The organism is Burkholderia perseverans (assembly GCF_022870505.1).
Lineage (GTDB): Bacteria > Pseudomonadota > Gammaproteobacteria > Burkholderiales > Burkholderiaceae > Burkholderia > Burkholderia plantarii.
In genome coordinates this window covers 132,101-247,443 of record NZ_CP045094.1, presented here as the reverse complement: position 1 = coordinate 247,443, position 115,343 = coordinate 132,101, and the positions used below count along the sequence as shown (strand labels likewise).

Below are 115,343 nucleotides of genomic sequence, written 5' to 3'. Positions count from 1 at the left end.
CTCGCTGGCCGCGGTCTCGGCCAGCGCGACCGAGCAGGTATTGGCCAGCATCGCCGGCACCACGTACCGGACGAAACAATGTTTGAACTGCATCGACGACTCCCCCGTAGCATGTTGATGCCGATCGCCCCGGTGCCGGGACGGATGATTCGGGGGGATTGTAACTTGTAAACGAGAATCATTTCTATTTGCATTGACCAGATTCCCGATTGCCGCGTGGACGGGATGCGCTCAGGTTTCGTCCGGAGCCGCGACGTTGAGAATGTGTCTCTGGTAGATCTCGGGAATCCGCGCCAGCACCAGCGCCTTGCCGAGGATCCCGGCGTCCTGCGTGACGCGCGTCAGCAGCTCGGGCGTGACCTGCGCGAGCGCCGGCACCGATCGCGTCGCGTAGCTGAGATGCCATGGCTCCGGATACATGCCGCCCTGATCCCGCCGGTACGGCCGGAAGAAGCCGAAGCGCGCGGCGTGCTCGTCGAGCCAGCCGTGCAGGCGCGAGAAAATGCCGCCGGGGCGCACCTCTTCCGGCAACAGTTTCGGCAGGTAGCCGGGCGGCATCGCGGCGCCGTCGACGACGTCGATCTCGGTGCCCCACTGGTGCCGGCTGCCGCCCGGCAGCGCCGACCAGTTCAGGATGCAGTCGATGATCTGCGCTTCCGAGAGCGCCGCGAAATCGCGGGGCCGGCCGTCAATGTCGTAGAGCGGCGCCCGGCCGCTGAACTTCGCGTTCCAGATGCGCAGCTGCATGCGGTAATCGCGGAAGCTGCTGTACGGCAGCAGGTCGATGCCGGCGCCGCGCGCCGCCTCGCGCATCGCGAGGAACGCTTCGGCCGCTTCGGGCTGGGCCGCGAAACGCGGCGCATCGTACTGGACGACATGCGTGCGGGCGCGTCCGGTCAGCTCCCGTTCGTCGAGTAGGCGTGTCATGGGGAAGACGGGTGTGGGGCAGCCGCCAGCATAACCGCTGCCGCGCTCGCGCGGTCGCGTGCCAGGCGAGACCGGCATCGACTCAGCTCCCTGAATTCCGGTTAGATGTTGCGCGCCATCGCTGGATTCTCCCATCTTCCGGCGAACGGCATGATTCGTCCCATGCCAACGCGAGGCGGGCCAAGCCGAACACGGCGAACCTGTCGACGATCCACCGATCGCCGTGCGCTGGCGCTCCGAATGGACCGTTCCGGCTCGCCGAGCGCGACCGGCCGGCTACCAGTAGTTAGTCATCCAGATTTTTTTCAAACGAGGAGATCCACCATGAAACTGAACGGCAAGATTGCCTTCATCACCGGCGGTACCACCGGCATCGGCCTTGAAACCGCGAAGCTGTTCCGTGCCGAAGGCGCGAAGCTCGCGATCGTCGGCGCGAACGCACAACGCCTGGCCGCGGCCGGCCGTGAACTCGGCGGCGAGGCGCTGCTGCTGCAGGCCGACCTGCGCCGGGTCGACGAGATCGAGCGGGCCGTGGCGGCCACGCGCGAGAAGTTCGGCCGCATCGACGTGGTGTTCGCGAACGCCGGCGCCGGCACGGTCGCGCCGCTCGAGGCGATCACGCCGGCCTATCTCGACGACGCCGTCGCGCTGAACTTCAGCGGCACGTTCTTCACGATCCAGAAGGCTGCGCCGCTGATCCCGGCGGGCGGCAGCATCATCGTCACGACCTCGTTCCTGAACGCGGTCGGCAAGCCGGGGCTGTCGATCCTCGCGGCGCTGAAGGCCGCCTCGCGTTCGCTGGTGCGCACGCTCGGCGCCGAACTCGCGCCGCGCGGCATCCGTGTCAACGCGATCAGCCCGGGCGCGATCTCGACGCCGTTCTACGGGAAGATGGGGCTCAGCGACGCGCAGCTGTCGGACGTCGCGGCGGGCCTGCAGCAGCAGATCGCGCTGCGGCGCTTCGGCGAGCCGGCCGAGGTGGCGAAAACGGCGCTGTTCCTCGCGAGCGACGATGCCTCGTACACGACCGGAACCGAACTGGCGGTGGACGGCGGCCTCACGCAGTTCTGACGCGGCCGGCTGGCGGACAGTACGGTGGCGGCCCGTGATGCAGGTTCGCGGCCGCCGATGCAGGTTCGCGGCCGCCAAAAGCAAAAAGGGTTACAGGCGAACCTGTAACCCTTCGAATTCGTTGGTGGAGAGGAGGAGGATCGAACTCCCGACCTTCGCATTGCGAACGCGACGCTCTCCCAGCTGAGCTACCCCCCCAACATCTTGACGATCATACACAACCTGCATCCGGGATGGCAAGCCACTGCGGGAAAGTTTTTACGACCCCGGCAGCGGCATCAAGGATTCGCGAAAGCGCCGGCTCAGTTCGATGGCGCGCCCGCCAGCACCCATTTGACGACCGACTTGATGTCGGCGTCGCTCATGCCGGGATGAGCCGGCATCGGAATCACGCCCCACACGCCCGAGCCACCGTCGCGAATCTTCTTCGCGAGCTTGTCCGCGGCGGCCGGATCGTTCTTGTAGCGTGCGGCCACGTCCTTGAACGACGGCCCGACCAGCTTGTGGTCGACTGCGTGGCAGCCCATGCAGGCGTTGCCGCGCGCCACGCGCAGGCCGTCGTCGGCGGCCCGCGCGGCCGGCGCGGCCAGCACCGCGGCGCCGATGGCCGCCGTCACGGCAAGCGCGACGAGGCGCCGGCCACCCAGCCGTCCGATACGCGCGCTCATTGGCCACCCGCCTTCGCGTTGCCCGGATGGACGTTCGGCGAGCTCGACACCGGCGCCGGCGACTGCAGCGGCGCCGAGGTCACGCTCGAGTCGGGCACGGCACCGACGGTCGGCCCGACGTCCACGGCCGGCGCCGGTTGCGCGGCACCGGCGTCGCTGACCGGCGCGCTCGAGGTGGCGAGGCCCGGCGCCTCCATCGGCTTGATGTACTGGAACACCTTCACGACCTGCGCGACGCCGGGCACGCGGCTCGCCACGTCTGCACCGATGTTGCCCTCGTCGACCGTCACCAGCCCGAGCAGATAGATGCTGCCGCGCTCGCATACCACCTTGAAGTTGTTCGCCGAAATGCCCTTCTCGGCGATCAGCGCGGTCTTCACGCGGCCTTCGAGATACGAGTCGTTGGTGCGGTCCGTCAGCGAACTGGCCGGCGCGACCGCGAGCTCGTTGACGATCGCGTTGACGTTGTTGATCGCGCGGACGATCTCCTCGGCGCGCGGCTTCGACGCGTCGTTCGGCACCTCGCCCGTCAGCAGCACGCGGCGGTTGAAGACCGTCACGTTCACATGCGCTTCGTCGGGCAGGCCGCTCTTGATCTGCGAGGCCGCCTTGACCTGGATCTCGCGATCCTCGGTCTGCGCGCCCAGCGTGCGACGATCAGTTGCAATCAGGGCGCCGCCTCCCGCGGCCGCGCCGGCGAAGGCCAGCACGCAGCCCTGCAGCGTGGCGGCAAGGCCCGCCGACAGCGCGATCACCAGCGTGGTTCTCACAAGCGCGGGTCCGACGCGGCTCGTATTCATCGACAGTTCTCCTTCGAATCAGTCTTCGCCCAGCAGCATCGCGTCGATGCCGTCGCACAGGCAGTGGATGGTCAGCAGGTGGATTTCCTGGATGCGCAGCGCCCGGTCGGACGGCACGCCGATGTGAATGTCGGTGTCGGACAGCGCGCTCACGAGTTCGCCGCCGCTGCCGGTCAGCGCGATCACCGTCATCTCGCGCTCGCGCGCCTCGGCGGCCGCGGCCAGCGCGCGCGGCGAATCGCCGGACGGATCGATCACGACCAGCACGTCGCCGGTCTGGCCGAGCGCGCGCACCTGTTGCGCGAAAATATGATCGGCCGCCTCGCCGCCCGTGAACGGGCCGGCGCGGCTCGCGTCGGTGGCGAGCGCGAGGCCCGGCAGGCTCGGCCGTTCGCGTTCGAAGCCGCCGACCAGCGCGTTCGCGAGCCGTTCGGCCGGCGCGGCCGACGGGCCATCGCCGCAGGCGAGGATCTTGTTGCCGTTCGCGAGCGCCATGAACATCGCGTCGACGGCGGCCGCGATCGGCAGCGACAGCGCATCGAGCACCTCGTGGACGAGCGTTGCGTTGTCGCGGATATGTTGCTGAATACGTTCGACTGACATCGATACCTATCGAATGAAACGCGGAACGGAGCCGCGCGGGAGCGTGGGTGCGGCGAGTTTACCGCACTCCGCGCCCGCCGCCGCCGCGTCCTTTACAACTCGACACAACAACCGTGCGCGAACCGTGTGCGCACCATGCGCGACTCGTCCCCGCTCGCCCGCCCGCGGTGCCGGCCGCTGCCGCTAGACGTCGTCGGCGCGGAACGCGTCGCGCAGCCAGACGAGCCGCCCGGCTTCGAAGCCGACCACGTCGAAGCGGCACGCACATGTGCCGCCGAGCCGCGCCCAGATCACGCGCGCCGCCTGCACGATGCGCCGCCGCTTGTGCAGTCCCACGCTCGCGAGCGCGCCGCCGTGGCGGTCATGCCGGCGCGCGCGCACCTCGACGAACACCAGCGTGCCGTCGCGCTCGCGCATCACCAGATCGAGCTCGCCGCCGCGCACCACGAGGTTCGACGCGACGAACGCGAGGCGCTCGCCTTCGAGGAAACGCCGCGCCTGCCGTTCGAAGCGCTCGCCGATCCGCTTCGACCCGGGACGGCCGGAAAAGTTGTCGGCACCGTCCATGCGCGCGGCGTCGCGTGAGCGCGCCGGAGGATGACCGGACGCACCGGCAACGTCGCACGGCGCATCGCGCTCGACGCGCGAATGCCCGCGTGCGCGAGCCCGATGGCCACCGGCTTCGCCACTCGCCTGGCCATCGCGCGGTCCGGCCGCCGTCTTCGGCACCGTCCTGGACACCATCAGCGGCGCCTCGTGGCTCGCGTGGCACAATGCCAGCCTTGTTCCGCCCGCCACGCGTTTTCGCGCGTTTCCCGCCATGACTTCCCTCCCCGAACTCGCGCAGACGCAGCATTACCCCGCCGGCACGCTCTACGTGGTCGCGACGCCGATCGGCAACGCGGCCGACATCACGCTGCGCGCGCTGCACGTGCTCGCGCTCGTCGACCGGATCGCCGCCGAGGACACGCGCAACACTGGGCAGCTGCTCGCGCGCTACGGCATCTCGAAGCCGCTCGTCGCGGTCCACGAACACAACGAACGCGAAGCGGCCGGGCGCCTCGTCGAGCAGTTGCGCGCGGGCGAGCGGATCGCCTATGTGTCCGACGCCGGCACGCCCGGCATCTCGGATCCGGGCGCGAAGCTGGTGGACGCGGTGCGCGCGGCCGGCCTGCCGATCGTGCCGCTGCCCGGCGCGAACGCGGCCGCGACGGCGCTCAGCATCGCCGGCGACTGGGCCGGCCCGTTCACGTTCGCGGGCTTCCTGCCGCCGAAGGCGAAACAGCGCGCGGCGGCGCTCGCGGCGCTGAAGGCGCACCGCTACGCGCTGGTGTTCTACGAAGCGCCGCATCGGATCGTCGAGACGATCGACGCGCTCGCCGACGCGTTCGGCCCGCAGCGACGCGTGCTGATCGCCCGTGAGCTGACCAAGTTACATGAGGACGTGTTCGAGGGCACCCTGGCCGAAGGGCCAACGTGGCTGGCCGGCGACCCGAACCGGCAGCGCGGCGAGTTCGCGGTGGTGGTGGAAGGCGCGGGCGCGCCGAGCGAAGACGACGATCCGCACGCGCACGACGCACTGCTGACGCTGCTGCTCTCGGAGGTGCCGGTGAAGAGCGCGGCGAAGCTGGCCGCCGCGTTGACGGGCGCGTCGCGCAGCACGCTCTACGCGCGCGCGCTCGAACTGAAGGAAGAGGAAGACTGAGGCGCGCGCGGCGCAGGGGCAAACAACGCGCCGCGCACCCATGACGAACGCGGCGGCATGACCAGCGTCATGCCGCCGCGATGACAACCATCCGGATTCAACCGCAGCCGATCGGGCGAGGCGCGAGGCCACGCTCGAAGGCTCAGTGCATCCGCGAAACTCAGTGCGTCTGCGACGCCGACGCGACCATCTCGTCGCGTGCAATCCGCGCCTGCTCGGGCGAAAGGCCGACGATCTTCACGCTCGCGGTGCCCGAGCGCACGAGGCCGATCACCTTCGCGGCCGCATACGACAGGTCGAGCACGCGGCCACGCTTGAACGGCCCGCGATCGTTGATCTTCACCACCACGGACTTGCCGTTGGTCTGGTTGATGACCTTCACGTACGAGGACAGCGGCAGCGTCCGATGCGCGGCGGTCAGCTCGTTCATGTCGAAGCGGTCGCCGTTGGCGGTGCGCCGGCCATGGAACGCGCGGCCGTACCACGACGCCCGGCCGGTCTGGCGGAAGTCGGACACGTCGGCCGCGTCGATCGGCTTCGCGTTCGCCAGCGAGGCGCGCGACGCGTCGTCGGTGCCGGCCGCCGGCATCGTCGCCAGCGCCGAATCGAAGTCGTCCTGCTTGCCGTCCGCGTCGTCCGCCTGGGCGGCCGCCGTGGTCCGAAGTGCGTTCTTCGCCGGGTTGTCGTTGTTGGCCGCCTGGTCGGAGGCCGGATTCGGCGGCATCGCGCACCCGGTGAGCGCTACCACCATCACCACTGAACCGAGTTGCCTCGGCAATCGAAATTTCATCGACGTGTCGCCTATGGGTGCGGGCCGTCGCACTACCTGGATAAGACGGCCCGGACGGATATGCGCGCACGCACTCGCCCGTCGCGGGCAAGCGGCTTGCACTGGTGCGGCTGTCGTACTCGCCGCGACCGTCCTGTTTAGCTTTCACGTCTGGCGCAACCTGTCCCCGGCAGCCTGACCAGACCCCAAATGCCGCCTTCGAACCGAAGACACGGTTCGTGCGCGTCGCGTGTGGCCAACGGGCAGGAACGGCGGCATAGGCCTCATCCGGCGTTGCGACAGCAAGGCCGCGGCGGGCGCGCGTTGCGCCCGGCCGGACAAGACGTGAGCACCGATTGAATCGGCACTGGATGCGCCGCCGGTAAGCCGGCGGCTAGTGCATTGACGGCGCTTCGGCACACGCTGACGGGTGCTTGAACGCCTGTAGAACGCGTGGCGGAACCACGCACAATGGGCCGCATTATACATAAATGAAAATGCTCGCCCGCAAAACACTCTGTCCCCTTGATTGATTCTTGCTATGACGCAATCCGGGTCCGCCCGCGGCAATGCCGCCTCCGGCGCGGGCTGGCCCATTGCCACGGGCCGGCCGGCCCCGTGTCCGACACGGTTCCGACACAGGGCACCCGCGCGGGCGAGCCAGTACAATCGCAGTTTTGCCGGCGCCGCTCCCCCTATGAAAGTCACGCTGATTCCCGTCACGCCGTTCCAGCAGAACTGCTCGCTGATCGTCTGCGAACAGACCGGCCGGGCCGCCGTCGTCGATCCCGGCGGCGATCTCGAACGCATTCGCGAACAGGTCGAACAGCAGGGCGTGCAGGTCGAGAAGGTGCTCGTCACGCACGGCCATGTCGATCACTGCGCGGGAGCGAAGGCGCTCGCCGCGCACTATGGCGTGCCGATCGAGGGGCCGCAGGAAGACGAGCGGTTCTGGATCGAGCAGCTGCCCTCGCAAAGCGAGCGCTTCGGTTTCGGCGGCCGGGCCGAGGCCTTCGAGCCCGACCGCTGGCTCGCGGACGGCGACGCGGTGACGGTGGGCGGCGAGACGCTCGAGGTCTATCACTGCCCGGGCCACACGCCGGGGCACGTGGTGTTCTTCAGCCGCGCGCACCGGCTCGCGATCGTCGGCGACGTGCTGTTCGCCGGCTCGATCGGCCGCACCGATTTCCCGCGCGGCAACCATGAGGATCTGGTGCGCTCGATCCGCGAGAAGCTCTGGCCGCTCGGCGACGACGTCACGTTCGTGCCGGGCCATGGCCCGGTGTCGACGTTCGGCGAGGAGCGCGCGACCAACCCGTTCGTGGCGGACCGGAGGTTCGGATGAGCAGCGAGATCTACGTCAGCACCGACGTCGAGGCCGACGGCCCGATCCCCGGTCCGCATTCGATGCTGAGCTTCGCCTCGGCCGCCTATACCGAAGACAAGCAGCTGATCGCGACCTTCTCGGCGAACCTCGAAACGCTGCCCGGCGCCGCCGCGCATCCGGTGCAGGAAGCCTGGTGGAAGACGCAGCCCGAGGCCTGGGCCGCGTGCCGCCAGGACCTGCAGGCGCCCGAGGCGGCGCTCGTCGCCTATGTCGAGTGGGTCGAGGCGCTGCCGGGCAAGCCGGTGTTCGTGGCGATGCCGGCCGGCTTCGATTTCACCTTCATGTTCTGGTACATGATGCGCTTCACGGGGCGCTGCCCGTTCTCGTGGTCGGCGCTCGACATCAAGACGCTCGCGTTCGCGCTGACCGGCCTGCCGTATCGCAAGGCGATCAAGCCGCGCTTCCCGAAGCACTGGTTCGACGATCATCCGCACACGCACGTCGCGCTCGATGACGCGATCGAGCAGGGCGCGCTGTTCTGCAACATGCTCGCCGAACTGCGCGTGCGGCAGGCCGCGTTCGCCGCCGGCACGGGCGCCGCGAACGCCCCGGCCGACGCGGCCGGCGAGGACGAGCCAGGCTGACGCGACGGTCAGCGGCGCCGGGCGCGAACAATATAAATATTTCCGTCGCGCCGGCCCCGCGTAGCGAATCCCGCTCGAATACCGCGCATCGATTGCGTGACTTTTCCCGCGCCTCTAACATGGCGGCATGGCAGCCGCCTTCGGAGACGCAGGTGATACTCGACTCTTTTTCGCAGAAAATTCTTCGCCTGTTGCAGCTCGACGCGCGCCGCTCGGTCCAGGAGATTTCCGACCAGGTCGGCCTGTCGAGCACGCCGTGCTGGCGGCGCATCAAGGACATGGAGCAATCGGGCGTGATCCAGCGCTACACGGCGCTGCTCGACCGCGAAAAGCTCGGCCTGCATGTGTGCGCGCTCGCCCACGTGCATCTGACGCGCCACAACGAGGGCGGCGTCGAGCAGTTCGAACGCGAGATCGCGACCTGCCCCGAAGTGACCGAGTGCTACAGCACCACCGGCGAGGCCGACTACATCCTCAAGATCGTCGCGCCCGACATCAAGGCCTACGACGTGTTCCTGCACGAGCGCATCTTCAAGATCCCGGCCGTCTCGCAGGTCCGCACGAGCGTCGTGCTGCGCGAGATCAAGTTCGATACCCAGCTGCCGCTCTGAGGCGCCGCACTTCGTACCGCACTGCGCGCCGCCCCCACCCCTTCGCCGAACCGCGGCGCGCCGCTACGACACGCCGCGCGCGCCTGCCGATGCCATGTCGCACGCGATACCGATCCGTCTCACGCCGAGCCGCTCGCGCAGCGCGGCCGCGTCGAGATCGGTGAGGGGCGGCGTACCGGCGGCCAGCGTCAGGTCGATCTCGAGCCCGCTGCTCAGGTAATGCAGCTGCACGGCGGTGGCGCGCAGGCCCGATTCGCCCAGCACCGCCTCGATCCTCGGCGCGATCTCGCTGCGCGGCGGCTGCGCGAGCGCCGGTTTCAGCCAGATCAGGTCGTTCTCGGTATCGACGTGGATCAGCGCGTCGAGCACGCGCACGTCGCCGAGCAGGCGCGCCCGCGCCGTCTCCGCGATGAAATGCCCTTCGGAGGCAGAAATCATCGGATCGACGAGGATGTGCGCATCGACGAGCGCCGCGTCACCCATCTTGCGCGTGCGCAGCTCGTGGATGTCGCGCACGCCCGGCGTCGCGCTCAGCAGCGCGCGGATCTCGGCGGCGGCCTTCGCGTCGAGCGCGCGATCGGACAGGTCCTGCAGCGCCTCCCAGCCGAAGCTCCAGCCCATCCGCGCGACCATGAAGCCGACGATCGCGGCGGCAATCGGATCGAGCAGCCGCACGCCGGCCAGGCTGCCGACCACGCCGATCGCGACGACCAGCGACGAAGCCGCGTCCGAGCGCGCATGCCAGGCGTTCGCGACCAGCATCGCCGAACGCACGCGCCGCGCCTCGGCGAGCATGTAGCGAAACAGCCCCTCCTTGAACACCACCACCAGCCCGGCGACGGCGAGCGCGCTCGCATGGACGGCCGGAATCGCGGCGTGCTCCACGAGCCGGTCGCCGGCGCGCCACAGCATGCCGACACCGACCGTAATCAGGATCGCGCCCAACAATAACGACGCGACCGTTTCATAACGGCTGTGTCCGTAATTATGGTCGGCATCCGGCTTCGCGCCACTATGCCGATTGGCCAGCAGCACCACGAAATCCGATACGAGGTCGGACAAGGAATGTACGCCATCCGCAATCAATGCCTGCGAATGGGCGATAAATCCGACAGCAATTTGTAATATTGTAAGCGCGACATTGAGCGTAATACTGACCCAGGTGGTCTTGCGGGCGACAGCATGTTTTTCGGCGTCGAGATTGTCGGCGGGAAATGTGGACATGGGGTACTTGTTTGAGGCCGCAATTCTGAGATTCTATCAAGCGTTCCATGACACCCGCCGCAGGTTTCGATGAAACACGCGGCAAATCAATTGCTTATCAAAGCGACCCGGCCAGGGGTTTGAGCGGATTCGATCGTATCGGACCACGCTGTCTGATCACGGCGCCCGCGTTTCGCCGCCGCGACCGAAAGCAAAAAGGCCACGCATCTCGCCGACGAGATGCGTGGCCTTTCTTTCCGCAAGACGGGTTATCCCCGCCGCCGGAAATCAGATCGCGAATTGATCGCGATTCTTGCCGGCGATCCAGCGCGGCGGTTTGCCGCGGCCAGACCAGGTTGCGCCCGATTCCGGATCGCGATACTTCGCGGCGACACCGGCACGTGCCCGGCCAGCCTTGGCTGCCTTGGCGCGGCTCAGACCGAGTTCGGCCAGCGAGAAGCCGTAATCCGAGATCTTCTGTTTGACGTCGTTGAGGACATCGGCATATTCCTTCGCCTTGGCTTCCTCGATTTGCTTCTCCAGCTTTTCTCGCTGTGCGAGAAGGTCCTTGTAAGAAGACATATATTTCCTTTTCTCTGACTAAACAGGACCGGTCTGTGCCGGCTCACCCATTTCCACGTAACGATGCCTCGGATGATTATGGAGCCAGAGATTAGCACAAAAAACAAACGAAGGAATCACCGGCGCCACAAATAAATGTGCTCGATTGTAATTAATCTCGAACGAGTCGGAGGGCCGATCAGCAATTCAATTACCACTTAATTGATTGAGGCAATCGATTAGGCAGAGTTTGTTCATATATTCATGCTTTCAGGCCGCGCAACCGGCGGCATCGATGCACCTGGAAGCTTTCATGTCGAGAGAGCTTTTGCTGAGAATCAGCCGGAAATCAATGCACCGAAACCGTGCACCTGCCTGATACGCCGATATTCAGCGGGCTTCGGAATTGCCGATCACGGCGAATCAATAGTGGCCGCGGCGTTCTCCACGGCGTCGATGAGCGCACGGGAATCGGCGGCCGGATTGGCAAAAGCAGTACGCCGCAGCCGTCCGGCAATCCGCCAATCGGCACCATGCCGGTCGACGCCAATCAATTCCGGCCCGCTATTACCAACTGGATACCGCGCCCATAATGCCTGCTCCTCGTCGAACGACAGCGGCGGCAGCGCGTCGAGCCCGGCGCCGTCGAGCCAGCCCATTCGGCCGAAGCCGCCGATGAAGCGCAGTCGCTCGCATTCGAGCGCCCAGAACGCGAAATCGCCGAGCGCGAGATAACGCGCCGCATCGCGGTGATATCGCTGATAACGCGCGGCGAGATACGGGTCGTCGTCGATCCGCACGAAGCGGCCGATCAACGTGACGCGTTCGGCTTCGAGCACCGCGCTCGCGGCGGGCGCGCCACTGGACGAAGCGTCGGGCGCCGCGGCGGTCCGGCCTGCCGGCTCCGGGTCGGCGACCAGGAAGCCGGCGCGCGCATCGGCGGCCAGGTTGCGCGTGTGCTCGGCCAGCGCGCTGACCAGCACCACGGGCCGATGGCGCGCATCGGTTGCGTAGGGAACGATGGTCGGATACGGAAAGCCGGCCGGCTCGCGCGCATGGGTCGCGAGCGTGCCGGCCTGCCCGCGATGCAGCAGGTGGATCGGTAGCGAGACGGACAGCTTCAAGGCATTCTCCCGCGCGGCGCCGCCGCGATCGTGCGCATCGCTCCGCGGGCGCGGGGCACCACCGCGCGCGTCCGGTGCGACGCTCCGTTAGAATCGGTTGCTGCTGCCCATTGTCGCGCATCGCTCGCATGCGGCGCGCGACGTTCAACGATAACCCTCCCTGCGCGCGACCGGCGTGGTTCCGAACGCCGGCGACGCGCATCGCCGAGCTCACCGTGTCCGATCATTCCTCCCGGCTTCCGCCGCAGCCCGCCGCCCACCGCGCCCTGCCCCCGGCGGCGCGCCACCGCGCCCGCGCGGCCACCATGGCGCTGTTCTTCGTCGCCGGCATGATGTACGCCTCGTGGGGCGTCCACGTGCCGACCGTGCGCGACCGCTTCGCGCTGAGTCCGGCGCTGCTGTCGCTCGCGCTGCTCGCCGTGGCGATCGGCTCGATCATCGCGATGACCACCAACGCGAAGTGGATCGCGCGGGTGGGCACGCGCACCGCCTGCCTCGCCGGCGGCATCGGCATGTCGGTGTGCGGCGCGCTGATCCTGCTCGCGCCGAGCTATCCGCTGCTGATCGTGGTGCTGATGCTGTTCGGCTTCACGATGGCCACGCTCGACGTCGCGATGAACGCCGAGGCGAGCGCGGTCGAGATCGCGTTCGGCCGGCCGATCATCTCGATGCTGCACGGCATGTTCAGCATCGGCGGGCTCAGCGGCGCGGCGCTCGGCGGCGCCGCGCTGTCGGCGGGCATGGCGCCGCCCGTGCATCTGGCGCTCGCCTCGCTGGTGTGCGCAGTGATCATCGTGGTGGCCTGCCCGGCCGTGCTGCCGCACGTGCCGCATCAGGAAGCGGAGCACGGCTCGTCGCTCAACCGCTGGCGCTCGACCGCGCTCTGGACGCTCGGCGCGATCGCGCTGGTCTCGCTGATCGCCGAGGGCGCGATGTACGACTGGGCCACCGTCTACATGCGCGACGTGGTGGCCGCCACGCCCGCGTTCGCGAGCGCCGCCTATGCCGCGTTCTCGGGCGGCATGGCGGGCGGACGCTTCGCCGGCGACTTCGTGCGCGCGCGCTTCGGCGCGCCGCAGGTGGTGTTCGCGAGCGCCACGTTCGCCTGCATCGGGATGGTCGGCGCGCTGCTGCTGCCGTATCCGGCGCCGGCGTTGATCGGCTTCACGATGATGGGCCTCGGCCTGTCCAACATGATGCCGCTGCTGTTCGCCGCCGCCGCGCGCGTGGCCGGCATCTCGCCCGCCGAGGGGCTCGCGCACGTGGCCGGCCTTGCCTATTTCGGGCTGATGTTCGGCCCGGTCGTGATCGGCGGCGTCGCGCAGGCGGCCGGGCTGCCGGTCGGGCTCGGGATCGTCGCGCTGTGCGCGGCGATCGTCGCCGCGTTCGCGCCGCGCGTGATGCGCCGGCTGAACGTTTGAGCGTCTGAGCGTCTGAGCGTCTGAGCGGCGTTCGCGTTTCAGGCGTCGGCGCCGCGCCTTCGCAACAGCGATCGCGCTTCAGCGGCCTGCAAAAAAGAAAAGGCGCCCGTCTTTCGACGGGCGCCCTTTACCCCCTCTGTCGAGGCAGATTTACATCTTCACTTGATCCAGGAACGTCTTCTTGCCGCCCTTGTAGTCGTACAGCGAGATCACGCCGTGCTTCAGGTCGCCCTTCGAGTCGAACACGGTCTCACCGATCACGCCCTTGTAGTCCGTCGACGGCATCGCCGCGAGGATCTTCGCCGGATCGGTCGAGTTCGCGCGCTTCATCGCGTCGACGATGATGTACACGGCGTCATACGTGAACGGCGAGTAGATCTGGATCGGCTGGCCGAAGCGCTTCTGGTACTTTGCTTCGAACTCCGAACCACCCGGCATCTTCTCGAGTGCCGCGCCGGCCTGCGAGCAGACCACGTTCGACGATGCGTCGCCGGCCAGATCCGAGAGCTGCTCCGTGCAGACGCCGTCGCCGGCCAGCACCTTCGCGCGCAGGCCGAGCTGCTTGGCCTGCTTGGCGAACGGGCCGCCGGTGGCGTCCATGCCGCCGTACATGATCACGTCCGGGTTTTCGCCCTTGATCTTGGTCAGAATCGCGCGGAAGTCGACCGCCTTGTCGTTGGTCGCGTCATGCGAGAGAACCTTCAGGCCGAGCGCCTTGGCCTTCTTCTCGAACTCGTTCGCGAGACCCTGGCCGTAAGCGGTCGAATCGTCGACCACCGCCACGCTCTTGTAGCCCTTCGACTGCGCGTAGTTCGCCAGCGCCGGACCTTGCTGCGCATCGGTCGCGACCACGCGGTAGGTGGTCTTGAAGCCCTGCTGCGTGTAGGCCGGGTTGGTCGCCGACGGCGAGATCTGCACGATGCCCGCATCGCTGTAGATCTTCGAGGCCGGGATCGTGGTGCCCGAGTTCAGGTGGCCGACGATCGCCACGACCTTGTCGTCGACGAGCTTCTGCGCAACCTGCGTGGCGGTACGCGGGTCGGCCGCGTCGTCCTGTGCATCGAGCTGGAGCGTGATCTTCTGGCCACCGATCGTCAGGCCCTTCGCGTTGATTTCCTCGACAGCGAGGCGAGCACCGTTCTCGTTGTCCTTGCCGAGGTGGGCGATACCGCCCGTCAACGGCGCAACGTGACCGATCTTCACCACCTGGTCGGCCGCTGCGTTCGTCGCCAACGCCGCAAACACCATCGCCGCCGCGCTGATCGGCAACAGCTTTTGCATCTTGATATTCATGGAAGTCTCCAGTTTCGATCCAAAAAATGCCATCGCCGGTTCCCCGCTCCATCCCCGGTGCCAATCACCACTGGAGTGTCGCCGGCCGCATCTGTCATGCACGTGGCTGCAAGCAGGCGACGCGACCGCTTTTAGCGGGCACCTCACCGTACTTGCGCGCAAGTGTAGGTGATCAAATTAATTTGTGGGACTTTTTTGAGAAAGTGGGAAGACTACCGATGTCGCGGCCGAACGACAGTGCTGGCGACCGCTCGAAAACCCTTGGTGGTTAAGGGTTTCCGCTAATTCGATCGGGATGCCGAAGAGTTGTTTTACAAATCGGACACCCATCCGGATCACGTTGCGGATCAATGGCTTCGGTCGAAAATAATTCACCGTTCCGCGCGGCCTGAATGGCGCCGCGCGGTCCTGAAAATACGATTGAGCTGGCGTTCCGGATGCAACGTGAATGCGGATCGAGGCGGGCTGAAATACGATTCGACTGTATACAGGCGTGCCGCCGCGTCAGCGCGCCGGCGCGAAACGCGCGACGGCCGTGCGCCATTCGGCGTCGAGCGCGTCGATCAGCGCGGCCGCCGTCAGCTCGCCGCCAGCGACGCGGCGGCGGCCGAGCGGCACGCCCTGGCCGGCCCACAACGACAGATAGCCGGCCTCGCCCGCGCGGCCGGCCGCCTGCCGCAACTCCTGCGTCAGCGCGTTCTGCACCGGATATGGCGCGATCGCGTCCGGCCGTGCGCCGAGCGCGTCGATCAGCGCATTGCGGATGCCGCGTGCATGCCGGCCCGAGATCGCGCGCGTCACCACCGTGGCGGTGTCCTCGCTGGTCACGAGACACTCGCGCCAGGCTGCGGGAATCGTGGCTTCGGCACAGCCCAGGAACGCGGTGCCGAGCTGCGCGGCCTGCGCGCCGAGCGCAAGCGCGGCGGCGATGCCGCGGCCGTCCATGATGCCGCCCGCGGCAAGCACCGGCAGCCCGGTCGCGTCAACGAGCTGCGGCACCAGCGCCATGGTGCCGATCAGCGCGTCCTCGGCCGCGCCGAGAAAGGTGCCGCGATGGCCGCCCGCCTCGGCGCCCTGCGCGCTGATCGCGTCGGCGCCGGCCTCGCGCCACGCGAGGCCCTCGGCCACATGGGTCGCGGTGCCGATCACGCAGCAGCCGGCCGCGTGCAGGCGCGCGACTTGCGCGGCGTCGAGCACGCCGAACGTGAAGCTCGCCACCGGCACGCGCGCGGCCACCAGCACCTCGAGCTGCGCGTCGAAGTCGGGCGCGTAGCGGGCGAGCGGCGCGCCGGCCGGCAGGCCGAGCCGCGCGCGCAACGGATCGATCGCGGCGAGCGCGCGCCGCACCGTCGCGTCGTCGGGGCGCGCCTCGTCGAGCACGAACAGGTTGACCGCGAACGGCCGCGAGGTGGCCGCGCGGATCGCCTCGATCTCGGCGGCGAGCCGCGCGGGCGCGAAACCCGCGCCGCCGAGGCTGCCGAGCGCACCGGCGTTCGAGGCGGCGGCGACAATGGCCGCCGAGGTCGCGCCGGCCATCGGGGCCTGCACCAGGGGCAGACGCAGGCCGAAACGCTCGACGAACGAGGTGGCGGGAAGACTGGCGTGGGACATTGGCGGGCTCCATGAAATCCGCGCGGGCGGTCCCGCGCCGTTGGCTTGCTCACGACTGTAGCGAAGCCCCGGGCCGCCGGATAATGAAAGATCGTGATCGCGGCAATCTCCGTGGAAGATAACCCGCGCGCGGCTTCGATCGCTTCCGACAGCCGCCGCCCGCGCCGGGCCAGGCACATCGGCGATGCCGACGCGGCCCGCCGCGCCCTACAGTCCGCTGACACGCAGCAGCGCGGCACGATCGATGGCACACTGACGCCGCCCTTTTCCCCTCGCGCGCGCCCGTTCCCGCGGCGCGCGCTTCGTCTGGAGACCCGCAATGACTTCGCAATGGATCGACATCCCCGCCGGCAACGAAACGTTCGGTGGTTACCTTGCCCTGCCCAAGGGCGGCAAGGGACCGGCCGTGGTGATCGTTCAGGAAATCTTCGGCGTGAACGGCCACATCCGGTCGGTCGCCGAGCAATATGCGGCCGACGGCTACGTCGCGCTCGCCCCGGACATCTTCTGGCGCACCCAGCCGCGCGTGGACCTCGGTTATGAAGGCGCCGACCGCGACAAGGGCATCGAGCTGCTGCAGAAGACCGATCCGCACCAGGCCGCGGCCGACATCGGCCACGCGGTCGCCGCGCTGCGCGCGCGCCCCGAGGTGGAAGGCAACCGCGTGGCCGGCATCGGCTACTGCTTCGGCGGGCGGCTCGTCTATCTGGCCGCGGCGGCCGGCGCGTTCGACGTGGCGGTCGCTTACTACGGCGGCGGCATCCAGAACCACCTCGACGTCGCGAACCACGTCACGCAGCCGATCCAGTTCCACTACGCAGGCCTCGACGACCACATCCCGGCCGAGGCGGTCGAGCAGGTCAAGGCCGCGTTCGGCGGCCGCGCGGACGCGCAAGTGCATTGGTACCCGGATGCCGGCCACGGCTTCAACTGCAACGTGCGCGCCTCGTACAACCAGCGCGCGGCGGCGCTCGCGCACGGCCGCACGCTGACATTCCTCGCCGAACAGCTGTAAGCTCGTCGCACCGGCCCGCGCGGGCCGGCGTCCGCGCGCGCAGCCTCGGTGCCCGCCGGACGCCGGCGCCGCGCGTGGCCCGATCCTGATTCGAACGAACGGGGGCCAGGGTGCAGGACGATTATCCGAACTACGATGCCACTGACCTCGCCACGCTGATCGCCACCCGGCAGACCAGCGCGCGCGAGGTGCTCGACGCCGCGATCGCGCGCGCCAACGCACTGAACCCGTCGATCAACGCGATCGTGCTGACCGACTACGACGCGGCCCGCGAGCGCGCCGCCGCCGGGGCCGCGCCGCCGGCCGGCCCGCTCGGCGGCGTGCCCTACCTCGTCAAGGATCTCGCGGCGGCGGCCGGGCTGCGGATGTCGTTCGGCAGCCGCCACTACCGCTACTTCGTGCCCGACGCCGACGCGCCGTTCATCGCGCGCGCGAAGGCGGCCGGCGTCAACGTGTTCGGCAAGACCAGCACCTCCGAGTTCGGCCAGATGCCGGTGACCGAGCCCGAGCTGTTCGGGCCGTGCCGCAACCCGTGGAATCTCGATCACACGCCGGGCGGGTCGAGCGGCGGCGCGGCGGCGGCCGTGGCGGCCGGCATCGTGCCGCTCGCGCATGCGTCCGACGGCGGCGGCTCGATCCGCATCCCGGCCTCGTGCTGCGGCCTGTTCGGCTTCAAGCCCGGCTACGATCCGCAGCTGGCCGTGCAGCCGGTGCCGGGCGACCTGATCGTCAACCATGCGATCTCTCGCAGCGTGCGCGACAGCGCGCTGCTGTTCGACCTCACCACCGGCCGCGCCGGCACGCCCGAGGCCGCGCTGGCCCGGCTCGACGAACCGGTCGGGCCGCTGCGCATCGGCCTCGTCACCGATCCGCTGTTCGCGGCGTCGCTGTCTCCCGACGTGCTGGCGGCGCTCGACGACGCGGCCCGGCTCGCCGAATCGCTCGGCCACGTGGTCGAGCCGGTGACGCTGCCGATCGACCGGGCGCGCGCGGCCGAGACCTTCCTCACCTGCTGGGCCACCATCGTCGAGCCGCTGGTCCACGACGCGCAGGCGCTCACCGGGCGCCGGCCGCGCGGCAACGAGTTCGAACCGGCGAGCCGCGCGATGGCGCAGGTCGGGCGGCATGTCGCGCGCGAGCGGCTGCCCGTCGCGCTCGACTGGCAGAAGCAGCTGATCGCCGACGTGGCGAGCGCGACCGCGCGCTACGACCTGGTGCTGTGCGCGACGCTGGCGGCGCCGCCGGTGCGGATCGGCGAGCTGCGCTCCACGCCGCTCGAGCGCGCGCAGATGCGCCTGCTGGCCGCGCTGCCGGCGCGGCCGCTGCTGCGGATGATGCTGGCGAAGGCGGCCGACCGCGCGTTCGCCTGGGCCGGCTGCACCGAACTGTTCAACCTGACCGGCCAGCCGGCGATGTCGGTGCCGCTCTACTGGAACGCGCGCGGCCTGCCCGTCGGCGTGCAGTTCGCCGCGCGCCTCGGCGACGACGCGCGGCTACTGCGGTTCGCGCGCCAGCTCGAACTGGCGCGGCCGTGGTTCGGGCGGCGTCCGCCGCTGGTGCCGGCGGCACGCTGAGGCGCCGCGGCGCGGGCGTGGATGCCGCGCCCGCGCCGCCCAAGCATAAAAAAAGCGGACCCGAAGGCCCGCTCGTTTGCAACGCGCGCCGCAGCCGGCCGCGAGCCGCTCAGAACCCGAGCCGCTCGCAGACCGCCCTGGTCGCCATCGCCGCGTTCAGCGTGTAGAAGTGCAGCCCCGGCGCGCCATCGCGGATCAGCCGCTCGCACATCGCGGTGACCACGTCGGTGCCGAACGCGCGGATCGATTCCTTGTCGTCGCCGAAGCTCTCGAGCCGGCGCGCCACCCAGCGCGGCACTTCGGCGCCGCACATCTCGGAGAAGCGCATCAGCTGCGTGAAGTTCGTGATCGGCATGATGCCCGGCACGATCGGCACGTCCACGCCGAGCTTGCGCGCGTCGTCGACGAAGCGGAAATACGCGTCCGCGTTGAAGAAGTACTGCGTGATCGCCGAGTTCGCGCCGGCCTTCACCTTCGCCGCGAAGTGCTGCAGGTCCAGCTTCGGCGAACGCGACTGCGGATGGTATTCCGGGTACGCGGCCACTTCGAGCCAGAACCAGTCGCCGTGCTCGGCGCGGATGAAGCTGACGAGTTCCGACGCATAGCGCAGCTCGCCCACCTCGCCCATGCCCGACGGCAGGTCGCCGCGCAGCGCGACGATGTGGCGGATGCCGTGCGAGCGGTACTGGTCGAGCACCGCGCGCAGGTTGTCCTTCGAGGCGCCGATGCAGGACAGGTGCGGCGCGGCCTCGAGGCCGTCCTTCTGCATGTCGAGCACCGTGTCGAGCGTGCCTTGCTGCGTCGAGCCGCCGGCGCCGAACGTCACGGAGACGAACTTCGGCTTCAGCGGCAGCAGCTGCGCGCGCGTGGCACGCAGCTTCTCGACGCCCTCCGCCGTCTTCGGCGGGAAGAATTCCAGGGAGAGTTCGATCGGTTTCATGATTCGGATGAGCCCGCGTTCAGCCGATGCTGCGCTGGCCGAAGATCAGGGCGGACAGGAGCCACGACACGATGCTGTACAGGATCGAGCCGAAGAACGCCGACCAGAAGCCCTGCACCTCGAAGCCCTTCAGCAGCGACGACGCGAACCAGAAGCAGAGCGCGTTGACGACGAGGATGAACAGGCCGAGCGTGACGATCGTCACGGGCAGCGTCAGCAGGATCAGCACCGGCCGGAGCACCGTGTTGATCAGCCCGAGCACGACCGCGACGATCAACGCCGTACCGAAGCTGCGGATGTGGATCGACGGCACCAGGTAGGTGATGATCAGCAGCGCGAGGGCATTGATGATCCAGGTCAGGATGAGGCTCATGATGGCTCCTGTGCAAAAAAACAGGCCGGGCCGCACGAGCGGCCCGGTTCGGGCCGCGCGGGGCGGCCGGCGCGATGCGTGGCGCGGCCGTGCCGGCGGGGCGCGGCGCGCGACACGTCCGGTCCGGCGCGCGGCGCCGGACGCGCGATCAGTAACGGTAGTGGTTCGGCTTGAACGGACCGTCCTGCGACACGCCGATGTACGACGCCTGCTCCGGCGACAGCACCGTCAGGTTCGCGCCGATGCGCGCCAGATGCAGGCGCGCGACCTTCTCGTCGAGGTGCTTCGGCAGCACGTACACCTTGTTCTCGTACTGCTCGCCGCGCACGAACAGCTCGATCTGCGCGAGCGTCTGGTTCGCGAACGAGTTCGACATCACGAACGACGGATGGCCGGTCGCGCAGCCGAGGTTCACGAGGCGGCCTTCGGCCAGCAGGATCACGCGCTTGCCGTCCGGGAAGATGATGTGGTCGACCTGCGGCTTGATGTTTTCCCACTGGTACTGGCGCGTCGACGCGATGTCGATTTCCGAGTCGAAGTGGCCGATGTTGCAGACGATCGCGTTGTGGCGCATCGCCTTCATGTGGTCATGGCCGATCACGTGGAAGTTGCCGGTGGCGGTCACGAAGATGTCGGCCTTGTCGGCCGCGTATTCCATCGTCACGACGCGGTAGCCTTCCATCGCCGCCTGCAGCGCGCAGATCGGATCGATTTCGGTGACCCACACGGTCGCGCCGAGGCCGCGCAGCGACTGCGCGCAGCCCTTGCCCACGTCGCCGTAGCCGGCCACGACCGCGATCTTGCCCGCGATCATCACGTCGGTCGCGCGCTTGATGCCGTCGACGAGCGACTCGCGGCAGCCGTACAGGTTGTCGAACTTCGACTTGGTGACCGAGTCGTTGACGTTGAACGCCGGGAACGGCAGGCGGCCGTCCTTTTCCATCTGGTACAGGCGATGCACGCCGGTGGTGGTCTCTTCCGTCACGCCCTTGATGTGGGCGAGGCGCTTCGAGTACCACTCGCCGTCGGCGTCGAGGTGCGCGGCGATCGACTTGTACAGCGCGACTTCTTCCTCGTTGGTCGGCTTGGCGATCACCGAGCGGTCCTTCTCGGCCTTCGAGCCCAGGATCAGCAGCAGCGTCGCGTCGCCGCCGTCGTCGAGGATCATGTTGGCGAATTCGCCGTTCGGCCATTCGAAGATGCGGTGCGAGTACTCCCAGTACTCGTCGAGCGACTCGCCCTTGAACGCGAACACCGGCGTGCCGGCTTCGACGATCGCGGCGGCCGCGTGATCCTGCGTCGAGAAGATGTTGCACGAGGCCCAGCGCACGTCGGCGCCGAGCGCCTTGAGCGTCTCGATCAGCACGCCGGTCTGGATCGTCATGTGCAGCGAGCCGGCGATGCGGGCGCCCTTGAGCGGCTGCGCGGCCTTGTATTCGTCGCGGATCTGCATCAGGCCGGGCATTTCGGTCTCGGCGATGGTCAGTTCCTTGCGGCCCCATGCGGCCAGCGCGAGGTCGGCGACGAGGTAGTCCTGCGAAGCTTTCGGGTCGATAACGGCGTTCATCACGCCCTCCTTTCTAATCAAAGATTGGTGACGTGAGCGCCGTTCAGAAAGCGGGAAGCCGGGCCGGCGCGGCGAATCGTGCGATTCGCGCTGCGTGCCGGGCGGGCCACCGCCTGGTGAAGATTTCCGAGCCTGGCGGGCCGGTGCCCGTCGCAACGCTCCTCGGAAACGAGCACGGATTGTAGCAAAGTGTCGAGAAGAATTCCCGCGCGCGATGCCGGAGCAAGCGTGCGGATGCGAATCCATTACGGATCGGAGCCGAATTTCCGGCGCGCGCCGCGCGCGCGGCCTCAGTGTTCGGCGCCCACCCAGGCCTGTTCGCGCAGCCGCGCGCGCAGGCGCGCCACGGCCTGGCTGTGGAGCTGGCACACGCGCGACTCGCTGACTTCGAGCACGGCGCCGATCTCGCGCAGGTTCAGGCCGCGCTCGTAGTAGAGCGACATCAGCAGCTTCTCGCGCTCGGGCAGGCGGTCGATCGCCTCGACCAGCGCCGCGCGCAGGTGCTCGTCGAGCAGCGCGGACAGCGGGTCCGAGTGGTCGACGCGGTAGCGGTCGAGGAACGGCTCGTCGTCGGCCGAGCGGTCGAAATCCTCGTAGTAGATCAGCTGGCTGCCGTGCAGGTCCTGCAGCATCGACTGGAAATCGGTGAGCGGCATTTCCAGGTGGGTGGCGATCTCGCTCTCGTTGGCCGGACGCCCCAGCCGCTGCTCGACCTGATGGATGGCCTGCTCGACCTCGCGCGAGGTCTTGCGCAGGCTGCGCGGCAGCCAGTCGTTGCTGCGCAGCTCGTCGAGCATCGCGCCGCGGATGCGCTGCGTCGCGTAGGTCTCGAACTGCGCGCCCTGATCTTCCTTGTAGCGGCTCGCCGCGTCGAGCAGGCCGATCATGCCGGCCTGGATCAGGTCGTCGAGATCGACGCTCGCGGGCATCTTCGCGACGAGCTGCAGGCCGAGCCGGCGCACCAGCGGCGCGTATTTCGCGAGCACTTCGGCCTGCCCCATCCCGGCCTCGCCCATCGCGGACGTGGACAGCTTTCCTTGAGCGTTGTACATCGGCTCCCTCCTGAGTGCCCTTGGGTCAAACGGCGTGCGCCGCGCCCCGTTCGACTGCCGGATGTCCGGCAAAGGCCCGTCCGGCGAGATTCGTCGGACGCATCGGCCAGTACAGCAGGTCCGACGCGATCTGCCGGTAGTCGCGCGCGGCGGCCGACGACGGGAACGCATCGACCACGGTATGCACGAGTTCGCGCGCGCGCGGCACCAGCGGATCGGCGCTCACGTAGCCGCCCTCGGCCAGCGCCACCGTCAGGTAGCGGCCGGCCACGCCCGCCAGGTTCTCGTAGGCGGCGCGCGCGTCGGACTCGCTCTGCACGTGGTTGACCAGCACGCGGAACTGCGCGAGCGCATGCGCGTAGTGGAGCCGCTTCATGCAGGCGTAGGCCTCCGTGATCGCGGAGCCGGCTACGCGCGTCACGATCAGCACGTCGTGAGCGGCACGCGCAAGAGCGGAGAGCGCGCCGTTCGCGTCGCGCTGGGCGTCGACGAGCACGATGTCCGCGGCGCCTTCCAGATAGGCGGCGAGGCGTTCATCGTCGTAGCCGTCGCGCGCGAGTTCGGCGGCGACGCAAAGGGAGAAACCGGCTTCGTGGCGCACCGTGTTGCCGGTACGCAGCCACGCGCTGCCGAGTGTCGCGGCGGCCGAATCGGCGTCGTTGCGCTCGTCGACGACGAGCACGTCCTTGCCGAGCGCGGCGAGCGCGGCGGCCAGGTTGACGACGGCCGAGGTGCAGCCGACCCCGGTGGGGCCGCCCGTCACCGCGACGATCCGGGTCGCGCGGCCGGCCAGCAGCCGCCGCAGTCCTTCAGCCTGATCGGTGATTCGTTTATCCAAAGTAGACCTCGTGATGTCCGGAACCCGGACGGCCACCAGCCAGGGCCGACAGCATGCCGGGCAGATCGTCTTCGAGCGGCACGAACGGCGAGCCGTCTCGCGGTACACAGAACGCGCTCTTCAGCAGGAACTTGCGCGTCGCCACGTAAAGGTTCTCCGGCACCTTCTGGCCGGTCGACACGTAATGCACCGGCAGCTGGTAGCGGATCACGGTGTCGAGCACGCCGCCGAGGTTGGTGGCCTCGTCGAGCTTGGTCAGGATGCAGCCGGCCAGGTCGGGCTGATCGGAGCCGCGATAGGCCTGCACCACCTCGTTGAGCGTATCGCCATGGCTGGTGGCCGCGAGCAGCAGCAGGCGCTGCACGCGCGCGTCGGCGCCCTGCAGCATCGCGATCTGGTCGGAGACGGTGCGATCGCGCTGGCTCATGCCGATCGTGTCGATCAGCACGATGTGCTTGTTGCGCAGCTCGGAGAGCGCCAGTTGCAGGTCGCCGCCGTCCTTCACGGCATGCACCGGCACGCCGAGGATCCGGCCGAAGATGCGCAGCTGTTCGTGGCCGCCGATCCGGTAGCTGTCGGTGGTCAGGAGCGCGACCTTGCTGGCGCCGAAGCGCATCACGCAGCGCGCGGCCAGCTTCGCCGTGGTGGTGGTCTTGCCCACGCCGGTCGGGCCCATCAGCGCGAACACGCCGCCGCGCTCCATCAGCGCGTCCTCGCTGTCGAGCACCGGCAGGTTGCCGCCCAGCACCGATTCGGCCCAGTCGCAGGCGCCGTCGAAGCTGCCCGCCGAGACTTCGGCCGGCAGGTTGTCGACCACCGTGCGCACCAGCTGCGCCGAGAAGCCGGCCGCGAACAGCCGCTTGGTCAGCGCGCCGTGCAGCGGCGTGCGGCGCTGGCGGTCGTTCCACATCAGGCCGGCGAACTGCTCTTCCATCATGCCGCGCATCGCGCTCAGCTCGTGCATCACCGTCTCGTTGACGATGCGCTCGATGCGCGCGTTGACCTCGTCGGCCAGCGTGGCGGCCACGCCGGCGCGTTCGGCCGCCTTCGGCGCGGCGGCCGTGGCAGCGGCGGCCGCGCGCGCGGCGCCCGCCTCGGCGGACTGGCGCGCGGCCACGTTGCGCACGATGTCGCGCGCCCATTCGGGCGGCTCGCTGTCACCGCGCGCGGCCAGCGGCGCGGCCGGCGCGATCGGGCTCGCGGCGGCCGGGAACGCTTCGGCGCGCGGCGCCGGCGAGACCAGCGCCTCGTGCTGGCGGGTCAGGCGTCGCGCGTGCTCGACGAGCCACGGCGCGGGGGCCGACGGCGCGGCCGGTTGGTCCTGCGCGGGCGCGGCGGCGACGGTGGCGGCCGGCAGCTCGCCGTCGTCGAGCAGCTCGTCGTCGGCGTCGGGCGCGCCCGGCTCGGCGCTTGCGCCGAACACCGAGGAGAACACGTCGGGCAGGCCACCCGAGGCATACGGATTGTTCGGCGCGGCGGCGCGCGGCATGCCGGTCACGGCGCTCGCCGGACGGGTCGCGGGCGGTAACGCGCGCATGCTGCCGGCGGCGGCAACGGGCGCCTTCGGCGCCAGCGCGGCGAGCTCGGCGTCCGCGAGGGCGACGATCTCGACCGAGCCGTCGTCGAGCGTGCGGTTCGACAGCACGACGGCATCGCCGCCGAGCGCCTCGCGCACCAGACGCAGCGCGTCGCGGCTCGTTGGGCCGGTGAATTTGCGGATGTTCAAGCGTTACCCCCGATGACGTTCGTGACTTTGATCGTGCGTGTCTCCGGCACTTCGGCGTAAGACAGCACCTTCAATTGCGGCAGGCTGCGGCGCAGGAAGCGCGCGAGCATCGCGCGCAGCGCATGCTGCACCAGCAGCACGGGCGGCAGCCCCATGTTCTGCTGCCGCAGCATCGCTTCCTGCGTGCCCATCAGCAGCGTCTGCGCGAGTCCGGGCTCGAGGCCCGGGTTCGCGCCAGTGGCGAGCGCCTGCGACAGCACGCGCTCGAGATTCGAATCCAGCCCCATCACCTGCATCTCGCCCGCGCCCGGATACCACTGCTGGGTGATCGCGCGGCCCAGCGCGAGACGCACGGCGGCGGTCAGGTCGTAGGGATCGGTGATGCGGCCGGCCTGCTCGGAAACCGCCTCGATGATGGTGCGCATGTCGCGGATCGGCACGCCTTCCTCGAGCAGGTTCTGCAGCACGCGCTGCAGCGTGGTCAGCGACACCGTCTTCGGCACCAGGTCCTCGATCAGCGACGGCGCATCGCGGCCGGTGCGCTCCAGCAGCGCCTGCACTTCCTGGCGGCCGAGCAGCTCGGCGGCGTGCTGCACCACCAGGTGGTTCAGGTGGGTCGCCACCACGGTGCTGGCGTCCACCACCGTGTAGCCGTACACCTGTGCCTGCTCGCGCTGCGAGATGTCGATCCAGACGGCCGGCAGGCCGAACGCCGGATCGCGCGTCTGCGCGCCGGGCAGCGCGGCCGTGACCTGGCCCGGGTTGATCGCGAGCCACTGCCCCGGATAGGCCTCGCCGGTGCCGACTTCCACGCCCTTGAGCGCGATCCGGTAGCCGTTCGGGCGCAGTTCGAGGTTGTCGCGGATATGGATCACCGGCGGCAGGAAGCCGATTTCCTGCGCGAACTTCTTGCGGATGCTCTTGATCCGCTTGAGCAGCTCGCCGTCGCCGCTCGACTCGACCAGCGGGATCAGCCGGTAGCCGACCTCGAGCCCGAGCGGATCGATCAGCGTGACGTCTTCCCAGGTCGCTTCGTGGCTGTCGGCCGGCAGCGCCGCGGGCGGGGCGATCTCGGTGACCGCGCCCATCGCGCGGCGGGCGGCCTCGCGGCGGCGCATGGTGCGCGCCATCCAGATCGCGCCGCCGCCGAGCAGCAGGAACGCGAAGTGAGGCATGTTCGGGATCAGGCCCATCATCACGATGATGGTGCCGGTGATGGTCAGCACGCGCGGGTTGGTGAACAGCTGGCCCGTGATCTGCGTGCCGATGTCCTCCTCGGTGGCCACCCGCGAGACGATCACGCCGGCCGCGGTCGAGATCACCAGCGACGGGATCTGCGCGACCAGGCCATCGCCGATCGTCAGCAGCGTGTAGTTCTTGCCGGCCGCGGCGAAGCTCATGTCGTGCTGGACGATACCGACGATCAGCCCGCCGATCACGTTGATCGCCATGATGATGAGGCCCGCGATCGCGTCGCCGCGCACGAACTTCGAGGCACCGTCCATCGAGCCGTAGAACTCGGCTTCCTGCGCCACCGACACGCGCCGCTTGCGCGCCTGCTCCTCGTTGATGAGGCCGGCGTTGAGATCGGCGTCGATCGCCATCTGCTTGCCGGGCATCGCGTCGAGCGTGAAGCGCGCCGACACTTCGGCGATCCGCCCCGCGCCCTTGGTGATCACCATGAAGTTGATGATCATCAGGATCACGAACACGACGATGCCGACCGCGAAATTGCCGCCCACCAGGAAGTGGCCGAACGCCTCGATCACCTGGCCGGCCGCGTCGGGGCCGGTGTGGCCTTCGAGCAGCACCACGCGCGTGGAGGCCACGTTCAGCGACAGCCGCAGCAGCGTGGAGAACAGCAGCACGCTCGGGAACGCCGCGAAGTCGAGCGGCTTGGTGGTGTACATGCTGACCAGCAGCACCATCACCGACAGCGCGATGTTGAACGTGAACAGCAGATCCAGCAGCATCGGCGGCAGCGGCAGGATCATCATGCCGAGGATCATGCAGATCAGGATCGGCCCGGCCAGCGCACGCAGATTGGCGGCGTCGAAGCGACCCGCGAGCTTGTTGGAGAGTCCGGACGGCGTGCTCATGCGGCACCTCCTTCGTTACGTGCGTCGCGGCCCGCCGCGCGCTGGCCGAGCACCTCGGCGGCTTCCTGCAGCGCTTCCTCGCCGTCGATCTCGGCGCCCTTGTCGAGCTCGGGCGGCACGTCCAGGTCGACCGGCTCGGCCGGGAACGCCCCGCCCTCGCTGCGGAAGCGCTTGAGCTGGTAGACCCACGCCAGCACCTCGGCGACGGCCGAATAGAGCGCGCCCGGGATCTCGCGCTCGAGGTCCACGTTGTGATAGAGGGCGCGCGCGAGCGGCGGCGCCTCGAGGATCGGCACGCGGTGTTCCTCGGCCAGTTCGCGGATCCGCGCGGCCACCAGGTTCACGCCCTTGGCGATCACCTTCGGGGCCCGCATCTCGCCGTCGGTATAGCGCAGCGCGACCGCGAAGTGGGTCGGGTTGGTGACCACCACGTCGGCCTTCGGCACGTTGGTCATCATCCGGCGGCGCGCCATCGCGCGCTGCTGCTGGCGGATCCGGCCCTTCACGTGCGGATCGCCCTCGCTCTCGCGATGCTCGCGCTTCACTTCTTCCTTCGTCATGCGCAGCTTCTTGTTGTACTGCCAGATCTGGTACGGCACGTCCATGGCGGCCACCACCAGCATGCCCGCCACCGTCATCCCGCAGCACACGGCCACCAGATGCATGGTGTCGGCCAGCGCCTCGTGCAGCGGCAGCTTGAGCAGACCGAGCATCTCGTCGTGGTTGCGCCAGATCGTGGCGGCGCCGATGCCGCCGACGATCACGGTCTTGGCCAGCGCCATGCCGAGCTGGATCACGCCCTGCGGCGAGAAGATCCGGCCCAGGCCCGAGATCGGGTCGAGCCGGTCGAACTTGAAGCCGATCGCCTTGGCCGAGAGCAGCCAGCCGCCCAGCGCGATCGGCGCGGCGAGCGCGGCCAGGCCGGTCAGCGCCAGCACCGGCGCCAGCGCGGAAAGCCCTTCCATGCCGGCGCGGCCGGCGCCCGTCAGCATCTGGTGGGTGTCGAAGGCGGTCGCGTGGTCGAACGCGAGCGAGCCGCGCAGCATGGTGCGCAGGTGTTCACCGATCGGACCGGACAGCAGCCATGCCCCGTAGAAGCCGGCGGCGAGCAGCGCGAACGAAGCGAGTTCGCGCGAGCGCGCGACCTGCCCTTCCTCGCGCGCCTTTTCACGGCGCCGGGGAGTGGCCTCTTCGGTTTTCTCGAGATCGCTGTCCTCTGCCACTGCAGCCTCCGGGCGGAGACGGCGGGATGCCGTTTCCAGTACAGCGATTATTGATGGAGCGCGCCAGCGGCGATCGGTCGAGGAAAGCGGGGAAACGGGGGTATTTCCGACGATCGGGGTACGGCGCGGCGGTAAAAACGACGTGGCGCGGTAGCGTGGGCGTGGACCGGCGTGGCGGGGAGGCGGCGCGGCGGCGGGCCGGAGACGGGGTGAAAAGGCACGGCCGGCGGGTGCACGGCGGGTGCACGGCGGGAGGCTGCGGGAGGCCGCGGCAGGCCGCGGGAGACTGCGGGAGACTGCGGGAGACTGCGGGAGGCCGCGGAGACGGCGGCGAGGGTGGCGACGCGGATCGCGTGTGCCGCACGCCCCAGGTCGCGGCGGCGTCAGCGGCCGGCGCCGGGAAGCAACCCGGTCGCGGCCCTGGAGGCTGGCGCCGGCCGATCACGGCGGCGCCGGGCGGCGAGGCCGCGCTCCGATGCGGTTCGGCGGTTCGGCGGTTCGGCGGTTCGGCGGTTCGGCGGTTCGGCGGTTCGGCGGCAGGATGGTCCCGCGCGGCACCATGCGCCGCGCCCGAGCCGGGCGTGGCGGCCGCCGCAACGGCGGCGGGAGACGGCCGGCCGCCCCGGACGAGCCGGCGGCGCCGATGCCGACAGCGGCCCCCGGCAGCGCGCCGTCGGAGCCGCCCTCATCCGCCCCTCACCGCCCCTTGCCCCTGCCTGCCCTCACGCCTGCCCGGCCGCCGCGCGTTCGAGCGCCGCCAGGTCGAGCTTCTTCATCGTCATCAGCGCGCCCATCACGCGGGCCGCCTGCGCCGCGTCGGCCTCGCCGAGCAGCGCCGGCAGCTGCACCGGCACGATCTGCCACGACACGCCGAAGCGGTCCTTGAGCCAGCCGCATTGCTGGGCGCTCTCGTCGCAGCCGTCGCCGAGGCTCGTCCAGTAGCGGTCGATCTCGTCCTGCGAGCGGCAGTTGACGACGAACGACACGGCCGGGGTGATCCGGAACACCGGCCCGCCGTTGATCGCCGAGAAAGCCTGCCCGGCCAGCTCGAACGCCACCGTCATCACCGTGCCCTCCGGCTGGCCGGCGGCGCGGGCGCCCTCCCTGCCATAGCGGGCGATCCGCGTGATGCGCGAGTCGTCGAACACCGATACGTAGAAATTCGCCGCGGCCTCGGCCTCGTGGTCGAACCACAGGAACGGCGTGATCCGCTGGATCGACGGCAGGGCCGTCGCAGTCGTCTGATGCATCGCGTGCCTCCGGGTATGCGCGCGCCGGGACGGACGGCGCACGGCGCCGCGCCGCCGACGCGGCCGAACCCCGATGATAGGCGCCGCGCGCCGGGCGCGCCCGCCACGAAAAAGGGCATGACCATCCGGCCCCAGCGGGCCGGGCGATCATGCCCTGGGCAGGCGCGGGCGGCCCGCGGGCCGCGCCGCGTCAGAGCGCGACGAACGGCGTCTGCGTGCCGCCGATGCTGCGCTGGTCGATCCCGAAGTAGACGGTGCGGCCGAAGAAGTGCGGCAGCCCGAAGTCGAGCGTCGAACTCTGGCCGAACGGCCCGCCCAGGTTCGCGATCGCGAACGCGCCGGTGTTGAACAGCGTCTGCGCGTTGGCGATGGTGAACGCGAGGCTCAGGTTGTTGCTGCCGTCGGTGAGCGTCGCCGTCAGGTTCACGTTCGTGGTCGGGCAGTAGAACGAGGTGTTGCGGCTGCAGGTCGGCAGCGACGCGCCGCCGGTGCTGTCGAAGAAATACGCGTTCGAGCCGGTGTCGAAGAACGCCGTCGAGATCGCGCGGCCCTGGAACGTGCCGGTCAGGTCGCCCGCCGTGGTGGTGGTGAGCCGCGTGACGCCGCTCGGCAGCGCGCTCGGCACGCCGAGCGTGAGCACTCCGGTGGCGGTGCCGCCGCTCGGGGCGTTGAGCTGCACCGATACGCCGTTGTTGTTGCTCGGCAGGCGCGCCACCGGGTTCGCGACCTGCGCGTTCAGCGCCACCGTGGTGGCCGCGCAGGTGCCGCCCGACGGGCACGAGTAGTAGTTGCTGAAGGTGGTCGACGACACGCACGAGATGCCGCAATCGAACGGCGCCTGGCCGACGCCGAGAATGCCGTTCGCGCCGAGCGCCTCGACCGTGTTCGCCGAGGTGCCGCCGTTCGAGCAGCTGGTCGGCACGCTCGAGGTGGCGAGGTCGCCGATGATCTGCACCGGCAGCGCGCTCGCGGTGAGCCCGCCGAGGGTCACGTCGGCCTGGCGCACCGAGCCCCAGGTGAAGCTCGACACGAACTGCCCGCATTCGGCCAGCGCGCCGCCGTTCGAGGCGGTCTGCGCCGGCAGGTTGCCGAGCACGCCGGCAGCGGCCGTGCTGACGAGGCGCAACCCGTAAGAGGCGGTGTCGAGCAGCACGTTGTCGATGATCTGGCAGGTGGCGGTGCCGGGCGCGCACACCTTGACGCTCACGCTCGGCATGTTGATGACGTTCTGCACGCCCGCGTTGACGACGATCGGCACCTGGCCGTTGCTGCCGGTGTCGCCGCTGCCGGAACTGGTGCTGCCGGAGCTGGAGCCGGAGCCGCTGCTGCCGACCGTCGACTGCCCGCTGCCGGCGGCGCTGCCGCTGTCGTCGCCACCGCCGCCGCAGGCGACCAGCAGTGCCGTGATCGCGACCAGGCTCAGCGCGCCGAGCCAGCGAAGAGGATTCGATGAGGTACGCAAGATGGAGCCCCCGGGGTCACTGGATATCGTTGCCGGTCACGCCGGCCGGCAGCGCCGCCGGCAGCCAGGCCTGGCCGACGAAGGCGCCCATGTGGCCGCCCGCGTGGACCACCAGCGAGCCGGAATCGACGGCGATCGGCGCGCGCAGGCCATGCGCCGTGTGCGAGGCCTCGACGCCGGACAGATATTGCGGCAGGTAGGCGCCGAGCAGCGCCGCCAGATCGGGCTTGGTCGGGCCTTGCCAGGCGAAGCCGAACACCGTGCCGTTCGCGCCCAGGTACTCGCGGATCACGGTGCCGGACCCGAGCGTGGTCTCGCGCACCGTGTAGGCGCCGCCGGCGGTGGTGCCCGCGGTACTGCCTGAGCCGGCGAGCTGCGCGCTGGCGTTGATCGAGGCAGACAGGGTGCGAACCACCGCGGCGGTATCGCCGGCGGGCGGCGGCGTGGGCGCGCCGCCGAGTTCCGCGAACGCACTGGCCGCGCAGCCCGCCGCCAGCAGGCCGACGGCCCATTTCGCGGCCAGGCCGCGCATCCGTGTCGATTTCAATCCGTCACCTCTCCTGAGCGACGCCGCGGCACGCGCCGCGGCCGCCGCGATCCAGCACCGGCCCGTCTCGCCGGCCGATGGCCGGGAGCGGGAAGTTCGATAGCTAGTATGCCTTTGGCGTGCGTCAAAAACCAACCAGAAAACAGCAGAGGTAAGGAATGGTCACGAAGCGCCGGCCGGCCGCCCGAAAATAGGGGCGGCACCGGCGCCATTCAGCGGCAATCCGGGGCCGGCGCGGGGCCGACGCGGGGTCGGCTCCGGTTCGACTCGAGGCCGGCATCAGGACGGCAACGGGCCGACAGCCCGGACCCCGAGGTCCCGGGCCGCCGGCCACGCCGGCCGGGCGCACTCAGAAGCCGAGGCTGGCGAGCAGGTCGTCGACCTGCGCCTGGTCCTGCACCACGTCGGTCCGGCCTTCGGGCGCGATCTGCGGGCCGTTCAGCAGCGCTTCGGGCGTGGCCTCGGAGGCCAGCGCGGCGGCGTTCGCGGCGAACTGCTCGCGGCGCTCCGGCGCGATGTTGTCGACCAGCACGCCGAGCAGCTGCTGCTCGATCATGTAGACCATGTCCATGATCTTCTTGATCACCTGACCGGTCAGATCCTGGAAATCCTGCGCGAGCATGATTTCGAGCAGCTGGGCGTTGGTCGCCGAGGTCGACTCGGGCAGCGCGCCGAGGAACGAACGCGTGTCGTCCATCAGCTCGCGCACCTCGGTCCGCTCGATCGGTGCGCGGTACCAGGCCTCCCAGCGCGCATCGAGCGCCTCGGCTTCGGTCTGCATGCGCTCCTGCACCGGCTTGGCGACCTCGATCGCGGTCAGCACGCGTTCGGCGGCCTGTTCGGTCATGGCGGCGACGTAGCGCAGCCGGTCGCGCGCATCGGGCACCGCCTGGGCGGCCTGCTCGACGTGCTTGTCGAGCCCGAGCTCGCGCATCGAATCGCGCAGCGTGCGGGTGAGCTGGCCGATTCTTGCAAGAATCCGGTCGCTCGTCAGATCCGCGCCGTCCGCGGAAGCTTCGGCGGGAGAATCGGCGCCGGCCAGCGCAGCATGAATCGGCTCATCCATCTCAGCTCCCGGTCTTCGCCATCTTTTCAAGAATCTTGTTCAGCTTCTCGTCGAGGGTCGCCGCGGTGAACGGCTTCACGACGTAACCGCTCGCACCCGCCTGGGCGGCCGCGATGATGTTCTCCTTCTTCGACTCGGCCGTCACCATCAGCACCGGCAGGTGCGACAGGGCGGCGTCGGCGCGGATCTCCTTGAGCATCGCCAGACCGTCGAGATTCGGCATGTTCCAGTCCGAGATCACGAAGTCGAAGCCGCCGCCCTTCAGGCGCGCGAGCCCGGCGGCACCATCCTCGGCCTCGTCCACGTTGCCGTAGCCGAGTTCCTTGAGCAGGTTGCGAACGATCCGGCGCATCGTCGGAAAATCGTCCACAACCAGAATTTTCATGTTCTTGTCCATCACCATTCCTCTACAAAATTCAGTCATCCGGCGGCGCCGTCAGACGCGCTGCACCCGCTCGCCCATCGAGGCCAGCACGCGCCGGCTCATTTCCGAGAGCGGCACCACCTCGTCGGCGCCGCCGAGCGCGATCGCCTCGCGCGGCATGCCGAACACCACGCAGCTCGCCTCGTCCTGCGCGAACGTGTGGGCGCCCGCGCGCTTCATTTCGAGCAGGCCGGCCGCGCCGTCGCGGCCCATGCCGGTCAGGATCACGCCGATTGCATTCTTGCCCGCGTGCGTCGCGGCCGAGCGGAACAGCACGTCCACCGACGGCCGGTGCCGGTTCACCGGCGGCTCGTCCGACAGGTGCGCGAGGTAGTTCGCGCCGCTGCGGGCAAGCAACAAATGTGCGTGCCCGGGCGCGATGTACGCATGTCCCGGCAGCACGCGCTCGCCGTGTTCGGCCTCCTTCACCGCGATCCGGCACAGCGTGTTCAGGCGCTGCGCGAACGACTTCGTGAAACCGGGCGGCATGTGCTGCGCGATCAGCACCGCGGGCGCATCGGGCGGCAGCGGCACCAGCAGCTCGCGAATCGCCTCGGTGCCGCCCGTCGACGCGCCGACGATCAGCAGTTTTTCGGTACTGACGAGCGGATTGTTCATCAGCGGCGCGCTCGCGTGGCCGGCCGCCGAGGCCGGCCGGGCCGGCGCCGCCTGCCGCACGCGCGCGCGCGCGGCCGCGCGGATCTTGTCGGCCAGCCGTTCCGAATAATCGAGCATGCCGTCGCGAATCCCGACCCGCGGTTTCGTGACGAAATCAACCGCGCCGAGTTCCAGCGCGCGCAGCGTGATCTCGGAGCCGCGCTCGGTCAGAGACGATACCATCACCACCGGCATCGGGCGCAAGCGCATCAGGCGTTCGAGGAAATCGAGCCCGTCCATGCGGGGCATTTCGACGTCGAGCGTCAGCACGTCCGGGTTGTGCTGCTTGATCAGTTCGCGCGCGACGAGCGGGTCCGGTGCCGTTGCCACCACCGTCATGTCGGGCTGTCCATTGATGATTTCGGTCATCAGGCTGCGGATCAGCGCCGAATCGTCGACGCACAATACCTTGATTTTCTGCACGGTGCTCAGGCCTCCTGCTTTTTTGTTCCGGCCGCGGCCGATGAGCCGAACAGTTCGACGCGCGGCTTCGGCGATGCCGGCGCGGAAAACAGTTCGACATGGGCGCGCGCACGTTGCGCGCGGGCGGCTTTCGCGTCGGCCGCCGAACGGGCGAGCTCGGCTTCGCGCTCCGCCACGCCGGGTACCGACAGCCGCAGTTTCTTGACCATCGCCTGGCCGGTGCGGGGCATGAACGCGACCTTGCGCGGATGCACGCCCTGCAGATCCTCGGCGGCGATGCGGATCTTCTCGAGCGCCAGGTAGCGGCGCACGAAGTCGGCGTTGCGATCGCCGATGTTGATGGTGGTCATGCCGGCCAGCACGGCCGCGCCGCCGAACACCTTGGCCTCGAAGCGCTCGCGCCGCCCGCCGGCCTTGATCAGTTCGTTGATCAGCACTTCCATCGCGTAGGCGCCGTAGCGCATCGAGTCGGACGCGGTGGCGCGCACGTCGGCGCCGTCGTCGGGCAGCATGAAGTGGTTCATGCCGCCGAGCCCGGCGAACGGGTCATGCAGGCAGGCGGCCACGCACGAGCCGAGCACGGTGACGAGCACCATGTCCTCGCGCGTGGTGAAGAACTCGTTCGGCAGCAGCTTCACGCCGGGACGGCCGAAGTGGTTGTCGAAATAGTGGTTGGTCGCGATCGGCAGTGCGGCGCTCATGCGTCCTCCCCGGCCAGGCTCGGCGCGGCATCGGCGGCGGCGGCCGGCGCCTCGGCGGCCGGCCGCGCGCGGGGGCGCGCCGTGCCGGCCGCTCCCGCGTCGCGCGTGCGCTCGTAGACGGTCTGGCCGCGCAGCCGGAACGCCTGCGTCACGTAGGAGAAGTTCTCCGAATGACCGGCGAACAGCAGGCCGCCCGGCTTGAGCAGCGGCTCGAAGCGCGTCAGCACCTGGGCCTGGGTCGGCTTGTCGAAGTAGATCATCACGTTACGGCAGAAGATCACGTCGAAGCTCTGGCTGCCGATGCCGTAGTCGGCGTCGGTCAGGTTCAGCGGCTCGAAGCGGATCATCTGCTTGAGCTCGGGGCGCACCTTCACGCGCCCCGCCTGCGGACCGGTGCCCTTCAGGAAGAAGCGGCGCAGCCGCTCCTGCGAGAGATGCTTGACCTGGTCGAACGTGTAGACGCCCAGCCGCGCCTTCTCGAGCACCTGGGTATCGAGGTCGGTCGCGAGAATCGTCGCCGAGCGCGCGGCCGACGGACCGAGCGCCTCGAGCAGCGTGATCGCGATCGTGTACGGCTCCTCGCCGGTGGAGGCCGCCGAGCACCAGACCGAGACCGGCGTGGCGCGCGTCTTCACGAACTCCGCGAGGATCGGGAAATGGTGCGCCTCGCGGAAGAACGCGGTCAGGTTGGTGGTCAGCGCGTTGGTGAACGCCTCCCACTCGGCCGGATCGTTGTCGCGTTCGAGCCGGTCGAGGTAGTCGCGGAAGCTGTCGAGGCCGAGCGTGCGCAGCCGCCGCGCGAGCCGGCTGTAGGCCATGTCGCGCTTGTGGTCGGACAGCGAGATGCCCGCGCGCCGGTGGATCAGCGCGCGGATTCGCGCGAAGTCCTCACCGGTGAATGCGAAATCACGGCCGGCCTCCGTCGTGCGCGACGGCGACGACGGAAGCTCGAGTCGGGATGCGGGGCGGGCGGCGGCGTTCATCGCGGGCGGCTCAGAAGGTTTCCCAGTCGTCGTCGGAACCGGCCGAGGCGGTCACCGCCGGCTTCGGCTCGCCGCCGAGCGCCGGACGCTTCAGCGCGCCGCCGTCGGTGGCCGCTTTGGCCGTGCGCGGCGCATAGGCCGACTTCGCGGCGCCGCCGGCCGACCCGGCCGCGCCAGCGCTGCGGGCGGTGCTGGCCGCCGGACGGCGCGGCGCCTTCGCCCTGGCGGCGACCGGTTCGGCCGGCGCGGCGGACGGCGTGGCGGCGGATTCGGCCGGCGCGTGTTCCTTCGCCGTGTCGGCGGCCGGCGCGGCGTGAGCCGCCGCTGCCGGCGCCGCGTGCGTGACGGGCGCGGCCGGCTTCGACGGACGCACCGGCTGCGGAGCCGGCGCGCGCAGCACCGGTTCGGCCGCGGCCTGCGCGAGCGCGGCGGTGCCGCCCTCCACGCGCCAGCTCGCGACCACGCCCTTCAGCTGGCGCGTCTGGTCCTCGAGCGAGGCGGCGGCCGCCGCGGCCTGCTCGACGAGCGCCGCGTTCTGCTGCGTGACGGCATCCATCTGGCCGACCGCGCGGTTGATCTGCTCGATGCCGGTGGACTGCTCGTGCGACGCGGCGCTGATCTCGCCGATGATGTCGGTCACGCGGCGCACCGCCTGCACGATCTCGGCCATCGTGTCGCCGGCGCGGCCGACCAGCTCGGAGCCGCTCTTGACGTTGTCGGCCGAGTCGCCGATCAGCTGCTTGATTTCCTTGGCGGCGCTGGCGCTGCGCTGCGCGAGCGAGCGCACTTCGCCGGCCACCACCGCGAAGCCGCGGCCCTGCTCGCCGGCCCGCGCCGCTTCCACGGCCGCGTTCAGCGCCAGGATGTTGGTCTGGAACGCGATGCCTTCGATGGTGCCGATGATGTCGACCACCTTGTTCGAACTGACCGAGATCGCCTGCATGGTCGTGACGACCTCGCTGACCACCTGGCCGCCGCGCGTGGCGATGTCCGACGCGTTGACGGCCAGCTGGCTCGCCTGGCGTGCGTTCTCGGCGTTCTGGCGCACGGTGCCGGTCAGCTGTTCCATGCTGGAGGCGGTTTCCTGCAGCGAGGCGGCCTGCTGCTCGGTGCGCTGCGAGAGGTCCACGTTGCCGGTGGCGATCTCGTGCGCGCCGACGTCGATCGACTCCGCGCCGCGATGCACCGACTTCACCATCTCGGTCATCGCCTTCTGCATCCGGCCGATGCCGCCGAACAGGCGGCCGATCTCGTTGGTGCCGTGCTCGCGCACGCGCTCGGACAGGTCGCCCGCGGCGATCCGCTCGAACTGGCCGATGGCGCGCTCGAGCGGCCCGACGATCAGCCGGCGCAGCGTGACGCGCACGCCGAACACCATCAGGAACGCGAGGCCGATGCCGACCGCGATGCAGGTGGTCATCAGCGCGATCTGCTGCTGGATGTTCTCGCGGTGCGAGGCCACCCGCTTCACCAGCGCGTCGAGCACCGACGCCACGGCGCCGTCGTAGGCCACGAACATCGGGCTGATCTGCGCGTCGGCGATCGCGTGGTAGGCGGCGATGTCGCCGCCCTTGATCGCGGCGAATTCGGAATCGACGGCGGCCGTGAGCGCGCTGTGGCGCGTGGCGACCTCGTCGGCCAGCGTGCTGTCCACGCCCACCTTCTTCGCGTCCTGGAACGCCTGCCAGTTCTTGGCCGAGGTGTCATACAGCGCCAGCGCGCGGTTCAGCGCGCTCTGCGTTTCCTCGACGTTGCCCGACTCCGTCAGCGCGCGCACCCGATCGAGCGCGACGCGCGTGCGCAGCAGATAGGACGAGGTATCGCTGAGCGCATGGATGGCGGGCATGTCGCCGCCCACGATCTCGTCGAGCGCGCCGCCCGTATGCTTCAGCGCGACGAGGCCGAGCCCGCCGACCACGGCGGTGAGAAGCACGAACGACATGCTGACCGCGGTCAGCGTCGTGCGGATCGACCAGTTCTGCAGCATCATCAGTCTCCCCCAGGAGGCGCCGTTCAGGCGCGGAACTCGTCGATGAGGGCCATCTCGCGGCTCGTCATCAGTTTTTCGATGTCCATCAGGATCAGCATCCGGCCGTCCACGGTACCGAGGCCCGTCAGGTACTCGGTGGTCAGCGTCGCGCCGAACTCCGGAGCCGGCATGACCTGGTCGGGGGTCAGCGTCAACACGTCGGACACGCCGTCCACCACCATCCCGACCACGCGATGCGCGACGTTCAGGATGATCACCACGGTCTGGTGGTCGTAGTCGATGCGCCCGAGATGGAACTTGATGCGCATGTCGACGATCGGCACGATGATGCCGCGCAGGTTGATCACGCCCTTGATGAACTCGGGGGCGTTGGCGATCCGCGTGACGCTGTCGTAGCCGCGGATTTCCTGCACCTTCAGGATGTCGATGCCGTATTCCTCGTCGCCGAGCGTGAAGACGAGGAACTCCTGACCGGCCGCATCGGCTTGCGCGGCGTCGCGGCGGTTGCTGGCGCCCGCGCCCGCGGCCGCCGGTTGGATCGAATGGACTTCGGACACGTTGTCCTCCATTGCGGCCGAAGCCGCGTGACGGTTAGAAAGTCGCGAGCGCGCCCGCGCCGTGGGCGGTGCGGGCGTCGCGGTTGAGGGCGGCCACGTCGACGATCAGCGCCACGCTGCCGTCGCCGAGAATGGTCGCGGCGGAAATGCCGTGTACCTTGCGGTAGTTGGTCTCGAGGTTCTTCACCACCACCTGCTGCTGGCCCACCAGCTCGTCGATCAGCATCGCGAAACGGCGCCCCTCGGTCTCCATGATGGTGACGATGCCCTGGGTCGGGTCGGTGCGTGCGTCGGACACCGAGAAGACTTCATGCAGCGCCACCAGCGGCAGGTATTCGCCGCGCACGCGCACCACGCGCTCGCCGTTGCCGACCGTGTAGATGTCGGCGGCGGCCGGCTGCAGCGACTCCATCACGAAGTTCAGCGGCAGGATGAAGATCTCGTTGCCGACCTTGACGGACATGCCGTCGAGGATCGCCAGCGTGAGCGGCAGCACGATGCGCGTGGTGGTGCCGCGCCCGGCCGTCGACGAGATCTCGACATGGCCGCCCATCGACTGGATGTTCCGCTTGACCACGTCCATGCCGACGCCGCGGCCCGACACGTCGGTGATGGTCTCGGCGGTCGAGAAGCCCGGCGCGAAGATCAGGTTCCAGACTTCCTCGTCGCTGATCGTGTCGGACACCGGGATGCCCTGCTGCGCGGCCTTCTTCAGGATCCGCTCGCGGTTCAGGCCGGCCCCGTCGTCGCTGACCTCGATCACGATGTTGCCGCCATGGTGCGCGGCCGACAGCACCAGCTGGCCGACCGCGTCCTTGCCCGCCGCGCGGCGGCGCTCGACCGTTTCGATGCCGTGGTCGAGGCTGTTGCGCACGAGGTGGGTGAGCGGATCGATGATGCGTTCGATCAGGCTCTTGTCGAGTTCGGTCGCCTGGCCGAACGTGACCAGCTCCACTTCCTTGCCGAGCTTCGCGGCCAGATCGCGCACGAGGCGCGGGAAGCGGCTGAACACGTAGTCCATCGGCATCATGCGGATCGACATCACCGCTTCCTGCAGATCGCGCGCGTTGCGCTCGAGCTGCGCCATGCCGTTGAACAGGCGGTCGTGCAGCGCCGGGTCGAACGCGTTGGCGGTCTCGGCCAGCATCGCCTGCGTGATCACGAGCTCGCCGACCAGGTTGATCAGCTGGTCGACCTTCTCCACGCCGACCCGGATCGAGCTGCCCTCGGCACCGGCCGCGGCCGGATGCGCGCGGGCGCGGCGGTCTTCCGCGTGGGCGGCCGGCTTGGCCGCGTCGCCGTCGGCATGCGCCGCGGCCGGCGCCGCCGCGGGAGCCGCGGCCGGCGTCGCCGCCGGTGCGCTGGCCGCGGCCGGGTGGGCCTCGGCGGCCGGCGCCGGCGCGTCGTGTTCGTCATGCGCGTCGGGTTCGTCGACCGCGCCGAGGATCTCGGCCGGGCCGCCCGCGCCCGGCGCGGTGCCGCGGCCGATCGCGATCTGGCTCTCGTCGATCACGAAGCAGAGCACGGCGACGATGTCGTCGGACGGCACGTCGCTCTCGAGCCACAGCGTCAGCGCATCGCCCGATTCGCTGCGCTCGACGATGTTGCCCAGGTTGCCGAGCTCCTCGACCAGCAGCTCGCGGTCCTTCGCGTCCACCCCGGTCAGCACGACCTTCAGGTGCGGGCCTTCCTGCGCGCCGCCTTCGGCCTCGCCGCCTTCGGCACCCGGATGCGCGGCCTCCACGGCCTGCGTCACGACATGTTCGGGTGCGCCGCCGATGGCCGAATCGAACTCGGCCGCGGCAGCCGCGAACGCGCTTTCGAGATCGGCGTCCGAGTCAGGCTCCGCGGCAGCGGCCGGGGCGGCCGCCACCGGCGCCGGCGCGGCGGCGGCCGGCGCGGCACCGCCGCCGAGCGCTTCCTTCAGCAGCGATTCGAGCTTGGCGCAGATCGCCGCCGCGGCGGCCGCGTCCGGCTCGGCGCTCGCGCGGTAGTCGGCCAGCTGGTCCGAGAGCACGTCCTTGGTCTCGAGGAACGCGTCGATCATCGGTACGGTCAGCGTGATCTCGTGATTGCGCGCGCGATCGAGCAGCGATTCGAGGATGTGGGTGGTGTCGGTCAGGGCCGCGAAACCGAAGGTCGCCGCGCCGCCCTTGATCGAATGGGCCGCGCGGAAAATCGCGGCGAGGTCCTCCGGGTCCGGCGAACCGGCGTCCAGACCGAGCAACAGCTGCTCCATCTGCGCGAGCAGCTCGTCGGCCTCGTCGAAGAACGTCTGATAGAACTGGGTAATGTCGAGAGTCATGCCGGATCCACGTCGAAGTCGTCGTTTGGGCGTCGTGTTGGGGGGGCGGTCGGCCGCTTGCCGGCGACGCTACGGATGGCTCGGCGCCAGCGCGGCGACGAGATCGAGTAGCGTGTCCGGTTCGAGCGGTTTCTCGATCCAGCCCGTGGCGCCCGCGTCACGCGCGGCCGCCTTGAATGTGTCACTGCTCTCCGTCGTCAGCACCAGGATCGGCGTCTGCTGGTACGCGCTGCGCGTGCGCAGCGTGCGGATCACGTCGAGCCCGTTCTTGCCCGGCATGTGATGGTCGGTCACCACCAGGTCGAAGGCGATCGCCGCCGCGAGTTCCAGGGCGCTCTCGCCGTCGGCGGCCACGGTCACGTCGTAGCCGGCGTCGGCGAGCGTCACCCGCAACAGTTCGCGCATGGTCGCGGAATCGTCGATGGCGAGGATGGAGCGGATCATGTCGTTCGGTCCGTAATCACGTCAGTGGGCGGCGGGCCGCGCCGGCGCCACCGCCGGGGCAGGCGCCACCACCGGGGCGGGCACGGCCACCGGGGCGGGCGCGCCCGACGTCGCCGGCTTCGCGGGCCTGGCCGGCGAGGTGATCTGCGCCAGCGCCTGCGAACCGGCCGCGTCGTTCGACAGCGTCGTCGTGTTCGCGTCATCGCGCATCAGCGCGACTTCCGACTTGTGATTCAACACCAGGATGCTGATCCGGCGGTTCTCCGGATCGAGCGGATCGGCCTTGTTCAGGTTCTGCGTCGAGGCCAGGCCCGTCACGCGCAGCACCTTCGCCTCGTCCATGCCGCCCGAGATCAGCTCGCGGCGCGACGCGTTCGCGCGGTCCGCCGACAGCTCCCAGTTGCTGTAGCCCTTCTCGCCGCCCGCGTAGGGCACGGCATCGGTATGGCCCTGCATCACGATGCGGTTCGGCACGTCGTTGAGGGTCTTGCCGATCTCGCGCAGGATGTCGCGCATGTAAGGCTCGACCATGTTGCTGGCGGTGGCGAACATCGGGCGCTTCTGCGTGTCGACGATCTCGATGCGCAGCCCCGACAGCGTCGAGTCGATGCGGATCTGCTGCTTGAACTGGCGCAGCACCGGGTTAGCCTCGATGGCCGCCATCAGCTTGATCTGCAGGTCGTGCAGCCGCGCCTGTTCGGCGCGATCCTGCGAACCCGGATCGGTGTCGTGTTCGTCGTCGCGGCCGTTCTGCGCCAGGCGGTTGGCCAGCATGGTGGTGCCGTCGGTGCGGCGCGTGGTGCCGGCGTCGCTGCGCGTGATGTCCGAGCCGCCACCCTGGACGATGCTCGAATCGTGCGAGCTGCGGTCGCCGTTGCCGAACAGCGCGGCCTTCAGCGGCGTATTGAAATAGTCGGCGATGCCCTTCAGCTGCACCGGCGTGACGGCCGACAGCAGCCACATCAGCAGGAAGAACGCCATCATCGCGGTCATGAAGTCCGCGTAGGCGAGCTTCCAGGCACCGCCGTGGTGTCCTTTCTTCGCCGGCGCGACCCGCTTGACGACGATCGCGCGATCCTTGCCCTTGCTCATCGCCGGCCGCTCCGCTTACTTCGCCTTCACCCGGCGCACGTGCTCCTCGAGCTCGGCGAACGACGGGCGTTCGGTCGAGAAGAGCACCTTGCGGCCGAACTCCACCGCAATCGCCGGCGCGTAGCCGTTCAGGCTCGCGAGAATGGTGACCTTGATGCACTGGAGCAGCTTGGTCGATTCGGCCACGCGCTGTTCCGCGAGGCTCGCGAGCGGCCCGATCAGCCCGTAGGACAGCAGGATGCCGAGGAACGTACCGACCAGCGCCTGCGCGATCATCGCGCCGAGCACCGCGGGCGGCTTGTCGGCCGAGGCCATGGTGTGGACCACGCCCATCACGGCCGCGACGATCCCGAACGCCGGCATCGCGTCGCCGACGCGCGTCAGCGCATGGGCCGGGCCTTCGCCCTCGACGTGATGCGTCTCGATTTCCTCGTCCATCAGGCTCTCGATCTCGAACGCGTTCATGTTGCCGCCCACCATCAGGCGCAGGTAGTCGGTCAGGAACTCGACCATGTGCTTGTCGGCCAGGATCTTCGGGTACTGCGTGAAGATCGGGCTCTTTCCCGGATCGTCGATGTCGGCTTCCAGCGTCAGCGTGCCTTCCTTGCGCGCCTTGGCGAGCAGCACGTAGAGCAGCGCCATCAACTCCATGTACAGCGCCTTCGTGTATTTCGAGCTCTTGAACAGCGCCGGCAGCACGCGCAGCGTCGCCTTGATCGTCTTGACTCCGTTGCCGAGGATGAAGGCACCGAGCCCCGCACCCACGATCATCAGGATCTCGAGCGGCTGGATCAGGGCGCCCAGGTGGCCGCCCGCGAGCGCGTAGCCGCCAAACACGGACAACAACGTCACGAGAGTTCCCACGATAATCAGCACAGCCTGTCCCTCACGAATGGCCGGCGGGGAAAGGCCGCCGATAAGTGGTTTACGGCAGGGGTGTCGAAAACTTTCACCTGCGGGAGCGGGGACTAACCCGATGCGCTCCGGGGCGGCAAAATATGCCGGATCGCGGGCCTCGCGGGGGGCTTCGCGGCGGCGCCTCGCGCACCGCCCGGTCCGGCGCAATCCCGCGCCAGGCAAGGCACGGGGCGGCGCGGGCAGCCCCGGCCGGGCTCAGACCGCGGCGAGCGCGACCGCCGGCTCGGCCTCGGCCTTCGCGGCGGCCTTGCGGGTCTTGCCGGCGCGCGACGGCGGCTGGCACAGCCCGCAGACGAAGCCGCCCTGCGGGTCGTGGGCGTGCGCAACGAAATGGCCGCCGCAACGCGTACACGGCGTCATCTGCAGCATCCCCGAATCGAAGAAGCGCACCAGCGTCCAGGCGCGCGTGAGGCTCAGCGCCGCCTCGTCGTCGGACAGGCCGACGTGCTCGAGGTAGAGCCGGTAGCTCTTCACGATCGACTGGATCGAGTCGCAGCCGCCATGGGCCTGCATGAAGCGGTAGATGTTGTAGAACAGCGACGAATGGATGTTCGGCTGCCAGGTCATGAACCAGTCCGTCGAGAACGGCAGCATGCCCTTCGGCGGCGAAACGCCCTTCAGTTCCTTGTACAGCTTGATCAGGCGGTCGCGAGACAGGTTCGTCTCGGCTTCCAGCAGTTGCAGTCGGGCACCCAGCTCGATCAGCTCGATCGCCAGGGTGATTTCCTTGACCTCGAGCACCACGCTCTTCGTCGCCATCGCAGTCTCTCCGCGAATTCCGGTATTGGGCCGCGCACGCGCGCCGGGCGCGCAAAAGCGCGCCGGGCCACGGACGGCGAATGATGTAGGGAGTTAGCGGAGGCTTTCGACGGGCTGCCCGGCCATCAGGATGGCTGAGTGCGCCTGCGCGACGGCCGTACTGCGCCCTTTGTCGGCAAGCGAGGACAGCAGGGCGTGATCGTCGAAACGGAAGCGGCACAGCATCTGGTTCGATGCCGCCAGCTTGACCGTCTGGGCGAGCGTCAGATTCGCGAGCACGTCCGCGATCTCTTCCGAGATGCCCATGCGGAACATGCCCATTGCCTTGTCCTCACGCAGCAGGCGCTGCGCGAGCAACAGATACGACAGGTTAACTTCCTTGATCTCGGCGAGCATTTCACTGGTCGCGCTCATGATTCCCCCGTAAGAAATCTTGGCCATCTAGCTTTGAAAACGTTTGCCAGGTCTGCTCGCCCACAGGGTCGGCAACCGGCGTTTATATTCTTGCAGTCATTGTGGCCAAACGGGTTTTCGGCGGGTATCAGCAAAGGGGAACGCGCAGCGCAGGATTTGTCTGTAAACCGTGTAGGAATTTTTCCGACATCCATGAGGACTTACGGAACCTGTTGTTTTCATGTAAACCCTTGATGGGCAAAGGTTATAACGGCGCGTAATAAATTTTCTTCAGGTCATTTTCGCGATATCTTTGCGCCTGTCACAATCGACAGGTACAAGCTCGGAAAACGGCCACCCGCCATCCGGGATTCCTCCTATTTCAGGCTGTAACAAGGGTTAAGTGTTTGCAAAACCACTCGATCCTCGCCGCCCGATCCCGATAATAGAGTCGAACGGTCGGCCGGCGGTCCGCTTGCTTCGCTCCCCCGGACCGCCCCATTGCCCGCCGCCGCAGGCGCCCGATCCGGCGCACGGCGCGCCGGCCCGGCCACCATACGCACTGGAGAACCACTCATGCGCATCGCCCAAATCGCCCCGCTCTACGAAGCCGTCCCGCCGAAACTGTACGGCGGCACCGAGCGCGTCGTGTCCTACCTGACGGAAGCCCTGGTCGAACTGGGCCACGACGTCACGCTGTTCGCGAGCGGCGATTCCGTCACGTCCGCGAAGCTCGAAGCCTCGTGGCCGCGCGCGCTGCGCCTCGACCCGTCGATCCGCGACTCGATGGCCCCGCACATGCGCCTGCTCGAACAGGTGGCGCGCGTCGCGCATGAGTTCGACGTCCTGCACCTGCACCTCGACTACCTGCCGTTCCCGCTGCTGTCGCGGCTCGACGTGCCCTACGTGACCACGCTGCACGGCCGGCTCGACCTGCCCGAGCTGCAGCCCGTGTTCAACGCGTTCCCGAACGCGCCGGTGGTGTCGATCTCGAACTCGCAGCGCATCCCGCTGCCGCAGGCCGGCTGGGCCGGCACCGTCTACCACGGCCTGCCCGACACGCTGCTCACGCCGCAGCAGGATCGCAAGCCAGAGTATCTCGCATTTTTGGGCCGGATCTGTCCCGAAAAGCGTGTCGACACCGCCATTCGTATCGCGGCCAAGAGCGGCCTGCCGCTGAAGATCGCCGCGAAGGTCGACAAGGTCGACGAGGAATACTTCAAGACCGAGATCGAACCGCTGCTCGCCACCGCCAACGTCGAGTTCATCGGCGAGATCAACGAGACCCAGAAGCCGGCGTTCCTGTCCGGTGCCAAGGCGCTGCTGTTCCCGATCGACTGGCCGGAGCCGTTCGGCCTCGTGATGATCGAGGCGATGGCCTGCGGCACGCCGGTGGTGGCGTTCAACCGCGGCTCGGTACCCGAGGTGATCGAAGACGGCCTGACCGGCTTCATCGTCGAGGACGAACACAGCGCGATCGGCGCGCTGCAACAAATCGACACGTTGTCACGCGAAACGATCCGCCAGCGTTTCGAAACGCGATTCAGTGCGAAGACGATGGCGCGTCACTATGTGGAGATTTACGAAACGCTGGGCGCTCACGTCAAGCGGCCGCATTTGACGCGACTCGCCGCCAGCTGATCCGGATTCGGTGCGGAATTCCACCTAAGCCGCCCGTAATGTGAATCGCAAAAAGAAAAGCCGCATGTGACATGCGGCTTTCTTTTTTACGCGGCCCATCCTCGCCCGCCGATTCACTCGACCAGATAACGCTCGCGATTTTTCCCGACGATCCAATTGGGCGGTTTACCACGGCCACTCCAGGTGGCACCCGACTTGGGATCGCGATACTTCGGCGGCAACGGCGCCTTTTTCGGCGGACGGCCGCGCCGCGCGCGTTCCGCGAAACCGAGATCCTGCGCCGTCAAACCGTATTCGGCGATCTTGCGCTGTAAATCAGTGATCACAGCTTCGACTTCCTGACGGCGGACGTCTTCGGCCTGCACCTGAAGGTCGGCGATCTGCGCCTTGAGTTTTGCGTATTGAGACATTTTTTCACTCCCTATTCCCGATTCGCCGAGCATGCAGCGCCCCGGCCCCATCGCTCCGTTCCGCAATCAGCACTGTGCCGAAACCGGGCCTCGCCCATTTCGTATGAAAAATTTTATTGCGGATGCGTTATATTGCAGTGCGATTTAATTCTAATAAAAATCCTGCGCTGCCTGAGCGGAATTTAACAATCGTTGACTCTTGGCCACGCATTGGAAATCCTATAATCCAATGCAATTGCGGCGGCGTCAATTATTCGCTGCGCAAGCGACGAAATTTTCACTCTTTTTGAACGCACGGTTCACGAAAATCATCGCACGGCGTCAACGCGGCGATTGCATGATTTCCTATGTATTCACCGTGTCGGACAAACGGCCGGAACGATTACGAGGAGCGCGGTAGCGGCGACCCTGACGCCGCTCGACCTGATACAAGAGCCGGGGGGAAGGTGAACTTGAGCGGGCGCCGCGGCGCCCGCTTTTCATTGGCGCGGCGGAATCGAACGATCGCTTGGGGAACGGCCGCGTGGGGATTCCAACGGCCCGGCGGGCCGCGGCGCCTCGCGCGCGTTCAGCGCGCCGGATCGGCGTTGAGTTCGAACAGCGTGCGCAGGTGGCGCGCGACGCCCGCGTCGGCGTTGCTGCCGATGCGCGGCACCTTCGGCAGCCGCAGCATCAGGTCCGGATTCGCGTTGTCCATCATGAACGGGAAGCCGGCGGTTTCGAGCAGGTCGATGTCGTTCATGTTGTCGCCGAACGCGACGCAGTGGGCGCGATCGATGCCGAGCCGTTCGAGCACGACACGCAGCGCGCGGCCCTTCGAGACGTTGGCCGTCATCACTTCCAGGCAGTCGGGCAGCGAATAGGTCACGTAGAGCGCGTCGCCGAAACGGTTCGCGAGGTTCGCGGCCACCACGGCCAGATCCCGCGGCTCGCCGATGTAGAGCACCTTCGCGACGTCGGTGCCGTCGTGCGCGAGCATGTCGATCACGCGGTAGTGGAAGCCGGAATCCTGGTGGAACGCGAGCAGCTCCGGCGCCTCGCGGTCGATCAGCCAGCTGTGGTCGGTGAACAGGTTGACGATCACGCGCCCGTGCGTGCCCGCCACCTCGGGCCGGACCAGCTCGCGCGCCATCGGCGGTGCGATGTCGAGCGCGTGCAGCTGGGTGTCGTCGGGCGCGTGGACGCGCGCGCCGTTCGAGGTGATCAGGTAGGGCCGGGTGCCGAGCACGTCGCGAATCCCGGCGACGTCGGCGTAATGGCGGCCGGTCGCGATCACGAACGGCACGCCGTCGCCGGCCAGCCGCCGCACGGTCTCGATCGTGTACGGATCGAGCTGGTGATCGCGGTTCAGCAGCGTGCCGTCGAGATCGGTGCAGATGACTTTGTACATGGCAGGCGGCGAATGCGGAAACCCTGCATTTTAATCGCCGGCGGGTGAAAGCGGCGCGATGGGGTGCATCCCGCGACGATCGAAGCAGCGCGCGAGCGGGTTTGGCGCCGGCGGTCGAGCGCAGTGGCGGCCCCGACGGCGGATGCAAGGAAATTCGTGGGCCCGCCGGCCGTGACTATCCTCGCGGGCACTTTTCCTACGCCGGATCGCGGATCGCAGGCCGCCGTTCGTCGATTGACGGCGGTCGAATCACCGGCGCGCCAGCCGCCGCTCAGCGCGCGCCGGCCAGCCGCGCGGCCTCGCGTTGCGCGAGCCGCAGCGCGCCGTGCGCGGAATCGGCCAGCGGCGCGCGCAGCCGCGCGCGATGCGGCTCCGGCACGGCCGCCTCGAGCTGGCCGGCCAGCCCGCCGCAGAGCGCGACCGGCAGCGACCGCGCGGGATCGAGCGCGTCGATCATGCGTCCGATCGCATCGCCCGCTTCGGCGATCAGGCCGGCCGCGACCGGATGCGCGCGATGCGCGAACACGGCCGGCGCGAGCGTCGCGTAGGCGGTCTGGTTCGCCGCGCACGACCAGACCACCAGGCTGTCGCGATCGCCGGCGCCGGTCTTTTCGAGCAGCGCGGCCGCGAACGCGTCGGCCGGCACGCGGCCGTCGAGCGCCTGCTGCGCATGGGCGAGCGCACGCAGCCCGAACCAGGCGCCGCTCGCCTCGTCGCCGGACGGAAAGCCGTAGCCGCCGGCGAGCCGGCAGCGGCCGTCCGCATCGAGCGCGGCCGCGATGCTGCCGGTGCCGAGCGCGACGATCACGCCCGGCGCGCCGTCATGGGCACCCAGCACGGTGGTGCAGGCGTCGTTCTCGACCACCAGCGCGGCCGCCGGCGAGCCGGCGACGAACGCCGCCAGCCAGCCCGGATGGTTGCTGCCGGCGAGCCCGCAGCCGAGCACGCATTGCGCCCAGTCGATCCGCAGGCCGGCCTGCGCGAACGCGTCGGCGCAGGCCGCGCCGATCGACGCCCAGGCCGCGTCGATGCCGAGCGCGAGCCCCGAGGGGCCGGCGCTGCCGCGCGCCAGCTCGCGCCCGTGGGCATCGGCGAGCACGGCACGCGTGCCGGTGCCGCCGCCATCGATGCCGATCAGATAGGTGGGTGCCGCCGTGGCGCGCGTCTGCTGCATGCTGCGATGCTCCGGGAAGTGCGGGGAAGGATGGCCGAGGCGAAAGCTTAACCGGATCGCGGCGGGTCGTCGTGGATCGTCGCCCGGCGTCGCGCGCCGCTTGCCGGCCGGATGGCGGGATGTCCGGATTGGCCGAACGGCCGGCTTGCGCGGCACGGCCGTTCGGCTATGCTGGGCGGCGGCTGAAATCCGCCGGCCGCCAACCGGGCCGCCAACGACGCGAGGAATCGATGGATACACGCTGCAACTGGGTCCGCACGGAGGCCGACGCGCATTATCACGACACGGAATGGGGGCGCCCGTCGCGCGACGATCGCTATCTGTTCGAAATGCTGATCCTCGAGGGGGCGCAGGCCGGCCTGTCGTGGTCGACGATCCTGAACAAGCGTGAAAACTATCGCGCCGCGTTCGCGAACTTCGACGCCGACGCGGTCGCCCGCTTCACGCCGGCCCACGTCGAGGCGCTGATGCAGGACCCCGGCATCGTGCGCAATCGCCTGAAGATCGAATCGACGATCGCGAACGCACGCGCGGTCCAGCGCATCCGCGCGGAACACGGCTCGCTCGCCGCGTTCCTGTGGTCGTTCGTCGGCGACACGCCGGTGCAGAACGGCTGGCATTCGTATCGCGACGCGCCGGCCTCGACCGGGATCTCCGACGCGCTCAGCAAGGCGCTCAAGCGCTACGGCTGCAAATTCGTCGGCTCGACGATCTGCTACGCGCTGATGCAGGCCACCGGGATGGTCAACGACCACGAATTCGACTGCCCCTGCCGGGCCGCCTGCGCGGCGCTCGGCAAGCCGGCCGGCCCGGCGGCGGCCAAAGGCGCGGTAAAAAATGCGGCCGAATCGACGGTCGACGCGGCGCCATCGACGGAACGTGCGGCCGCCGCGACCAGCGCGAAGGCGGCCGGAACCGCCAAACCGGCCGCCAAACCGATCGCGAAGCCGGCGGCGAAACCGGCGGCGAAGTCGGCCGCAAAGCCGGCTGCCAGACGGCCCGCCGCGAAGCCGAAGAAGACCACCACCGCGGCCTGAGCTTGCGCGTCGCCACGCGGCGGCGCGGCCATGCTGCAGGCGCCAGGGCAACCGGTCCGATCCGGAACGAGCCCGATCCCGGGCCCCCAAAGCAAAACGGCGGTGCCGCCTCTCGCGAGGTGGCACCGCCGTTCCGATGCGAACCGCGGAAGCTTAGTGGAGCTTCTTCGGCAGCATCTGGCTGCGCAGGCGCTTGTGCAGGCGCTTGACTGCAGCAGCCTTCTTGCGCTTGCGAACAGCCGTCGGCTTTTCGTAGGACTGGCGCTCACGCAGTTCAGCGATCAGGCCGTTCTTTTCGATCGCGCGGCGAAAGCGGCGAATCGCTACTTCGAACGGCTCGTTTTCCTTCAGAAGAATCGTCGTCATGTCGTTCCCAAATTGCTTGATACGGTCAAAAACGTAGCGGCCAAGCGCCACGCACCGGCCTTCCGGGCGTTTCCACGAACAGGCGAAACGAGCGGCTTGGTGGCCTCGGAGGCCGGAAAAGAGAGGCGGAATGCACCGCGAAACGCCCGGCAACCCACACCAGGCGCCGCGTTTGACTGCCAGCAGGACATGCCGAAAACGGGCACCGCTTGCAGAAATCTCAATTCAGCCCGCCATGTTAGCAGGTAAACATTCGGACTGCCAGAGGTTTACCGCTTCCCTGTCGTATCCGCACATTCGTGTCGTCCCGGGCATCTCCCGTCCTTCAGACTCGCCCGCCGCTGCCGAAATCCATCTGTGGGCGGAGTCATCCGCGTGCAATCCCGCAACCGACAGCACTTTGCGTCGGTCACGGGGCGAAGCGCGATTCGCGACCGACGTGAAACGAAAAAGTCGGGACGAATCGAAACTATCCCTCAAGTTTTTTTTCGGGCCGCCGAAATCCTGCTCTGAGGCGGCCAGCAAAGAACGAGTGCGTCCGCCGATGCCCATGTTGGCTTGTCAAAGGTCTCGGCTCACTTAGGAGAATTTCCATGCTCGGTATTAATACTAATGTCAACTCGCTGGTCGCTCAGCAGAACCTGAACGGCTCGCAGAGCGCACTGTCGCAAGCCATCACGCGTCTGTCGTCGGGCAACCGCATCAACAGCGCGGCTGACGATGCAGCAGGTCTGGCGATTGCAACGCGTATGCAAACGCAGATCAACGGCCTGAACCAGGGCGTGCAGAACACCAACGACGCGGTCTCGCTGATCCAGACGACGTCGAGCCAGCTGTCGTCGCTGACGACCAGCCTGCAACGTATCAGCACGCTGGCAACGGAAGCCGCGACGGGCACGCTGTCGTCGAGCGACCAGGCTGCTGCTGAGCAGGAAGTGGCGCAGCAGATCCAGGAAGTGAACCGTATCGCTTCGCAAACGAACTTCAACGGCAAGAACCTGCTCGACGGTTCCGCCGGCATCGTCACGTTCCAGATCGGCGCGAACGTCGGCCAGACGGTCAGCCTCGACCTGAGCCAAAGCCTGTCGGCAGCGAAGATCGGTGGCGGCCTGGTGCAATCGGGCACGAACGTCGGCACGATCCAGAACCTGAGCCTCGACGCGAACGGCGCGGCCACGACGGCGGCCCAACCGGCCATCACGTCGGTCAACGTCCTGTCGGACGGCAAGGGCGGCTTCACGTTCACGGACCAGAACGGCCAGGCTCTGAGCACGACGGCAATCGGCGCGATCTTCACGACGGGTACGTCGGCAGGCACGGGCACGGCAGTCACGAACCTGACGCTGTCGACCGGCGCAACCAGCGGCATGACGACGGCACAGGCCAGCGCCGCCGCCAACATGATCTCGCAGATCAACGCCGTCAACGCGCCGCCGACCGTGTCGAGCCTGAGCATCAGCGACACGACGAGCGCCAACCAGGCCATCGTCTCGATCGCCAACGCGCTGTCCACCATCAACAACCTGCAGGCAACGCTCGGTGCAACCCAGAACCGACTGCAAGCCATCGCGCAGACGCAGCAAGCCAACTCGACGAACCTGTCGTCGGCTCAATCGCAAATCCAGAGCGCCGACTTCGCGCAGGAAACCGCGAACCTGAGCAAGGCTCAAGTGCTGCAACAAGCTGGTATCTCGGTGCTGGCGCAAGCCAACTCGCTGCCGCAGCAAGTTCTGAAGCTCCTGCAGTAATCGCTGTAGCGCTTTGAAAACCCGGGCCGCGCCATCATGGGCGGCCCGTTCGTGCGACGGTGCAACCTTCCTCGTGGCCGTCGCGCGCTTTTTGCCTTCAGCCCCCCCTGTTTCCGGAATTGGCGCTGCAACAGCCGCCTTTTCGTCGTACCGTTTTCCCGCGGTTTGCCGTAGGATCCGCCACGATCCGCAACTGAATTGTCTGCGCCGTCGATGGCGCCCCAACGGAGCTACGCGATGTCCACGATCACGAGCAGCATTCTTTCGTCCCAGACCAGCAACAACCAGCTGTCCAGCAGCACCGCGCTGCAGGAAGCCGCGCAGTCGATCATCAGCGGCTCGACCGGCAACACCGGCATGGACGTCAACACGCTCGTCACCGCGCTGGTCAACTCGAAGACGGCCGCGCAGGCGACCCTGCTGTCCACCGCGATCGCGCAGGATCAGCTCAAGTCGCAGGCCTACACGGCCCTGCAGACGGCGCTGTCCACGCTGCAGACGTCGCTCGCGACGCTCTCGGACGGCAGCCTCGCCCAGACCTACACGGCCACCGCCTCGGGCAACGGCCTCACGGCCACGGCCGGCACCGGCGCCGTGGCGGGCACGTACCAGATCGGCGTGACGCAGATCGCGCAATCGCAGTCGTTGTCGTCGCCGGCGTTCGGCGCGAGCACGCAGCTCGGCACCGGCACGATGACGCTGAGCATCAACGGCAAGAGCTCGACGATCAACATCGATTCGAGCAACAACACGCTGGCCGGCATCAAGGACGCCATCAACAACGCGAGCGACAACCCGGGCGTGACGGCCACCATCGTCAACGGCGCGGACGGCGCCCACCTGGTGTTGAGCTCGACCAGCAGCGGCGCGGCCAATACCATCAACGTGAGCGTCGACGCGACCAGCGATACCGGCCTGTCGGAACTGGGCGTCACCTCCACGGCGAGCACCACCGGCGGCCAGTCGTCGATCGTCTCGGCCGGCACCACGGCAGCCACCTCGTGGACCCAGTCGACCGCCGCGCAGGACGCGGAATTCACGGTCGGCGGCATCCAGAACTCGAGCTCGACCAACACGGTGACCTCGGCGATCGCCGGCGTCACGCTGAACCTCACGCAGGCGGCGGTCTCGACGACCACGCCCGTCACCACGCAGACGCTGACCATCGCCGCCGACACCACCAAGCAGGCGAGCGCGATCACGACCTTCGTGACCAACTACAACGCGCTCGTCACGGCGATGCAGACGGTCGGGTCGTTCGACAACTCGACCAGCAAGACCTCGCCGACGGTCGGCGCACTGTTCGGCGACTCCGCGCTGAACTCGATCCAGTCGCAGCTCTCGTCGTTGCTCGGCGGCTCGTTCACCAGCAACGGCACGACGGCCACGCTGAAGTCGCTCGGCATCACCGTGTCGGACGGCTCCGACGGCGCGACGGCGGGCGACCTGGTGGTCGACCAGAGCGCGCTGACCACCGCGCTGTCGAGCAACCCGGCCGCGGCCGCGTCGCTATTCAACAGCACCAACGGCCTCGGCGAAAAGATGAACGCCGCGATCACATCGATCACGTCCGACAACGGCGTGCTCACGCAGAGCATCAACACGGTGACGTCCGACCTGACCAGCCTGAACACGCAGCAGACCGCGCTGACGGCCTACGCGCAGACGCTGACCACGCAGTACAACACGCAGTTCACGCAGTTGAACACGCTGCTGGCGGAAATGACGACCAACCAGAACTACCTGACCCAGCTGTTCGGCGGCGCCAACAGCTCGGGCGCCCTCGCCACCAATGCCAACTGACGGCGGCACGAGCCCGGGAGAGACGGACATGAACCAATCCACCCTCGTGAGCCAGGTGCTGGCGATGACGCACGATATCGAGCGCGCCGCCCGCCTGGCCGACTGGGCCGGCGTCGAACGGCTGGTGGCGGCGCGCAAGCCCTACCTGATGTCGATCGAGGCGGACCAGTCGCCCGAGAGCCTGCTGATGATCCGCGAGATCCAGGCGATCGACGCGGCCGTGATCGCCGAATCGACCCAGGCCCGCGACGAACTGCAACGCGAATACCGCGGCGCGATCGAGCGTGTCAACGCGGCGCGCCAGTACAGCCAGAACGCCGCCGCGCTGCGCTACTGAGCGCCGCGCGGATCGTCCCGAATAATCACAATTCACGCGCCTGAGCGCGTGCTCGTTCACCTCGAAGCCCGCCCCGCGCGGGCTTTTTTTTCACGACGGCGCCGCCGCGGCCTCCCGCCGGCGGCCCGCAACCGCGCCGCCGGGCCGGTCTGATCCGCCCCTCGTGGATCGGCCGACCTTTCCTTCACATCCGTAAAACTGACGGCGGTTTACCGGTCAGTTCCGCGCTTCGCCACACCGCGTGCCGCCGGATAATTTCCATCATTCGCTATTCCCGTCCGAATTCCGCCATGTCCGATCCGACGTCTTCCGCCAGCCCCGCGCCCGATTCGCAGCTCGACGCGGACATCGCGCTCGTGATGCAGAGCGCGATCGCCTGCCATCACAAAGGCGAATTCGCCGATGCCCAGGCCATGTACGAGGTGATCGTCGCGGCCCGGCCGGACTACGCGGACGCGCGCTACAACCTGGCGGTACTGCACGTGCAGACCGGCAACCCGGAGGCGGCGCTGCCGCATTTCGAGGCCGCGCTCGGCCTCGATCCGAACAACGGCCAGTTCTGGGTGGCCTACATCAACGCGCAGATCGAGGCGGGCCGCGCGGCCGCCGCCTGGGCGATGATCGGCATGTGCCAGCAGCGCGGCATCCGCGGCCCGGCGCTCGACGGCCTGATCCAGCGGCTGTCGATTTCGGCGGAAGGTCGCGCCGCCGCGGTCGGCACCGCCGCCGCGGGCCATGTGGCGGCGGTCGCGCAGGCGCCCGCCGTGCCCGAGGCGCCGGTCAACACGGACACGCGCGGCGGCCTCGCGCGGCGGCCGACCCAGCAGGACGCGTCGCGCTTCACCGCGCTCTACAACAAGGGCCGCTACGCCGAGGCCGTCAAGTACGCGCGCACCATGACGCAGCGCTACCCGGCGAGCGGCTACGCCTGGAAATCGCTCAGCAACGCGCTGCACAAGGACGGCCAGTACCTGGCCGCGGCCGAGCCGCTGGCGCGCGCCACCGCGCTCGACCCCGCCGACGCGGTGCTCGGCACGCTCTACGCGGACGTGCTGCGCCTGGCCAACCGGCTCGCCGATTCGGAGCGCGAAGCACGCCGCGCGATCGCGGTGGACGACCGCTACGCCGAAGCGTGGCGCGTACTGAACATGACGCTGCTCGCGCAGGGCCGCAGCACCGAGGCGATCGCGGCCGGCAACCGCTCGGTCGAACTCGCGCCCGACTCGCAGCAGATGTACGGCTCGCTCGGCGTGGCGCTGAGCGAACTGGGCGCCACGCTGGAGGCCGAGCGGGCGTTCCGCCGCGCGCACGAGCTGACGCCGCGCGACGCCGCGATGCACAGCAACCTGCTGTTCTGCCTGACCCACGATCCGCAGCTCGACAGCGAGGCGATCTTCGCCGAGCACCGACGCTTCGCCGACATCCACGAGGCGCCGGTCCGCTCGCGCTGGCCGCGCCACGCCAACAAGCGCGATCCGGAGCGCCAGCTGCGCATCGGCATCATCTCGGGCGACCTGTTCAATCACGCGGTGGCGTCGTACATCACGCCGATCCTGGAAGTGCTGCACCGCGATCCGTCGCTGTCGCTGCACGTCTACCACAACCACACCACCGAGGACGGCATCACCGAGCGCATGCGCGGCTGGACCGACAGCTGGCTGCAGGTGGCGGGCCTGACCGACGACCGTCTGGTCGAGCGGATCCGCGCCGACCGCATCGACATCGTGCTCGACCTGTCGAACCACACCGGCCGCAACCGCCTGCCCGCGCTCGCGCGCAAGCCGGCGCCGGTGCAGATCACCTGGATCGGCTATCCCGGCACGACCGGGCTCGACGCGATGGACTACTACCTCGCGGACCGCTTCGGCGTGCCGTTCGGCGAGATGGAGCGCCAGTACACCGAGAAGATCATCCACCTGCCGGCGGGCGGCACCTTCAAGCCCGTCGACAACGCGCCGCCCGTCAACCTGCTGCCCGCGCTGCACAACGGCTTCGTGACATTCGGCAGCTTCAACCGTCTGAACAAGCTGCGCCGCGAGGTGATCGCCGAGTGGGCGCGGATCCTGCACGCGGTGCCGGACTCGCGCATGCGGATCGGCTCGATCCCGCGCGTGGGCGGCGTGGACATGCTGCTCGAATGGTTCACGGCCGAGGGCATCGCGCACCAGCGGCTCGACCTGCAGCCGCGCGCGCCGGCCGCCGTCTACCTGCAGCAGCACCATCACGTGGACCTCTGCCTCGACACGTTCCCGTACACCGGCTCGACCACGGCGCTCAACGCGCTCTGGATGGGCGTGCCGACCCTGACGATCCGCGGCGACACGCTGGCGAGCCGCGCCGGCGCGGTCTGGATGTCGTCGGTCGGGCTCGAGCAGTTCGTGGCCGACAGCACCGACGATTTCGTCGCCCGCGGCATCGCGCTCGCCAATGACCTGGAAGGGCTCGCCGCGGTGCGCCGCGGCCTGCGCGAGCGCTGCCGGCAGTCGCCGGGCTTCCAGCCCGAGCGCATCGCCAACGCGGTGTCCGACGCGTTCCGGATGGCCTGGCGGCGCTGGTGCGCCGACGAGGCGCCGGCCTCGTTCACGGTGCCCGAGCGCGCCGCCGCCGACGCCGGCGCCGATTCCGCGGCCGCCGAGGCCGCCCTCACCGGAGAAGCATGATGAACGCCCTGCCGCTGCGCGCGGTCGAGCCCCAGGCCGACGAACGCATCTATGTGACGCAGCCGCATCTCGCGCCGCTCGCCGAATTCCTGCCGTACCTCGAACAGATCTGGGACAGCAAGGTGCTGACCAACGGCGGGCCGTTCCACCAGCGCCTCGAGAAAGCACTCTGCGAGTATCTCGGCGTCGAGCACCTGGCGCTGTTCACCAACGGCACGCTCGCGCTGGTCACGGCGCTGCAGGCGCTGCGCATCTCGGGCGAGGTGATCACCACCCCTTACTCGTTCGTGGCCACCGCGCACTCGCTGCTCTGGAACGGCATCAAGCCGGTGTTCGTCGACATCGACCCGCACACGCTGAACCTCGATCCGGCCAGGATCGAGGCCGCCATCACGCCGCAGACCACGGCCATCATGCCGGTCCACTGCTATGGCCGGCCCTGCGACGTGAAGGCGATCCGCCGCATCGCCGACAACTACAACCTGAAGGTGATCTACGACGCCGCGCACGCGTTCGGGGTCCATACCCACGACAGCAGCGTGCTCGAGCACGGCGACCTGTCGATCCTGAGCTTCCACGCGACCAAGGTGTTCAACACCTTCGAGGGCGGCGCGATCGTCTGCCCCGACGCGAAGACCAAGCAGCACATCGACCACCTGAAGAACTTCGGCTTCGTCGACGAGGTGACGGTGGTGGCGGCCGGCATCAACGGCAAGATGAGCGAGATCAACGCCGCGTTCGGGCTGCTGCAGCTGCAGCACATCGATGCCGCGCTGGCGCGGCGCGCCACGATCGACGCACGCTACCGCGCGCTGCTGGCCGAGGTACCCGGCATCCGCTGCCTGCCGCCGGTGGACGCGAAGGTGGCAAACCACTCGTACTTCCCGATCCTCGTCGAGGACGCGTTCCCGCTCTCGCGCGACGGGCTCTACCAGCACCTGCGCGACCACGAGATCTACGGGCGCCGCTACTTCTATCCGCTGATCTCGGACTTCCCGAACTACCGCGGCCTGCCGTCGGCGCATCCGGACAACCTGCCGGTGGCGCGCGAGACCTCGCGGCGCATCCTGTGCCTGCCGATCTATCCGGAGCTGTCGGACGCCAACGTGGAACGCATCGTCTCGCTGATCGCGGAGGCGCGCTGATGGCCGCACGCGCCGCGATCCTCGACATCGCGAGCCACCTGCCCGCGACGGTGCTCGGCAACGACGCGCTCGCGGCACTGTACCCGGAGTGGCCGGCCGAGAAGATCCTCGCCAAGACCGGCATCCGCGAGCGGCGCGTGGCGGCCGACGGCGAGACCGCCTCGGACCTCGCGTTCGAGGCCGCGCGGCGGCTGTTCGCGCAGGGCCGCGTGAGCGCCGACGAGATCGATTTCGTGATCCTCTGCACCCAGGCGCCCGACTACGTGCTGCCGGCCTCGGCCTGCCTGCTGCAGCACCGGCTCGGGATTCCGACCCACGCCGGCGCGTTCGACGTGAACCTCGGCTGCTCGGGCTACGTGTACGGGCTGTCGCTTGCCAAGGGGCTGGTCGAGACGGGCGCGGCGCGCAGCGTGCTGCTGCTGACCGCCGACACCTATTCGAAGTACCTGCACCCGCTCGACAAGAGCGTGCGCACGCTGTTCGGCGACGGCGCCGCGGCCACCGTGATCGGCCTCGACGAGCGCGCGGCCGACGCCGAGCGCATCGGCCCGTTCGTGTTCGGCACCGACGGGCGCGGCGCGCAGAACCTGATCGTGCGCGCCGGGCTGTTCCGCGAGCCGCGCAGCGCCGAGAGCGCGCGCGAGCACGAGGACGCCTCCGGCAACGTGCGCACCGACGAACATCTGTACATGAACGGCGCCGAGGTGATGGCGTTCTCGCTCGCCGAGGTGCCGCGCGCGGCCGACCGGCTGCTCGAGCGCGCCGGCCTCACGCGCGACGACATCGACTGCTTCGTGCTGCACCAGGCGAACCGGTTCATGCTCGAGGCGCTGCGCAAGAAAATGAAGGTCCCCGAGGATCGCTTCCCGATCCTCATGGAGCATACCGGCAACACGGTGTCGTCGACGCTGCCGCTCGCGCTCGAGCAGCTGCGCGGCGAAGGCAGGCTGGCACGCGGCACGCGCGCCATGCTGCTCGGATTCGGCGTCGGCTACTCGTGGGCCGGCTGTCTGTTGAACTGTTAGCAACCGTTGGCTTTAGGCAGGAACTCTGATGAACGCATTCTACGAAGGGCTCGCGGAAGTCTTCGAAATCGACACCGCCGAGGTGTCGCCCGCACTGGTGCTGGCCGATCACAACTGGGATTCGCTCGCGATCGTCTCGACCATCGCGCTGGCCGACGACTGCTTCGGCGTGCTGCTCAACGGCCAGGCGCTCGGCAACTGCCAGACGGTGGCCGACATCGAAGCGCTGATCGCGGCGCAGAAGGGCTGAGCTTGAACGCGCCGCTCGCCTCCGTCGGCCGGGAGCTGCGCTCCGGCGGCGCCCGCATCGCCGGGGTAGTGTCGTGCGTGCCCGCGCGCGAGCTCGCCAACGACGCCTTCGCCGAGCGCTTCGGCGAGGCCGCCGTGCGCGACGTGGTCAAGATGATCGGCGTCGAGCGCCGCCGCGTGGCCGCCGCCGGCGAGACCGCCGGCGACCTGTGCCGCGCCGCCGGCGCCCACCTGCTGCGCGGCCTCGGCTGGCGCGCCGACGAGGTGGATGCGGTGCTGTTCGTCTCGCAGACGCCCGACTACCGGCTGCCCGGCACCGCGTTCGTGCTGCAGGCCGCCTGGGGGCTGCCCGCCGCGTCGATCGCGCTCGACATCAACCTCGGCTGCTCCGGCTACCCGCAGGCGCTCTGGCTCGGCATGAACCTGATCCGCAGCGGCGCCGCGCGGCGCGTGCTGCTGGCCGTGGGCGACACCATCAGCAAGCTGGTCGACCCCGACGACCGCGCCACCGCGCTGCTGTTCGGCGACGCCGGCACGGTCACCGCGCTCGAAGCCGATCCCGAGGCCGAGGACGCCGTGTTCGTGATCGGCTCGGACGGCAGCGGTGTGCCGAACCTGATCGTGCCGGGCGGCGGCTGCCGGGAAAGCGTGGTTGCCGGCACCTCCGCCGGCGCGCCGGAAGCCGCACCCGAGGCCGACCCGCGCCTCGCGGGCCGCTCGCGCGCGCACCTGTTCATGGACGGCGGCGAGATCTTCAACTTCACGCTGCGGCGCATCCCGCCGCTCGTCGCGCGCACGCTCGAGCTGGCCGGGCATGGCGTGCCGGACCATGACGCGTTCCTGTTCCACCAGGCCAACCTGTTCATGCTCAAGCATCTGGCGAAGAAGGCCGGCCTGCCGGGCGAGCGCGTCCCCGTCAACCTGACCACCTACGGCAACACGAGCTGCGCGTCGATCCCGCTCCTGATGACCACCGAACTGCGCGAGGCGCTCGCCACGCGGCGCCAGCGCCTGGCCATGTTCGGCTTCGGGGTGGGCTACTCGTGGGCCTCGGCCTCGCTCGTCACCGGGCCGCTCGCCGTCGTCGACACCATCGAATCATGACCGTCTTCTCCGATCGCGCCCTCGCGGGCGGCACCTATCTCGTCACCGGCGCCTCGTCGGGCCTCGGCCGCGCCACCGCGGTGGCGATCGCGCGCGCCGGCGGCCGCGTGATCGCGGGCGGCCGCGACGCCGCGCGCCTCGCCGACACGTTCGCGGCGCTGCCCGGCGACGGCCATCGCGCCGAAACGCGCGCGCTCGACGACGCCGACGTCACCGCCGAGTGGGTCTCCGAACTGGCCGAGACGCACGGCGCGCTGGCCGGCGTGTTCCACGCGGCCGGCATCGAGCTGATCCGCCCGGCCCGCATGACCAGGCAGGCGCAACTCGACGACACGTTCGCCGGCAGCCTGTTCGCGGCGTTCGGCATCGCGCGCGCGGCCGCCAAGAAGGGCGTGCTGGCCGACGGCGCCTCGCTGGTGCTGATGTCGTCGGTGGCCGCCTCGACCGGTCAGGTCGGGATGACCGCCTATTCGGCCGCCAAGGCCGGCGTGGAAGGGCTGGTGCGCTCGCTCGCCTGCGAACTCGCGCCGCGCCGGATCCGCGTCAACGCGATCGCGGCCGGCGCGGTACGCACCGAGATGCATGCGCGCCTCACGCGCGGCAGCCCCGACGACGCGGTGGCCGCCTACGAGTCGAGCCACCTGCTCGGCTTCGGCGAGCCCGAGGACGTGGCCAACGCCGCGCTGTTCCTGCTGTCCGACGCGAGCCGCTGGGTGACCGGCACGGCGCTCGCCGTGGACGGCGGCTACCGGGTGCGCTGATGAGCACGCCGACGGGTGGGCCGATGCATGCGCCGGCAGGTACGCCGCACGATGCCGCGAAGCCGGCCCGCTACCTCGTGGCCGGCGGCGGCGCGTTCGCGCGCGAGCTGATCAACTGGGCCGAGGATGCCGCCGACGCGGGCCTCGGGCCGCGCGTGACGGGCTTCCTCGACGCGAATCCGCGGGCGCTCGACGGCTTTCCCTACGCGCTCGAATGGCGCGGCGACATCGACGGCTACCAGCCCGCCGACGGCGACGCGCTGCTGATCGCGATCGGCGAGCCGCAGGCCAAGCGCGACGTGGTGGCCCGGCTCGCCGCGCGCGGCGCGCGCTTCGCCTCGCTGCGCCACCCGAGCGCGGTGGTCGCGCGCAGCGCGCGGCTCGGCACGGGCGTGGTGCTGTGTCCGCAGGCGGTGCTGTCGGCCGACTGCGAGGTCGGCGATTTCGTGGCCGTCAACATCCTGTCGAGCGTCGGCCACGACGTCACGGTGGGCGCCTATTCGACGCTCAGTTCGCACGTCGACCTGACCGGCCACGTGCGGGTGGGCGAAGGCGTGTTCTTCGGCTCGGGCGCGCGCGTGCTGCCGCGCGTGGCGGTGGGCGCCGACGCGCGGATCGGCGCCGGCGCCGTGGTGATGCGCAAGGTGCCGGACGGCGCGACCCTGTACGCCGCGCCGGCGAAGAAGCTGTGAGCGCGGCGATGGATTTCGATCTCGAACTGATCGCGCGCCACTGGCAGCTGGTGGGCCACCGGCGCGAGCTGCCGGCCGACGGCGACTTCATGCGCTTCGACTGCGCGGCCGGCGAGATCGTCGTGTTCAACGACGCCGGCGAACTGGTCGCGTTCGACAACCGCTGCCCGCACCGCGGCGCGCGCATGTACCTCGACGACAGCGGCAACCAGCCGGCCAGCTGCGCCTATCATGGCTGGACCTACCGCGAGGGGCAGCTGATCATCCCGGGCCGCGAGCGGTTCCGCCACTGCTCGATCGAGCGCGCCGCGCTCAACACCTATGCGCTCGACTGGTGCGGCGACTTCCTGTTCGTCGGCATCCGCCCCGCCACCGACCTGGCCACCCAGCTCGGCGAGTTCGAGCCGCTGGTGGCCGACATCTCGTTCAACATCGACCGGCGCCTCGACCTGAACCGCTACGACTACGGCTGCTACTGGCCGCTCGCGGTCGAGAACGCGCTCGAGCCGTACCACATCGGCGCCGTGCATCCGGGCACGCTCGGCACGCTCGCGCTCGAGGACGGCGAGAACCATTACGACGGCGTGAACTCGCTCTGGCGCACGCCGCTCGGCGCCTCGCGCCAGCGCAACCAGCTCGCGAAGCTGCGCCGCCTGTTCGCGATCGACTACCAGTACGAGGGCTACCTGAGCCTGTACCTGTTCCCGTTCACGATGATCTCGTCGACCTACGGCTACTCGTACTCGCTGCAGCATTTCCTGCCGGCGGGCGGCGCGGCGGCCGGGCTCACGCGCTTCACGAGCCGGCTGTACGGCGCCCCGACCACCGGCGCGGCGGCCGACGGCATCCTCGAGCCGTTCTTCGCCTCCACCGCGCGGCTGAACCGCCAGGTGTTCGACGAGGATCACGCGATCTGCCGGCGGCTGCCGCGCGACGCATGGTCCACCGCGCCGCTCGCGTTCCCGGCCGACACCGAGGCGAAGATCGACCACTTCCGCGCCTCGTGCCGCGCGTTCGACGCGGCGCTGCATCCGGGCGCGCCGGTCGCGGCGCGCTCGGCGGCTTGAGGTGGTGTCGCGGCGATTTCAGCGGTGATCTGAAGCGGCGCGCGGCGCGGCGCGACTCGGGACGACCGGAGATGGCGCCCGTCCGGCTGCCTGGCGCACGCTCATCGCTCACCGGCGGCTCGCCTGCTCGACCGCGCGCCTTCCGGCCTCGTGGTCACGTCATCGCGCACCCACCGCCTGCTCGTCGCTCGCCCGCTTGACAGCGCGCGGCCGGCCGTGGATCACTGGCGGCTCCTCACCCTTGCGGAGCTTCCGATGACCTTCGAAACCTGGCTCGCGTTCGCCGGCGCATGCATCGTGCTGGTGCTGATCCCCGGCCCGACCATCCTGCTCGTGATCGGCGATTCGCTGGCGAACCGCCATCGCTCGTCGTGGAGCACGGTGGCCGGCGTGGCGGCCGGCGACACCACCGCGATGGCCGTCTCGCTGGCCGGCGCGGGCGCGCTGCTCGCGCTGTCGGCCACCGCGTTCACGGCGCTCAAGCTGGTGGGCGGCGCCTACCTGATCTACCTCGGCCTGCGCTCGATCCTGCAGGCGCGCGCGGCCGGCCGGCAGACCGTGCCGGTCGAGCCGAAATCGGCCGCGCGCCGCTTCCTGAGCGCCTGGACCGTCACCGCGCTGAACCCGAAGAGCATCGTGTTCTTCGTCGCGTTCGTGCCGCAGTTCGTGTCGCCGCACGCGACCTTCCTGTCGCAGTGCGCGGTGCTGCTGCCCACCTTCGTCTGCATCGCGACGCTGAACGCCGCCTGCTACGCGCGCCTCGCACGCTACGCGGCCTCGCGGCTGACCGGCGCCACGGCGCAGCGCCGCTTCGGCTACGGCGGCGGCGCGGTGCTGATCGGCGCCGGCGCGCTGACGCTGCGGATGTCGTCGCAGCATTGAGGCACTAACGGAATCGGCGGGGCGGGCGGCATCGCGGCGCCGATGCCGGCCACATGTAAAAAACGGGCAGCCGCTTCCGGCTGCCCGTTCCGCTTTCCCGCCCGTCGCCCGATCACCGGGCATACCGACCGAACCGCCTCGACCTGCTCAACCGAGCGTCAGCGCGTTCGTCAGATCACCCGGCGGCACCGCGCCGCGCTCGGCGAACGCGCGGTCGCGCGCGGCCACGCCGTCCAGCGGCGCAAGCCCGTGGACGCGGCTGATGAAGCGCAGGATCGAGTTGGTGTCGTAGAGCGTGTGATCGACGTAGCCGCGCTTCGCGAACGGCGAGATCACCAGCGCCGGGATCCGCGAGCCCGGGCCCCAGCGGTCTCCCTGCGGCGGCGCGACCGGGTCCCACCAGCCGCCGTTCTCGTCGTGCGTCATCACGATCACCGTGTTCGGCCACAGCGGGCTGTTGCGCAGATGCTCGATCACCGCGGCCACGTGGCGGTCGCCCGATTCGACGTCGGCGTAGCCCGCATGCATGTTCAGGTTGCCCTGCGGCTTGTAGAACGTCACGGCCGGCAGCCGGCCCGCGTCGATGTCGGCCAGCAGCCGGTTGGTGGACGGATCGTCGCCGAGCCCCGCGTCGCGCAGGTGGCGGCGGCGCGCCTCGGTGCCGGGCGCATAGTTCACGAAATAGTTGAACGGCTGATGATGGTGCTGGAAGTCCGGCACCATGCCGGTGTCGCGGTGATCGATCGCGTACTGCCACGCGCCCGCGTACCAGGCCCAGTCCACGCCCTTCTCCGAGAGCCGGTCGCCGATCGTCGCGTAGCGCTGCGGCGGCAGCACGCGCGGGTTGGTCGGATCGGCATAGGCCGGATTGCCGCCTTCGAGCGGACGCACGTTGCTGGGCTGGTACGGCGGCGCCATGGTATTCACCGCGTAGCCGTCGGGCGTGAAGAGGCCGTCGTTGACGAACTTCGGCGGGCCTTCGAGCGCCGAGGCCGGCGAATCGTCGGCGAGCTTCAGGCGCGTGCCGGTGGGGTCGTCGCCGTCCACCACCGAGGCCAGCGACCTGGCCGGGCTGGTCGCGATGTCGGGATAGAACGGCGCCTGCGCCGAGATCAGGAAGATGTGGTTCAGCCACGAACCGCCGAACGCGGCCATGAAGAAGTTGTCGCAGAGCGTGTAGTCGCGCGCGAGCTGCCAGAGCCGCAGCGTTTCGGCCGAGTTCCGGTAGTGGCCCATCACCAGGCCGCCCGAATCGGCCCAGGCCGCGAACTGGTCGTTGCGGCCCGCGTTGATCTGCATCTGGTTCTGGTAGAAGCGGTGCCAGAGGTCGCGCGTGATCACGCCGTTCGGCAGCGGCTTGCCGTGCGCGTCGTGGATTCGGAACGGCGCGTTCTTGAGGCCGTGGATGTCGCGCTCGGCGATCATGTAGCGCGTGCCGTCCACCTCCTGCGCCTGCGGCACCAGCCCGCCCCAGATCGCCGGCAGCCGCGCGAGCGGCGTCTTGCCGTCGCGGTCGAGCTGCGTGTAGCGCTCGGCCGGCACCGTCGAGAGCGGCTGCGCGACGCCGGGGAAATCGCCGTACAGGTTCGCGAAGCTGCGGTTCTCGGCGTAGATCACGACGATGTGGCGGACCTGCTCGCGCAGCGCGCGGTCGGCGCGCAGTTCGGCCTCCGTGCGCGGCGCGGCGGCCTGCGCGCCGCCCGGCGGCGCGGCACAGGCGCCCAGCGCGAGGCTCGCGCCGAGCGCGGCCAGGCCGCCCAGCGCGCGACGACGCTCCGGATCGTCGGGGCCGGCGGCGCCCGGCTCGCCGGCAACGCCGGGCAATGCGTCGCTGTCGGCGCTGGCGCCGCTCGGATTCGATTTCGGGTCGGTCACGTCGTCATCCTCCTCGGTCGGTGTGGTGTGTCGTTCTGGAAACGCGTCGATCCGCCATGGACGCTGCGCGTACTGCGTGACGCTTTCGTGACACCACGGGATGCCGCGATGGTAACCGGCCCGGCTGGAGACGGCGCGGGAAATCTCGCCCGAGCCGGCGCAGGATCAGGGTCTGGGCATCTCGAAATGGTGTCGGGTTTGCGGCCGGTTCGCGGCCGGTTCGCGGCCGGTTCGCAGCAAAGCGCGGCGGGGAGCGGTTGCGCCGGGGTGGCCCGTTTCCGTTGGGTCGGCGGCTTCGTGGCGGGCTGCGTCGGTTGGCCACCGGGCGGGCTCGATGGGGCCGCTTGGTGGGTTTGCCTGTCGGCCGCGCGTTGGTTTGGCCGTTGGTTTGGCCGTTGGTCTTGGTCGTTGGCACTGCCCGCTACCACTCAACGTTCACCGCTCGCCGTTCACCACTCAACCTCCCGCCAGCGCCCGCGGCCGTTCGCTCGTGCCACTCAGCGCGCCACACGCTACGTCCGGTCGCCGGAAACACCAATCACCGGATCGCCAGCCCCCGGAAACCCGACAAAGCAGTCCACGATCGCCTGCCGCAGCTTCGCGACGGCCGCGTCCCGCAACGTGCTGACGCGCCAGCCGAGCGCGACCGGGTAGGCCGGCATCGCGAGCGGGCAGGCCACGAGCGCGAGCCCCGTCATGCGCGCGATCGCGTCGGCCGCGTGATGCGGAATCGTCGCCACGGCCGGCGTGCCGCGCAGCAGGAACGGCAGCGCGGCGAAATGCGTGGTGGACGCGCGCACCGTGCGGCGGCGCCCGATCTCGGCGAGCGCCTCGTCGACGATCCCGACCACCCCGCCCGACGACACCAGCACGTGCTCGCGCGCGAGGAAGTCGTCGAGCGTCAGCGTGTAGCGCCCGGGGCCGGGCGTGCCGGCCGGATCGAGCAGGCAGGCATAGCGCCCGTCGCCGAGCGCCATGTGACCGAGCCCGCGCGTGGCGAAGCCGCCCGCCGCGATCGCCAGATCGACCTCGCGGTTCGCGAGCGCGTCGCCGACGATCTGGCTGTGGGTCTGCCGGAACATCACGCGCAGGCCCGGTGCGAGCTGCGCGGCGCGTTCGATGAGGCGGCGGCCGAACGCGATCTCGAAATCGTCCGACATCGCGACCGACACGGCGCGCCCCTCGAACGAGGCCGGCGCCGGCGCGCCGAACGCGAGGCTCTGCCGGCAGCGGTCGAGCGCCTCGCCGATCAGCGGCTTCAGCTCGCGCGCACGCGCGGTGGGCGCGAGGCCGCGGCCGGTGCGCACGAACAGCGGATCGCCGTAGAGCACGCGCAGGCGCCGCAGCGCGGCGCTGACGGCCGACTGAGTGAGGTCGAGCCGGATCGCCGCGCGGCTCGCGCCGCCCTCGTCGAACAGCGCTTCGAACACCTTCAGCAGGTTCAGGTCGACATCGGCGATATTCATGGCGTTCATATCGAAAAGTAGGCCGGCCCGTATTGTCGGGCGGGGCATCGCGCCATGATACGGGCATCGAAACGCGGCCCGGACCCCAGACCGGGTCGTGAACCGAGATGTCCCATCGATAACGCGAAAGCCCGCGCCGGCGGCGCGATCGCCTCACCGGAGCCTGCCATGCCCCAATCCCGAATCGCCGCGCTGCAGATCGGCGCCTCCCCGCTCGGCAAGGCCGAGACGCTGCAACGGATCCTCGCGTTCGAGGACGCGATCCGCGCCGAGCGGCTGTCGCTGGTGGTGATGCCCGAGGCGCTGCTGGGCGGCTACCCGAAAGGCGAGACGTTCGGCACCCGGCTCGGCTATCGCTTGCCGGAAGGCCGCGACGCGTTCGCGCGCTATCACGGCAACGCGATCGACGTGCCGGGGCCGGAGACCGACGCGCTGGCCGGGCTGTCGGCGCGCAGCGGCGCCTCGCTCGTGATCGGCGTGATCGAGCGCGCCGGCGCGACGCTGTACTGCACGGCGCTGTTCTTCGATCCGGCCGCCGGCCTCGTCGCGAAGCACCGCAAGCTGATGCCGACCGGCACCGAGCGGCTGATCTGGGGGCAAGGCGACGGCTCGACGCTGCCGGTGGTGGAGACGGCGGCCGGCCGCGCCGGCGCCACGATCTGCTGGGAGAACCACATGCCGCTGCTGCGCATGGCGATGTACGCGAAGGGCGTGGAAATCTGGTGCGCGCCGACCGTGGACGAACGCGAGATCTGGCAGAACTCGATGCGCCACATCGCGCACGAGGGGCGCTGCTTCGTGGTGAGCGCGTGCCAGGTGCAGCCGTCGCCGGCCGCGCTCGGCATCGAGGTGCCGGGCTGGGACCCGCGGCGGCCGCTGATCAACGGCGGCAGCGTGATCGTCGGGCCGCTCGGCGACGTGCTGGCGGGGCCGCTCACCGGTGAAACCGGGCTCGTGATCGCCGAGGTCGACACCGCCGAACTGACGCGCGCCCGCTACGACTTCGACGTGACGGGCCATTACGCGCGGCCCGACGTGTTCTCGCTCGCCGTCGACGAGCGCGCGAAACAGACGGTGGTGTTCAACGATTGAAAAGGCCGAGGCGGCGGCGCGGCGTGCGACCCGGCTGGCCGGGTGGCGCATCGGCCGTTCGGCGGACTGGCGCGGACCCGGTGGTGCGACACCGGTCGGCCGCCGGCGGACCCGCGCGGCCGACGCCGCGCCCGGCCGGGCGCGTCACGCCCATCAACCGGGCCGGCCACGCCTCGCACCGGCATCCCGACCGACGCAACCAGCCGCACCGCACCGCGCCCGCCCGCTCAAGCCACCGGCCGCGCCGGCAGGTTCAGCAGATCGTATTTGCCGCCCGAGATGCGCTGGCGCGTGGCCGGGCTCTCGTTGATCGAATGCGGGAACACCAGCGGCAGCGCGCTGACCGCATCGAGCCGCGCGATCTGCTCGGCCGGCAGCGTCAGCCGTGCCGCGGCCAGGTTGTTCTCGAGCTGCGCGACGCTGCGCGGCCCGATGATCGGCAGCGAGCCCCTGGCGGCCACCCAGGCGATCGCCACCTCGCCCGCGCTCACGCCCAGTTCATGCGCCACCTCGAGCAGCGTGTCGAGGATCGCGCTGCGCTGCGGCGTGTCCTCGGGCTGGAACACCCGGCCGCCGAGCCCCTCGGCGCGCCCCTGCTCGCCGCGGCGATACTTGCCCGTCAGCATCCCGCCGCCGAGCGGCGACCACGCCACCACGCCGAGCCCGAGCGCCTGCCCGGCCGGCAGCAGCTCCTGCTCGGTGGTGCGCTGCACGAGGCTGTGCTCGACCTGCAGGCCCGCGAGCGGCAGGCTGCCGCGCAGCTCGGCCAGCGTCGCCGCGCGCGCGACGCGCCACGCCGGAAAATCCGACAGCCCCGCGTGCAGGATCTTGCCCGCGCGCGCCAGGTCGTCGAAGCCGCGCATGATCTCCTCCATCGGCGTGACGCCGTCGGCCATGTGGACCCAGTACAGGTCGACATGGTCGGTCTTCAGCCGCTTCAGGCTCGCTTCCAGCGACGCGACCATCGCCTTGCGGCTGTTGCCCGTCACGAGGATGCCGTCGTTCGGGGTCGCGCGCTGCGTGTACTTGGTGGCGAGCACGAAGTCGTCGCGGCGGCCCGCCAGCAGCTCGCCGAGGATCTCCTCGGATTCGCCGAACTGATAGCTGTCGGCCGTATCGATGAAGTTGCCGCCGGCCTCGGCGTAGCGTTCGAAGATGCGGCGCGCCTCGTCGGGTGCCGCGCCGTGGCCCCAGCGGGTGCCGAAGTTGCCGGCGCCGAGCACGAGTTCGGAGACTCGCAGCCCGGTGTGCCGGCCAAACAGGGAATAGCGCATGGTCGAAATTCCTGCGTCGTTGAGGAAACGGGAGCGTCCGCCTTATTCATTGCAGTCGCAATGTTAATGACATTAATTGCGACCGTAACTAAAATCAAGAAAAATCTGTCGGGAGGGCGTCATGCGGGTATCGAAGGAAAAGGCGGCGGAAAACCGCGAAGCGCTGCTGAATGCGGCGGGACGGCTGTTTCGCGCGCGCGGCATCGATGGCGTGGGGGTGGCCGACATCGGCCGCGAGGCCGGGCTCACGCACGGCGCGCTCTATGCGCACTTCGATTCGAAGGAGGCGCTGGCCGCCGCGGCGATGAACAAGGGGCTGGAACACAGCCTCGCCTCGATGGCGCGCTCGGGCGGCGAGGCGCCCGGGCTCGGCCGCTATCTGGATTTCCTGTTCTCGGCGCGCATGCGCGACACGCTGGAGGAAGGCTGCCCGCTCGCGGCCTCGGCCAGCGAGGTCGCGCGGCAGGGCGAGCCCGTGGCCGCCTGCTTCACGGAAGGTTTCATGCGGATGGCCGCGCTGGTCGAGGCGAGCCTCGACCCCGCGCTGCCGGCCGGGGAGCGGCGCCGCATCGCGTTCACCACGATCGCCGCGCAGATCGGTGCAATCGCGGCGACACGTGCGATCGCGAAAATCGACCCGGCGTTGTCAGACGACGTACTGGAGTCGGTCAAATCGGTACTCGGGCAGATCGAGCACGGGCGGCCCGCTCCCTGAGTTGGCGCAGGCGGCGCGGGCACGGCCTGCCGCGGGTTCCGGCACGCTTGATCCATTCGGATGCGATCGCGGGCGGTTTCACTACACTGCCCCGATCGGCCGACAACCCTGCCTACCGTCATCGAGGAGGATCGACATGGTGAACGACATGCGCGCGGTGGTGATTCATGCGCCGATCCGCGAACTGCGCGGCTTGCCCACCTGGAAGCTGATTCCGTTCGCGAGCATCGCCGGCGGCCCGCGCGGCGCCCGCACCTACGGCGTCAGCAAGCACGGCGTGATGATCACGCTCGACGAGACCGCACCCGGCATCACGCAGACCCTGAACGTGATCCCGCACGACCAGAACGACGATCGCGCCGCCGCGAGCCATGCGCTGCGCGATCTGGCCGACGAACTCGACGCGGCCGGCTTCGACCGCCAGCTGACCGCCTCGGCCGAAGCGCTCGGACTGGTGGGCAACGCCTGACGAAAGAGGGCTGGCCGGCATCGCGTGCGATCCGGTCGGCCCGCGTCGGGACCGGATTCAGGCACGGGCGGGGCCGGATCGGGTCAGCCCTGGTCCGGGGCTGGCTTTCCATCCGATACGAGCCGGCTGCCGCGCGCCCCCACCCCGGACACCGCCGTCCGAAGCACTCGCCGCCGGCCAGCCGCGAGGTGCGCCGGCGGCGCGCCCGCTCAGCCGCGGAACAGATGCGTGGCGTGCGTGATCGCCCCGCCCGCGCGGATCGCGGCCGCGACCAGCGCGGCCTCGGTCAGCTGCGCCTCGCTCGCGCCGGCCTTGCGCGCCGCCTTGCCGTGGAGGTCGATGCAGTACGGGCACTGCGTCGTCAGCGCGACGGCCACCGCGATCAGCTGCTTGGTCTGCGCGCTCAGCGCGCCATCCTCGAACACGGCGTGATCGAATGCCCAGAAAGACTTCATCGCGTCGGGTGCGTTTTCGTCCAGCTTCTTCAACAGGGTAAGATTCTTCGGGTCGAACATCATTGCCTCCATGAACAGGGGATATCGCCTGTCATCGTAGCGGCGGGTGAGTTCGAATTGGTCTCGACCTGGTTCCGAATCGTCCAGCCATGCACGCACCCCGTTCCGCCCTCCTGCTCGATCACCTGCTCGCCACGCTCGATCTCGGCGTGGTCAATTTTTCGATCTGCGACATCCGCCGCGGCTGGGGCGTGCGCTTCGAGCCGTGCCGCGTGGCGAGCCTGCACTACTGCCTGTCGGGCGGCGGCGCGCTGGCGCTCGGCGACGGCACGCGCGTGCCGCTCGCGCCCCACTGCTTCGTGCTGCTGCCGGCCGGCGCGGTCTACCGGATCGACACGCCGGAGCACATGGCCGCGCGCAGCGTCGAGCGCTCGCGCGTGGGCTCGGCGCTCGCGCGCGAGACCGCGCCCGTGGTCAGCGTGGGCGACGGCGCCGAGGGCGTGGTCACCGCCTGCGGCGAACTCGATCTCGGCCCCGGCGCCGCGGCCGATCCGTTCGGGCCGCTCGCGCGTCCGCTGGTCGTGCGCTTCGACGCGGCCTCGGGCCTGCGCGACCAGTTCGTGCTGCTGCTGGCGGAATCGGCGCGGCCCGGTCCCGGCTCGCGCGTGCTGGTCGAGGCGCTGCTCAAGCAGTGTCTGGTGATGGCGCTGCGCCGTCACATCGACGCCGCCGCCGATCCGTCCGCCCCGGCCCACGCCGTCGATACCGCCGGCGCCGTGCTGCCCTGGGCCGGCGGCCTCGCCGACCCGCGCCTGGCCGCCGCGCTCACGGCGATCTTCGAGCGCCCCGCGCAGGCGCTCACCGTCGAACGGCTCGCGGCGCTCGCCTCGATGAGCCGCTCGGCGTTCGCCGCGCGCTTCGCCGAGGCGTTCGGCCAGCCGCCGATGGCGATGCTCAAGACGGTGCGCCTGCGCCGCGCGGCCGAGCTGCTCGCCACCACCGCGCTGCCGGTGGCCGCGGTGGCGAAGGCAGTCGGCATGGCGAGCCGCAGCAATTTCTCGGTGGCGTTCCAGGCCCTGTACGGCGCCGATCCGAGCACGTTCCGCCGCCGCTCGCGCCCGACCTACCGCCGCGAACGCGGCCCCACCGAATAAATTTTCGATCCGCTGTAACCGGTTGCGCCCGAAAACGGAATAAACCACCGGGCCGAACCGTTCACGTAGGGGCGGCCCTGCTGCCGCGCCGTCGCACGTACCGGTTCCGTCCAAGCCTGGGGACGCGGCCGCGCGTGATCACGGAGACCAACCAGATCCAGAAGTCGCCCGGGCGCTCGGGGAAAACATGAAAATTCGAATCAGAAGTGTGCGGGGCAAGCTGATCGTCAGCTTCGGCATGATGCTGGTCGCCATGGTGGCGCTGGCCGTGATCGCGATCCTGCAGGTGCAGAACATCCGCGAACGGCTCGACGACATCATCGACCTGAACGGCGTGAAGGAGCGCTACGCCGTGAACTTCCGCGGCAGCGTCCACGACCGCTCGATCGCGCTGCGCGACGTCACGCTGGTCGCCCCCGACGAACTGCCGGCCGTGATCCAGCAGATCCGCAAGCTGCAGAACGACTACGACGAATCGGCCAAGCCGTTCGAGACCATCTTCCTGCCGAGCGACAACATCACGCCCGAGGAAAAATCGATCTATCAGGGCATCCAGGCCGCGCAGGCGCGCGCGATGCCGCTGATCGACCAGGTGATCGACCTGCAGACCCGCAACCAGCCCGACGAGGCGCGCAAGGTACTGCTCGAGAACGCGCGGCCCGCGCTGGTGGCCTGGCTCTCGGCCGTCAACACCATGATCGACTACGAGGATTCGCTGAACGCGACCGAGGGGCTGGAGGCGCGCGACACCAGCCGCGCCTTCAAGATCCTGATGGCCGCGCTGACCGCCGGCGCCTGCGTGCTGAGCCTCGCGATCGCCTGGCTCGTCACGCGCAACATTTCGTCGACGCTCGGTGCCGATCCGCGCGAGATGATCGGCTTCGCCGAGGCGATCCGCGCCGGCAACCTGTCGGTGCGCTCGCCCGCGCATTCCTCGGACGACACCAGCGTGATGGCCGCCGTTACCAAGATGCGCGACAGCCTCGCCGAGATCGTCGAGCGCGTGCGCGAGGCGGCCGACGGCGTGGTGCAGGCGAGCCGCGAGATCGCGCACGGCACCAACGACCTGAGCGCGCGCACCAGCAAGCAGGCCGTCGCGCTCGAACAGGCCACCAACGCGCTCGGCGAGTTCGACACCAGCGTCTCCGAGAACGCCTCGAACGCCGGCCACGCCGACGAACTCGCCAACAAGGCCTCGTCCACCGCCAGCAACGGCGGCGACGCGGTCGGCCGGGTGGTGGAGACGATGCGCGGCATCGACGCGTCCTCGCACCGGATCGGCGAGATCATCTCGGTGATCGACGCGATCGCGTTCCAGACCAACATCCTCGCGCTCAACGCGGCCGTGGAGGCCGCCAAGGCCGGCGGCCACGGGCGCGGCTTCGCGGTGGTGGCGGGCGAGGTGCGGATCCTCGCGCAAAAGAGCGCGGCGGCCGCCAAGGAGATCAAGTCGCTGGTGCAGGAGAGCAACGCGCGCGTGAGCGACGGCGGGCGGCTCGTGTCGGTGGCCGGCTCGACCATCGAGGACGTGATCCAGTCGTCGCGCAACGTCACGTCGATCATGAGCGAGATCAACGACGCGTGTAAGGTGCAGACGCGCCGCATCGGCGAGGTCCGCACCATGATCGAGCAGCTCGAGGACAGCACGCAGCAGAACGCGGCGCTGGTCGAGCAGTCGAGCACGGCCACCGAGATGCTGGTGTCGCAGGCCGAGCGACTGCTGGAGACGGTCAGCGTGTTCCGTACCACGGTGGAATCGACGCTGGAGGCGATGCCGGCCTGAGGGTGCGGGGCATGCTTCCCGCTCCGCGATGCGCGGGCGCGGGCCGCGGGCCGCGCCGCATGGCTCAGGCGGCCTGCCATTCGAAGCGGAAGGTCTTGCCGAGCGCGTTGGCGGCGCTCGCGAGCGTGGTCAGCGAGCGTCGGTGGCGCGATCGTTGCCTCGATCTCGGTGCATCCTTCCGGTTTCCGGCGCCGCCTGCCATCGTCCCGCCGTTGCCCAACGCCTCGCACGCCATGACTTCTCCCGTTTCCCTCTCGCCGTTCGACGTCCTGCTGCCCGATCTGCCGGTGCTGTTCTGCGGGATCAACCCGAGCCCGCTCGCGGCGACGTCGGGGCACAACTTCGGCTCGGCGTCGAACCGCTTCTGGCCCGCGCTGCACCTGGCGGGCTTCACGCCGGTGCGGCTGCGCGCCGAGGACGATCGCGCGCTGCTGCGCCACGGCTGCGGCATCACCTCGATGGCGACGCGGCCGACGCGCCGCGCGGCGGAGCTGGGCCGCCTCGAGATGGGCGACGCGGTCGCGCCGTTTCGCGCCAAGGTCGCGCAGTTCCGGCCGCACGCGATCGCGTTCCTCGGCAAGCCGGCGTTCGCGGCGCTCACGCAGCGGCGCGAGATCGAATGGGGCGAGCAGGCGGACCCGTTCGCGGCGGCCCGCGTGTGGGTGCTGCCGAATCCGAGCGGGCTCAATCGCGCGTTTTCGCTGGAGCGGCTCGTCGAGGCCTACGCGGCGCTGCGGCAAGCGATGGCGGTGCAACTCGATGCGTGGCAGGCCACGCACCGCGGCGTGGGCGAAGCGCTGAACGACGGGCAGTAGCGGGCACGGCGTCAACGGCAGGACATCAGCGCGGCGCGGGACCGCCGAGGCCGTGCGCCACCTGGCGCAATCGCGCGAGCGCCGCGACCGGAAGCCGTTGCGTGCGCCCTTCGCGCTCCACACGCCGTGGCGCGCCTCAGTTGCCGGCGCCGCTCCCCGACGACACTCCGCCGCCGCCAGAGAAACCGCCGCTGGAGAATCCACTGCCGCCCGAAAAGCCGCCGTTCGAAAAACCACCGTTCGCGTCACCGCCGTTCGAGCCGCCGCTTCCCGAGCCGAAGCCGCCGTTGGTCGAGAAGCCGCCACCCGACGAGAACCCGCCGCCGTTCGAAAACCCGCCGCCCGAACGACTCCCGCCGTTCGAGAACCCGCCGCCCGAGCCGAACCCGCCGTCGGTCGAGAAGCCGCCGCCGAACCCGCTGCCGCCGCCGAAGCCATCGTCCGAGCCGAATCCGCCGCTCGCCGGGAAGCCGGCATCGGCCATGCCGCTGGTGCCCGGCGCGGCGCCGTCGTCGTCCCCGTTCACCGGCAGCGGCGCGCCCGTCACCATGCCCGGCACCGGCACGCCGCCCGGCGCGCGCGCGCCGAGCCCCTGTTGCGGCGGTCGCGCGACGAACACCCATTGCGTGTAGCTGTGCTTGTCCTCGAAACCGCGAAACTGCTCGGGGAACTGCCGCAGCTGGATCGGATGCTCGTGCGACGCGCTGTGGATGCCGACGATGGTCTGGCCGTTCGGCGAGCGCACCAGCACCCAGTCGGCCTTGCCCGTCAGCGGATCGGCATAGATGCGGCGCAGGTGGCGCACCGGGTTCGGATAGCGCGGATCGCGCACCAGCTCCTCGAGCGAGCGCGGCTGGGTGGGCTGGCCGACCGGCGTGTTGTCGGTGTAGCTGAGCAGTGCGCGCTGGAACTCGTCGCCGATATCGAGCAGCGCCCGCTCGGCCATGCGCCGCTGGTAGAGCGCGCCGAGCTGGATCGTGCCGGCCGCCACCACGCCGATGATCACGATGCCGATCAGCAGCGCCAGATAGGCGAGCCCGTGCTGGCCGCGCCGCGCGCCCGGTCCGCGCCCGCCGCGTGGCAGGCGGTGCGGCATCGGTCCTGCCGGCCCCGCCAGTGCCGATGACGCGGTCGGCGTGCCGAGACCATGGCGACGAGCCTGATGATGAGCGCGATGACAAACGCGGCACCGATCCGCGGCGCCCGCCGCCCCCGGCGACCGCGTCATTGCCCACCCTCGCGCCGTCCGCTCCCCCCAACCCACGCGTCGCGGCACATCCAGCCCGCCATCGCGCCCGTCTCGCGGCGTCATAACGCGTCGAACGGCCGGCCGTCGAGCGTGGTGCCCTCGGCCCCGCTCTTGAGGTCGTAGACCTTGCCCGGGAACTGTTCCTCGGGTGCGATCAGGTGCCAGGTGGTGGCGCTGTCGGTGACGGGGTCGAACGGCAGCGTGCGCAGGTAGTGCTTGTCGACGAGTTCGTCGAGCGACTCGGGGTAGCGGCCGAGGTCGCCATAGAACTTGTCGATCGCGTCGCGCGTGGCGTGCAGGTTCTCGGCGAGGATCTTCTCCTTCGACGCGTCGATCGAATGGAAATACTGCGGCAGCGCGAGCGTGAGCATCAGCGCGATGATCGCCAGCACCATCAGCAGCTCGATCAGCGTGAAGCCGCGCCAGCCACGCCGCGCATGCGTCTTGAGTCGCTCACGCCGCGCGTATCGGTTGGTCGGTCGCATCGGGATTCGCATCGCGCTCACCAGTTCCGGTAGGGAATGCCGTTCAGGCCGACGGCCGTCGAGGTCGAGTAGACGTCGTAGACGTCGTCGCCTTCCTGCGGATCCTCGGGCTCGCTCGCGTAGGCACGCTTGCCCCAGGTGTCGGCGGCGTCGAGCTGCGGATCGTGGCTCATCGGGTCGCGCGGCAGGCGGCGCAGGAAGTAGATCTTTGCGCCCTTCGGATCGTTCTGGTCCTTCACGCCGTCCACCAGCACGTTCAGCGTCGGCGGGTAGCCGGACGCGCCGTTGTCGGACGGCACGCGTCCGTCCTTCGAGGCCGTCTTGTAGGCGTCGATCGCGCCGCGGATCTGGTGCAGCGCCTCGCGCAGTTCCTGCTCGCGTTCGCGCTGGCGCATCACCTGCGCGACCGGCACCGTCATGCTGGCCAGCACGCCGAGGATCGCGAGCGTGACGAGCAGCTCGATCAGCGTGAAGCCGGCCGCCGCGCGCCGGCCGCCGCGCGCGACGCGGGGTCGGCGCGGCGTATCTGGCGCAGGTCGCGGCATCGGCGCGGCAGCGGGCAAGGCGTGCCTCATGGCGTCGGATTGATGCCAAGCGTGAACGCGGACGGCGGCGCGAACGTGATCGGCGCGCCCGTGAGGCCCACCACCGAGCCCGGCGTGATCTTGATCGAGGTCTGCGAGGCCGGCGCCAGCGCCTTGAAGCTCAGCACCGCGTAGGTGCCGGTGGCCGCGCCGCCCATCCCGCCCTGCACGGAGTCGGCGAGCTGCACCTGGCCCGGGCTCACGCGGCTCGAGAACGAGGTGGGCGCGCCGCCCTGCTTCAGGAAATCGCCCTCGGTCACGCCGACGAACTGCAGCTTGGTGGCGTCGAAGCCGACGATCGACGACGCGCTCGCCACCGGCTGGTCGGCCGACATCGACAGCGAGACGGTGACCGAATCACCGGTCTTCACCTGCGGCGGCCCGTCGATCGCCATCTGCGCGGTGCCGAGCACGGCGCCCGAGCCGGGCGCGGCGACGCCGTCGCCGCCGTAGTAGAGGCCGCTGCCGCCGTTGGCGCTGCCGTAGGCCCCGGCACCCGACGCACCGCTCGCGCCGTAGGCACCGCCCGCGCCCGCGCCATATCCACCGTTCGCGCCGTTCGCACCGTAAGCGCCGGCCGTCCCGCCGCCGGCGCCGGTGCTCGCCGCGGACGGCGTGCTGTTCGACGCGGCCGGCTGCGCGAGCCCGTTCGACTGGATCATGCTGCGCAGGTTGGTCTCGGTGCCCGAGGTGAAGTAGGCGAGATCGGCGTCGGGCCGGCGGATGTTGCGCACCAGGTGAGGCGTGATCGCGAGCACGATCTCGGTGTTCTTGGCCTGGTCGTCGTTGGCGCCGAACAGCCGGTCGAGGATCGGCAGCTGGCCGATGCCGGGCAGCTTGTTGCCGGAGGTGCGTTCCTCGTTGTCGATCAGGCCGGCGAGCACGTCGGTCTCGCCGTTCTTCAGCTGCAGCACGGTGCTGGCCGTGCGCGTGCCGATCTGGTACGCGGCGGTGCCGGTGGTGGTGGTGATCGAGTTGCCGAGGCTGCTCACTTCCAGCGCGAGCTTGATGCCGACCGTGTCGTCGAGGTAGACGGTGGGCTCGACGTTCAGCGTCAGGCCGATGTCGAGATAGTTGACCGACTGCGAGAGAAAGCCGGTGGAGGTGGCCGTGGAGGTGAAGTTCGGCACCCGTTCGCCGATCAGGATCTTGGCCTTCTCGTGGTTGCGCACGCGGATCCGCGGATTGGTCAGCAGCTTGACGTCGGAGTCCTGCACGTTGGCGTTGACGGTGGCCTGCAGCGACGACAGGCCGATGGTGCGGATCGTCTGGTGCAGCAGGTCGTTCATGGTCAGGGCCGGGGTCGAGCCGCTCGAACCGGTGCCGTACGAGCCCACGCCGCCATAGCCGTAGGGGTAGTACGGCGAGCCGGTCACGCCGGTGGTGCTGGTCTGCCCGGTGACGGGCGCGATCACGCTGCCGAGCGGCAGCGGCGTGACATTGACCGAACTCGGCCAGGCCACGCCGAGGTTGACCTCGTGGTTGCGCTGCACTTCCAGCACCTCCACCTCGAGCATCACCTCGGGCTCGGGCACGTCTTCCAGCGCGACCAGCCGCTCGGCCATGCGGATCGCGTCGGGCGTGTCGCGCACGATCACCATGTTGAGCTTCTCGTCGGCCACCACGTCGTGGACCTTCAGGATCGTCTTCAGCGTGTTGGCGATGGTCTTCGCGTCGGTGTTCGAGAGGAAGAACGTGCGCACCGCCAGCTCCTGGTAGTCCTTCACCTTCGCGGCCGTGTTCGGATAGATCAGCACGGTGTTCTCGTCGAGCACCTGCTGCGCGAGCTGGTTGGTGGCGAGCACGTAGCGCACGGTGGCGTCGATCGTGCTGTTCTTCAGGAAGATGGTGGTGCGCTGGTCGGTCTTCACGTCGCGGTCGAACAGGAAGTTCATGCCCGAGGAACGCGAGATCACGTCGAAGATCTGCTTGAGCGGCGCGTCGCGGAAGTCGATGCGGATCGGCTTTCGGTAGGCGGCGGCCAGCGCCGCCTCGACGCGCGCCGATCCGGAATCGGCGGCGAGCTTGCGCTGCAGCTCGAGCGCGCGGCGGTTGGCGGGCGCCTCGGTCAGCACGGCGTCGAGCATGCGGCGCGCGTCGTCGGGCTGGTGACGCACGTAGAGCGCCTCGGCGCGGCTCAGCATCAGGTTCAGGCGCACGTCGGTATCGAGCGCGGTGAGGCCGGCGATCGCGCGCTCGTTGCCGGGGCTCAGCGCCAGCACGTGCTCGTAGGCCTTGCGCGCGGCGTCGCGCGCGCCGCTGGCGGCGAGCCGGTCGCCCTGCCCCATCGCCTCGTTGATCGCCTTCTCGCGCTCGGCGAGCCAGGTCTGGCGGTACTTGGCGTCCTCGGGCTCCTGGTTCGACGCGTCGTGGAGCTTGCCGAGCCCCTCGTCGACCTTGCCGGCCGCGACCAGCTTCTGGCCGTCGCGATAGGGCTGGGACTGCGCGCACGCGGCGAGCAGGACCGCCAGCGCGACCAGCATCGTGCCGCGCCGCAGGAGACGCAGCGCGGCCGGGGTGGGCGGGCGGTTTCGGATCGGGGTGGGCTTGGACAACGGTTCGTTCCTCGTGGCGCGCGGATCAGTCGGCACTGCCGATATCCAGCGTCTGGACAAGTTTCTGAGGCAGGTAGACGAGCGTCAGGTTCGGCGGATCGATCGACTCGACCCGGTACGTGCCGTCGATCACCATCTGGTCGCGGACGATCAGCGTGTCGTCGCCGCGCGCGAGGTAGACCTCCCAGCGCCCGGCCGACTGCTGCTTGCCGATGTAGGTGAACGGCATCGGCGGCGTGTTCGGCAGCGGCGGCACGTCGACCTGCTCGGGCGCGGCCGACGGCAGCGGCGGCGCGAGCAGCAGCGTGCCGAACAGCGCGTGGGCGCCGCCCGTGCGCTCGGCGCGGGTGTGGACGGCCGCGATCGTCGGGACGCCTGACGTGCCGGGCGTGCCGCGCGGGCTGTCGGGGTTGCCATTCGCGTTCGCCGCGCGGGCCGGCGCGGCGGCCGGCGCGCGCGGCGTGGCCTCGACGATGCCGTCGTCCTGCGAGTGCCCGGTGAAGACGAGCACCAGCGCGCAGGCGACGAACAGCACGGCCATCACGATGTGCTGGCGTTTCATCTTCATGGCGCGGCTCCCTGCGAAGCGGCGGCGGTGGCGGCGGCGGAAGCCGGTGCCGATGCGGCCGGCTGCGCGGTCGCGGCGGGTGCGGACATCGCGATCGTCGTTGCTCGCGGGCCGCCGAGCGAGGCTTGGGCTGAAGGCTGCGATGCGGGCGCGGCCGGCTTCGCGGCGATGGCGGGTGCGGACATCGCGATCGTCGTTGCTCGCGGGCCGCCGAGCGAGGCTTGGGCTGGAGGCTGCGATGCGGGCACGGCCGGTTTCGTGGCGATGGCGGGTGCGGACATCGCCATCGTCGTTGCTCGCGGGCCGCCGAGCGAGGCTTGGGCTGGAGGCTGCGATGCGGGCACGGCCAGTTTCGTGACCACCGCGGGCGCCGGCATCGCCATCGTCGTTGCTCGCGGGCCGCCGAGCGAGGCTTGCGACGCAGGCGCGGCCGGTTTCGCGGTAGTGCCATGCGCCGGCATTGCGATCGTCGTCGCCCGCGGGCCGCCGAGCGAGGCTCGCGCGGATGCCTTGGCCAATACCGGCGTCGCCGGCTTCGCGGCCACGCCGTGCGCCGGCACCGCAACCGTCGCCGTTCGCGGGCCGCCGATCGATGCCGGTGCGGATGCCTTGGCCGCGACCGGCGCCGCCTTGCCGTCCTGTCTCGCCGACTCACCGCGAGCTGCCTTGACCGCCACCGGCCGCGCGACGCCGGCCGCGCCCGGCGCGGGCGTCGCCGATGCCTTGACCATCGCGACCGCCGGAGCCGACGCACCGCCCCCGTTCGCCGCCGTCGCAACCGCCGCCGGATGCGCCGCCCCGCCTCGCTCGCCATGCGCGGGCGCGGCCGTCACCGGCACCACCGTCAGGGCGCGCGCCGCCACGGCCGGCACCGTGCCGTCCGAGGTCGGCAGCGGCACCTCGGAGCTGTCGCGCGGCTGCACCGATCCGAACCCGGCGCGCCGCGTGGTATCCGTCACCGACGCGGCGGGCATCGCCGCAGCCGCTGCCGCTGCAGCGCCGGATGCCCCCGCCGCCCCAGCCGCGCTCGCCCCCGACGCCGCCTCGGCCTCAGCCGCCGCCACCGCCGACGCGCTGACCGGTGCGATCGTCACCGGCCGCAGGAACGTGGTGAAGCGCAGGTTCGCCTCCACGCCCGGATCGTTCGCGGAATTGCGCTTGAAGCGCAAATCGTCGAGCGCCGCGTAGGGCACCGCCACCAGCACCTTCTCGCTGAACTGCCGCAGCCGCGCGTAATCGCCTTTCACGGGCAGCGTGATCGTATAGGTGTCGAAGCGCCCCGGCGTGTCGTGCCCGGGCTTGTACTCGGCCTTGTCGAGCGTGACGCCAGCTGCGGCCGCGGCCTCGAACAGCCGCGTGACGATCTCGCCGGTATGCGCCGAGTCGCCAAGCCCGGCGTAGAAATCGGCGAGCCGGCCGGCCGCCAGCACCGGCGCCGGCACCACCGGCTTCGGCGGCGGCAGCGCGGCAAGGCGCGCGACCGAGCGGGTCTGGTCGTCCACGCGCGCGGCCATGCCGGGCAGCAGCCCGAGCCAGAGCAGCGCGGCGGCGGCCAGCAGCGCGCCGGCCAGCACGGTGCCGGCGCCGCAGCGCGAGAGCGCGAGACGAAGCTGCAACAGGCTTCGCGCCAAGGTCTGCATGCTCACGACGCGCTCCCCCGCCACTGCACCTCGACCTGGAAGCGCATCACGGCGTCCATGCCGTCCTTCACGAGTTCGTGCCGCGTGAGCGTGACGCGCCCGACCAGCGGCTGGCGCGCGAGCGCGCCGAGGTAGTCGAGCATGTCGGGGCTGCTGGCGCACTCGGCCTCGATGCGGATCAGCGCGCGCGCGGGCTCGGGCGTGATCGACATCAGCGCGATCCTGCTGGAGGTGGCCGCCTCGATCGCGTCGAGCAGGTCGTCCCACGGCAGGTTCAGGCGCGCGACGGCAAGGTTCACGGCGGCGGCCTGCTTGGCGTCGATCGGCTCGCTGCGCAGGCGTTGCGGCGCGTGCAGCGCGCGTTCGTTGCGCTCGGTGATGCGCGCGGCCTCGCCATCGAGCGCCTGCAGCCGCACGATCAGCGTCTGCGCGCGAAACGCGGCCACGCCGCACAGCACGAGCCCGGCCAGCGCGAGCACGCGCGCATAGGGGCGAATCCGGTACCACTCGCGCCGCACGCTGAACGGCGCGAGATCGATGGGCAGGCTTCTCATCGCGCGGACTCGCTCCAGCCGCGCGGCACGGCCGGCGCGGCCGGCGCGGCGACGCGCGCGAGCGGGTCGCCCGCCGCACCCGCCTCGCCGGGCGCGGCCCAGCGCACGCTCATGCCGGGATCGGTGAAATCGGTGGCGCCGGGCAGCCACGCCTCGCAGCGCGGGCCATGCAGCAGCAGCGTGGTGGGCGCGGGCAGATCGTCGAGCAGCGCGGCGCGCGCCACCTGCGCGCGCAGCCAGCCGAGCGACGGCACCGGATCGGGCAGCGCGAGCGTGCGCACGGCGGCCACGCGCGCGCGCGGGCCGGCGGCGATCAGGCCCAGCGTCAGCGCGCGCTCGCCGCGCGTGGCGAGCCAGGTGCCGGCGTCGAGTTCGCGGCGCGAGCGGTTCCAGGCAGCGATGAATTCGGGCTGCGCCGACACCAGGCAGCCGCGCCCGGCGGCCACCGCCTGCTGCAGCGCGTCGGTCCAGCGCCGCGACACGGCGCAGGCGAGGAACGGCTCGGCGGCCCGCCAGTCGGCCACGATCTGCCAGCCGGCCGGGTCGTCGCCGTACAGCGCCTGCAGGCGCGCGCCGGCGGCGGCGCGCAGGTCCTGCATGCGCACGCTGTTGTCGGCCGGCGTGACGATGAAATAGCGCACCAGCGCGTCGGCGAACGTGACCTGCACCGGCAGGCCGCGGCCGCCCGATTCGTCGAGCGCGGCCGCGATCAGCGCGGCGAGCGCCTCCGGCTGCGCCTCGACGCCGGCCGGCAGCGGCCGTTCGACGAACAGCGCCGGCACCTTGCGCGAGGCCCCCACGCGGCGCACCGTCAGCGCGCCGGGCGCCAGCGCGAGCCGGCACTGGCCGCGCCGCGCGAAGGCCCGCACGGCGAGGCCATCGAGCAGGCGCGCGCGGCCGGCGCCGGCGTCGCCCGCGCGGCCCTTGGGGGCAAGGCGTGACAGCCAGCGTTCAAGCATTGAGGGTCACCCGCTTGACTTCGGCCAGCGTGGTCTCGCCGCGCTTCACGAGGCCGAGCGCGACCTCGCGCAGCTGCCGCGTGCCGTTGCGGCGCGCGACTTCCTTGATCACGCGGATCGGCTGCTTCTCCACCACCAGATCGCGGATCTCGTCGTCGAGGATCAGGATCTCGGCGATCGCGCGCCGGCCGCGATAGCCGGTGCCGCGGCAGTCGCCGCAGCCGGTGCCCTGGCGGAACGCATAGTCGGCCGTGCCGGCGCGCGTGAGGCCCAGCCGCGCGAGCTCGGCATCGGTGGGCTCGTAGGGCGCGGCGCAGCGCGGGCAGTTCACGCGCAGCAGCCGCTGCGCCCAGATGCCGTTCAGCGCCGAGACGAACGCATATGGATCGATGCCCATGTGGCTGAAGCGGCCGAACACGTCGAACACGTTGTTGGCGTGGACGGTGGTCAGCACCAGGTGGCCCGTCAGCGCCGACTGCACGGCGATCTCGGCGGTCTCGCGGTCGCGGATCTCGCCCACCATGATCTTGTCCGGATCGTGGCGCAGGATCGAGCGCAGCCCGCGCGCGAAGGTGAGGCCCTTCTTCTCGTTGACGGGAATCTGCAGGATGCCGGGCAGCTGGTATTCGACCGGATCCTCGATCGTGATGATCTTGTCGCGGCCGTTGTGGATCTCGGTGAGCGCCGCATACAGCGTGGTGGTCTTGCCCGAGCCGGTCGGGCCGGTCACCAGCAGCATGCCGTAGGGTTCCTCGGCCAGCGCGCGCAGCGCCACCAGCGATTCGGCGTCGTAGCCGAGCGCCTCCAGCGTCAGCGAGCCGTAGGCCTCGATCATGGCGCGCTTGTCGAGAATCCGGATCACGGCGTCCTCGCCGTGGATGCTCGGCATGATCGACACGCGCAGGTCGATGTCGCGGCCGCCCGCGGCCACCCGGAAGCTGCCGTCCTGCGGCACGCGCCGCTCGGCGATGTCGAGTTCGGCCAGCACCTTCAGGCGCGAGATCACCTGCTCGGCGGTCTCGATGCCCTGGATCGTGGCGGCCGCGTCGAGCACGCCGTCCACGCGGTACTTCAGCGCGAGCCCGGTGGCGGTGCTTTCGAGGTGGATGTCGGAGGCGCCGGCCTTCAGCGCGTCGTAGAGCGTCGAGTTGACGAGCTTGACGGCCGGGCTCGCGGCCTCGTTGACGGTCTGGAACGACAGCACCTGGGCGGTGCGCGCGTCGGCCTGCGAGCCGTCGCCGACCGACACCAGGCTGTCCACCGCGCGCGCCGATTCCTCCATGCGCGTGTGATAGGCGAGCAGGTCGCCGGGCAGCGCGAGCCGCATCTCGACGGCGCCGCCCGCCTGCGCGGCGAGCCAGGTCTGCAGGTCGAGATCGAACGGGCTGGTGACCACGCCCACCAGCGCGCCGTCGGCCTCGCGCAGCAGCGCGCAGCGGCGCTGCATGGCACGCGACAGCGGCACCTGGTCGAACGCGGGCGCGAGCGCGAGCATGCCGGCCGTCTCGACCACCGGCATCGCGAGCCGCACCGCGAGCGCGCGCATCAGCGCGATCGGCTCGGCGCCCGTCAGCGTCTGCAGCTCGTCGATCAGATGGCGCCGGGTGGCGGCCGCGGCACCGCGCGCGCGGGCCAGCAGCTCGGCGTCGATCAGCGGCGCCTCGGGCTCGAACGCGCGCGCGGGCGCGTCGTGACGTGCCTCATGCAGCGATTTATCGAGCGCTTCATGGGCAACCTCGTGCGCCGCATCCTGCGTCGCGTCGAGCACCCGGGCGAGCGCCGCCTCGGGGGCCGCCCCGGCGGCGGCGGGCATGGGCTGCGAATTCATGACAGGCTTCCCGCGAGATCGAAGATGGGCATGTAGAGCAACACGACGATGGTGCCGACCACCACGCCGATCGCCGACATCAGGAGCGGCTCGAACATGCGCGTGAAGCGGTCGATCCAGCGGCTGATCTCGCCGTCGTAGAACGCGGCCGACTGGGTCAGCATCGCGCCCAGTTCGCCGGAGCGTTCGCCCACCCGCAGCATGCGCAGCGAGATCGGCGTGGTCAGCGCGCGCGCGAGGAACGCGCCGGACAGCGGCTCGCCCGACTGCACCGCCGCGCGCGCCGCGAGCAGGCCCTCGCGCATGGCGGGCGAGACGGTGCCGCAGGCGGTCTCCATCGCCGCGACGATCGGAATCCCGCCTTCCAGCAGCATGCCGAGCGTCAGGTAGAGCCGCGACAGCTGGTAGATGCGCAGATGCGGCCCGAGCACCGGCACCCGGCCGAGCAGGCTCACCAGCCCGACCCGCGCGATGGCGGCGCGCACGCCCATGACGAGCGCCGCGCCGCCGCCGAGCGCGGCCAGCGCGAGCGGCAGCCCGTGCGCGGCGGCGAACTTGCCCCAGTCGAGCAGCATCTGCGACATCCACGGCAGCGCGCGGCCGGTGCCTTCGTAGATGGTCGCGAAGCGCGGCACCACGTAGGAGATCAGGAACGCCGACACGCCGCCGCCCACCACCAGCAGGATGCTCGGATAGATCGCGGCGCTCACCAGCTTGTTGCGCACCGTGTCGATGCGCTCCTGGTAATCGACGTAGCGCTGCAGCGCGCGCGGCAGGTCGCTGGTGCCCTCGGCCGCGCGCACGATGCCGACGTAGAGCGGCGGGAACACGTCGGGCTGCTCGCCGAGCAGGCTGGAGAAGCGCTTGCCCTCGCGCAGCCCGGCCAGCAGCCGTTCGAGCACGCCGCGCAGGCGCGCGCCGCCCTCGCGTTCGAGCAGCGCCTCGAGCCCCTCGACGATCGACAGGCCGGCCTTGAGTAGCGCCAGCAGCTCCTGGCTGAACAGCACCAGCGAGATCCCGCCGCGCGCGCCGGCCGGCCGGCGCAGCGCGCGCAGCGGCGCGACGCGCGTGACGTGCAGGCCGCGCGCCTCGGCGTGAGTGCGCGCGCCGGCCTCGTCCTGCGCGTCGACGACGAGCGCGATGATCCGGTTCTCGGGCGAGAGCGCCCTGACTTCGAATTGCATGGTCCCGCGTTGCCCTTGTTACTTTTGGTCTGAACCGCCTGCCGCATGGCGCTGCGCCTCATCTGCACCTCATGGGACGCAGCGCGATGCGGGGTCCGCCCGAGGGCGGACCGCCGAAGCGTCATTCGCTGCTGATGTCGGCATCCTCGCCGGCGCCGCCGGGCTGCCCGTCGCGGCCATACGAGATCACCGCGTAGTCGCCCTTGGTGCCGGGCACCTGATAGACGTAGGGATGGCCCCACGGATCGAGCGGCACTTCCTTCTTCAGGTACGGGCCGTTCCACTTGTCCGCGCTGGCCGGGCGCACCACCAGCGACGCCAGCCCTTCCTCGGCGGTCGGGAACCGGCCGACGTCGAGCCGGAAGTTGTCGACCGCCTTGGTCAGCACGTCGATCTGCGCGCGGGCGACCGTCACCTGCGACTTGCCGAGCTGCGCGAAATAACGCGGCCCGACGATCGCCGCCAGCATGCCGATGATGACCAGCACCACCAGCAGTTCGAGCAGCGTGAAGCCGCGTCCCGCGCGCCGCGAAGCGCGTCGCGCCTGCCGCGGGTCGCGCCCGTCCTGCGCGTTGCGCAGCTGCGCGTCCCGCATCGCCCTCATCCCTGCCATCCCGTCATTCATCGGTGATCCTTCACGAAAATCTCGAAAAAGGAGGAGCGCCCGCGATACGGGCGCCCGTCCTGTGCGGCCTGTGCCGCTGCCGTCATCGGCCGCGCGGCATCAGTAACCGATGCCGAGCACGACGTGCTCCGGATTCGGCACGTTCACGGTCGAGCTCTGGTTGTTCACGTCGTCGAACGAGAAGCCATAGTCGAGACCGCTGACGCCGTGGTCGTGCCAGAAGCGCGCGTACTCGTTGTACGGCGAGGCCGCGTAGTACGCCGACGGCACGTTCCACTTGGTCGCGTCGCCCATCACGTGGCGGTTGATCGCCGCGCAGATCTGCGCCTCGATCTGCTGCTGCGTGCCGTCGCCGTCGAGGAACACGCCGTTGCAGAGCAGCACGTCCTGCGTGGACGGCTTGTTCACGGCATAGGTGCTGCCGAGGAACTGGCCGTTGTGCTGATCGACCTCGCCGAACACCAGCTGCGTGCCCGACGCGCGGCCGACGAACGCGCGCGCGCCCGCCACCACCGGCAGATCGTTCGACGCATAGTACGTCCACATGTCGTTGACGTAGCCGTCGAAGTAGTTGCCGTTGGCCTTGCCGGCAGCAAACGAGTCGTGGGCCGGGGCCATGATGCGGAAGTTCGACGGCGCCGACGGCTGGAACGCCGCCGACACTTCGTGCGTGTACGCCTGGAACAGGTCGGCGCGGCGCTGCGTGATGCCGGTGCGCTGATGCACGGTGCCGTTCGCCGAGTAGACGTCTTCCGTGAGCGGGAAGCCGAACTCGTCGACCTGCGTCGTGTTGATCCAGAGGCCGTTGCTGCCGTAGGCGAACTCGTACCAGTCGAACGGGATGCCGAGGCTCGGGTCGGTGGCGTTGTTCGGATCGGGCGGGGCGAAGCCGATGTTGCCGGCCGCGTCCGTGTTGATCTTGATGAACAGCGGCGAGCCGAGCGACACGAAGATCCGGCCCGAGAACAGCGGCGGCAACTGCAGCGTCCTGCTCTGCGCGAGCGTGAAGAAGTAGTTGCTGTAGTTCTGGCCGTTGGGCGCGGTCAGGTGGTTCGGCGCGTCGTTGTCGGCCACCGTGGACGCCACGATCGTGCCGTCCGGCTTCAGCCACGCGAACTGGCCGGTGGCCGGATCGCGCGCGATCACCGCGATGTACACCTGGTCATCGGTGTAGGTGCCCTGCGTGTTGTTCACCAGATCCACGCCGATCACGCCCGACTTGACGGTGTACTTCGGTACCGTCGTGTCGACCGTGAGCAGCGCCGTGCCCGAGGTGGTGACCGTGCCGTCCGGCCCGGTCACCGCCACGCTGTACACCTTGCCGCTGTCGGTGGCGACGGTGGCCGGCGTGTCGTAGGTCCGGCTGGTCGCGCCGGCGATCGGCTGGCCGCCGAGCAGCCACTGGTACGTGTAGCCGGTGCCCGAGAGCATCACGGCGAAGTGGCCGTTCTGCCCCACCGGCACCGCCTGCGCGATGGGCTGCTCGACGAACGGGCTCGGCGTCGGCTGCGGCTGGGTGGTACCCGTACCCGTGCCGCTACCGCTGCCGGTGCCGCTCGACGCGCGCGCCGGGTCGTTGTAGACCCCGAACTCGAACAGCGAGTAGCCGTAGCCCGACGCGCGCTGCTGCCCTTGCAGGCGGATGTAGCGCGCGGTGGTGTTGGGCAGCGGCAGATCCTCGATGCCGCCCTTGCCGGTGCTTTGCGTGTAGACCGTGTTCGACCAGTCCACGTTGTCGTGCGAAGCCTGGATCAGGTACTGCTTGCCGTAGGCGTTCTCCCAGTTCAGCACGACGCGGTTGAACGCGGTTTCCTTGCCGAGATCGAGCGTGATCCAGGCATCGTCGGCGAAGTTCGACGACCAGCGCGTGTTGAGGTCGCCGTCGATCGCGTTCGAGGCCGGATAGCCGTCGTTCTCGAGCCCGCTGGCGCTCGCCTTCGAGCCCAGCGCCAGGTTCACCGCCCCCGCCGCCGAACCGAACGCGACGTTCAGCGTGTGGGGGGTCAGCACGTTGTCGAACGTGTAGTGATCGACGATGCCGATGTCCTGGCCGTCGACCTGCACGCCCGTCACCGCGGCGCCCGTGGCCGGCACGAACTGGTAGGTCTGGCTGCCGCCCTGCAGCACCGAGGCGTTGCCGGCCGGCGTGAGCGTGCCGCTGCCCGTGGTGGTGGCCGTCAGCGTGAACTTCGGCGTGTTCGCGGTGTTGTACACCTCGAACTCGAACAGCGAGTAGCCGTACTGCGTCGAGCGCTTGGTGCCGTACATGCGCACGTAGCGCGCCTGCACCGGCGCCGGGAACGGCAGGTCCTCGTTGCCGCCGGTGTCGCCGGTCTTGGTCACCGCGTCGTTCCACTGCTGGTTGTCCGTCGAGGTCTGGATCTTGTAGTCCACCCCGTAAGAATCCTGCCAGCGCAGCACCACGCGATCGACGGTCTGCACCGAGCCGAGATCGACCTCGAGCCACTGCGGATCGGAGAACGCCGACGACCAGCGCGAGTTGGTGCTGCCGTCGGTGGCGTTGGCCGGGCCGAAGCCGTCGTTCTCGTTGCCGCTGGAGGTGGTCGGCTTGCCGAGCGCCAGGTTCGCGCTCGGCGTGGTCGGCTGGGTGGTGCCGCCACCGTTGTTGCCGGTGCCGCCATTGCCGCCGTCGCCGCCCGTGTTGCCGGTGCCGCCATTGCCGCCGTCGCCTCCGGTACCGCCGCTGCCGCCGGTGCCGGTGCTCGCGGCCACCACGGTCAGCGCCGCCTGCGCGCTGCTCACGGTACCGCCCGCGTTGCTGATGTTGACCGTGTAGATCGCGCCGTTGTCGCCCGCCACCGTGAGGGCCGGCGTGGTGTACGACGGGATCGTGGTGATCGCGACCAGCGTGCCGTTGCGCATCCACTCGTAGTCGAGCGGACCGGTGCCGGTGACGGCCACCGTGAACTTCGCGCTCTGCCCTTCGCTGGCGGTGAGCGCCGCGGGCTGCGCGGTGATCACGGGTGCCGGCACGGTCGGGCCGGAAACGCACATCACCCAGGCCGGCGTGTTGTTGATGATGCCCGGCCAGGACTTGCCCGACGAATCGACGAGCCACGCGTTGTTCGCGAGATTCGGCACCGGCGTGGTGGTCCAGGTGCGCCACGGCGACGGGAACGCGCACGAGGCGTAGTTCGCGCGCGCCACGGTGAGCGCCTCGTTCAGCGTCGGCACGCGCATGCCGATCGACTGGCAGTACTGCTCGGCGATCTGCTGCGTGAACTGCGCGCCGTCGGCCGCGAAGGTGGTGTAGGTCTGCTGCCAGGTCAGGCCGCTGACGTTGTCCTTCACGGTCGGGATGAACGGGCCGTCCGGCAGGCCCGGGATGGTCGAATGCCAGGTGCCGGCCTGCGCCGGGATCGGCGTGAAGCGCTCGGTCTCGGCGCCGCACTGCGGGGCGTCGAGCACCTGGAACTCGAACAGCGAGTAGCCGTACTGCGTGGCGCGCTTCGTGCCCAGCATGCGAATGTAGCGCGCCGAGGTGCTCGCGAAGAAGCGCGTCTCGGTGCCGCCCGCGCCCGCGACCGGTGCCGTGGTGTTGCCGGCGCCGTCGGGCTGGCCGTTCGGGAACACGGTGGTCCAGGTCTTCTCGTCGTTCGAGACCTGAATGTCGTATTCCGACGCGTAGGCGTTTTCCCACACCAGCACGACCTTGTCGAAGGTCTTCACCGAGCCGAGGTCGACCTCGAGCCACGACGGATCGACTTCCGGCGCCGACGACCAGCGCGTGCCGATCGAGCCGTCGATCGCGTAGGCCGCCACCAGGCCGCCGTTCTGATCGCTGCTCGACTTGGCGATGCCGCCCAGCGCGAGGTTCGACGCATCGGTGCCGCTCACGTCGAGCGTCGCGGTGCGGCTGGTGACGCTGCCGGCGCTGTTGGTGATGGTCACCGCGTAGCTGCCCGCATCGCTCGACTGCGCCTGCGTGATCAGATAGCTGGCGGAGTTGTCGCCGACCGGCAGGCCGTTGTGGGTCCACTGGTAGCTGAGCGGGTTCGAGCCGTTCGCGCTGATGCTGAACGTCACGCTCTGGCCGAACGGCACGCTCTGGTCGGTCAGGTCCGAGACGATCACGGGCGGCGTGGCCACGTTCACGGTCAGCGTCACCGGCGTGGACGTGATGCTGCCCGCGCTGTTGGTGATCGTGACGCTGTACTGCGTGCCGCTGTCGGTGACGGCCATCACCGGCGTGTCATAGACGGGCGAGGTGGCCCCGTCGATCGGCGCGCCGTTCTTGAGCCACTGGTACGACAGCACCGGCGAGCCCGAGGCCTGCACCGTGAACTCGGCGCTCTGGCCCGCGGTGATGTTCTTCGCGAGCGGCGCCGTGACGATCTGCGGCGCGGCCGGCTGCACCAGCGTGACCACCGCGTTGCGCGAGCTGACGTGGCCGATCGTGTTGCTGACTTCCACGCTGAAGGTCGCGTTGTTGTCGCCCTGCTGCAGCGCCGGCGTGGTGTAGCTGTAGCTCGTCGCGCCCGCGATCGGCGTGCCGTTCTTCAGCCACTGGTACGAGATCGGCGTGGCGCCGGCCGTCAGCACCGTGAAGGTGCCGGTCTGGCCGAGCGTGACGACCTGGTCGGCCGGCTGCGTGACGATCTGCGGCGCCTGCTGGTCCTGCTGGCCGACGGTGGTGCCGGTGCCGTTGAAGCCCTGCGCGTCGACGGCCGGCACCACGTTGAACGAGGCGTTGGCGCTGCCGAGGTTCGGCGCGCTGACCGTCACCTGCACGGTGCCCGTGGCGAACTGGGTGCGCACCGCGATCTTCGCCATGCCGCCCTCGGCGGACAGGTTCGGATCGCCCGGCGCGTGCCAGCCCTGCGGCTGGTTGTCGTTCACGTAGTGGTCCGAGCCGCCGCGATAGGTGCCCGGGCCGCTGACGCTGAAGGTCAGCGTCTGGGCCGCGTCCGGTACCAGGTTGCCCTGCGCGTCGACCACCTTGGCCGTCAACGTGGCCGCGTCGGTGCCGTTGGCGGTGAGCTGGAACTGGTCGCCGTCCGGCTTGGTGATCTGCGGGTCGACCGTCAGCACCAGATGGTCGGCGGGGCCGGCCGTCACCAGCGTGTCGGTGGCGGCCACCTGCAGGTTCTCGTTCAGACACTCGGCGACGAGCGTGCCCGGCTGGAACGTGATGTTGTCCCAGTGGACCTGGCCCGGCAGCAGCATGGTGTTCTGCGTGATGTCCGCGGACGGATCCGAGTTCACCGCGTTCGGCGCCTGCGCGCCGCCGATCAGCTGGCCGTTCAGGCGCAGCTGCACCGACGGACAGTTGCTGAACGCGTTCACGCGCACCGTGCCCGAGCGGTTCCAGGTATGCGCGAGCTTGACCACCGGCTTGATCTGGTACGGCGTCCAGATCGCCTCGTAGATGTAGTAGATCAGGCGCGGCAGGCGGTTCCAGTCCATCATCGACGCGCCGTTCGAACGCACTTCGTTGTTCGGCGTGCCGTCGGTCTGGGTGTTGATTTCGCCCGGCGTGTCGGCCAGATACCAGTGCGCGATGCCGAACGACCTGCCGGCGACGCTATGCACCCAGTCGCGAATGTAGGACGCCGCGAACTGGATCTCGAAGTCGTACTTCCAGCGGCCGAGACCGTCGCCCCAGTACTCGGAGCCGTAGGCCGGCGAGTTCGGGTAGGTCTGCTTGACGTTGACGTCGCAACCCTGGCCGCTGCAGCCGAGGATGTCGCCGTTGGCCGGATCCGGCGTGCGGTCGGCCTGGGCGCGCGTGTTGACCGGGTCCCACTGGCGCGAGATCTGCTTGAGTTGCTGCGCGATGCCCTCGTCCATCTTGCCGTTGTTCGCTTCCCACGCGAGCACCGACGGATGGTTGCGGTCATGGACGATCATGTCGCGATGCAGTTCTTCCTTCAGCGTGACGTTGTCCTGCGTCACGCAGTTGCCCTGGCCGGCCGAGGTGCAGAGCGCGCTGAAGCCGTTCTCGCCGTCGCCGCTGGGCTGCAGCATCATGATGCCGTACTCGTCGGCGGCGTCGAGCCACTCGCGACCCTGGCTCGAATGGCCCGGGCGATACGAGCTGCCGCCCGCCTGCGCGAGCAGCGACAGATCCTGCCATTGCAGGTCCGGCGGCACGGCCGAGCCGAGCGCCGGATAGTCGTAGCGGCCCGAGGCACCCCACAGGAAGTGCTCGTGCCCGTTGATCACGGGCAGGTTGCGGTCCCAGGTGATGGTGCGGATGCCGAGCGGGCTTTCCTTGGTGTCGACCACCACGCCGTTCATGCTGACCGAGTGGATCACGCGGTACATGTACGGATGGCCGAACGTGCTGTTGTTCGGATACCAGAGCGTCGGGTTGTTCACCGTCAGCACCTGGTCGAACAGCGTCGGATTGAGCGGCCCCGAGCTGTTGGCCGGGATCGTCCTGCTGTCCTGCGCGGTGGCCACGACGTTGCCGGCCGCGTCGACGATCTGCGTCGTCAGCGTGACCGGCTGGCTCGACGAATACTCGTTGAGCACGTTGGTCTGCACGCGGATGGTGGCCGAGGCGTCGTTGGCCGACACCGTCGACACGTAGGTGCCCCAGGTGTTCAGCACCGCGTAGATGTTCTCGGGGATGTGGACGCGGTCGGTGATGTGCATCCACACCGGCCGGAACAGGCCCGTGTCGTCCTGGCCGAAGCGGAACGCGCCGGAGAAGCTCGGCGACTCGAAGAACTTGTCGCCGCGCGAGACCTTCACCGCCAGCACGTTGTCGACCGGGTTGCCGTTGGCGTCCTTGAACTGGACGTAGGGCGTGATGTCGACGATGAACGGGATGAAGCCGATCACGTGCGTGGCCTGCGAGTTCGCCTGCACCTGGCTGTTGCCCGGGATGAAGTGGCCGTTGATGTAGACCTGCACGCCGGTGTGCGCGCCTTCGAACTCGACCAGGATCTTGCGGTTCAGCTGATCCGGCCCATACGACGGATCGAGCGTGAAGTGCTTGCGGTACCAGTTGGTGTTGCCGGTCAGCTGGCCCTGGCCGCCGCCCGATTCGAGATTGATGAAGGTGTCGTTGTCGGCGGGCGTCTGCGGCACGCCGATCGACTGCCACTTCGAATCGTCGAACGACGGCAGCATCGAATTCGGGTCGTCGACGTCCTTGATGTATTTCCACGGCGTCGCACCCAGGTTGATCCGGATGTGATTGCTTGGCGGCAGCTTGACGGCCGCTCGCGCATGCACCGCGGAGAGCAGGAATAGCCCCCATAACAGGAGCAACAAGCCCGCACCCTGCCAGGCGGAATGCCTAACATTCTTGCGCATGTTGAGTTTCCCCAGTTTTTTTCCGTTTTGCGTATGTCTTGCACCCGGGCCGCCCGAACCGGGCGCGCCCCCCCATGTGCCATGCGCGCGCGAACGCCCGGGCCGATCATCGACCCGCACGTCGCCGCGCACCCCTTTCCCCATTACCTCGTTACCCCGCCTTGCCACCCGTCGTCGGTTCGTGACGGACGGGTGGCAAACGTTTTCGTCGCCAAATAGGGGATGACCCTCGTTTGGCATCAGCAGGGGATAACGGCCTCAATCTCAAAATTTAGGTAGGTGTAAACCCTTACAACCCCCAAATACCCGGCAACCAGGCCAAACGTTTGCGGATTCGTGTCACGTGCGTGACCTTTCGCTTTCGAATGGCCGACGAAAATCCGGCCGCGCACCCGGCTGGTGCGCGTGGCCGCCATGTCGGGACAGGCGAGGTGAGGCCGTTACCACGCTCGCGCACCGGCCCACGCGGGGTGCGCGACGGCACCCGCGACCGGTCGGCGGCGAGGTGAAACCTGCTTGGCAAGCCGTTGTTGGCGTTCTCGTTCTGTTTTGCGGCGAGGCTGTGATGTGAAGCGTCGGTGGCTGATGGTTCGTCCCGACGCGAGCCGTTCGCATGCACCCCGTGAACGTTATCCCCTGTAGCGTGGCCAGGCAGGTCGGAGCGTCTCATGAAGCGCGAAGCGGCGCGCGCGGCCGATGCGAACCCTTCCGCATCGGCGCGAAGCGAACCGGCGGCACGATGCACGGCCGCGCCATGCCCCGCAACGGCCGGCCGCGCCGTTGCGGAAAAGTGGCGACATGGCGTGCCGATCGGCCCGAAACCGAAACAGTCGGCCGGCGCGAAGGAAGGCGCTAGTCGAGATCGGAATCGAACGTGAGGACCAGCAAACCGGCATAGCTCCGCCCGCGCCGCATCTGGCCGGTCCCACCGGGCACGGTGCGAAACGTCAGGCGCGCCCGCCGGACGCCGGTACCTTGCGGTGAAATCGGCGTGAACACGCGCGGCGCATGCGTCAGGCGGCTGTTGATGGCCTGCCGGCCCGTGTCGTCCATCAGGCCGGCGTCGGTCAGCAGTACCTCGACGCCGATCGGCGGGGTCCTGCCGTCCTCCGCGATGCCGCAGCCATCGCCGACCGAGTACAAGCAGACCATGCTGATCGATACCGGTCCGCGCGCGCCGAAATCAAACTCGGTGCTGCCCGTCAGGATCGGCGGCATCTGGCTCTGCCAGGCGAGCCAGCTGCTCATCGGCTCCAGTTCAACGGTGAGCGCGTTGCTGTTGTCGTCCCTCAGGAAGTGGACGTACATGTCCGGTTCGACCGACACCACGAAATGGAGCATGACGTCGTCGGTGTTGCCCTGGAAATTCCGTCCGAAATCGAGGTTTTTGCCCGGACCGAACTGGTACAGGTAGCTGCCTCGATAGACGCCGGGGCGCCACGTCCACGGCTGATCCAGCGTGAGCCGATAGCTGAAGCTGACATCGCCGATTTCCACCGAATCGAGGCCCGGTTGCGGCGGCCCGTAGTAGACGCAATATCCGCTGCTTGCGCTGTTGAACATCGCGTAGAACGGCGACTGCCCCCATGCGGTGCCGCCCACGAAATCACAGCCCGAATGCCCGATCGACGCGGCAGGCGACGCCGGGAACCGGTTGGCGGACAGGCCGATCGACGTCACCCGGAAGTCGAGCGAACGCGTGAAGCCGGCATCGTCCGCCATCGTGACGAAGGTAAACGACGGGGTGTCGAAACCGATATAGAAACGGTCCTCGAACGGGGCGCTCGGGTCCTTCGACAGCTGCTTCACGCCGAGATGGCCGCCGGCGTTGCCGGCCCACGGAAACAGGATGCTGAAGTTGCCCGGCGGGCACGCCTGCGGATGATCGACGCACATGCCGCTCTGCGGCGTCGTGTTGACGAGGTGGCCGTTCGTCTGGGCAAGGTTGCCGTGGTAGGTCGCGGTGAGCGTCAGGTCGGACGCTGCGGCGTCGTGCCTCGCACCCGCGCCGGTCAGGATCGCCAGCGCCATCAGGCCGGCCCGATATCGCTTCATCGACATGTCAGGTCTCCCAGCACGGCCACCCCGCTCGCGTCGGGCCGCACGATCCGGTGGCGCAGATCGACGTGGCAGACGTCATGTCCGCCGTCGAAGATCTCGATGGTCGGCCGCTGCCGGCTCACCTCCATCGTGAACACGCCGTCGCTCTCCGGCCAGGCCTGGCCGGCGTGATTGACGATGCGGATGCCGGTGCGCGGCCGGCCGTTCGCATCCACGACGCGCCCCACCACCGTGATGGTGCGGATCGCGTCGAGCCTGCGATGCACCACGCCGCCGGGGAACAGCTGCACCGACATCGATTCGGGATGGAAACGCACCCCGCCCGACTTGCCGTCCAGCTGGTCGAAGCTCAGGTAGGCGGTGCGATACGGATCGACGGCCACCAGGTTGCGCCCCGCATGCAGCGTCACGAACTGCCCGTCGCTCATGCGCGCCACCAGGCCGGCGGGCAGCGCGGCGCCATCGGAGCCGACGTCGAGCACCACCGCCGAGCGCGCCGCGCCGAGATCCGAGGCCGCCTCGCCGATCGCCCAGCCGCCGATCGCCGTGGTGCTGCGCAGGTTCAGGCCCAGCGATGCGTCGCCGCTGCCGGTCGCGTACTGCACGTAGCCGTCGCCGCTCAGGTGACGCGCCGAGAAGCGCGCCGACGCCGTGGCCGAGCTGCCGCCGCGCGCGTAGTTGCCGGCCACGTCGATCGACTGCACCACGCCGTGCGCGAAGTTGTGCTGGTAGCCGAGGTTCACCGAGCGGTCGAGGCCGGCCGCCGTGCGGCCCGCGCCCGTGCTGACGTTGAACTGGTCGCTGCCGCGCCCGAAGGTACCGGTCAGGCCGATCATCACGCCGTGCTCGCGCTGGCGGATGTCACGGCCCGTCCAGGCGGCCGGCCGGTCGTACAGGCTCACGAATGCCTGGATCTGCGTGCCGCCGTGGGTCACCAGATCGCGATAGAACGACAGGTCGATGGTGTGCTGGGCGTGGACGTGGTCGAACCGCAGGCTCGTGCTCAGGCGGTTGTGCTCGTTGATCTGCCATGAGCCGACCACGCTGCTGTAGCGCGAAATGTCGGTGTAGACCGGCAGCGGGCTGCCGTCGTAGGTGCGCACGCGGCGGCTGTATTTGTGCTGCGCGTAGCGGTGCGTGACGGCCAGGCTCGCGGTGCCCGCGCGCAGCGTGCCCTGGACCTCGAAGCCCGAGCCGCGCCGCGACGAATAATAGGGATTCACGTAGAGCCGTGCGCTGTCGTTGAACTGGTAGTCGACGAACAGGCCCACCGGCGTGTCGTCGCCCTGGTAGGACACCGTCACGCCACCGCGCAGCCGCGGCGTGAGCAGGTAGCCGAGCTGCGCGCCGCCGGCCCAGTCGCCGCGCCCGGTATCGTCGAACGCGCCGTCCCACAGCGCGAAGCGGCGCCCGCCGTAGACACGAAACCGCCAGCGGCTGCGGCCGTTCCAGTTGGTCGGCTTGTAGATGCTCTCCGGCGTGCTCGATACCAGCTGGTTGCCCTCGTAGAGCCGCACCTCCACCGTGTAGATACCGTTCGGCAGATCCTCGGTGGGCAGTTCGGTGACGCCGGGCTGCACCACCCGCGTGCTCAGCATCCGGCCGTCCTTGTAGATCTCGACGCGGCCGGCGCGGTTCGCGTTGACGGTCAGCGGGATCATGCTCGCGTGCCGGTCGGAGCGCAGCAGCGTGTCCGACGAGCCGATCGAGAAGCCCGCGATGGTGTCCGCATCGGCGTAGGGCAGCGGCGCGAGGTTGCCCTGGTCGGTCGAATTGTCGGGCGCGAAGATCCCGGCGCGCGCGTAATAACCGTGGAACTCGCGCTGCAGGTAGGCGTCGTTCAGGTACTTGCGCCACTGGTCGCCGCCGAAGCCGCCGAACGAGCGGTAGTGTTCGTAGACCACCTGCAGGTCCGAGTAGGCGGTCCAGCTGCCGAGGTTCGACGATATCGACAGGTCGTAGTTGAGGCTGCTCGCCCCGCCGCCCGGATCGCTCACGAGCGACAGGCCATGCGAGAGCACCGCGCCGCCGCTGCCGTGCGCGGGGGTGGTGAGATAGGCGGCGCCGGCGGCATCGTCGGCGCCGCGGTCCGTGAACAGGGCAAGCTTCGAATCCGCGAGGCCGAACGCACTGCGCACGATGCCGGCGCGGCAGTCGAGCCCCGAACAGGTGCCGAGCGTCAGGCCGCGACGCAGCACGGCCTCGTACTCGTTGCGCCGCTCGAGCGGAATCGTGCTCTCGGCGCCCGCCATCATCTGCGTGAGCGTGACGCGATCGTGGCGGTCCAGCACCACCATCGCGTCGGCCAGATAGCGACCGTCCACTTCCACCCGAACGGCCAGCGGCGCGTCATGGATTGCGTTCGCGAAGCCGTCGGGCAGGTCGTTCATGTAACGGGCCGGCAGAAGCTCCAGCTGTCCGGCAAAGCTGCGCGCGGCGGCAAATGCGAGCAGGGCTGCGCAGGCGAGGCGATGGAGTCGGATCGGCACGAGGTCGGTCTGGCACGCGGATCATGAACGACGGGCGGGCATTACTGCGCCGGCGCCGGCTGGAAGTCGAACACGAGCGCGGCCGTGCCCTGATAGGACTGGCCCGGCTTCGGCTTCGCGTCGTCCTGCACGTGCAGCGTCAGCGCGCCGTCCACTTCCGCGCCGGCCTTGTCGTTGTAGATCTGCTGCCCGGTCGTGCTGAGCACGACCGGCGTCGTCAGTGCGCTGCCGCTGATCGAGGCCTGCACGGGCAGATCGTCGGTGGCCACGCCGTCGCTGAGCACGATCGGGTACGAGAGGCTGGCCAGGATCACGCCCCCGGCGCCGGAACCCGTGCCCATGTTGTTGCGCATGCGCAGGCCGATCACCGGCGGGTTGCGCAGCTTCTGCGTGTTTTCGTCGTAGACGAAATCCACCGCATCGGCCGGCCAGCCGCCCACGGCCTTCACGTAGGACGTGCCGGACGGCACCGTGGCGCGCAGCTGGATGTTCTGCTGCACGATGTCGGCGTGCGCGACGCCGACCACCGCAGCGGCAGCGGCGATCGCGGATCGGAAAAAGAGCTTTCTAAGCATGACTGAATACCTCCTGGGTTGATGAATGCGGCCGCCATGGAACGGCCGCGTGGCACTGACGTTTCAGTCAGCGGGAAAGATGGAAACGAACGAATCGGACGAATCGGGCCCGCCGCGCGAACCGGCGCGGCCGGCTAGAAATCGAACCGCTTGTGGCGCGTATGCCGGCCTTCCTCGAGATCGAACGCGATCGACCGGACATCCTGTTTCTTCACCGTCAACGTGCGGCCCGGCAGGATGAAGTGGCGCGACGGCTCGTCGTCCGCATGGCTGCGGGCGCTCACGCGGTAGTTGTCGAGCACCACGGTGGTATTGCCGTGGTTGACGATGCGCAGCGCGTCGGGTGTGTCGTCGAAGCGCGTGTCGTAGTGCTCGTGGCTCGGGCGCACGAACACGATCTCGCCATAGCCGATCAGCACCTTGATGCCGGCGCGGGCGGCCCGGCGCTCGACCTCGGGCGACACGTCGAAGCCGGCCTTGCGCGACGGCTGGACCGGCAGGTAGCGCACGCGGAAGTACTGCTCGACCTCGCGCTTGCCGACGTAGAGGATGCGGGTGCTGCGCGCGCCCTGCGGCGGCACGATCAGCCGGTTGGGACTGACGATCAGGCGGTCCTCCAGCGCGCCGTCGCTCGGCTGCGGCGACTCGTGAAGGTGGTCGTCGGCATCGAAGACGATGCGCTTGATCTCGACGGCGACGAAGCCGGTTTCGTCGCCGTCGTTGCGGATCGGTTTCATGATCGAGGAGGTATCGCCGGGCAGGTAGTCGTACAGGCCGCCGACGTTGAGCTTCGGGCCGGACGGCGCGGGCCCGGACGCGGTGGACGGGGTGGGGTCGGCGGCCGAGGCGGCCGAGGCGGGCGACGCGGCCGGCGCCGCGGGCTCGGCGGACGCCGCGTGCGCGGCCATGCCGATGGCCAGCATCGTCGCGCCGGCGCCTCGAACTACGTATCGCCGGGCCATGCCGGACCGGAAGAACCATCGCGCTGCGTGCATCCCCCGCAGACCCCCGTTTGCTTTCGCATCCAATTGACTTGCTCCCGAACACCTGGCGTGGCCGGCGTCGCGCCCCGGCAACGTCGTATTGCCTCTTTCTCAATCACCCGTTGGTTTTTATTTGCGTATCCGAACACCGGCCGCAATCGAAACGCGAAGAACTATCGGTCATCACCCCATGTCGGGCCATCGTAAAACTACGAAACTGCCCGCCAATCCCGCGATAGATTTCGTCGCAGCGAAACGCGTTCCTCCCTGCTCCGTCCCGCGCACCGCGCCCCCCGACGGCGGGAAAACACCGAGTTGCAGCGGTGCGCTTCGTGGTTTACTGTATCGATACACTAAATCGATACAGTCGCTGCGTGGCCGTCGCGACGACTCACGACATCCACTCGCGCCAGGCGCGGCACCCAGGAGACACCACACCATGCAGTCGATTTCGAGAAGACGCTTCCTCCAGACCGCCTCGGCGGCCTCGCTCGCCACCGCGGGCCTCGGCCTCACGGGCCTCGCACGCGCCGACGCGCCGGTCGCGCTGCGGCTGTCGTCGTCGATGCCGGCCAACGAGAACGCGGCGCACTACGTCTGGTACCAGGATCTGGCCGCGAACCTGAAGGCGAGCGTCGGCGACCGGATCCGCATCGACTTCTTCCCGAACAACCAGCTCGGCAAGGAAAGCGACGTGGTCCAGCAGGTCAAGGTGGGCGCCGTGGACATGATGGTGGCGGGCTCGTCGATCTGGGCCACCGCGCTGCCCGAACTCGGCATGCTCGACCTCGGCTATCTGTTCGACGGCTTCGACCACGTCGGCCGCGCGATGGACGGCCCGGTCGGCGCGAGCTTCGACAAGCTGCTGCAGCAGCGCGCCGGCTGCTCGATCATCACCTGGGGCTACTCGTTCGGCGGGCGCAACGTGTTCACCAAGAAGCCGGTGCACTCGCTGGCCGAGCTCAAGGGCATGAAGCTGCGCGTGCTGCCCACCCCGGCCTTCATGGACACGTTCCGGCTGATGGGCGCGGTGCCCACCCCGATCCCGGTCGGCGAGCTCTACATGGCCGCGCAGACCGGCGTGGTGGACGGCTTCGAGCACGACTGCGCGACCGTGCTGGCGAGCAAGTTCGACGAGGTGGTGAAGTCGTGCTGGCAGACCCAGCACGTGTTCAGCCCGATCGTCGTGACGATGGGCCGCCGCGCGCTCGCCAAGCTCCCGGCGGACCTGCGCGGCCCGTTCCAGGCGGCCGTGCAGGACGCCACCCGCAAGCAGCGCCAGACCGCGATCCAGACCGCCGCGAACGCCGAGCAGGAACTGAAGAAGCGTGGCATGAGCTTCGCGCCGATGTCGGCGGCCGACCGCGACGCGGTGCGCCGCGAGATGCAGGCCAAGCTCTACGCGAGCTTCGCGAAGCAGTATCCGGCCACCGCGCCGCTGTTCCCGGCGATCGTCGCCGCGCGGGGCTGAACCGATGAGCGCCCTGTCCACCCCGTCGGGCCAGGCCGCCCCTGCCGCGCCCGGCTTCGGCGAGACCACCCGGCTCGCGCGCGGCCTCGGCCACCTGCTGCGCGGCATCGAGCATGTCTGCGCGGCGGTGCTGGCCGCCGACGTCGCCGTGGTGTTCATCTCGGTGATCTACCGCTACTTCCTGCACGACCCGGTGGACTGGGCCGAGGAGGTGGCGGGCGCGCTGATGATCGTGCTGGTGTTCTGCGGCGCGGCCACCGTGCTCGCGCGCAGCCAGCACGTGGGCGTGGACCTGTTTCGTGGCCTGCTGCCGGCGCGCTGGCAGCCCGCGCTGGTGCAGCTCGGCCACTGGGTGATCGCGGGCGTGGCGGGCAACCTCTGCGTGTCGTCGTGCCTGCTGCTGGTCGACTCCTACGGCCAGATGACGCCGAGCGGGCTGCCGGCCTGGATCGACGTCTATCCGCTGGTGGCCGGCAGCGCGTTCATGGCGATCTTCGCGCTCGCCAACGCACTGAACGGCCCGCGCGCCACCGTGCTCGGCACCTTGCTCGGCTGCGTGCTGGCCACCGCCGCGGTGGTGGCCTGGAACACGTTCGTGCCCGGTCACGCGCTCTCGCCGGGGCTGCTGCTGGCGGCGGGCTTCTTCGGCGGGCTGCTGCTCGGCGTGCCGATCGGCTTCGTGCTGGCGCTCTCGGCGCTGCTCTACTTCCTCGCCGATCCGTCGCTGCCGATGCTGGTCTACGCGCAGCAGGTGATGGCGGGCACCGACCACTTCGTGCTGCTGGCGATCCCGTTCTTCGTGCTGGCCGGCCTGCTGATGGAAACCAACGGCATGTCCTCGCGCCTGATCGAGTTGCTGCTGCGGCTGTTCGGGCGCGTGCGCGGCGGCCTCGGCCTGATCACCATCATCGCCACGGCGTTCTTCTCGGGCGTGTCGGGCTCGAAGCTGGCCGACATCGCCGCGGTGGGCGGCGTGGTGATGCCGGCGGTGCGCCAGAGCGGCGAGGATCCGAACGAGGCCGCCGCGCTGCTGGCCTGCAGCGCGGTGATGGCCGAGACCATCCCGCCCTGCGTGAACATGATCATCATGGGCTTCGTGGCCAACATCTCGATCGCCGGGCTGTTCCTGGCGGGCGTGGTGCCGGCCGTGGTGCTGGCGGTGGCGCTGGCCGCCGTGGCGGTGATCGCCGGGCGCCGCATCGACGTGGCCGCCGCGCTGCCGAGCCCGCGCCACTGGCTGCCGCTGGCGGGCGGCGCGCTGGTCGCGCTGCTGATGATCGCGATGATCGGCAAGGGCGTGACCTCGGGCATCGCCACCTCCACCGAGGTGTCGGCGTTCGCGGTGGTCTACGCGCTGCTGGTGGGCTGGCTCGCGTTCCGCGAACTCACGCCGCGCTCGATCGTGCGCGTGTTCGTGCGCTCGGCGTCGATGGCCAGCAGCATCCTGTTCATCGTCGCGGCGGCGTCCAGCGTCTCGTTCGCGCTGACCGTCGAGCAGATCCCGGCGCTGGTGTCCGATTCGATGATCGCGTTCGCGCACCAGTACGGGCCGACCCTGTTCGTGCTGCTCTCGGTGCTGCTGATGATCGTGTTCGGCGCCGTACTCGAGGGCGCGCCCGCGCTGATCATCTTCGGGCCGCTGCTCACGCCGATCGCCACCCAGCTCGGCATCGACCCGCTGCACTTCGGCACCGTGATCGTGGTGGCGATGGGGCTCGGCCTGTTCGCGCCGCCCGTCGGGCTCGGCCTGTTCGCCACCTGCGCGATCACCGGCACCGACGTGAAGGCGGTGGCGCGCCCCATGCTCAAGTATCTGGTGGTACTGTGCGCCGCTCTGGTGGTACTGATTCTGGTGCCGTCGTTTTCATTGTGGTTGCCGAACCGCTTCGGCCTGTAGAGCGTCAACACACCCAGCCATGAGCACCATTCAGGATGTCGCGCGCCGCGCCGGCGTGTCGGTCAGCACGGTATCGAACGTCCTCAACGGCCGCACCGACCAGATGCGCGAGGAAACCCTCGCGCGCGTGCGGGCCGCGATGGACGCGCTCGACTATCGCCCGAGCAAGCTGGCGCGGCAGCTGAAGACCGGCCAGACGCCGCTGGTCGGGCTGCTGGTGCCGTCGATCGCCAACCCGATGTACGGCTACATCGCGCGCGAGGTGGAAACCCTCGCGCAGGAGCGCTACGGCCACCGCGTGCTGATCGGCAACACCTACCGCGATCCGGTGAAGGAGGCGTCGTTCTTCGACGACCTGCTCTCGCAGGGCGTGCGCCGCGTGATCGTGATCTCGTCGCTGGCCGACGAGCGCCATCTGGAGACCGCCGCCGAACGCGGCATGGTGGTGGTCAGCTACGACCGGCGCGCCACCGACGGCGGCCACACGCGGATCGGCCACGTCACGCCCGACAACTTCGGCGCCGCGCGCCTGGCCACGCGCCACCTGATCGCGCACGGCCACACGCGGCTCGCCTACGCCACGCTGGCCGGCATGACGATGAGCCGGCGCGACAAGATCGACGGCTTCCTCGCCGCCGCCGGCGAGGCCGGGCTCGCGGCCGGCGCGCGCGTGCTCGACAGCGGCACGGTCGACGAATACGGCGATTCGATGATCGCCGAGAACGGCCGCGCGCTGGCCCGGCGGCTCGCGGCCGAGCCCGCCGCGACGCGGCCCAGCGGCGTGGTGGCCGTCAACGACCTGATGGCGCTCGGCCTGATGGCGGGACTGCGCGAGGCGGGCCTCACGGTGCCCGGCGACGTCTCGATCGTCGGCATGGACGGCCACTTCCTCGCCGCCATCTCGAACCCGGCGCTGACCACCGTGCAGCTGCCGGTGCCGGCCATGGCCGCCGCGATGGTCGAGCGCGTGATGCGCCGCGACGATGCCCCGGCCGCGGCCGAGCCCACGTTGTTCACGGACATCTCGCTCGTCGAGCGCGAATCGGTCGCGCCGCCGGGAGCCCCCCGGCCAACCAGGAAAAAGACATGACCCAGGTATTCGTGAGCCATCCGCGCCACATGCTCGACCATTATTTCGGCGCGCGCGCGGCCGCCGCGCTGCGCGCCGTCGCCAGCGTCCGGTTCAACGACGCCGAGCGCGAGCTGAGCACCGACGAGCTGATCGCCGCCGCGCGCGACGCCGAGGTGATCATCGGCTACCGGCAGACCCCCGCGCCGCGCGCGCTGTTCGCCGCGCTGCCGAAGCTGCTCGCGTTCGTGCGCTGCGCGGTGGACATCCGCACCATCGACGTGGCCGCCGCGAGCGAGCACGGCGTGCTCGTCACGCAGGCGAGCGCCGGCTTCGTGCCGGCCGTCAGCGAATGGGTGATCGGCGCGATGCTCGACCTCGCGCGCTCGACCAGTGCCTACGCGGCCAGCTACCGGCGCGGCGAGCCGCCCGTGCCGCGCATGGGCCGCGAGCTGCGCGGCGCCACGCTCGGCGTGATCGGCTACGGGCAGATCGCGCGCTATCTGTGCGAGCTGGCGCTCGGGTTCGGCATGCGCGTGGTGGTGGCCGATCCGTTCGCCACCGTCACCGACCTGCGCATGCACCAGGTCGAACTCGACGCGCTGCTCGGCGAGGCCGACTTCGTGGTCTGCCTCGCGCCGGCCACGCCCGACACGCGCAACCTGATGGACGCGCGCGCGTTCGCGGCGATGAAGCCCGACGCGCTGTTCATCAATGCGGCGCGCGGCGAGCTGGTGGACGAGGCCGCGCTGCTCGCGGCACTCGATGCCGGCCGGCTGGCCGGGGCCGCGCTCGACGTGGGCCGCGCCGCCGACCAGATGCCGTCGCCGGCGCTGGCCGCGCATCCGCGCGTGCTGGCCACGCCGCACGTGGGCGGCCTCACGCCCGGCGCGATCGAGCACCAGTCGCTCGAAACCGTCGCGCAGACCGAGGCGCTGCTGCAGGGGCGCATCCCGGCCGGCGCGGTGAACGCGGCGCAGGCACGGCGGCTCGCGCAGCGCTATCCGGCCGCCGCCGCCGCCGCTTTGGCCGGCGCGCCGGAGCAGGCACGATGAGCGCGCCGCTGCGATTCGACGGCGCCTGCGACTGCCACGTCCACGTGTATGAAGCCGGCTATCCGCTGGCCGCGAGCGCGACCTTCGTGCCGCCGCCCGCGCCCGCCGCGGCCTGCCGCGAGATGCAGCGCGCGCTCGGCCTGTCGCGCGTGGTGGTGGTGCAGCCGACCGGCTATGGCTTCGACAATCGCTGCACGCTCGCCGCGATCGCCGGACTGGGCGACGGCGCGCGCGGCGTGGCGGTGGTGCCGCGCGAAGTCGACGATGCCGAACTTCAGCGGCTGCACGCGGCCGGGATTCGCGGCGTGCGCTTCATGATGCTGCCGGGCGGGCTGCTGCCGTGGGACGCACTGCCGGCGCTGGCCGCGCGCATCGCGCCGCTCGGCTGGCACATCGACCTGCAGCTCGACGGCCATGCGCTGCCGCACTACGAGGCGCAGCTCGCGCAACTGCCGGCGCGGCTCGTGATCGACCATCTCGGCAAGTTCCTCGGGCCGCTCGCGCCCGACAGCGCGGCGCTCGCCGCGCTCGACCGGCTGCTGGACGGGCCGCGCTGCTGGGTCAAGCTGTCGGCGCCCTACGAAAGCTCGCAGGACGGCCCGCCCGGCTACGACGACCGCGCCTGGCTCGCGCGCCATCTGGCCGAACGCCATCCCGAGCGCTGCCTGTGGGCTTCGAACTGGCCACATCCGAACGTGAAGCCGGTGCCTGATGACGCGCGGCTGCTCGACTGGGCGCTGGGCTGCATCGACGACGACGCGGTGCGCCGCAAAATCCTCGTCGACAATCCGGCCGAGTTGTACGGGTTCGATGCGGTGTGAAGGTGGCCTGAAATCGATCTGAAGCCGACGGGAAGCCGGGGCGCCCGGCACCGCAACCGGCGCGGGCGCCCCATGCCCGGCTCACCGCTCAGGGCTGGCCGTACTGCCAGGTGTTGAGGTAGTACTCGCCGCCCGCCTGCCAGCCGAGCTGCACCTGCACCGACTGCTCGACCGTCGAGAAGGCGTTCGGCGTCAGCACGTCGGTGAAGCGCGAGTTGAACACGAACGGCGACGGCGTGCTGCCCGGGCTCGGCCCCCACATCGTCGCGACGTAGGTGGTGGCGGGGAAGTTGGTCCCGGCCGTGCCGAGCGAATTGATCGACGCCCAGAAGTTCGGATAGAGCGCGCCGGCCGGCGTGGTCCAGTCGATCGTGGCCGAGGTGCCCGGCGCGCTCTGGGTGCCCGAGCCGCCCGGCGTCAGATAGTCCGCGATCACGTCGGCGCCGAGCGTCTGCCACGCCACCGCGGCGCCCGCCGCGGCCGCCTGGTTGCGCCCGATGTTCTGGATCGTCTGCGTGCGCAGCTTGGTGCCGGCCATGTCGTAGAGCGTGACCGAGTAGATGCCGAAGTTCGGGATCGTCGAGACGTCCTGCGAGCTCGGCGCGTATTCCGGCTGGCCGTGCGGCGTGAACGACGTCGTGCCGCCCGCGAGCGGCGCCCACGCCCACTTGTAGGTGGTGGACATGCCGCCGTCCGCGCGGCCGAACGCGCCCGTGGCCGGCGCGCTCAGCACGCCCGTCGGGATCTCGAGGAAGCCGCCGCCCGTGCCGTTGCCGGCCGTCTGCAGCCAGATGCCGGCGGCGGGCAGGCCCGGCCCCGTGACGAACGCCGAGCCGAGCTGCGTGGAAACACCGTTCACCGGCACGTAGGTCGGGATCTGGATGTCGAGACCCGACTCGTAGTGCGCATTGGCGGCGTTGGCCGCATCCGTGTACTGCACGCGCCCGACGAACGAGGCGATGTAGCTGTAGTCGAGCTGCTGGTTGCCGATCACATCCCACTTGCCGTTGGGCAGCTGCTGCACGTAGTCCATGCCGAAGTCGGGCGTGCCGTCCGGATCGGTCATCAGCAGATAGACCAGCGCGGCCGGATTGCTGATGCCGCTGATCGTGCCGGCCGGCACGAAGGCCACCGTCTTGATGGCGGTCAGCACCGTCCCCTTGGTGAACAGCGTGTGGCGGTCGGCGAACCCCGCCACACCGGTGCCGATGCCGTTGTTCAGGTAGCTCGCGTCGATCGCCGTCGCGCAGTTGCCGTCCGAGGCCGCCGCCGCGCCGCCCTGCACCGCCGAGGCGCAGGCCGCCAGCGTGGCCTGCAGGCTCGCCAGGTAGTTCGCGGGCTGGGCCGGTGCCGCCAGCGCGGTGGCCACGCGGGTGGCGGAGGTGAGCTGGATCGCCGTGTCCGGATCGGCCAGGCTCGTGATCTGCAGGCCGGCGCCCGAAGCCGAGGGCGTGACCGCCACCGAATCGATCACGGCGTCCGCGCCGGTCTGGTCCGGCGTGAAGGCCGCGCCGACCGGGTCGAGATTGGCCGCCACGCCGTTGGCCGACAGGATCGGCGCGAGCGCCGCGTCGAGCGTGGCCACCGCCGTGCCGATCGCGGCCGGCGTGATCGCCGCCGCGTTGCCGGCCAGCGTGGCCGGGTCGCCCGACGCCGTCATCAGCGCGGCGACGGCCGTCGTCAGCGGCGTCACGTTCGCCGTGACCGGCACGCCGCCCGCCGTGACCGTGCCCGCCACCACCGAATACAGCACGCCCGACACGCCGGTCGGATCGGCCGCCGTGATCAGCAGCGGCGCGCTGAGCCCGGTCAGCGACACGCTGTAGCCGCCGTCGGCGCCCGAGGTGGCCGATACCGTCTTGCCGTTCGCATCGGTCACCGTGACGATCGCGCCGCCCAGCGCGGTGCCGATCGCCACCGTGCCGCTCATCGAGCTGGCCGCGGCCGTGGCCGGCGTGGTGCCGCCCGACGATGCGGGGCTGCCGCCACCGTCACCGCCGCCGCATGCGGCCAGCGTGAAGGCGGTCAGCGCGCACAGCGCGAGCCGGGTGATCGCCGTGTTGGTTGGTTTCATGGGTTCTCCGTAATTGAGTGTGGTCCGGGGTGGGGTCGGCAGGTGCGTCTCGACATCGAATCGACGCATCTTGTTTGATGAGTTAACACTACATGAATTGACGTATATAGAGAACATCCGGTTCGTCGGTCAAGCCGTCTCGCATCGCACCGGGCCGACCTGGATTCGCAGCCCGCTCCGGCTGTTCCGCCCCGCCAGCATAGGGAGAGATCAGGACAAACCGTGTCCGGTACCGGCCGACGATCGTCTCCTGGATGTTTTCGTGATGTTGACTAAATACTACATATGTTGACGTGTCTATAGCGTCGAGAATCAGTCATCAGGCAGGCAATATTCCCGCCATGGCCATCCGTCGCGCATCCCCCTCCCCCAGCCAGCCCGCGCCGATTTCGACGGCCCTCGGCAAGCGCATCAAGGCGTGCCGGCACGAGGTCGAGAAATCGCAGGAAACGCTCGCGTTCGAGGCGCACGTCGATCGCACCTACATCTCGGCCATCGAACGCGGCATCGCCAATCCCTCGATCGAAACGCTCGCGAACCTCTGCCATGCGCTCGGCATCACGCTGGCCGCGCTGTTCGAGCCGCTCGACGGCGTGTCGCTGAAGCCCACCGGCACGCGCCGCATCAACGCCGCCACCCCGCCCGACATCAAACGCAGCCGGCTGCGCTGATCAAGCCGGCGGCGCGCCGATCGACAGCGCGCCGTCGAGCAGCACCGCCTGCCGGCCGTCGGCCGTGACGTAGCAGCCCCGCCCCGGCCGGTCCGGCATCGCATGGGTCAGGCGCGCGTTGTGGGCCGCGAGGCGCGGCGCCGGTTCGGCCGGATCGAGCATCAGCAGCGTGTCCGCCGCGAAGCGGTGCCCGTGCGTGCGCCCTTCCACGCCCACCGCCAGCGCGGCATGGCAGCCCGTCTCGTCCGGCCGCCGCCAGCTCGCCACCACCGGCCTGCCGCGAGCCAGCTCCCGTTCGCAGAAGCGCGCCACCGCCTCGTGCGACTCCGCCTCCACCGCCGTGCGCAGGCCCCAGCGCAGTTCCGCCAGCAACCCGCGCAGCTCGCCGAGCGTCACGCCGTGCAGGTAGTGCGGCCACGCGCGATCCCAGAACACCGCACCCGCGTCGTCAGTGGCAACGCGCAGGCCGGACGGATCGCGCAACAGCCCGAGCAGCGCCAGCGCCATCGCCGCGCAATGCAGCGCGCAGCCGCCTTCCCAGGCGCCCTGCCTGCTGTGCAGCGCGGCGTCCGAACCGGCGACGCCGAGGCGGCGGCCGGGCTGCAGGGTCGGCAACAGTTTCTGGACGAGAAATCCCATGCGTGGCGCGCTCCGGCCGGTGATCGACGAAGGCCCGAGTCTAGGCGGGCGGCCGGACAAATCGTGTCCGATGCGCGGCGTCGTGGGGCGGGCGGTTGGCGGCCGGCGTTGATCCGCTTCGGCGTGCGCCGTGATCGACCAGGTAACACGGCCGCCGGCTCTCACGGGCCGCGTCGCGCCGCTCGCGAACCCGGCCTCCGCGCCAGCTCCCGCCTGGCCATCACGGCACCGCGCGCGACATCCGTGTAGCGCGTTTGTGCTACAGAAATCGCCCGTGGCCATTCCTATACTCACGCCCAAATAAACGGCACCGCGACGCACGTCACCGCATCACGCGGCGCGCCGTTGCCGACATGGCCAGCGAAACACCGCGCCGCCAGCGCCCACGCGAGCGCCGGCGCCACGACGGCGCCGCCCGCTCGCACCGAGGCCGCCCGCCATGCCACGATTCGCCCGTCCCGGGCGTGATTCGCAGCACCCACTCCATGAGATACCAACATGACCACGCCAAACTTTGAAGTGCTCGTCCACGTGCATGACCTCGGGGACATCACCGTCGGCCCGGACGAATACGCCGGCGCACGCGGCAAGGACAAGACCCTGGAAGGCTTCCAGATCCGCTTCCCGGCCGCGGCGGGACTCGGGCTGCGCTACATGGCCCACGTCGCCGAAACGGGCGACACGGGCTGGCGCGTGGACGGCGAGTTCGTCGGCAGCCGCGGCAGGAACGCGCCGGTGCAGGGCTTCGCGATCACGCTGACGGGCGAGAAGTCCACCGAGTACGACGTCGTCTACATGGCGTATCAGCACGGTGGCGGCGAGACCGCCTGGTGCGCGAACGGCGCGTTCTGCGGCACGCGCGGCCAGTCGCTGAGCCTCGATGCGATCGTGGTCAAGCTGGTACCGAAGTTCGCGGTGCGCGTGCATGTGCTGGGCGCAGGCGACGTCACGGCCGGCCCGAACCAAGCCGCCGGCGCGCCCGACAAGGGGCTGCCGCTGAGCGGCTTCCAGATCCGGCTCGCCGCGACCTCCGGCCTGTCGCTGCAATACATGGCGCATCTGTCCGGCACGGGCGACACCGGCTGGGTCAGGGACGGCGAGTTCCTCGGCAGCGAGGACGGCCGGCCGTCGGTGGAAGGCTTCGCGATCAAGCTGACCGGCGACCATTTCGCCGACTACGACGTCTTCTACCGGGCACACGACACGCGCGGCACCGACACTGCCTGGTGCGCGAACGGCGAGTTCTGCGGCACGCGCGGCCAGTCGCGCCCGCTCGATGCGATCACCGTCAAGCTCGTACGCAAATTCTCGGTGCTGGTGCATGTGCAGCAGCTCGGCGACATCACCGTCGGCCCCAACGAATACGCCGGCGCGCGCGGCGACGGCAAGGCCATCGAGGGCTTCCAGCTCAAGTTCGCCGCCCCGGTCGGCCTCGGCATGCGCTACATGGCGCACGTGACCGGCAAGGGCGACACCGGCTGGGTCAAGGACGGCGAGTTCGTCGGCTCGCGCGGCCAGAACGCGACGATCCAGGGGTTCGCGATCGAGTTGACCGGAGAGAACTTCACGCGCTACGACATCTTCTACATGGCGTACCGCCACGGCGGCGGCGAGACCGCCTGGTGCTCGAACGGCGAGTTCTGCGGCTCGCGCGACACCGCATCGAAATTCGACGCGATCGTCGTCAAGCTCGTCAAGCGCGCGCCGAACTACGTGTCGATTGTCTCGAAGGCGCGCGCGGCGTCGGGACGGATGCTGCTCATCACCGGGCATCCGGCTCGGGGCAGCGTGACGGTGGACGTCCACGGCGACGAGAACTGGCAGACCTGGGACCAGCGCCTGGTGCCGAACCGCTCCGGCTTCTTCCTGATCAGCAAGGCCGACCCGACCCGCTGCATCGCGCGTCGCGGCAGCCGCGAGCCGGTCGCGCTCGCGGACATTCGCTCGGCCAAGCTCGAGGACTGCATCTGGCGCAACGACACCGTGCCCGGCCTGTACAACGCAATCAACTGCCTCAGCGATTGGGAGTTGAAGCTGAACATGGTCCGCTCCGATGCGTATCCGGACCACGGCAACACGCTGCAGATCTTCAACTGGGACGATGCATCTCCCTACGAACTCTGGCGCACCACAACGCAGCGCTACGACGTCGTCGCCGGCGGCGATGAACACGCGCTGAACAGCGTGGCCGAAGCCATTTACCGCGGCTGCTATCCGCAGGTGTTCAAGGCGTCGATCGACGTGGGCCGCGAAGGCCTCGCCACGGTCGGCTTCGACATGCGCACCGCGCCGGTGTTCAGGCTCGCGCCGCCGGCCGTGCGGCCGCGGCAGCTGGAACAATCGGGCCTTTCCGCCGGGCAGCAGGCGTTGCAGGAACAGGCCGAAGCGGCCAGCTTTTCCGCCAGTGTCGCCCAGGTGCGACTGACGGCGGGCGGCGCGATCGCCGCCGAGCTGGACGCCCGGCTGGAGGCCGCCGCGACGGTCCGGTTCGACCGCAACAACCGCCTGACGATTCATCTCGACCGGGGCGAGCTGCAGGTCGCCGCGGGCCAGATCGACGAGCCGCTGCGGACCATCCTGGAACTCGCGCTGAACCAGGCCTTCCTGCCGCTGCTGCTCGACTACCTGAACCGGGAAATTCTCGGGCGCATCGCGATTCCCGCGCTGGACCTGAACGGCGTTCAATTCGCCTCGCCGGTGGTCGCCGTGCAGCCGCCCTACCTGCTCGGCTCGACCTGCATGATGCCGGACGCGGCGGTCGCCCCACCGCCGTCCGGCTGGCCGCGCGGACGCCTGTTCTGCGGCGTCGATGCACCCACCCTGGATGCCGTCGCCACCACCTTCCTGAAAGACATTTCCGTGCGTGACCGGTGGAGCTGCGACCTCGGTATCACGACCGTCTCGGCGGAGTACTGGCTGACCTTCACCCAACCCCGGTTCCAGGTGACGGCGGGAGCGGGCAACCGGTACCGGCTGTCGATCGGCGTGGACGGCGGCGCGAAGCTCGCCGCCTCGACCTTCCTCGGCGACGTCGGCTTTACCGCCAGTGCCGACGGTTCGGTACAGGCCGAGGCCTCGATCGAGATCACGCCGGAGCGGAAGGTGAAGATCGTGTTCCGGGCGCTCACCAGCGTGGACGTGGGCTGGCATTTCCACGGCCTGCCCGTCATTGTCGACGCCGGCGTGTTGTTGAATCTCTTCAATCCCGTCATCAGGGACGCGGTCACGGCGGCGCTGCGCGGCTTGACGTTCGACGTCTATACGATCCCGGAGATCAAGACGGTGATTGGCGGGAGGGATGTCACGATCACGCTGCAGAACCTGGGGCTCGATTCGATGCAGGACGCGGCCAGGAAGGCGCTGGTGGTGGCGGCGGGGGAGGTGGACGTCAGGCTCGGTTGAGGGGTGGGTGGGCGGGTCGGTGGAGGGGTACCGATGCCGCCCTTGCCATGAGCCACACTGAAACGGCGAGCCGGCTGGGCTGAGAGGCGCCAGTCCGGTTCGGGGTAGGAGGCCGGGAGATCGTTCGACGACAACCTGTCTCTTACTCCCACGCCGTACCTAGATCCGCATCGCCATCGCGGTACGATCGATTGCGCCCTGCTCTCCTTTTTGGACACGCGGGAAAGCTACGAGGTACGCGCCACGGTGCGCGATCCAGGCACGTGAAATTAGCTTGCGGTCCGCGAAAGGATCCGCTCGCGTCTCGGCTCCGATAAAGCACGCTCATCTCACTCCTGGGCGCCGATCACAGAGCGAATTGCGACCAGTTCGCACGCTGCCTGCTGGATGTTACGAAACACGAGGTGAACCGGACGTCGTGAGTAACAACACGATAATCACTGCGGCTCAGGTGAAGCCCGACGTTGCCTCGCTTCCACATGCATATTGACCGGTGTAGCTCCCAAGACACGTGTGACCATCGACGCAAGAAAGCGGCCAGGTGCGAGTTCCTCCGGCGTCTCTTCTTCGAGGATCGCCACCTTCGGGAGCCGGGTAATCTCGCAATCAACGTCGGACTCGATAGCCGGTGCCGGCAGGTCTTCCTCTTTGCCCAATTCTAGCCCGGGTTCCGGCACGCCTTCGGCATGCGTTTCATCTCCGGTGTCGAGTATTTTGGCATCGTCCGAATATTCCATTAAGAGATGGTTTCAAAAAGAGCCCAAGGGCTGTTAACTTTTTCAGCATCCTGTTGACCTTGGCCGTCGTGACAGACGGGCCAAGGAGATGGGTAATCGCTAGACTGCGCCAAGACGGGCCGCCTTTGCAGTGGGCATTTCCATCACCAGCACGGAAAATTGGACGCAACGAACGCTGCTACTGCGGTTCGGGGAGGAAGTTTAAACATTGCCACGGCAACTAGTCGTGGACGAAGTTGACATGTAAGCCATCTAGGATCGCAAACCACACAATCCCTTTCGCCAGATCGAGAGCCTGTTAAACGGTTTTCACTGCGGCTGAAGTCGACACAGAATGCGGCAGAAGAGAAGCAAACGCTGAATGTGTTCGACGGCACGCACCAGCCGAGAGACCGCCGCAACGCCGGGCTTCGCATTGGCGGATCACTTTCCGCTCCACGGTGATCGTTGCGGCGGCTTTTACAACCGCAGTCGTCGTCATTTGAGCTTCCCCTGAGATTTCGCCTTCCAAGAGGTCGTGTGTAAACTCGACGGAAAGGAAGGAAATCAAGCATGTTCAAGGTACCGAAACAGGTG

Annotated in this window: 98 protein-coding genes, 1 tRNA gene, 1 pseudogene and 1 riboswitch (1 of these 101 cut by a window edge); of the genes and pseudogenes, 36 read left to right on the top strand and 64 right to left on the bottom strand. The window is 69.5% G+C overall.

Going from position 1 to position 115,343, the window contains the following annotated elements; all coding sequences use genetic code 11:
• Both BpN12_RS15585 and BpN12_RS15580 read right to left on the bottom strand, forming a co-directional pair.
• A protein-coding gene (locus BpN12_RS15585; RefSeq protein WP_246796470.1) for a TonB-dependent hemoglobin/transferrin/lactoferrin family receptor crosses the window boundary here: on the bottom strand, positions 1-93 show its 5' end (the start). It extends 2,214 nt beyond the left edge of the window; 93 of the gene's 2,307 nt are visible here — the first part of the coding sequence; it begins with the start codon at positions 91-93; its stop codon lies beyond the left edge, outside the window.
• Between the two features lie 138 nt (positions 94-231).
• The gene (locus BpN12_RS15580) at positions 232-927 is read right to left on the bottom strand and encodes a M15 family metallopeptidase (RefSeq protein WP_246796469.1); all 696 of its coding nucleotides are present in this window, start codon (positions 925-927) and stop codon (positions 232-234) included.
• Between the two features lie 324 nt (positions 928-1,251).
• On the opposite strand from BpN12_RS15580, the gene BpN12_RS15575 reads away from it, so the two are divergent.
• Positions 1,252-1,998, top strand: a complete 747-nt coding sequence (locus BpN12_RS15575) for an SDR family oxidoreductase (RefSeq protein WP_246796468.1) — start codon at positions 1,252-1,254, stop codon at positions 1,996-1,998.
• A gap of 122 nt (positions 1,999-2,120) precedes the next feature.
• On the opposite strand, the gene BpN12_RS15570 is transcribed toward BpN12_RS15575, so the two are convergent.
• The 5 genes from BpN12_RS15570 to BpN12_RS15550 all read right to left on the bottom strand — a co-directional run bounded on the left by BpN12_RS15570 (position 2,121) and on the right by BpN12_RS15550 (position 4,636).
• Positions 2,121-2,196 (bottom strand) — tRNA-Ala (locus BpN12_RS15570).
• A 104-nt stretch (positions 2,197-2,300) separates the two neighbouring features.
• Entirely contained in the window at positions 2,301-2,666 is a 366-nt protein-coding gene (locus BpN12_RS15565) for a c-type cytochrome (RefSeq protein WP_246796467.1), read from the bottom strand.
• Positions 2,663-3,466 (bottom strand): BON domain-containing protein, encoded by an 804-nt coding sequence (locus BpN12_RS15560; protein ID WP_246796466.1) that lies wholly within the window; start codon positions 3,464-3,466, stop codon positions 2,663-2,665. Before BpN12_RS15560 ends, BpN12_RS15565 begins: the two co-directional genes overlap by 4 nt.
• Before the next feature lie 18 nt (positions 3,467-3,484).
• Positions 3,485-4,069, bottom strand: a complete 585-nt coding sequence (locus BpN12_RS15555) for an SIS domain-containing protein (protein WP_246796465.1) — start codon at positions 4,067-4,069, stop codon at positions 3,485-3,487.
• Positions 4,070-4,252: 183 nt separating this feature from the next.
• Positions 4,253-4,636, bottom strand: a complete 384-nt coding sequence (locus BpN12_RS15550; protein WP_246796464.1) for a YraN family protein — start codon at positions 4,634-4,636, stop codon at positions 4,253-4,255.
• 253 nt (positions 4,637-4,889) lie between these two features.
• Here BpN12_RS15550 and rsmI point away from each other — a divergent pair, with 253 nt between their 5' ends.
• Positions 4,890-5,774, top strand: coding sequence for a 16S rRNA (cytidine(1402)-2'-O)-methyltransferase (gene rsmI, locus BpN12_RS15545; RefSeq protein ID WP_246796463.1), 885 nt, complete (start codon positions 4,890-4,892; stop codon positions 5,772-5,774).
• A gap of 160 nt (positions 5,775-5,934) precedes the next feature.
• Here the strand turns inward: rsmI and BpN12_RS15540 are convergent, their stop codons facing one another.
• Positions 5,935-6,564, bottom strand: coding sequence for a septal ring lytic transglycosylase RlpA family protein (locus BpN12_RS15540; protein ID WP_246796462.1), 630 nt, complete (start codon positions 6,562-6,564; stop codon positions 5,935-5,937).
• A gap of 676 nt (positions 6,565-7,240) precedes the next feature.
• On the opposite strand from BpN12_RS15540, the gene BpN12_RS15535 reads away from it, so the two are divergent.
• From BpN12_RS15535 to BpN12_RS15525, 3 genes are all read left to right on the top strand, one after another.
• On the top strand, positions 7,241-7,888 hold the full coding sequence (locus BpN12_RS15535) for an MBL fold metallo-hydrolase (protein WP_246796461.1): 648 nt from the start codon (positions 7,241-7,243) through the stop codon (positions 7,886-7,888).
• Positions 7,885-8,514: a 3'-5' exonuclease family protein gene (locus BpN12_RS15530; RefSeq protein ID WP_246796460.1), complete on the top strand. Its 630-nt coding sequence runs from the start codon at positions 7,885-7,887 to the stop codon at positions 8,512-8,514. The genes BpN12_RS15535 and BpN12_RS15530 overlap by 4 nt, the downstream gene beginning before the upstream one ends.
• Before the next feature lie 152 nt (positions 8,515-8,666).
• Complete coding sequence (locus BpN12_RS15525) at positions 8,667-9,125, top strand: Lrp/AsnC family transcriptional regulator (RefSeq protein WP_025101386.1); 459 nt, start codon at positions 8,667-8,669, stop codon at positions 9,123-9,125.
• A gap of 63 nt (positions 9,126-9,188) precedes the next feature.
• Here BpN12_RS15525 and BpN12_RS15520 read toward each other — a convergent pair whose 3' ends face one another.
• From BpN12_RS15520 to BpN12_RS15510, 3 genes are all read right to left on the bottom strand, one after another.
• Positions 9,189-10,349, bottom strand: a complete 1,161-nt coding sequence (locus BpN12_RS15520) for a cation diffusion facilitator family transporter (RefSeq protein WP_246796459.1) — start codon at positions 10,347-10,349, stop codon at positions 9,189-9,191.
• Positions 10,350-10,616: 267 nt separating this feature from the next.
• Complete coding sequence (locus BpN12_RS15515; RefSeq protein ID WP_198250576.1) at positions 10,617-10,910, bottom strand: H-NS histone family protein; 294 nt, start codon at positions 10,908-10,910, stop codon at positions 10,617-10,619.
• A 392-nt stretch (positions 10,911-11,302) separates the two neighbouring features.
• Complete coding sequence (locus BpN12_RS15510) at positions 11,303-12,013, bottom strand: HugZ family pyridoxamine 5'-phosphate oxidase (protein WP_246796458.1); 711 nt, start codon at positions 12,011-12,013, stop codon at positions 11,303-11,305.
• Positions 12,014-12,228: 215 nt separating this feature from the next.
• On the opposite strand from BpN12_RS15510, the gene BpN12_RS15505 reads away from it, so the two are divergent.
• Positions 12,229-13,434, top strand: a complete 1,206-nt coding sequence (locus BpN12_RS15505; protein ID WP_246796457.1) for an MFS transporter — start codon at positions 12,229-12,231, stop codon at positions 13,432-13,434.
• A 150-nt stretch (positions 13,435-13,584) separates the two neighbouring features.
• On the opposite strand, the gene BpN12_RS15500 is transcribed toward BpN12_RS15505, so the two are convergent.
• Together BpN12_RS15500 and BpN12_RS15495 are read right to left on the bottom strand one after the other, a co-directional pair.
• Entirely contained in the window at positions 13,585-14,727 is a 1,143-nt protein-coding gene (locus tag BpN12_RS15500; protein WP_246796456.1) for a branched-chain amino acid ABC transporter substrate-binding protein, read from the bottom strand.
• A gap of 504 nt (positions 14,728-15,231) precedes the next feature.
• Positions 15,232-16,338: an NAD(P)H-dependent flavin oxidoreductase gene (locus BpN12_RS15495; protein ID WP_246796455.1), complete on the bottom strand. Its 1,107-nt coding sequence runs from the start codon at positions 16,336-16,338 to the stop codon at positions 15,232-15,234.
• A gap of 319 nt (positions 16,339-16,657) precedes the next feature.
• Between BpN12_RS15495 and BpN12_RS15490 the strand changes: the two genes are divergently transcribed.
• Together BpN12_RS15490 and BpN12_RS15485 are read left to right on the top strand one after the other, a co-directional pair.
• Positions 16,658-17,353 carry a dienelactone hydrolase family protein gene (locus BpN12_RS15490; RefSeq protein ID WP_246796454.1) on the top strand — a complete coding sequence of 232 codons (696 nt, stop codon included), beginning with the start codon at positions 16,658-16,660 and terminating at the stop codon, positions 17,351-17,353.
• Positions 17,354-17,463: 110 nt separating this feature from the next.
• Positions 17,464-18,927, top strand: a complete 1,464-nt coding sequence (locus BpN12_RS15485) for an amidase (protein ID WP_246796453.1) — start codon at positions 17,464-17,466, stop codon at positions 18,925-18,927.
• A 109-nt stretch (positions 18,928-19,036) separates the two neighbouring features.
• On the opposite strand, the gene metF is transcribed toward BpN12_RS15485, so the two are convergent.
• The 24 genes from metF to flhD all read right to left on the bottom strand — a co-directional run bounded on the left by metF (position 19,037) and on the right by flhD (position 44,737).
• On the bottom strand, positions 19,037-19,867 hold the full coding sequence (metF, locus tag BpN12_RS15480; RefSeq protein WP_042623577.1) for a methylenetetrahydrofolate reductase [NAD(P)H]: 831 nt from the start codon (positions 19,865-19,867) through the stop codon (positions 19,037-19,039).
• Positions 19,868-19,886: 19 nt separating this feature from the next.
• Positions 19,887-20,240, bottom strand: a complete 354-nt coding sequence (locus BpN12_RS15475) for a phage holin family protein (protein WP_246796452.1) — start codon at positions 20,238-20,240, stop codon at positions 19,887-19,889.
• Between the two features lie 148 nt (positions 20,241-20,388).
• A complete protein-coding gene (ahcY, locus tag BpN12_RS15470) occupies positions 20,389-21,807 on the bottom strand; it encodes an adenosylhomocysteinase (RefSeq protein ID WP_246796451.1) in 1,419 nt (472 codons plus the stop codon).
• 100 nt (positions 21,808-21,907) lie between these two features.
• Positions 21,908-21,977, bottom strand: a riboswitch (S-adenosyl-L-homocysteine riboswitch).
• Between the two features lie 120 nt (positions 21,978-22,097).
• Positions 22,098-22,859, bottom strand: coding sequence for an RNA polymerase sigma factor FliA (locus BpN12_RS15465; protein ID WP_425306345.1), 762 nt, complete (start codon positions 22,857-22,859; stop codon positions 22,098-22,100).
• A gap of 25 nt (positions 22,860-22,884) precedes the next feature.
• Positions 22,885-23,697, bottom strand: a complete 813-nt coding sequence (locus BpN12_RS15460) for a nucleotide-binding protein (RefSeq protein ID WP_246796450.1) — start codon at positions 23,695-23,697, stop codon at positions 22,885-22,887.
• Positions 23,690-25,423, bottom strand: coding sequence for a flagellar biosynthesis GTPase FlhF (gene flhF, locus BpN12_RS15455; RefSeq protein ID WP_246796449.1), 1,734 nt, complete (start codon positions 25,421-25,423; stop codon positions 23,690-23,692). Before flhF ends, BpN12_RS15460 begins: the two co-directional genes overlap by 8 nt.
• Positions 25,420-27,522, bottom strand: a complete 2,103-nt coding sequence (gene flhA, locus BpN12_RS15450) for a flagellar biosynthesis protein FlhA (protein WP_246796448.1) — start codon at positions 27,520-27,522, stop codon at positions 25,420-25,422. Before flhA ends, flhF begins: the two co-directional genes overlap by 4 nt.
• Positions 27,519-28,745 carry a flagellar biosynthesis protein FlhB gene (gene flhB, locus BpN12_RS15445; protein WP_246796447.1) on the bottom strand — a complete coding sequence of 409 codons (1,227 nt, stop codon included), beginning with the start codon at positions 28,743-28,745 and terminating at the stop codon, positions 27,519-27,521. The genes flhA and flhB overlap by 4 nt, the downstream gene beginning before the upstream one ends.
• A 722-nt stretch (positions 28,746-29,467) precedes the next feature.
• Positions 29,468-29,995, bottom strand: a complete 528-nt coding sequence (locus BpN12_RS15440; protein ID WP_246796446.1) for a VOC family protein — start codon at positions 29,993-29,995, stop codon at positions 29,468-29,470.
• Positions 29,996-30,185: 190 nt separating this feature from the next.
• Complete coding sequence (locus BpN12_RS15435; protein ID WP_246796445.1) at positions 30,186-31,457, bottom strand: DUF3443 domain-containing protein; 1,272 nt, start codon at positions 31,455-31,457, stop codon at positions 30,186-30,188.
• A gap of 16 nt (positions 31,458-31,473) precedes the next feature.
• Entirely contained in the window at positions 31,474-32,004 is a 531-nt protein-coding gene (locus BpN12_RS15430; RefSeq protein ID WP_246796444.1) for a DUF2844 domain-containing protein, read from the bottom strand.
• Between the two features lie 349 nt (positions 32,005-32,353).
• Positions 32,354-33,070, bottom strand: coding sequence for a protein phosphatase CheZ (gene cheZ / locus BpN12_RS15425; RefSeq protein WP_246796443.1), 717 nt, complete (start codon positions 33,068-33,070; stop codon positions 32,354-32,356).
• A 1-nt stretch (position 33,071) separates the two neighbouring features.
• On the bottom strand, positions 33,072-33,467 hold the full coding sequence (cheY, locus tag BpN12_RS15420) for a chemotaxis response regulator CheY (protein WP_042626358.1): 396 nt from the start codon (positions 33,465-33,467) through the stop codon (positions 33,072-33,074).
• A 39-nt stretch (positions 33,468-33,506) separates the two neighbouring features.
• On the bottom strand, positions 33,507-34,583 hold the full coding sequence (locus BpN12_RS15415; protein WP_280529165.1) for a protein-glutamate methylesterase/protein-glutamine glutaminase: 1,077 nt from the start codon (positions 34,581-34,583) through the stop codon (positions 33,507-33,509).
• Positions 34,580-35,275: a chemoreceptor glutamine deamidase CheD gene (gene cheD / locus BpN12_RS15410; protein ID WP_055137882.1), complete on the bottom strand. Its 696-nt coding sequence runs from the start codon at positions 35,273-35,275 to the stop codon at positions 34,580-34,582. Before cheD ends, BpN12_RS15415 begins: the two co-directional genes overlap by 4 nt.
• On the bottom strand, positions 35,272-36,258 hold the full coding sequence (locus BpN12_RS15405) for a CheR family methyltransferase (protein ID WP_246796441.1): 987 nt from the start codon (positions 36,256-36,258) through the stop codon (positions 35,272-35,274). The genes cheD and BpN12_RS15405 overlap by 4 nt, the downstream gene beginning before the upstream one ends.
• A gap of 10 nt (positions 36,259-36,268) precedes the next feature.
• Positions 36,269-38,245, bottom strand: coding sequence for a methyl-accepting chemotaxis protein (locus BpN12_RS15400; protein ID WP_246797920.1), 1,977 nt, complete (start codon positions 38,243-38,245; stop codon positions 36,269-36,271).
• Between the two features lie 26 nt (positions 38,246-38,271).
• Positions 38,272-38,805 carry a chemotaxis protein CheW gene (gene cheW / locus BpN12_RS15395; RefSeq protein ID WP_246796440.1) on the bottom strand — a complete coding sequence of 178 codons (534 nt, stop codon included), beginning with the start codon at positions 38,803-38,805 and terminating at the stop codon, positions 38,272-38,274.
• Between the two features lie 34 nt (positions 38,806-38,839).
• Positions 38,840-41,110 (bottom strand): chemotaxis protein CheA, encoded by a 2,271-nt coding sequence (gene cheA / locus BpN12_RS15390; RefSeq protein ID WP_246796439.1) that lies wholly within the window; start codon positions 41,108-41,110, stop codon positions 38,840-38,842.
• Between the two features lie 69 nt (positions 41,111-41,179).
• Positions 41,180-41,554, bottom strand: a complete 375-nt coding sequence (locus tag BpN12_RS15385; protein ID WP_246796438.1) for a response regulator — start codon at positions 41,552-41,554, stop codon at positions 41,180-41,182.
• A 21-nt stretch (positions 41,555-41,575) separates the two neighbouring features.
• On the bottom strand, positions 41,576-42,646 hold the full coding sequence (gene motB / locus BpN12_RS15380) for a flagellar motor protein MotB (protein ID WP_246796437.1): 1,071 nt from the start codon (positions 42,644-42,646) through the stop codon (positions 41,576-41,578).
• 15 nt (positions 42,647-42,661) lie between these two features.
• On the bottom strand, positions 42,662-43,522 hold the full coding sequence (motA, locus tag BpN12_RS15375) for a flagellar motor stator protein MotA (RefSeq protein ID WP_246796436.1): 861 nt from the start codon (positions 43,520-43,522) through the stop codon (positions 42,662-42,664).
• Positions 43,523-43,759: 237 nt separating this feature from the next.
• A complete protein-coding gene (gene flhC / locus BpN12_RS15370) occupies positions 43,760-44,323 on the bottom strand; it encodes a flagellar transcriptional regulator FlhC (protein ID WP_042623556.1) in 564 nt (187 codons plus the stop codon).
• Positions 44,324-44,416: 93 nt separating this feature from the next.
• On the bottom strand, positions 44,417-44,737 hold the full coding sequence (gene flhD, locus BpN12_RS15365; RefSeq protein ID WP_042623555.1) for a flagellar transcriptional regulator FlhD: 321 nt from the start codon (positions 44,735-44,737) through the stop codon (positions 44,417-44,419).
• A 555-nt stretch (positions 44,738-45,292) separates the two neighbouring features.
• On the opposite strand from flhD, the gene BpN12_RS15360 reads away from it, so the two are divergent.
• Positions 45,293-46,357, top strand: a complete 1,065-nt coding sequence (locus BpN12_RS15360; RefSeq protein WP_246796435.1) for a glycosyltransferase family 4 protein — start codon at positions 45,293-45,295, stop codon at positions 46,355-46,357.
• A 113-nt stretch (positions 46,358-46,470) separates the two neighbouring features.
• On the opposite strand, the gene BpN12_RS15355 is transcribed toward BpN12_RS15360, so the two are convergent.
• From BpN12_RS15355 to BpN12_RS15345, 3 genes are all read right to left on the bottom strand, one after another.
• A complete protein-coding gene (locus BpN12_RS15355) occupies positions 46,471-46,767 on the bottom strand; it encodes an H-NS histone family protein (protein WP_042623553.1) in 297 nt (98 codons plus the stop codon).
• A gap of 568 nt (positions 46,768-47,335) precedes the next feature.
• The gene (locus BpN12_RS15350) at positions 47,336-48,157 is read right to left on the bottom strand and encodes a Cof-type HAD-IIB family hydrolase (protein ID WP_246796434.1); all 822 of its coding nucleotides are present in this window, start codon (positions 48,155-48,157) and stop codon (positions 47,336-47,338) included.
• Between the two features lie 271 nt (positions 48,158-48,428).
• Positions 48,429-49,331, bottom strand: a complete 903-nt coding sequence (locus BpN12_RS15345) for a glucosamine kinase nucleotide-binding domain-containing protein (RefSeq protein WP_246796433.1) — start codon at positions 49,329-49,331, stop codon at positions 48,429-48,431.
• Positions 49,332-49,561: 230 nt separating this feature from the next.
• Here BpN12_RS15345 and BpN12_RS15340 point away from each other — a divergent pair.
• Positions 49,562-50,161: pseudogene (locus tag BpN12_RS15340) on the top strand (DNA-3-methyladenine glycosylase I); the annotation flags it as partial.
• 360 nt (positions 50,162-50,521) lie between these two features.
• Here BpN12_RS15340 and rpsU read toward each other — a convergent pair.
• Positions 50,522-50,734, bottom strand: coding sequence for a 30S ribosomal protein S21 (rpsU, locus tag BpN12_RS15335; protein WP_006401410.1), 213 nt, complete (start codon positions 50,732-50,734; stop codon positions 50,522-50,524).
• A gap of 593 nt (positions 50,735-51,327) precedes the next feature.
• Between rpsU and BpN12_RS15330 the strand changes: the two genes are divergently transcribed.
• The 12 genes from BpN12_RS15330 to BpN12_RS15275 all read left to right on the top strand — a co-directional run bounded on the left by BpN12_RS15330 (position 51,328) and on the right by BpN12_RS15275 (position 64,207).
• A complete protein-coding gene (locus tag BpN12_RS15330; protein WP_246796432.1) occupies positions 51,328-52,482 on the top strand; it encodes a flagellin in 1,155 nt (384 codons plus the stop codon).
• Positions 52,483-52,719: 237 nt separating this feature from the next.
• Complete coding sequence (gene fliD, locus BpN12_RS15325) at positions 52,720-54,285, top strand: flagellar filament capping protein FliD (protein WP_246796431.1); 1,566 nt, start codon at positions 52,720-52,722, stop codon at positions 54,283-54,285.
• Between the two features lie 28 nt (positions 54,286-54,313).
• A complete protein-coding gene (locus BpN12_RS15320) occupies positions 54,314-54,622 on the top strand; it encodes a flagellar protein FliT (RefSeq protein WP_246796430.1) in 309 nt (102 codons plus the stop codon).
• 290 nt (positions 54,623-54,912) lie between these two features.
• Entirely contained in the window at positions 54,913-57,282 is a 2,370-nt protein-coding gene (locus BpN12_RS15315; RefSeq protein WP_246796429.1) for a tetratricopeptide repeat protein, read from the top strand.
• On the top strand, positions 57,282-58,427 hold the full coding sequence (gene vioA, locus BpN12_RS15310) for a dTDP-4-amino-4,6-dideoxy-D-glucose aminotransferase VioA (RefSeq protein WP_246797919.1): 1,146 nt from the start codon (positions 57,282-57,284) through the stop codon (positions 58,425-58,427). Before BpN12_RS15315 ends, vioA begins: the two co-directional genes overlap by 1 nt.
• Entirely contained in the window at positions 58,427-59,452 is a 1,026-nt protein-coding gene (locus BpN12_RS15305; RefSeq protein ID WP_246796428.1) for a ketoacyl-ACP synthase III, read from the top strand. Before vioA ends, BpN12_RS15305 begins: the two co-directional genes overlap by 1 nt.
• A 28-nt stretch (positions 59,453-59,480) precedes the next feature.
• Positions 59,481-59,702 (top strand): acyl carrier protein, encoded by a 222-nt coding sequence (locus tag BpN12_RS15300; RefSeq protein WP_246796427.1) that lies wholly within the window; start codon positions 59,481-59,483, stop codon positions 59,700-59,702.
• A gap of 2 nt (positions 59,703-59,704) precedes the next feature.
• Positions 59,705-60,805: a ketoacyl-ACP synthase III gene (locus BpN12_RS15295; RefSeq protein WP_246796426.1), complete on the top strand. Its 1,101-nt coding sequence runs from the start codon at positions 59,705-59,707 to the stop codon at positions 60,803-60,805.
• Complete coding sequence (locus tag BpN12_RS15290; protein ID WP_246796425.1) at positions 60,802-61,566, top strand: SDR family NAD(P)-dependent oxidoreductase; 765 nt, start codon at positions 60,802-60,804, stop codon at positions 61,564-61,566. Before BpN12_RS15295 ends, BpN12_RS15290 begins: the two co-directional genes overlap by 4 nt.
• Positions 61,567-61,589: 23 nt before the next feature.
• A complete protein-coding gene (locus tag BpN12_RS15285; protein WP_246797918.1) occupies positions 61,590-62,258 on the top strand; it encodes an acetyltransferase in 669 nt (222 codons plus the stop codon).
• Between the two features lie 8 nt (positions 62,259-62,266).
• Positions 62,267-63,325 carry an aromatic ring-hydroxylating oxygenase subunit alpha gene (locus BpN12_RS15280; RefSeq protein WP_246796424.1) on the top strand — a complete coding sequence of 353 codons (1,059 nt, stop codon included), beginning with the start codon at positions 62,267-62,269 and terminating at the stop codon, positions 63,323-63,325.
• A gap of 255 nt (positions 63,326-63,580) precedes the next feature.
• On the top strand, positions 63,581-64,207 hold the full coding sequence (locus BpN12_RS15275; protein ID WP_246796423.1) for a LysE family translocator: 627 nt from the start codon (positions 63,581-63,583) through the stop codon (positions 64,205-64,207).
• A gap of 147 nt (positions 64,208-64,354) precedes the next feature.
• Here BpN12_RS15275 and BpN12_RS15270 read toward each other — a convergent pair whose 3' ends face one another.
• Positions 64,355-66,031, bottom strand: coding sequence for an acid phosphatase (locus BpN12_RS15270; protein WP_246797917.1), 1,677 nt, complete (start codon positions 66,029-66,031; stop codon positions 64,355-64,357).
• 563 nt (positions 66,032-66,594) lie between these two features.
• Positions 66,595-67,557 (bottom strand): LysR family transcriptional regulator, encoded by a 963-nt coding sequence (locus BpN12_RS15265; protein WP_246796422.1) that lies wholly within the window; start codon positions 67,555-67,557, stop codon positions 66,595-66,597.
• 159 nt (positions 67,558-67,716) lie between these two features.
• Here BpN12_RS15265 and BpN12_RS15260 point away from each other — a divergent pair, with 159 nt between their 5' ends.
• Entirely contained in the window at positions 67,717-68,640 is a 924-nt protein-coding gene (locus BpN12_RS15260; RefSeq protein ID WP_246796421.1) for a carbon-nitrogen hydrolase family protein, read from the top strand.
• Between the two features lie 227 nt (positions 68,641-68,867).
• Here the strand turns inward: BpN12_RS15260 and BpN12_RS15255 are convergent, their stop codons facing one another.
• The gene (locus tag BpN12_RS15255) at positions 68,868-69,914 is read right to left on the bottom strand and encodes an aldo/keto reductase (RefSeq protein WP_246796420.1); all 1,047 of its coding nucleotides are present in this window, start codon (positions 69,912-69,914) and stop codon (positions 68,868-68,870) included.
• A 121-nt stretch (positions 69,915-70,035) separates the two neighbouring features.
• Here BpN12_RS15255 and BpN12_RS15250 point away from each other — a divergent pair, with 121 nt between their 5' ends.
• Both BpN12_RS15250 and BpN12_RS15245 read left to right on the top strand, forming a co-directional pair.
• A complete protein-coding gene (locus BpN12_RS15250; RefSeq protein WP_246796419.1) occupies positions 70,036-70,629 on the top strand; it encodes a TetR/AcrR family transcriptional regulator in 594 nt (197 codons plus the stop codon).
• Between the two features lie 136 nt (positions 70,630-70,765).
• On the top strand, positions 70,766-71,098 hold the full coding sequence (locus BpN12_RS15245) for a hypothetical protein (protein ID WP_246796418.1): 333 nt from the start codon (positions 70,766-70,768) through the stop codon (positions 71,096-71,098).
• Between the two features lie 209 nt (positions 71,099-71,307).
• Here BpN12_RS15245 and BpN12_RS15240 read toward each other — a convergent pair whose 3' ends face one another.
• Positions 71,308-71,613 (bottom strand): carboxymuconolactone decarboxylase family protein, encoded by a 306-nt coding sequence (locus BpN12_RS15240; RefSeq protein ID WP_246796417.1) that lies wholly within the window; start codon positions 71,611-71,613, stop codon positions 71,308-71,310.
• An 89-nt stretch (positions 71,614-71,702) separates the two neighbouring features.
• Between BpN12_RS15240 and BpN12_RS15235 the strand changes: the two genes are divergently transcribed.
• The 3 genes from BpN12_RS15235 (at position 71,703) to mug (ending at position 75,305) form a co-directional block, all read left to right on the top strand.
• A complete protein-coding gene (locus BpN12_RS15235) occupies positions 71,703-72,707 on the top strand; it encodes an AraC family transcriptional regulator (protein ID WP_246796416.1) in 1,005 nt (334 codons plus the stop codon).
• Between the two features lie 187 nt (positions 72,708-72,894).
• A complete protein-coding gene (locus BpN12_RS15230) occupies positions 72,895-74,490 on the top strand; it encodes a methyl-accepting chemotaxis protein (RefSeq protein WP_246796415.1) in 1,596 nt (531 codons plus the stop codon).
• Positions 74,491-74,723: 233 nt separating this feature from the next.
• Positions 74,724-75,305 (top strand): G/U mismatch-specific DNA glycosylase, encoded by a 582-nt coding sequence (gene mug / locus BpN12_RS15225; RefSeq protein ID WP_246796414.1) that lies wholly within the window; start codon positions 74,724-74,726, stop codon positions 75,303-75,305.
• A 136-nt stretch (positions 75,306-75,441) separates the two neighbouring features.
• On the opposite strand, the gene BpN12_RS15220 is transcribed toward mug, so the two are convergent.
• The 16 genes from BpN12_RS15220 to BpN12_RS15145 form a co-directional block, all read right to left on the bottom strand.
• Positions 75,442-76,401: a type II secretion system protein gene (locus BpN12_RS15220; RefSeq protein ID WP_246796413.1), complete on the bottom strand. Its 960-nt coding sequence runs from the start codon at positions 76,399-76,401 to the stop codon at positions 75,442-75,444.
• A 212-nt stretch (positions 76,402-76,613) separates the two neighbouring features.
• Positions 76,614-77,039 carry a type II secretion system protein gene (locus BpN12_RS15215; protein WP_425306344.1) on the bottom strand — a complete coding sequence of 142 codons (426 nt, stop codon included), beginning with the start codon at positions 77,037-77,039 and terminating at the stop codon, positions 76,614-76,616.
• 17 nt (positions 77,040-77,056) lie between these two features.
• A complete protein-coding gene (locus BpN12_RS15210) occupies positions 77,057-77,584 on the bottom strand; it encodes a type II secretion system protein (RefSeq protein WP_246796412.1) in 528 nt (175 codons plus the stop codon).
• A gap of 26 nt (positions 77,585-77,610) precedes the next feature.
• Positions 77,611-80,178 carry a secretin N-terminal domain-containing protein gene (locus BpN12_RS15205; RefSeq protein ID WP_246796411.1) on the bottom strand — a complete coding sequence of 856 codons (2,568 nt, stop codon included), beginning with the start codon at positions 80,176-80,178 and terminating at the stop codon, positions 77,611-77,613.
• 25 nt (positions 80,179-80,203) lie between these two features.
• Positions 80,204-80,746 (bottom strand): hypothetical protein, encoded by a 543-nt coding sequence (locus tag BpN12_RS15200; RefSeq protein WP_246796410.1) that lies wholly within the window; start codon positions 80,744-80,746, stop codon positions 80,204-80,206.
• On the bottom strand, positions 80,743-82,392 hold the full coding sequence (locus tag BpN12_RS15195) for a hypothetical protein (protein ID WP_246796409.1): 1,650 nt from the start codon (positions 82,390-82,392) through the stop codon (positions 80,743-80,745). Before BpN12_RS15195 ends, BpN12_RS15200 begins: the two co-directional genes overlap by 4 nt.
• Entirely contained in the window at positions 82,389-82,940 is a 552-nt protein-coding gene (locus BpN12_RS15190; protein WP_246796408.1) for a pilus assembly protein, read from the bottom strand. The genes BpN12_RS15195 and BpN12_RS15190 overlap by 4 nt, the downstream gene beginning before the upstream one ends.
• Positions 82,937-83,899, bottom strand: a complete 963-nt coding sequence (locus tag BpN12_RS15185) for a hypothetical protein (protein ID WP_246796407.1) — start codon at positions 83,897-83,899, stop codon at positions 82,937-82,939. Before BpN12_RS15185 ends, BpN12_RS15190 begins: the two co-directional genes overlap by 4 nt.
• Positions 83,892-85,727: a GspE/PulE family protein gene (locus tag BpN12_RS15180; RefSeq protein WP_246796406.1), complete on the bottom strand. Its 1,836-nt coding sequence runs from the start codon at positions 85,725-85,727 to the stop codon at positions 83,892-83,894. Before BpN12_RS15180 ends, BpN12_RS15185 begins: the two co-directional genes overlap by 8 nt.
• Positions 85,724-86,911, bottom strand: coding sequence for a type II secretion system F family protein (locus tag BpN12_RS15175; protein ID WP_246796405.1), 1,188 nt, complete (start codon positions 86,909-86,911; stop codon positions 85,724-85,726). Before BpN12_RS15175 ends, BpN12_RS15180 begins: the two co-directional genes overlap by 4 nt.
• A gap of 121 nt (positions 86,912-87,032) precedes the next feature.
• Positions 87,033-87,506, bottom strand: a complete 474-nt coding sequence (gene gspG / locus BpN12_RS15170) for a type II secretion system major pseudopilin GspG (protein ID WP_425306365.1) — start codon at positions 87,504-87,506, stop codon at positions 87,033-87,035.
• Positions 87,507-87,635: 129 nt separating this feature from the next.
• Positions 87,636-94,781, bottom strand: a complete 7,146-nt coding sequence (locus BpN12_RS15165; RefSeq protein WP_246796404.1) for a discoidin domain-containing protein — start codon at positions 94,779-94,781, stop codon at positions 87,636-87,638.
• Between the two features lie 894 nt (positions 94,782-95,675).
• Complete coding sequence (locus BpN12_RS15160; RefSeq protein ID WP_246796403.1) at positions 95,676-96,854, bottom strand: hypothetical protein; 1,179 nt, start codon at positions 96,852-96,854, stop codon at positions 95,676-95,678.
• A 20-nt stretch (positions 96,855-96,874) separates the two neighbouring features.
• Positions 96,875-99,274, bottom strand: coding sequence for a TcfC E-set like domain-containing protein (locus BpN12_RS15155; RefSeq protein WP_246796402.1), 2,400 nt, complete (start codon positions 99,272-99,274; stop codon positions 96,875-96,877).
• A 140-nt stretch (positions 99,275-99,414) separates the two neighbouring features.
• Positions 99,415-99,948 (bottom strand): CS1 type fimbrial major subunit, encoded by a 534-nt coding sequence (locus BpN12_RS15150; protein WP_246796401.1) that lies wholly within the window; start codon positions 99,946-99,948, stop codon positions 99,415-99,417.
• Between the two features lie 134 nt (positions 99,949-100,082).
• Positions 100,083-100,976: a hypothetical protein gene (locus BpN12_RS15145; RefSeq protein ID WP_246796400.1), complete on the bottom strand. Its 894-nt coding sequence runs from the start codon at positions 100,974-100,976 to the stop codon at positions 100,083-100,085.
• A gap of 394 nt (positions 100,977-101,370) precedes the next feature.
• On the opposite strand from BpN12_RS15145, the gene BpN12_RS15140 reads away from it, so the two are divergent.
• The 5 genes from BpN12_RS15140 to BpN12_RS15120 are packed head-to-tail and all read left to right on the top strand — an operon-like array spanning position 101,371 to position 107,244.
• Complete coding sequence (locus BpN12_RS15140) at positions 101,371-102,402, top strand: TRAP transporter substrate-binding protein (protein ID WP_246796399.1); 1,032 nt, start codon at positions 101,371-101,373, stop codon at positions 102,400-102,402.
• A gap of 4 nt (positions 102,403-102,406) precedes the next feature.
• Positions 102,407-104,299, top strand: a complete 1,893-nt coding sequence (locus BpN12_RS15135; RefSeq protein WP_246796398.1) for a TRAP transporter large permease — start codon at positions 102,407-102,409, stop codon at positions 104,297-104,299.
• 19 nt (positions 104,300-104,318) lie between these two features.
• A complete protein-coding gene (locus BpN12_RS15130) occupies positions 104,319-105,389 on the top strand; it encodes a LacI family DNA-binding transcriptional regulator (protein WP_246796397.1) in 1,071 nt (356 codons plus the stop codon).
• Entirely contained in the window at positions 105,386-106,423 is a 1,038-nt protein-coding gene (locus tag BpN12_RS15125; RefSeq protein ID WP_246796396.1) for an NAD(P)-dependent oxidoreductase, read from the top strand. The genes BpN12_RS15130 and BpN12_RS15125 overlap by 4 nt, the downstream gene beginning before the upstream one ends.
• Positions 106,420-107,244 (top strand): amidohydrolase family protein, encoded by an 825-nt coding sequence (locus BpN12_RS15120; protein ID WP_246796395.1) that lies wholly within the window; start codon positions 106,420-106,422, stop codon positions 107,242-107,244. Before BpN12_RS15125 ends, BpN12_RS15120 begins: the two co-directional genes overlap by 4 nt.
• An 88-nt stretch (positions 107,245-107,332) precedes the next feature.
• Here the strand turns inward: BpN12_RS15120 and BpN12_RS15115 are convergent, their stop codons facing one another.
• The gene (locus tag BpN12_RS15115) at positions 107,333-109,318 is read right to left on the bottom strand and encodes a cell wall anchor protein (protein WP_246796394.1); all 1,986 of its coding nucleotides are present in this window, start codon (positions 109,316-109,318) and stop codon (positions 107,333-107,335) included.
• 341 nt (positions 109,319-109,659) lie between these two features.
• Here BpN12_RS15115 and BpN12_RS15110 point away from each other — a divergent pair, with 341 nt between their 5' ends.
• Positions 109,660-109,989 (top strand): helix-turn-helix domain-containing protein, encoded by a 330-nt coding sequence (locus BpN12_RS15110; protein WP_246796393.1) that lies wholly within the window; start codon positions 109,660-109,662, stop codon positions 109,987-109,989.
• Here the strand turns inward: BpN12_RS15110 and BpN12_RS15105 are convergent, their stop codons facing one another.
• The gene (locus BpN12_RS15105; protein WP_246796392.1) at positions 109,990-110,628 is read right to left on the bottom strand and encodes a hypothetical protein; all 639 of its coding nucleotides are present in this window, start codon (positions 110,626-110,628) and stop codon (positions 109,990-109,992) included. It abuts the gene before it with no gap.
• 498 nt (positions 110,629-111,126) lie between these two features.
• Between BpN12_RS15105 and BpN12_RS15100 the strand changes: the two genes are divergently transcribed.
• Positions 111,127-114,030, top strand: coding sequence for a hypothetical protein (locus BpN12_RS15100; protein ID WP_246796391.1), 2,904 nt, complete (start codon positions 111,127-111,129; stop codon positions 114,028-114,030).
• Between the two features lie 437 nt (positions 114,031-114,467).
• On the opposite strand, the gene BpN12_RS15095 is transcribed toward BpN12_RS15100, so the two are convergent.
• The gene (locus BpN12_RS15095) at positions 114,468-114,767 is read right to left on the bottom strand and encodes a hypothetical protein (protein WP_246796390.1); all 300 of its coding nucleotides are present in this window, start codon (positions 114,765-114,767) and stop codon (positions 114,468-114,470) included.
• Between BpN12_RS15095 and BpN12_RS33460 the strand changes: the two genes are divergently transcribed.
• Complete coding sequence (locus BpN12_RS33460) at positions 114,659-114,991, top strand: SEC-C metal-binding domain-containing protein (RefSeq protein WP_425306343.1); 333 nt, start codon at positions 114,659-114,661, stop codon at positions 114,989-114,991. The two genes, BpN12_RS15095 and BpN12_RS33460, sit on opposite strands and share 109 nt — an antisense overlap.
• The last annotated feature ends 352 nt before the right edge of the window (positions 114,992-115,343 follow it).

Bases quoted from the DNA above. Each gene is read 5' to 3' on its own strand.
- BpN12_RS15330 (WP_246796432.1), top strand. From the start codon at position 51,328: ATGCTCGGTATTAATACTAATGTCAACTCGCTGGTCGCTCAGCAGAAC.
- BpN12_RS15105 (WP_246796392.1), bottom strand. From the start codon at position 110,628: ATGGGATTTCTCGTCCAGAAACTGTTGCCGACCCTGCAGCCCGGCCGC.
- BpN12_RS15280 (WP_246796424.1), top strand. From the start codon at position 62,267: ATGGATTTCGATCTCGAACTGATCGCGCGCCACTGGCAGCTGGTGGGC.
- BpN12_RS15530 (WP_246796460.1), top strand. From the start codon at position 7,885: ATGAGCAGCGAGATCTACGTCAGCACCGACGTCGAGGCCGACGGCCCG.
- BpN12_RS15520 (WP_246796459.1), bottom strand. From the start codon at position 10,349: ATGTCCACATTTCCCGCCGACAATCTCGACGCCGAAAAACATGCTGTC.
- BpN12_RS15575 (WP_246796468.1), top strand. From the start codon at position 1,252: ATGAAACTGAACGGCAAGATTGCCTTCATCACCGGCGGTACCACCGGC.
- BpN12_RS15555 (WP_246796465.1), bottom strand. From the start codon at position 4,069: ATGTCAGTCGAACGTATTCAGCAACATATCCGCGACAACGCAACGCTC.
- ahcY (WP_246796451.1), bottom strand. From the start codon at position 21,807: ATGAACGCCGTTATCGACCCGAAAGCTTCGCAGGACTACCTCGTCGCC.
- BpN12_RS15300 (WP_246796427.1), top strand. From the start codon at position 59,481: ATGAACGCATTCTACGAAGGGCTCGCGGAAGTCTTCGAAATCGACACC.
- BpN12_RS15540 (WP_246796462.1), bottom strand. From the start codon at position 6,564: ATGAAATTTCGATTGCCGAGGCAACTCGGTTCAGTGGTGATGGTGGTA.
- BpN12_RS15115 (WP_246796394.1), bottom strand. From the start codon at position 109,318: ATGAAACCAACCAACACGGCGATCACCCGGCTCGCGCTGTGCGCGCTG.
- BpN12_RS15240 (WP_246796417.1), bottom strand. From the start codon at position 71,613: ATGTTCGACCCGAAGAATCTTACCCTGTTGAAGAAGCTGGACGAAAAC.
- BpN12_RS15260 (WP_246796421.1), top strand. From the start codon at position 67,717: ATGCCCCAATCCCGAATCGCCGCGCTGCAGATCGGCGCCTCCCCGCTC.
- flhD (WP_042623555.1), bottom strand. From the start codon at position 44,737: ATGAGCGCGACCAGTGAAATGCTCGCCGAGATCAAGGAAGTTAACCTG.
- gspG (WP_425306365.1), bottom strand. From the start codon at position 87,506: ATGCGGGACGCGCAGCTGCGCAACGCGCAGGACGGGCGCGACCCGCGG.
- BpN12_RS15565 (WP_246796467.1), bottom strand. From the start codon at position 2,666: ATGAGCGCGCGTATCGGACGGCTGGGTGGCCGGCGCCTCGTCGCGCTT.
- motB (WP_246796437.1), bottom strand. From the start codon at position 42,646: ATGAGCAAGGGCAAGGATCGCGCGATCGTCGTCAAGCGGGTCGCGCCG.
- BpN12_RS15360 (WP_246796435.1), top strand. From the start codon at position 45,293: ATGCGCATCGCCCAAATCGCCCCGCTCTACGAAGCCGTCCCGCCGAAA.
- BpN12_RS15535 (WP_246796461.1), top strand. From the start codon at position 7,241: ATGAAAGTCACGCTGATTCCCGTCACGCCGTTCCAGCAGAACTGCTCG.
- BpN12_RS15475 (WP_246796452.1), bottom strand. From the start codon at position 20,240: ATGAGCCTCATCCTGACCTGGATCATCAATGCCCTCGCGCTGCTGATC.
- cheD (WP_055137882.1), bottom strand. From the start codon at position 35,275: ATGAGCGCCGCACTGCCGATCGCGACCAACCACTATTTCGACAACCAC.
- BpN12_RS15255 (WP_246796420.1), bottom strand. From the start codon at position 69,914: ATGCGCTATTCCCTGTTTGGCCGGCACACCGGGCTGCGAGTCTCCGAA.
- BpN12_RS15250 (WP_246796419.1), top strand. From the start codon at position 70,036: ATGCGGGTATCGAAGGAAAAGGCGGCGGAAAACCGCGAAGCGCTGCTG.
- BpN12_RS15495 (WP_246796455.1), bottom strand. From the start codon at position 16,338: ATGTCCCACGCCAGTCTTCCCGCCACCTCGTTCGTCGAGCGTTTCGGC.
- BpN12_RS15550 (WP_246796464.1), bottom strand. From the start codon at position 4,636: ATGGACGGTGCCGACAACTTTTCCGGCCGTCCCGGGTCGAAGCGGATC.
- flhA (WP_246796448.1), bottom strand. From the start codon at position 27,522: ATGAGCACGCCGTCCGGACTCTCCAACAAGCTCGCGGGTCGCTTCGAC.
- BpN12_RS15355 (WP_042623553.1), bottom strand. From the start codon at position 46,767: ATGTCTCAATACGCAAAACTCAAGGCGCAGATCGCCGACCTTCAGGTG.
- flhC (WP_042623556.1), bottom strand. From the start codon at position 44,323: ATGGCGACGAAGAGCGTGGTGCTCGAGGTCAAGGAAATCACCCTGGCG.
- BpN12_RS15100 (WP_246796391.1), top strand. From the start codon at position 111,127: ATGACCACGCCAAACTTTGAAGTGCTCGTCCACGTGCATGACCTCGGG.
- BpN12_RS15440 (WP_246796446.1), bottom strand. From the start codon at position 29,995: ATGCATCAGACGACTGCGACGGCCCTGCCGTCGATCCAGCGGATCACG.
- BpN12_RS15155 (WP_246796402.1), bottom strand. From the start codon at position 99,274: ATGAACGACCTGCCCGACGGCTTCGCGAACGCAATCCATGACGCGCCG.
- BpN12_RS15220 (WP_246796413.1), bottom strand. From the start codon at position 76,401: ATGCCGCACCGCCTGCCACGCGGCGGGCGCGGACCGGGCGCGCGGCGC.
- BpN12_RS15245 (WP_246796418.1), top strand. From the start codon at position 70,766: ATGGTGAACGACATGCGCGCGGTGGTGATTCATGCGCCGATCCGCGAA.
- BpN12_RS15465 (WP_425306345.1), bottom strand. From the start codon at position 22,859: ATGTACAACGCTCAAGGAAAGCTGTCCACGTCCGCGATGGGCGAGGCC.
- BpN12_RS15230 (WP_246796415.1), top strand. From the start codon at position 72,895: ATGAAAATTCGAATCAGAAGTGTGCGGGGCAAGCTGATCGTCAGCTTC.
- mug (WP_246796414.1), top strand. From the start codon at position 74,724: ATGACTTCTCCCGTTTCCCTCTCGCCGTTCGACGTCCTGCTGCCCGAT.
- BpN12_RS15305 (WP_246796428.1), top strand. From the start codon at position 58,427: ATGGCCGCACGCGCCGCGATCCTCGACATCGCGAGCCACCTGCCCGCG.
- BpN12_RS15150 (WP_246796401.1), bottom strand. From the start codon at position 99,948: ATGCTTAGAAAGCTCTTTTTCCGATCCGCGATCGCCGCTGCCGCTGCG.
- BpN12_RS15405 (WP_246796441.1), bottom strand. From the start codon at position 36,258: ATGAACGCCGCCGCCCGCCCCGCATCCCGACTCGAGCTTCCGTCGTCG.
- BpN12_RS15350 (WP_246796434.1), bottom strand. From the start codon at position 48,157: ATGTACAAAGTCATCTGCACCGATCTCGACGGCACGCTGCTGAACCGC.
- metF (WP_042623577.1), bottom strand. From the start codon at position 19,867: ATGAAACCGATCGAACTCTCCCTGGAATTCTTCCCGCCGAAGACGGCG.
- BpN12_RS15285 (WP_246797918.1), top strand. From the start codon at position 61,590: ATGCATGCGCCGGCAGGTACGCCGCACGATGCCGCGAAGCCGGCCCGC.
- BpN12_RS15275 (WP_246796423.1), top strand. From the start codon at position 63,581: ATGACCTTCGAAACCTGGCTCGCGTTCGCCGGCGCATGCATCGTGCTG.
- BpN12_RS15500 (WP_246796456.1), bottom strand. From the start codon at position 14,727: ATGAATATCAAGATGCAAAAGCTGTTGCCGATCAGCGCGGCGGCGATG.
- BpN12_RS15160 (WP_246796403.1), bottom strand. From the start codon at position 96,854: ATGGCGCTGGCGATCCTGACCGGCGCGGGTGCGAGGCACGACGCCGCA.
- BpN12_RS15210 (WP_246796412.1), bottom strand. From the start codon at position 77,584: ATGCCGCGACCTGCGCCAGATACGCCGCGCCGACCCCGCGTCGCGCGC.
- cheZ (WP_246796443.1), bottom strand. From the start codon at position 33,070: ATGGATGAGCCGATTCATGCTGCGCTGGCCGGCGCCGATTCTCCCGCC.
- BpN12_RS15120 (WP_246796395.1), top strand. From the start codon at position 106,420: ATGAGCGCGCCGCTGCGATTCGACGGCGCCTGCGACTGCCACGTCCAC.
- BpN12_RS15235 (WP_246796416.1), top strand. From the start codon at position 71,703: ATGCACGCACCCCGTTCCGCCCTCCTGCTCGATCACCTGCTCGCCACG.
- BpN12_RS15130 (WP_246796397.1), top strand. From the start codon at position 104,319: ATGAGCACCATTCAGGATGTCGCGCGCCGCGCCGGCGTGTCGGTCAGC.
- rsmI (WP_246796463.1), top strand. From the start codon at position 4,890: ATGACTTCCCTCCCCGAACTCGCGCAGACGCAGCATTACCCCGCCGGC.
- cheA (WP_246796439.1), bottom strand. From the start codon at position 41,110: ATGACTCTCGACATTACCCAGTTCTATCAGACGTTCTTCGACGAGGCC.
- vioA (WP_246797919.1), top strand. From the start codon at position 57,282: ATGAACGCCCTGCCGCTGCGCGCGGTCGAGCCCCAGGCCGACGAACGC.
- BpN12_RS15095 (WP_246796390.1), bottom strand. From the start codon at position 114,767: ATGGAATATTCGGACGATGCCAAAATACTCGACACCGGAGATGAAACG.
- BpN12_RS15515 (WP_198250576.1), bottom strand. From the start codon at position 10,910: ATGTCTTCTTACAAGGACCTTCTCGCACAGCGAGAAAAGCTGGAGAAG.
- BpN12_RS15580 (WP_246796469.1), bottom strand. From the start codon at position 927: ATGACACGCCTACTCGACGAACGGGAGCTGACCGGACGCGCCCGCACG.
- BpN12_RS15180 (WP_246796406.1), bottom strand. From the start codon at position 85,727: ATGAATTCGCAGCCCATGCCCGCCGCCGCCGGGGCGGCCCCCGAGGCG.
- BpN12_RS15110 (WP_246796393.1), top strand. From the start codon at position 109,660: ATGGCCATCCGTCGCGCATCCCCCTCCCCCAGCCAGCCCGCGCCGATT.
- BpN12_RS15320 (WP_246796430.1), top strand. From the start codon at position 54,314: ATGAACCAATCCACCCTCGTGAGCCAGGTGCTGGCGATGACGCACGAT.
- BpN12_RS15185 (WP_246796407.1), bottom strand. From the start codon at position 83,899: ATGCTTGAACGCTGGCTGTCACGCCTTGCCCCCAAGGGCCGCGCGGGC.
- BpN12_RS15140 (WP_246796399.1), top strand. From the start codon at position 101,371: ATGCAGTCGATTTCGAGAAGACGCTTCCTCCAGACCGCCTCGGCGGCC.
- BpN12_RS15190 (WP_246796408.1), bottom strand. From the start codon at position 82,940: ATGAGAAGCCTGCCCATCGATCTCGCGCCGTTCAGCGTGCGGCGCGAG.
- BpN12_RS15385 (WP_246796438.1), bottom strand. From the start codon at position 41,554: ATGATCCGCTCCATCCTCGCCATCGACGATTCCGCGACCATGCGCGAA.
- BpN12_RS15125 (WP_246796396.1), top strand. From the start codon at position 105,386: ATGACCCAGGTATTCGTGAGCCATCCGCGCCACATGCTCGACCATTAT.
- BpN12_RS15215 (WP_425306344.1), bottom strand. From the start codon at position 77,039: ATGCGACCGACCAACCGATACGCGCGGCGTGAGCGACTCAAGACGCAT.
- BpN12_RS15265 (WP_246796422.1), bottom strand. From the start codon at position 67,557: ATGAACGCCATGAATATCGCCGATGTCGACCTGAACCTGCTGAAGGTG.
- cheY (WP_042626358.1), bottom strand. From the start codon at position 33,467: ATGGACAAGAACATGAAAATTCTGGTTGTGGACGATTTTCCGACGATG.
- BpN12_RS15290 (WP_246796425.1), top strand. From the start codon at position 60,802: ATGACCGTCTTCTCCGATCGCGCCCTCGCGGGCGGCACCTATCTCGTC.
- BpN12_RS15175 (WP_246796405.1), bottom strand. From the start codon at position 86,911: ATGCAATTCGAAGTCAGGGCGCTCTCGCCCGAGAACCGGATCATCGCG.
- fliD (WP_246796431.1), top strand. From the start codon at position 52,720: ATGTCCACGATCACGAGCAGCATTCTTTCGTCCCAGACCAGCAACAAC.
- BpN12_RS15560 (WP_246796466.1), bottom strand. From the start codon at position 3,466: ATGAATACGAGCCGCGTCGGACCCGCGCTTGTGAGAACCACGCTGGTG.
- BpN12_RS15200 (WP_246796410.1), bottom strand. From the start codon at position 80,746: ATGAAGATGAAACGCCAGCACATCGTGATGGCCGTGCTGTTCGTCGCC.
- BpN12_RS15315 (WP_246796429.1), top strand. From the start codon at position 54,913: ATGTCCGATCCGACGTCTTCCGCCAGCCCCGCGCCCGATTCGCAGCTC.
- BpN12_RS15490 (WP_246796454.1), top strand. From the start codon at position 16,658: ATGACTTCGCAATGGATCGACATCCCCGCCGGCAACGAAACGTTCGGT.
- BpN12_RS15400 (WP_246797920.1), bottom strand. From the start codon at position 38,245: ATGCTGCAGAACTGGTCGATCCGCACGACGCTGACCGCGGTCAGCATG.
- rpsU (WP_006401410.1), bottom strand. From the start codon at position 50,734: ATGACGACGATTCTTCTGAAGGAAAACGAGCCGTTCGAAGTAGCGATT.
- BpN12_RS15135 (WP_246796398.1), top strand. From the start codon at position 102,407: ATGAGCGCCCTGTCCACCCCGTCGGGCCAGGCCGCCCCTGCCGCGCCC.
- BpN12_RS15345 (WP_246796433.1), bottom strand. From the start codon at position 49,331: ATGCAGCAGACGCGCGCCACGGCGGCACCCACCTATCTGATCGGCATC.